Origin of the sequence: Candidatus Berkiella aquae (assembly GCF_001431295.2) — a bacterium.
Lineage (GTDB): Bacteria > Pseudomonadota > Gammaproteobacteria > Berkiellales > Berkiellaceae > Berkiella > Berkiella aquae.
The window spans coordinates 2,593,839-2,709,181 of sequence record NZ_LKAJ02000001.1 but is presented as its reverse complement, the minus strand read 5'-3'; the positions used below and the strand labels follow the sequence as shown (position 1 = coordinate 2,709,181).

The window sequence follows — 115,343 nt, the reverse complement described above, 5'->3', positions numbered from 1 at the left end:
ATCAGCAGTACCATTGCACTTTGCAAATGATAAGGTTGCCAAGCAATGGGTAAATACGCTTTTCCAAAACGAAAGTAATGTAAAATGACGACAAACAGTGCACTGAGTGCTAATACCCGCAGCAAACTAATCCTGTATAAATGACAGGTCGTTTTTAAGAGCGCCGAATCATCTAAGGGCTGAGTAAGCGGAAATATTGACATAATTACACTTATTTGGGTTAGAGTTCTTCTTCATTAAGGATAGATGTTCTCGCGAAAATTTATCAATTTAACTAGATAAATTTTTAATGGACGATTTTTTTCAAGCAAAGTATACTCATTACCCACCCTCCAGTGCAGGGGGCTGTGCATTCAAATGAAATATACCGCTCGCTTTTCATTTGAAAAAACATTTTTAAGAACGGGCGGTTATACCATTAAAGAGCTTGAGTTTATTCATGATGAAACACGCTGTCGACGCCAATTTAGCAAGATTATTAATTACTTGCCCGGATAGACCAGGCATTATCGCTAAAGTGACTACCTTTTTGAAAGATCATGGTGCAAATATCACGGATTTAGATCAGCATTCTACTGATCCAGAGAATGGCACCTTTTTTATGCGCCTTGAATTCCAAACGCCTCATCTTGATATGAGTAATCAAAATCTAGAGCAAGCGTTTGCAACTCAAGTTGCCGAGCCTTTCAAAATGCAATGGCAGATCCATTATGCTGCAAAGCTAAAAAAGATGGCCATTTTTGTTTCAAAATATGATCATGCATTTTTAGAAATTTTATGGCGCCAAGCACGTAATGAACTTCCATTAATCATACCGTTCATTATTTCAAATCATCCAGATTTAAAAAAAGCGGCTGAACATTTTGGCGTGCCCTATCATCATATTCCGGTGACTCAAAATACAAAAAAGGAAGCAGAAGCTAAGATGTTGGCGCTTTGTGAAAATCAAGTAGATGGTATTATTTTAGCGCGGTACATGCAGATCCTTTCCGAAGATTTTGTGAGTCGTTATCCCAATAAAATTATTAATATTCATCATTCCTTTTTACCGGCATTTGTTGGTGCCAATCCTTATCAGCAAGCATACGATAAAGGCGTGAAATTAATTGGCGCAACAGCGCATTATGTTACCCAAGATTTGGATATGGGGCCTATTATCGCCCAAGATGTCATCAGGGTATCTCATCGACATAGTGCAGATAAATTACGAGAGCTTGGGCAAGATGTTGAAAGAACCGTGCTTGCAAGAGCGGTGAGAGCACACCTTGAAGATAGAATTATCGTTGATGGCACGAAAACAGTGGTGTTCGAACAACATTAAATGTTTTATGTCGCAGTATTCATGAAATTAGATTCGGCTATTTGTTACACCGCTGCGGTTTTAATTTATATTGATTATTTACCCCCCATTCCAGCATCCACGGCTAATGCCGTTTCATGTTTGCATGGGGGGAAAGATAACCATCCCATCATAGCCGCGACAGCGGCGAAACAAATGAATGTAACCGATCGATAAGCAACATGCATGTTACATTACAATCTGCAAAGATCATTAAAAACACTCGAACAAATCACATTTTTATCCTGTTCTAATAAAAAACTTTAATTGTTCTAATGCTATGTGCTGAATAATTCAGTATTTTTATGGACGAACATAAAAATACTAGCTACCATCCAGACATGTTTTATTTAATTAACTTTTGTGCGGATGTACCCATTCGCATAAGATAATCACATGTTTATTTATTGTTCATTCCTAAATCCCTTCCAGTTAATCAATTTTATTATCCAAAAATTTTCGGGCTACAGCTGATTCCTATCTATTTCATGATTATTTCGACTAATATCATAGGTAATAGGATTTTATATGCTAGGTTTATCTACTTCACACGACGTCATTGATGAAATTTTTAACTGCCTTCAACCAAATCGCTTTCAAACAACACAAGAATTAAATCATTTTATTGAAAGATTAAAACATAGCATTGTACGAGATAATAAAATAGTTGATAGTGTGCTTAAATCTGATTTGCTACATAAAATTTTGGGAAATCCTTATATCCTTAGAAATGAAAAAAATGCTGTTGATCCTCATCAGGTTTCATTTGCATTATGGAAAATTGTTTTTCCATTGTTAAATAATGAAATGATTCATGAAGTGTTGAAAAAAACTAATACAAAAGGAATTACCTTAATTCATTTAGCATGGATGAATGATTTTGAGGATATTTATCAAGCATTGTGGAATGTGGTAAAAAACAACTCTGAACTTCATCTATGGAATTTGACCCAAATAACCAGTGATAGACGTACGCTATTAGGATGCATGCTTGAAAAGCATAATTTCGAAATATTTATTGAGCAATTTATATTTTTGAAAAATTTTGGAAATGAAGCATTATTCAGGAAAATTCTAACAAACTTAACGATAAGTGGTTTTTCATTACTTGATATGGCAATAAAAAAAGAGAGTATACAAGTCACTGAAATGTTATTGATGGAATTAAGGAATGACAGGGATATTTTTAAGAAGATGCTGTCTAATTATACCAATGGAAGTTTTTTACCTTTAAATTCAGCTATACGAACAAAAAACATATCAATTTTAAAAGTCCTTCTTACGGCATTAGAGCAAGATGAGGAGTCATTGGCTTTAAACTTAAACAACACAGCTAAAAATGGATATACCATATTATTACAGGCGCTAGAAGCAAACGATCATAATATTTCAAAACTGATAATAGAATCATTAATGAGAAATGCAAAAGCGCTAGATTTGAACTTGAAAAGTTGTGCCTTAGATATGTTTACGCCCCTGAATAGTGCATTCTCAAGTGAGAACATTGAGAATGTTAAGCTTGTTAGTGATATCTTGGTAAAAAATAAATCAGCTTTAGATTATAACTTAACTTTTCGCAATTCAGCAGGATTTTGTTTTTTAGATATTGCAATTTCAACAGAAGATATTAATTTGGTGTTTTCTGCAATTAAATTATTAATGCAAAATACTACAGCATTTAAAGCAAACTTATTGAACATGACTAGATCTCACTATACGATAATTGATCACGTGGTTTCTTGTCGTAATAAAAATATATTGCGACTGATACTAGCTGCAATCAATCATGTATTTAAAGATGATGCAGTTGAAGAATTAAGAGATCTGATGATAATTAAAAAGATTTACCTTAAAGAGTATTATTATGATGAGGTTAAGCAGTTAATTGATGAAGCATTACGAGGTAACTTTCCGCTATTATCTGAATTTGAACTCTACGTTGAATTAACGCCTGTCGCTGGGATTAATCCTAAATATTTAGCTTTTGATGGCCATTCAGATACACCTGAGCTTGATGTTAATCATGTGAAGAATAAAGCTTGTCGCCATGAACTTGGCACATTAACTACAGCTCGTCAGATGTTTAGCCAGTTCGTATTACCAATCCAAACCCCTTGCCTTGAAGCAGAATTCTATACAAATCATACCGCATTAACCCCTGATGACATGGTTACCTTTGTCTGTGCAGGGCGAAAAGAAAAGGCGTTGCTGCCCAAGCCACAAGATGGTCGTTGTGTGATGGTTTGTACGACTGATGAATTTGAAGGCTTGGCGCAATCCCAACTTGATTTGTCACATATCGATGTTTTGGTACTCAATAAAATAGTCACCGCATTTGGGGAAAGTTCAAGTTTAAACCTCATTACTAATCGTCGATTAGGGATATTCTTAGCTGCGCAATATTGGAAATTAAATCATTTCATGATGATGGATGACAATATCAAGCGTGTTGAATTTAATAGTAGCAATGCACTTGATGAGAATAGCTGGGATAATATTTATCAAACATTGAAAGATTTACTCTATGCAGAGCCTTGTATAAGCATGACTCGTCATTTTTCTTTACCTCCAAAAGAAGGACAACTGGGTTCTAAATTATTTATGATCAATATGAGAAAAGTGAATCAATTGTTTAAGACCCAGGCCGATCTGACTTTACTATTTCCACAGCCCAAGCAAGCCCATTTTTGGGGAGAAGATTATTATTTTCAATTAGTATTGCACTATGCGTTGAAAGGCAAAAATCAAGGATATCGCATTATTTCTAAAGATATTGCAACGCTGATTCGTGCTGGAAAACATAAGCATGCCTTTGCTTTGGGGCGGGGTGAACGACGGTATGCACAGCCGTTTGATGTTCCTATCATGGATTCATTAGGTCAAGAGCAAAGTCAATGGTTAAAAGAAGCAATTGCTTGTTTAAATAAGATTATTGATAAAAATAAAATAAACTATCTAAAACATCAAAATAAAAGGATAGAGCAAGCATCAACTTCTGGATCGATAACGGAGTTATCAATACCCGTTGAATATAAGCCACACTTTGTTAGTGAATTGAAAGAGAGCATCCAGGGAGTTAACAACAGGCACTTACGTTTTTATCAACGGCGTGCACTATTAAGTATCATAGAACCGAATATTCCCTCACATGCTTGTATTTGGATGGCAACAGGTTCTGGCAAATCACGTGTACAAAGTGCATTAGCTTGTCTGGGTTATCTGCATTTAAAGCAGGGCGAAAACATTGTAATCGTAACGAAGAATATTACGTTAGTTTCGCAGTTATATCAGGAGCTTTATAATAGCAGGTTGCCTTATTCAGATGAACTTGAAGCAAAGAAAATTCCTGATGATGCGATAATTCCTGTTTCATGTAACCATACCAAAGTTGAAGAAATCATTAATGCGTCGTCTTATCAAGACAGTCGTAAAATAATCATTTTTTGTATTAATAGTTTTGAAAATTTAATAAAAGCAGATCCTCATTTTCTGGGGAGCATCAAGCTGCTAATGCTCGATGAATATCACTCGTATAGAAAGCAAGTTTTGTCTCTGGATAAGCAGTTTATATCGTACCAAGATAAATTATTACTAGGTTTTACTGCCACACCACCAAACAAGAATCCTTTAGAAGTGATTTATCGTTACTCTTTAAAACAAGCTATTAATCAATCGATTATCGCTTCGGTCGTTCCAGTTTGTATTGATGGAATGGATGTCATGTCATCGGATTTCACAAGATTCATTGATACTTTTTATCATCCTGGATATGACGGGAAAACAACGTTAGCAAGTATGAAAGGAATTATTTTTCTTAAAGATACGACACAATGTAATCAATTGAATACCATTTTGAATGGTAGTGGTATCCCAAGCTTTGCTATTCACAGTGATAATCCGCAATATAAAGAAGAGCTTGAACAGTTTAAGCGAGAAGACTATGGCGTGATTGTTGTTTGTAAAATGTGCACTTTAGGTTTTAACAGTGCAGATATAGGCTATGTCATTGTTGGCACTTCGCCTGATCGTATTATGCTTGAACAAATGATGGGCCGAGCAGTTCGGCGTAATAATGACAAAATTGGTTTAATTATTTCATTGGATAAAATAGTTTATAACCAAATTATCGAGTTATTACAAGGAGCAAACCTGCAGTTGCCTATTTCGCCAGATTATTTATGTCAAGATCAAGTAGAAAATACGCTCCCCATACTGACCAAATTAATGTGGAGCAAATCATTAAGTAAAGTTCATCATCGCCCTGCGCCGACGGTTGAGCGGGTGTATCAACTGCTTCAATCACTTTCGCCAGAATCTGAAGCAGATGAAAAAAGATCGGAGAGAAAAGCGAGAAGAGATCATGATATTTCATTAGATGAAATTGCAGTTGCTAACGAAGCACAAGCACTAAAAGGAGTCAAAGGAGAGATGTTATTTTGGAGTGCCCTGCCATACATTAATGCTTATGCAAAGAGCAAACAAAGTGCAAATGATAGCAAACGTACAAGAGGTATTTTAATGGCGCAAATGAAAGAGTGCAGTTTTAAAAAAGCCCCTATTAAATGTGATTAATAGGGGCTATCAGGCATTTAAGAACGCTTAGGAGCGGTAGTCGATGTGGGTGCCCATGGTTCATCAATAAGCAATTGGCAAAGCTTATCTTCAAAGCGCTTTAATTCATTGTAGTTTTTGGTGGAATGATTAATCATGAGAGAGAACAGATATTCATTCCCTTTAGCCGTTGTCAAATAACCGGATAACGCAGAAGTACCGGTTGCGCTACCTGTTTTGCCAATCACTTTTCCGATAGTAGCTTTATCTTTTAAACGAGTTGCCAAAGTTCCATTTTGACCTGCAGAGCTTAAGCTTGCTTGAAAGACTGGAAACGAAGGATCGTGATACATAAAGTTAAGCAGTTGTGAAACCAAATAGGGTGAAACTAAATTATAACGTGATTGTCCTGAGCCATCGCTTAGTTTCATTTTTGAGAATTCAATGCGTGATACTTCTGCTAAAATTTCTTGAATAGCATTAATACCTGCTTGAAAGGTACCTTGGCCGCCATAAGCTAAGCCTAAGCCTTTTGTTAGGCTTTCAGCATAAACATTATTAGAATCCGCTAGTACACGGGGCAATAACGCTTTTAAAGGAGCAGAACGCTTTACAATAATAGCTGGTACATTTTTGGGCGCTGGGCCGAATTGAATGGTACCGGTTAATTTTATATCTAATTGTTTCAAGGATGATTCAATTAAGCTTTTTGCGATGGCGCGGGTATCATCAACAGCAAGTTCAACCACTACCGGTGTTTTATCTATGGGCCAACACCCATAAAGTGACAGATCGTTATTTTTTACTTTTACATTGAGCTGGCAGTTATGTTCTGCATCTTGTGCGGACACCGCAATGACATTGGTTTGCAGTTTAAAAGGAGGTAATTCTGCATCTGCTTGCTCGACTTTGATGGGTGCATTCAATGCGGTTGCTTTATTGAATTTTAAGCGAACTTTATTTTCGTTGATGATGATAGAGGTGATAGGCGCAGAGTAATACCAAGGGAGTGAATCCCATGTCCAACCTTGTGCATAGTAAGGTTCGGCGAAAGCACTGTCATCAATTACTAAATTACCTTGAATTTGGTTAACGCCTTTAGTTTTAAGTGCTTTCAATATTTCTTGAATATGTTTTACTTGAAAAGTCGGATCACCTCTAAAAACAAAATAGAGATTATCATTTAAGACATTGCCGCTAATTTTATCTAAAGGTGCTTGTAACGTTGTTTGAAATTGAAAATTTTCACCTAAATATTTCAGCGCAGCAACGGCCGTAAAAAGTTTGGTGGTGCTTGCTGGAAGAAAGCTTTCTTCAGCTCTGGCTTCATAAATAATATTGCCTGTTTTGGGATCTTGGATGACAAGTCCAACCGCTGCATCGGGTAGGTGTTGTTTAATTAAATCATCGATAGCTTTCTCATAGGGTGCTTGCGCGTAAGCTTGAGAAAAAAAGAGTGCACTAACCGTTACAAAATGAATCAATAGCTTTTTCATATTTTCCCACAAATTATTATATTGTTGGTTAAAAGGGATGCATTCGGGATTAAGATTTCTTTATTGTCACCTTGCAAGTGAGTGTAGCGTAAACTCATCTTTGTAACGGTGCCGTTATGTTCACCAACTTGAATGTTATCACCGATTTTAAAAGGTTGATAAAGCAATACCATAATACCTGCCATGAGATTGGAGAAAGCATCTTTGGAGGCAAGACCAATGGCGAGTCCTGACAGTCCAAGGCTTGCAACCATCGCGCTGACATTCACACCTGCAGAGCCTAATGCGGTAATCGCACCAACTAACAAGATAGCGATTCTTGTTGCGATGGTGAATACCAAGAATACCGGTTGTTTTTGAGGCGTACTTTTAAGAGCCAAACGTTGTATGAGTGAGGTACAAAATTTTGCTAAAAACCAAAACAACGCAAAAATAAGAATGCTCATTAAAATGGCAGGAAGAGAGCTACCCACCTTAGTTAACATGGCTTGCATCATGTTCATGGGTTATAAACAACAATAGTTAGAGTAATGGTTGTTTACTTTGACATTTTCATATTTAGAATGTCAACTTTTTGTTTATGAATGCTTTAGCTGCACAACTGCTGTTTCAGGCATTGAAAAGCGATAGAGCAGTTTACTCATACCATAAGTAAACAGTGCGATAACAGAAACGTAGATACTAGGACCTAATGCCCAATCAAAACGGGTGGTTAATATCTCTGCAACCAAGGGGGCTGTTCCTGAAAAAATGGCAGCAGCAAAGCTCCATGCAAATGAGACACCGGTATAACGAATTCTAGCAGGGAATTGATCGCATAAAATTTTAACCATGGGGCCACAAACAACGCCATTGAGTACACCATAAAGTACCATGGCTAGCAGAATGAGCCCGTAATGAGCGCTGTAGCAAAGTGCAAAGATAATGGGGCAAAACAATGCGACAAGACACAAACCCATTTGATATTGGCGATAGGGATGCGTTTTATCGGCGACATAAGCCATGATAGGGATCATAATAGCAACAATAATTTCTCCAAAAATAGCGAACATTGTTGCATCGTTCATAGGCAGGTGAACTACTTTCTTTAAAAAAACCACAATATAAATATTGCAAATGTAGACAAATACCCCTGTAAAAGCAGCAATAGCGCCTGCAAAAACAAAGGAATGTTTATATTGCATGAGCATGGGCCATAAATGCTGCTTGGTGATGGGGTTGTTGGGTGAAAAATGCGGGGATTCGCTTAAGCGGTTTCGACACACAAGGCCCAGAAAACAACTTAAACCCCCTAACAGAAAAGGCACACGCCAAGCCCATGAGGGCGCAAGAGGATGATTGACCAGTAATGCAGCAACGCCTCCAACAACCATGCCAGCAGCTGCACTTGCGCTGACCCAGCTTCCAGCAAGACAAGGATTGGATGACGATTTTTCAACGAGGAAAATACCCGCGCCATTATATTCGCCGCTGATAGCAAGTCCTTGCAATAAGCGCATTAACAGTAGTAGTAAGGGGGCCTTGATGCCAATCGTGGCATACGTTGGCAAGCAACCAATTGTAAAGGTCGCAAATCCCATCAGTAGTAAAGACGACATTAAGGCAGGTTTTCTACCGAGGTTATCGCCTACTGCACCGAAAATAATCGCACCTAACGGACGCATGATATAGCCGGCTGAGAAAATACCAAATGTTTTAATCAGGGCTAATTTTGGATCACTGCTTGGAAAGAACAGCGTTGATAAAGTGAGCGCCATATACCCGTAGAAAGTATATTCAGCCCACTCTAGTAATGTTCCTAAAGAAATGATCCCTACTTGCCAAGGTGAACGTTGCATTTTCTAACCTAGCTTTTTGCCTTTACCAAAGTTTCTTTGGTAAAGAATGCACAGAAGATAGCCAAGAATAAGCATAGTGGCAGTATGAGGGTAGAACGTTGATAATCAACGACAGTATGCAACATTGTTCCATCTGCAGCTAAGTGACTTGACGCATGCCAATCCAATAACAAGCCCAATACTGGCATTAACAATGAACCGAGTAAAACAGATAGCATATTGGCGATAGCCATTGAAAAACCACCTAGTTCTTTTGAATGTAATTCACCGGCTGTGGTATAGCTTGCGATAAGGCCAGTATTACTCACGCCATAGAGGAATAAGATAAGCATGATAAAGCCCATCGGAATGCCGGGAACATAAAAAACAAGGGGTAATAAAATCGTACCCATGATGGCAGATAAAATCATGACCGGTTTACGACCCCAATGATCGGCCAACCAACCCGCACAAGGTCCACCGATTGCCCAGCCAATGAATAAAAAGGAAATAGCATGAGAAGCAGTATAAGGATTCAAATGATGGATTTTTTGTAAAAATTCTTTACCCCAAAGCTCACCTAATACATCGGTTGGTGCGTAAATTAAACCTGCATAGAGTGCATTAATCCAGGTATAACGATTAAAGAGGACAGCTTTGATTTGTGCAAAAGTTGCTTTATTGGGAAGTTTATCGCTTTTACTACCAATGTTATTTTGAATACTGCTTGGACTGTTGCGGATAACACAAAAAATAAGAATAGCCAATGCAAAAAAGACAATACCATACAGATGAAACATACTCTGCCAACCGATGACATCATTTAAATAAGGTGCAAGGTGTGCACCGGTTGCGCCACCTATCATGCCTAAGGCTTGAGTAATACCTACTAACAATGCAAGTTGCTTGGGCTCGAACCAAACGGTAATCAGCTTTAAGGCACCAATAAAGGCAGTCGCCGAGCAGAAGCCGAGTAAAACACGAGATATCATTGCCGTACCAATCACTTGGGCGCTGGCGAAAATGAGTGAGCTAGCACTGCAAATGAACACAGCAATGGTTAGTAATGTTCTTGAACCAAAACGATCGACTAAGTAGCCAACAGGCATTTGCATCAATACGTAAGGTAAATAAAAGGCGGAGCCCAAAACACCAAACTCATATTTGGAAGTTTGTACAAAAGCCGCTTGTAAGACTTCACTGATATGGCCAGGTGTAACCCTTACCACATAATGTGCGAAAAAGAAGAAGGCTGCTAGCCCCCAAATAAACCAAGGGCGCAAAGAGGAATAAGGCGGTTTAACATTATTATTTTGCACGCAGCTCTCTCTATCTCTTTTAAAAAAAACGTCAATTATAAGTGAATTACAGAACAAAAAACATCATAAAAGCGAATACATACACTCGAAATTGGCTAAAAAAGCCATAAAAAAGTGATTGACTAACTCATGTTTACAAGGATTTCTTGCCATGTTAGATTCCTTGCGCCATTTCTTGGCCGCACACAGGAAGCGATCATGGAGCGACTCTTCGTTCTTGTTATTTTGCTGTTAACATTCTCGCTTGAGGCGAAATCGCTTGATTTGCATGAGGCTATTCATATTGCACTTGAAAATAATCTTGAACTTAAGTTTGCGAAATTTGATGAAACGTTACGTTTACATCAGCTTAAGATTTTAAGGCAGAAATTCAATCCGCAGCTTTTTTTTAATGCAAGCGCGACGATTCACCATGAAACGTATTTTCAAGAAAATTTTGATGAAAAGAAAATACATACCTACCCCTCTGTAAAAATGATGACACCCTATGGTACGCAACTCGAAATATTTACAGAACAAAACGTAGGATTTGAACGTTATCAGAAAAGTTCCGGCACTGCTTTGCGAATTTCGATTGAACAACCTTTATTGCAAGGTCGACGCAAACTCGTGAATACCTGGGAAATTAATAATGCAATCATTCTCAACGACATTCAGCAATTGCTTTTTCAACAAACACAAGAGCAAGTGATCTATCAAGTGATTGTTGATTTTCGTGCGTTACAATTGTGTTCTGAAAATGTGACATTACAGGAACATTGGCTAAAGAATGCAAAACAGTTCTATCAGAATATGCAAGAAAAAGTTGTGGCAGGGCGCGTTGCTGTCAATGATTTAAATGCAGCATTATTACAAGTAAAACAAGCTGAGATAAATTTAAACCAAGCGCAATTTGAGCAGACTCAAGCAAAACGTAGATTAATAGAGAATTTACATTTAACGGATGAATCTATCACTTTTAAACTCGATGAACCCAAGATGAGTGAGTCTCGATGGTCTTTGCCAAAGGTGATTGATGAGGTGATTGCCAATGATATTGAAGGAAAAGTACTTACTTTAAATAAAGAACGTGTGGCGCATCAGTTAGTCATTGCTAAAGATCAAAATCTTCCCCATCTTAAATTAAGAGGGGATTGGACAGTTGGGCGTTACCATATCTACGGTGAAAAAGCGGATGAGTTTAGCGACGAAACAGTGTTTGGTTATCCTTTTGTTCATGATAATGGGAATTATACAGCTCAAATGTTGTTGAATATTCCATTGAGTGATAAACAACAAAGATATCATCGAATTTTGGCTGCCCGTAGTGAAATTGAAAAACTAGAATATGAATCTCAGCATCATCATTTGCGAATGAAAAATTTTGCTACTAGCCTATTAGAACAAATTCAAGTCAAAAAAAGGCAACTTCAGCTTGCACAAGAATCTTTGAAATTAGCTCAAAAAAATTATAATGACACACTTTTAAAGTTAGAAGTGGGACGCAGTTCACTTTTTGAGATGGTCAATCAACAAGAACGTTTGTTAAGAGCGCAGATGGCAAAGAATGCCAACCAAATAGCTTATTACAATAGCGTCGCAAATTTAGAATTAAATGCCGGGCGATTAGCAAAAAATTGGTTAGGGACAGCATGAAAATAAATAGATTGTTTAGCATTATCGCGTGGATATTGATGATGCAAATGAGTCAAGCATTGGCACAAGTGACAATGCAAATAACCAATAGCAAACCATTAGAAAAAATATTGTACGATGGTAATTTGTTAGCAGTAAATCTTCTGGAAATACAAAGCCCAGCAAATGGTATGTTACTAAAAAAGCACGTGCATTTTGGCGACAAAGTCAGTCAAGGGCAAGTTCTTTTTGAGTTCGCTTCTCAAGAATTACAAGCACAGCTTTTTGAGGCAAGTATGGCAGTGATTGAAAATAAAGAAGCTTATTTGAAATTGCGAGATTGGGAACAAAGTTATGAAATGATGCAAGCTAATTCACAGATGGACAAAGCTTATCATGAACTGGCGAGAACAGAAGTTAGATTTCAGCAAACCAAGAAATTATATCAAAGCGGGATTGTTGCAAAAGAAGAATGCTTGTTAGATGAGCGCTTTTATAAAGATAGCCAGCAGCATTATCAAAATGCTAAAAGACAATTAGCACAAATCAAGGAAAAAGCAAATGCAACCGCATTAAAATTGGCTGAATTAAAACTGAAACAAGCGCAAAATAAAGAAGCAATGCTGCAAAACAAGATAGCCGCTTTAATTGTGCGCTCCCCTATGTCAGGAACAGTGCTTGCACCTCATGTTGAGGGAACAAAGCAAGTTTTTGCGCTATATCCGCAAAAACCCTTTCAAGAGAGAGAAGTCATCGCATGGCTAGCAGATATGTCTTCATTATGTATCTCTGTAAAAGTAGATGAATTTGATATTGTAAGATTACAGAAAGGTCAACAAGCAAAGGTTGTGCTGGCTGCATTTTCAACGCATAGCTTAGCTGGAAAAATAATGGATATATCCGTGCAAAATAATCCAGCGAATGGAACTCGCCAAGCAATGGTTTATGATGTCAAAGTTGCATTAGATGTCATTCCAGAAGAGATACAAAATAAGTTGTTGATAGGAATGACCGCAAGCATTCAACTGGAAGAGCGTTTGCCCGAGGGATTGTGGATAGATAAAACTGCAATTCATTATGAAAATGATGAACCTTATGTCAACGTAATACATGATCAAACGTCCACAAAGCAAAAAGTAGTCTTGGGAGATAATGTTAAAAATGAGGTAAGAGTTATTAAAGGATTAGCGGTAGGGGATAGGATAGTATTACATGGTTAGGTTAGAAGGAATAACAAAACAATATCCTAAGGCACCTTTGCCAGTTTATCACCATTTTAACTTACATTTGCCAGAGAATCAGTCGATGGCGTTGATGGGATCATCGGGTTCTGGGAAAACAACGCTGCTTTATATATTAGGGTTATTAGATTCTCCTTGTCATGGACATTATTATTTTGAAGGGAAGGAACTATTCGCTTTGACCTCTGCTGAAAAAGCTCGCTTTCGTAATGCTCATTTGGGATTTGTTTTTCAGGCGCATTTACTGATTCCCCATTTGTCGGTATTACAGAACCTTATGCTACCCTTGCTTTATAGAGGTATTTCGCCGCTTGAAGCAAAGCAGCGCGCACGGATGCAATTAAAATTACTGGAATTAGCGTTTTTAGAAGATAGACTTCCTTCTCAACTTTCTGGTGGTCAACAGCAACGAGTTGCTATTTTAAGAGCCTTAATCGGTGAGCCTAAGTTGTTATTAGCAGATGAACCAACGTCAGCGTTAGATGATGCGACCAAACAGGAAATTTTAACGATATTATTTTCATTACAACAAAAATTGAAATTTTCGATGGTTATAGCAACACACGATGCCACCATTGCCAAGCGTTGCGACAAGCTTTTAATGGTGGGTTTATGATGTTTAAATATTGGCTAAAGGAAGGATGGGATTTATTTCGTTTCTATCGACTTCGTCTATTATTAAGTTTGGCAAGTATTATGGTTGGTATTGGTGCGGTCAGTGCGCTATGTTCCATTAATCAAATCGTTGCTATCAACAGTGAGGCTGTCTTAGCTAAATATGGTTCGTCTCGTTTCATTACAACGCTAACCCCGATGACCCTCGTTGAAAAAAAACAAGCTGAACAACATTTAAAGGTTGGTAGCATCGGTGATTGGTGCTGGCAGCAAAGGCATGAATTAACCATTATTCCCTATATGGTATCAACATTTAAATCAGATAAAATCGTTGTGGGCACCATCAATGGTATTGAGAAGCATTTACAATGGCCCATTGCGCAAGGTCGAGCCTTACATCGTTTAGATGAGAAATCCAAAGTGGCTGTCATTGGCCAAGGATTGGCTGCAAAACTCGGCGCTACCTTAAGTTTAGAGGGACAGTATTTTGAAGTAGTTGGTATTTTAGCGCCGGTAGAGCCTAATCCTTTATTGGAATTTGACCCAAACCAAGCTATTTTTATTGGGATAGAAATGCTCGCACGGCTAAAAGCCATCCCCTTCGTTGATTCTTTTATCGTTCAAGCTGACCATACAACCTTGTCAGATGCGCAACATATATTTAAGACCAAGGTGAGAGCATGGTTTGGTATTCAATCCCTATTTATCCGAGATGCGACACTTTTTGCACAAGTTTTGCACAAGCAAGTTAATATGACGGTAAAGATGCTTAAAATGATAGCGCTAACCACCTTATTACTCGGGATGCTTTCAATCATTAATCTGTTGGTTATTTTGATTGATGAAAGGAAAAAGGAAATTGGTTTACGGCTTGCATTAGGTGCAACCCCTTGGGCCGTTTTTTGGCAATTTTTACGAGAAATTACCTTTTTATGTTGTTTTGGCGCTATTGGGGGGATTGTTTTTGGTCATTTGGCCGCCTATATTATAGTGATGAAGTTAGGTTTAACCTATCATTTTGGCTGGTTTTCCTGGGTAGTTGGTCTGCCGGTGTCGATGCTCATGGGCATATTTGCGGGGATCATCCCGACTTTATTTGCTGCTCAGTTACACCCCGTCAAACTACTCAATAGCTAATTTGGTACGTGACTGGGGTTGAAAGAACGTAGGCAACAACGGACGAGGTACCCCTTGTGGTATAAATACAAAATGAGAAGAGCATGTGTGAATTGTTAGGCATGAGTTCTAATACCCCTGCGGATATTTGCTTTAGTTTTTCAGGACTAATGCAGCGTGGTGGTAAAACAGGTCCTCATAAAGATGGTTGGGGAATTGCCTTTTATGAAGGGAGGGGGTGCCGAACTTTTCATGACCCTTTTCCAAGCGCTGATTCTGAAATTGCCAAACTTGTTAAAAATTACCCCATTAAAAGTCGCAATGTGATTTGTCATATTCGTAAAGCTAACAGTGGGAAAGTCTGTTTGGAGAATACCCATCCTTTTGTCAGAGAGCTTTGGGGACGTAATTGGTGTTACGCTCATAACGGGCAATTAAGGGGCATCAAAAAGAAATTGAAGTTAGCACATTTTGAACCGGTTGGAACGACAGACAGTGAATATGCTTTTTGTTGGTTGCTTGATCAGATTTATAGCAAATATCCTAAACCTCCCAAGCAAGATGGAAAAATAGCATTACTCATTAAAGAATTATGCCATTCGCTTTCGCAGTTTGGGGTTTTTAACATTTTAATGTGTGATTCTAAATACCTTTATGCACATTGTTCAACTAAATTAGCTTGGGTAACTCGCAAGGCACCCTTTGGTAAAGCAAAATTAGTCGATGAAGATTTATCAATCGATTTTTGCCATAGAATGTCACCTGATGATGTCATCACCGTATTAGCAACGGAACCTTTAACAGCTAATGAAACTTGGCAGCGTGCACAAAAAGGGGATTTTTTGGTTTTTAAAGATGGTTTGCAATTATCAATTAAATAGCTTTTTTATAGTATGTGTGAAAATACTTCTCAAGCCATTGTTGTAATTCAAGCTGTTCTTGCACCGATATAAATAACCCTAATTTTGTTCTACGCCATAAAATATCATCTAAACTACGAGCCCACTCTTTTTCAATAAGATAGATAACCTCTTTTTCATAGAGACCATGGCCAAAATGGCATCCAAGATCACTCAGCTGATTCACCCCTTTTAAAAGATGATAAATCAAAGTGCCATAATTATGTGCATAACGTAATGCAAGTTGTGTTGGTAACCAGGAGAAGTCTTGGGCCAAGGTTTCTAGAAATGCTGAAAATTCTGCTTCCGGAAAATCACCACCTGGTAAGGGGCACAGACTTGTCCAATGCCCTCCCATTTGGCTGAAGAAGGGCGCAAGTTTGTCCATGGCTTTTTCAGCGAGTGCACGGTAAGTGGTCAATTTTCCGCCTAATACATTTAAAAGAGGAAGATTGCCTCGTTCATCGAGTTGTAACTCAAGTCTATATTCTCGGGTATTATTAGACATGCTGGTGGTCTGGTCATCGACTAATGCACGAACGCCAGACCAAGAATGGATAATTTGATCAGGTTTTATGGCATGATGGAAATAATCATTCACAATTTCGCAGAGATATTCCATTTCAGCTAAACTGATTTTCGCTTTTTGCGGTGAACCATGATATAGAATTTCCGTTGTACCGATTAAAGTAAACTGTTTTAAATAAGGTATGACGAAAATGACTCGTCCATCTTTATGTTGCAAAACATAAGCTTCGTCGCCATTATGCAATTTCGGAACAATAATATGACTGCCTTTGACTAATTTAAGTCTAGAAGGGCTTTGTAGCTTAAGTACAGAATGTAAAATCTCTTCTGCAAAAGGGCCACCTGCATTCACTAAAGCTTTGCATTCAATCGTATAAATTTGTTGATTGAGTTGATTCTGAAGTTGCAATTGCCAATGATCAGTAAGTCTCGTTGCACTGATACAGCGGGTGTAGTTGGCAACGGTTCCTCCGGCTCTTGCTAAACGTAACGCAGTGGTGATAACGAGTCTTGCATCATCTACCGTGGCATCAGAATAGACAAAACCTTTACGAATGGAACGTTTTAATGGATTGTGTGGATCATTAGGAGCCAAAAAGAGTGTCTTCGAACGTTGAAAACGGGGCCCATATCCAAACATATCATAAATAAAGAGTCCTAAGCGTATTAACCAAAATGACCGACGGAGTTGATTATAGGGAACAATAAAACGCAAAGGATGGACTAAATGAGGAGCCGTTTTAATTAAGATTTCTCTTTCTTTCAGCGATTCTTTTACCAAAGCAAAGTTATAATCTTCCAAGTAGCGTAAGCCACCGTGAATCAATTTGCTGCTCACAGAAGAGGTTGCGCTGGCTAAATCATTTTGTTCACACAGTAATACGGAAAGCCCTCGGCCCGCCGCATCGGCAGCAATTCCTGTGCCATTGATACCGCCACCAATGACGACCACATCATAGAAGCTTTCGGTGTACAATGAGATAAACCTATCAACCGCGATGAGAATATATTAAGAATAGATTCTATTTCATAAGATGGAAATTTATTGTTAGATAACTTAATAATTTTGGAAAAAAACATGATTCAATACGACGTCATTGCAAGCCATCCACTGAATCACCAATTTACGGTTCGTCTGACGATTCCTCATCCTTCGCCGGTGGGGCAGAAATTATCATTACCAACCTGGATCCCAGGAAGTTATATGATTCGGGATTTTGCCCGTCATATCATTGAACTCAAAGCCTATGCTGATTTTTCGACAAAAGCACAAGAAATTGCTGTTGAGAAACACAATAGCGATACTTGGCAAATTGCAAAGCATCAAGGCCCTCTTTGCATCGAATATAGTGTTTATGCTTTTGATACGTCAGTCAGAGGCTCATATCTTGACGATGAGCAAGCCTTTTTTAATCCTTGCAGTATGTTACTAATGGTCCACGACCAAGAAGATAAGCCTTGCCAAGTCATTTTATCTGCTCCAGCTATTGCAGGAAGTGAGAAGTGGCGTGTGGCAACCATGTTAACCCCTGCTGATGCCAAACCCTGGGGATATGGTACTTATCAAGCAGCAAATTATGATGAACTTATCGATAAACCGGTGCAAATAGGGCAATTTGAGTTACTTGAATTCGAAGCCTTGGGCATACCGCATGCCATTGCGATTACAGGGCAACACCATGGTGATGTAAAACGCTTAGTTGCCGATGTCAAAAAAGTTTGTGAAACACAATTGCAATTATTCGAAAAACCTTACCCATTTAATCGCTATTTATTTCTATTACAGTTACGTAAAGATAGTTATGGTGGCCTTGAACATCGGGATTCTACCGCGTTACAGATCCCTAAAGAATATATGCCAGAATCAGCTGATATAGCGTCGCCAACTAATAATTACATGATGTTGCTAGGGCTATTTAGTCATGAATATTTTCATGCTTGGAATGTAAAACGTATTAAACCTCAAAGTTTTATGCCTTATGTATTAACCAGGAAAGCCTATACTAAACAATTATGGGCTTTTGAGGGAATCACCTCTTATTATGATGATTTAGCATTAGTACGCTCAAAAGTTATATCTTTAGAACAATACCTTGATCTCATTTCGCGAAATGTCACCAAATTACTACGCAATCCTGGTCGCAAGAAGCAAACCATACTTGATGCCAGTTTTGATGCTTGGATCAAATTTTACCAACCCAATGAAAATACGGTTAATGCTCAAGTGAGTTATTATCTTAAAGGCTCAATTATTGCATTAGCAATCGATTTGGCATTGCGTATTCAAACCAATCAGCAAGCTTCATTAGATACGATTATGAATCATTTATGGCACGAATATGGGCAAACAGACACGGGTGTGCCAGAAGGTAAAATAGAATCGATGATCATCGCGTTGGGTGGTGAGCCTTTGAAAGACCTGTTAAAGCAAGCGCTTTACACAACGGATGATCTTGATTTAACGACCTTGCTGGCGCCTTTTGGCTTAATACTCTCTTTGCGTCAAGCACAAGCAAGTGATGATCTGGGAGGGAAAAAGACTGCTGTAACTCTTGTTAAAGGAGCACACTTGGGTGCAGTCATCAACAAGAATCAAGGTAAAGTGATGGTGGCACAAGTATTAGCGAATACCAGTGCATCACAAGCCGGTTTAAGTGCCGGTGATGAAATTGTCGCGATTGACCATCATAAAGTTGATATCGATTCTTATGAGAAGATATTAAAAAATACTAAGCCTAATCAGAAAATAACTATCCATGTTTTTCGCTTAGATAAGTTGAAGATCCTAGAAGCAGAGCTTTCAGAGTTACCTTTAGATACCGTAGAAATTACCTTAAAATCAACGCTGACAGAGGCAGAAAAAAATGCTTTAGCAGCTTGGCTCGGGGGCGTTTAAACGCCTCCATAAACATGTATACACACCTAAAATAATTGAACCCTCTGTAGAAAGAGGGCAGTCAATTAAAAATGCCTGCCAAAATGGTGATATTGAGCAATTAACCGCAGCATCTCAGAAATAAAAAGTCATGGTGAAGTATCTGAATAGCTTAATAATCTCAAAGATGAATTTCATCAAGCCATTAAAAATATACAACCTGCCGTAGTTGATAAGCTCTTAGAACTTGAAGAAATCAAAGTCATTGCTGTTCGTGATTATGAGAGCGCATTGGAAATGGCTAGAGATAAAAAAGATGATTTAGAACTAGATGGTTGGGGACAAAAATCAAGAAGTGAACAATATGAATTAGTTCGCGAGATCCCAATCATTTTAATAAAGTTGCTGAATTTAGTTCAGCAGCGGCATTAGCTGATCATCTCATTGCCTTTAAATATAAACAATTAGGTAGTCTTAATAACGATCATACTGTTGATATCGTGTTACGTTCTAATAAATTTTATCCAAAACTTTCTACTATTCCTGATGTTGAAAAACCTAGCACACCAAGTAAAGCATCAGGAGCCAACAAATTGAGTGATTTGCATTGGGCCGTTTTAGAAAATGATATTGATGCTGTTAAAAAAATACTTTCTAAAAACTCAGAAGCCATCAATAAAAAAAATGCGCATGGTTCTACCGCTCTTTAGCCAATCCAACGCCTGTAATAGAAAAAATGTCAGCAAATGAGACAAAGCCTGCAGGAATATCCGCAGAAGGAGCACAACCTGCAACTTGTGCAAAATCAATCGTGTTTTCACCGGTAATGCAGTCGGGGAATTTTTTTAAACCCTCCGCGCAAGAACCCAGCCTTGAAAGTGCCAATAAGCAGAAGCCTAAAAGGTGAGTAACGTTGCTATATAATTATCAATTATGTAATATATAGTCTTCGCACTTGAAGATTCGCCCACTCGCAACTGAGACCACCATGCAACCAGGCCTGTTAGAAATAGAATCACAATTACAAAATTGTCTTCGCAAAGACCAATTTAGATTCAAAAAGCAATGGTTACAAATTGCTAAAATACCCGAAAGTGATTTACGTGAAAAAAAATTACAACATCTTCAAGCGAAAATAAAAGTTTCACAAGAATTATTCGCTAAACGACAATTTCTTGTACCCAAAATTGAATATCCTGATTTGCCTATTTTTAAGAAAAAGCAAGAAATTATTCAAGCACTCAAAGAACATCAAGTGGTTATTGTTGCTGGAGAAACAGGCTCCGGGAAAACAACTCAGCTGCCAAAATTTTGTTTAGAAGCGGGTTTAGGAGTAAGTGGGTTTATCGGTCATACTCAACCCAGAAGACTAGCAGCACGTGCGATGGCAAGTCGAATTGCCAGTGAACTTAATAGCGAATTAGGGCATTTGGTTGGTTACCAGGTACGGTTTTCTGATAGAACCAGCCCAACGACACTCATTAAATTAATGACCGATGGCATATTACTGAGTGAAACACAGCAAGATAAATGGTTACAGCAATATGATTGCATTATTATCGATGAGGCACACGAGAGAAGCCTTAATATAGATTTTTTATTAGGCTATTTAAAAAGTTTATTACAAAAACGCAAAGATCTGAAAGTGATTGTCACCTCAGCAACGATTGACGTCGAACGCTTTTCTACCTTTTTTGATAAAGCGCCGCTTATTAATGTAGAAGGGCGCTCTTATCCAGTTGAAGTAAGATATTTAAAAAATACGAGTGAATTATCGGAATCATCCGATCCTGTTCAAGCCGTATTAGATGCGGTTGACTTAGCTTTTCATGAAGGCCCAGGAGATATATTAATTTTTCAAACGGGTGAAAAAGAAATTCGAGAAGTCTGTGAAACATTACAAGCGCAAAATTTATTAAATACCGTTATCTTGCCATTGTTCTCGCGTCAAAGTGTGAGTGAACAACAAAAAATATTTCAATCAATGCAAAAACGAAAAATCATTGTTGCCACCAATGTAGCAGAAACATCCATTACTGTACCAAACATTCGGTTCGTGATTGATGAAGGGTTACATCGAATTAGTCGATATAATTATCGTAATAAGTTACAGCGTCTACCTATTGAACCCATTTCACAAGCTAGCAGTGAGCAACGTAAAGGACGCTGTGGACGAGTAGGCCCCGGTATTTGTTTTAGGTTATATACAGAAGAAGATTTACTCACAAGAGACTTATATACCGAACCAGAAATTTTGCGAACCAATTTAGCCGGTGTTATTTTAAAGATGCTTTCTTTAGGTTGGAGCGATATTGAACGGTTCCCTTTTTTAGATTCCCCAGATAATCGCTATATTAAAGATGGTTATACCCTATTGGAAAGACTTGGTGCTGTTTCAGAGCAAGGAATGATTACGCCGATTGGTCGCCAGTTGGCAACGATACCTATCGAACCTAAATTAGGTCGCATCATCATTGCGGCTAATCAGTATGCCGCGCTAAAAGAAATTTTGGTGATCGTAAGTGGTTTGAGTATTATTGATCCTCGAGAGTATCCTGTTGAAGCAAAAGAAAAAGCGACCCAAAGCCACGCAAAATTTATTGAGCCTGACTCAGATTTTTTGTCTTATCTACGTTTATGGGATTTTATCAACGAGCAAAAGAAACAATTATCAAACCAACGATTCCGTAAGTTATGTCGAGAGAATTTTTTATCTTACTTGAGAATTTGTGAATGGATAGATGTTCACACGCAATTGCAAGATATTGTCAAAGAATTGCAATTTAAAGTGAATCAAGTTGCTGCAGAATCAAGCCAAATTCATCGTTCATTGTTAACAGGCTTTTTAGATTCGATTGGTCAGAAAGAGCAAAAAACAGAATACTTAGGTGCAAGAGGGATTAAGTTCCTTTTAAACCCAGGATCCGCTTTATTTAAAAAACCGCCTTTGTGGGTGGTGGCTTGTGAAATTGTGCATACCAGTAAAACCTATGCCAGAGTTAATGCAGCGGTGGAGTTAAAATGGGTTGAAGAGGTTGCGCGCCCATTACTGAAACGCCAATATGTCGAACCCCATTTTGATCTAAAAGAACAAAAAGTGGTTGCTTATGAAAGAGCAACCTTATTTGGCCTTGAAATTATTAGCCGTAGAAAAGTCAATTATGAAAAAATTTCTCCTATTGAAGCGAGAAAAATATTTATTTTGCAAGGGCTAGTTGAAGAGCAGGTCAATACCCGTTGTGCTTTTTACTTGAAAAATTGTCAGACAATTAAAAATTTGCGCGCATTAGAAGATAGAATCCGTCGTCAAGCGGTGATGGTTGATGAAGGGATGATAGTGGCTTTTTATGAACAACATCTACCCATAGAAATTGTATCAACCAAAGAATTAGAGTACTGGGCAAAACACGCTGATCAAAATAGTTTAATGTTTAAAGAAACCGATATCAGTATGGAAAAATCGGCCAATGGTTGGGCTGCAATGTTTCCCTTAACATTAAATATCGATAATAATACCTATCGACTCAGCTATCAATTTGATTTGTCTGCAGAGAATGATGGGGTCACCATCGAGATCCCAATTGATACTTTGGCACAAATACAACAACAGGATTTTTCTTGGCTAATTGAGGGGTTATTAGCAGAGAAAATTGCCTCTTATTTAAAAGCATTACCGAAACGATTTAGAGTCCTTTTAAATCCATTACCCGAAACGATCAAAGAGGCAAATAGGGCTTTAAATCGTAACTTATCTTTCGTTGAATCCATGTGTCATTTCCTGAAAGAAAAAAAAGGATTAAATGTAGAACCTACGATCTGGGATAATGTGATCCTACCAGCTTATTTGAAAATGCATTTTAAAGTGGTAGGTGCTAAAAATGAAATATTAGCGACAGGGGATGATTTACCGCAACTGTATGATAAATTGCGAGATAAATTTACTGAACAGTTAACCCAAAATCAGCCATTAACGAAAAAAGGAATTGTGAGTTGGGATTTTGGTGAAATACCCGAACGTCATGTCGAACAAAAAAATCGTTTACAACTTATTTATTATCCAGCATTAACCGATTCAGGAAATAACGTATCTTTGAATCTTTACGATTCTCCTGAAGTCGCGAGCTACTATCATCGTTTAGGATTGGCAAGACTTTATTTATTAACCTTAAAAGAGGGTGCCAGTTTTATTAAAAAGCAAGTACAGGCCCAAAAGAAAACAATTCAATCATTTAAGCACCCCTTTGGTGAATTTTCTGTACTAACAGAAGCCTTACAATTAAGTGCGGCTCTTCATACGTTTGGCGACAGCACAATACGTACTCAGATGGCGTTTGAGAAGCAGCTCGCTGCTCAACGTCAAAATTTAGCAAGTAAGGCGAACAGTTTAATTAATGCTTTAAAAGAATGGTTAGTTCTGAATCAACAAATAGAAACACTTTATTATCGTTTGGCTGATAAAGCCTCCAAAGACATGCAAGTCATTTTAAATGATGTAGATAATCAACTTAAATTCTTGTTTGAACAACATTTTATGAGCCAAGTTCCATGGGCTCATTTAATGCGCTACAGCATTTATCTCAAAGGTATTTTAGCTCGATTAGAAAGTGCACCACGGCAATTAGCACGTGATAAACAGATAATGCATAGCATCATGAAAGTGCAAAATGCCTATGAAAGTAAACTTGCATCAATTAAAAGGCCCGTTATTTTATGGGATGATCCTCTATTATTATTTCGTTTTAAAATCGAAGAGCTCCGAATTTCCTTGTTTGCCCAGAAATTAGGGACGCCAGAGCCTGTTTCAGAAATCAGATTGCTTAAACTTTTAGAGAAATTAGGATAGATTGTAATCTTCCAATTTGATTATTGATTCTTTGGCAATCCATCTTCGCTAAAGCTTCAGCGAGGTAAATTGGTTTGAGTATTTATCTTAGGCATCTAAAGGAATAGAGCTTATGAACTTAACTGCTGTCCTTCGCTGTTGGCTAGTCTTTATTTGTTTAACATTAACGGTCTTTGCCGCCAAAGGGGCAGAATCTTCTCTCTCAATCCCTGCTGATTTGACCTCTTGGAAGGGTTGGGTTTTAAAAGGACACGAAACAGAACTCTGTCCTTTTCCCTATAACAACGCTGAACTGCATTATTGTGTCTGGCCTGCGGATTTGAAATTAACCGTTGCAGAGCAAAAGGCAACCTTTGCATTAAAAGTGTCTAATTATGACGAAGCTTGGATTACACTCCCTGGAGATAATGATTATTGGCCGCAAGATGTCAAAGTGAATGCCAAAGCATTTCCTGTCGGTACTTATCTTGGCTTTCCTGGGGTATTACTGCCAAGCGGTGAATATACGATTGAAGGAAGCCTCCCTTGGACAAGGATCCCCGATTTTATTCAAGTGCCCGTCAATGCAGGCACGATTCAACTGGTTGTCAATGAAAAAAATATTGAACAACCCGATAGAGATAAGTCAGGTAAGCTTTGGTTAAAGCCTCAGAATCAATCCGTACTACCGCAACAAGAGCAAGATACCATCAGTGTTCAAGTGTTTCGTTTGTTTAAAGATGATATTCCATTAGAACAAACAACGATGCTACGTTTACGTGTGTCTGGACAACCTAGAGAGGTTATACTCGGGCCGATTTTATTGCCGCATTCTGTGCCATTAAGAATAGATAGTCCTTTAACGTCTCGTTTAGAAGAGAATGGGTTGTTACGTTTACAAGTAAAACCCGGTGTGTGGGAAGTAACGATTAAAAGTCGTTTTCTGGGCAAGCAAGATCAATTTGAATTTCAAAGTCTGAATGAACCTTGGCCAAAGAATGAGATCTGGTCTTTTCAACAACAAAACGATCTAAGGCTCGTTGATATTCAAGGAGCTGCAAGCATTGATCCACAACAAACCGATATGCCAATAGCATGGCGGGAGTTCCCTGCGTATTTACTTGAGAAAGGTAAAACCTTGAAGTTGAGTGAAATGCGCCGAGGGCAAGAAGCGCGTCGCGCAGAGCAGTTAAACTTGCAACGCAAGATGTGGCTAGATTTTTCAGGTAAAGGATTTACCTTGCAAGATGCCATGACGGGTGTTGTTGAGCAGCATTGGCGCCTACGCCAATTACCTCCTTATCAGTTAGGGCGTGTCACTATCGATGGACAAGATAAACTCATTACGGAAATGAATAAGGACTCACCCGGCGTTGAAATTCGTCAAGGCGCTTTAAATTTAATTTCTGTCAGTCGAATCATCGATGCGGTGAATAAAATGCCGGCAGTCGGTTGGGATGTGGATGTTCAATCGCTTTCAACGTTACTTCATTTGCCGCCAGGATGGATGTTATTAGGTGCCTCAGGTGTTGATACGGCAAATGGTGCATGGATTCAACAATGGACGCTTCTCGACTTTTTTATTGTATTAGTCATTGCTGCTGCAACTCTTCGATTATTAGGTTGGCGATGGGGCCTTGTTGCATTAGTGATGATTACGCTTACCTATCAAGAAAGAGGGGCGCCGATTTATAGTTGGCTCAACCTTATTGCGGCATTGGCACTGATTGTGGTATTGCCAGAAAGCAGCAGAGCGAAACGTTGGCTGATTTATTATTTCCGGCTCAGTTTTGTTTATCTTTTACTGATTGCTTTACCGTTCATGGCGACACAAATTCGTAATGCCCTTTATCCACAACTGACCTTACCCAACTATGTCGCGACGCCTACCCCAATGATGGCAGGTGCCGTGATGAGTCGTGCTTCGCAAGCACCACAAGTTGCAATGGAAGGTCTGAATGTGCCCTTAGGTAAACAAAAAATGTTTGCAGGCCAAAGTCCTGGTGCGGCTGATATGGCAATCGGAGGCGCACCTAAATCAGAACGTTTAGAAGATTACGATCCCAATGCAAAATTACAAACAGGGCCGGGTGTACCCAATTGGTATTGGAACCAATATTCACTGGTATGGAATGGACCTGTGCCGATGGATCAAACACTCAAATTATGGATGTTAAGTGCAAAGGTGACATCAGTGTTGAAACTGTTACAAGTTTTATTAATGTTTGCTTTGATTTATGGATTGTATAAAGCACAAAAAACAGTCAAACCGCTCCAGCCAAAGGAAAAACATTCAAGTGTGGCTTTAATCGGTTTCCTTGTTTTAAGTAGTTTGTGCTTCACGAGTTTTCCTAAACAAGCGAATGCCGATATTCCTGATGAAGCCTTACGCAATGAATTACGTGAACGATTATTAGAACCTCCTAGTTGCTTGCCTGAGTGTGCACAAATTAGTCGGATGCAAGTTGAAATTAAAGAAAACAACTTGGTCTTGCATTTAAAGGCAAATGTTTTATCACAAGTTGCAATTCCTATTCCAAGTACTTTAGAAAAATGGGTTCCTCGTACGGTATTAGTGAATAATGTGCTTGCTAAAAATGTGATGTTTGATGCTAACCAGCAATTATGGCTTTATTTGCCTCAAGGGGTACATGATGTTGTGCTTGAAGGTTTCGTTGGCGATCAAGATAAATTTGAATTAGGTATTCCGCTTAAGCCAAAAGCCATTACCCAGCTTGCAAGTGGTTGGACGATTGAGGGAATTAATCGTCAACAATTACAAGGGGAGCATCTTTATTTTAATCGTATTAAACAAGCGGGAGAGGTTGCTACCAATACGCAAACGCACTTGCAGGCAAGCAGGATCCCGCCCTTCATGATTTTAACAAAAACCTTAAAACTGGGTTTTGAATGGGAAGTGATTAATCAATTAAGACGCGTCGCTCCACAACAAGGCGCGATAGAAGCCAGTATTCCTTTATTAACAGGAGAATCGGTACTTTCTGATAAAGTTGAAATTAAAAATGGTAAAGCATGGGTTACTTTAGGAGCACAGGAAAATCAAATTGAATGGCGCTCAAAACTGTTACCTAGCCAGCACATTGAGTTGATTGCTGCCAATGATCCTAGCTTAAAGCAAATTTGGCTAATTGACGCCATTTCCCAATGGCATTGTTCTTTTTCAGGGATCCCGATGATTCATCAAAGCGATAAGTCAATGCGTTGGCTGCCACGTTTTGAACCTTGGAATGGTGAAAAAGTTAGCATTGAAATTACCAAACCAACCCCTGTGGCAGGCTCAACAGTGACCATTGATGATAGTCGATTAATGTTATCACCTGGTAAACGAATTAGCGGGGGAGAACTTAACTTCACCGTTCGTGCTAGTGAAGGTGGCGCTCATACTTTTAAAATTCCTGAAACGGCTGTCTTACAAGACATTTTGATTAATGGGCTGAGTCAACCGATCAATGTTAAGCAGGGCGAGATAACCGTGCCATTAAATCCAGGCACTCAACAGATCCAAGTGCGTTGGCAAGAGCCTAAGCCGATTCGTTATTTTTATCGTACTCCTCTGATTGATTTGCAAATGCCAAGCAGCAATGGGGTGATTGATTTAGAGGTGAGTAAAGATAGATGGATTATGTTGCTAGGTGGACCCATTGTGGGACATGCTGTTTTATTTTGGGGCGTTTTATTGGTATTTATCGCAATCTCTATTGCGTTAGGGCGTTCGAAATTAACCCCCTTACGTAGCCTAGAATGGTTTTTACTTGCGATGGGATTAACTTTAGCAACACCCATGGTCATGATTGTTGTGATTGCTTGGTTTGTTGCAATGAACAAAAGAAAAGATATCTCAGCCAATATTTCAACGAGTGCATTCCAATGGATGCAGGTGGGACTTGTTCTGTTAACACTTATATTCGTAGTTAGTTTGTTTACAAGTATATCAGATGGTTTGCTTGGAATACCGCAAATGCAATTAGCAGGCCCAATGATAGAAATTGTGCAATCTCAGTTTGGTTTCCCGGATAAATATCAATTGCAGTGGTATCAAGATGTTTCGCAGACTCATCTTGCACAAGCTTGGCTGATTTCACTGCCAATGTATGTTTACAGGATCCTCATGCTGCTATGGGCATTATGGCTTGCATTCTCGCTGGTGAAATGGTTACGTTGGGGATGGGAATGTTTTGCAAAACATGGCTATTGGAAAGAACGCAAGGAGAGCGCATCGTAAAATTTTAAGACAATGCTGCAATGGGTAATATTTGTGTCGTACTTTTTTCATGTGGAGTATTGCATTACGGTGCTGCACATATTGAAGAGTGGTGGCTATCAGCGTTATATTATGGCTCGTTAAGTTTTATTAACGCGGATTTAGGTTTTTGCACTTCCACTTTATTGATACATGAGTATCTGTGCCCCTTTAGCCGTTATGCATTCCAATGGGAGAGTTTGTAGATGAGCAAGATGACAAATAGTAGATTGGCCTTGTTGGCTCTAGCGGGCCTCGCTGCCATCGCGTCAGGACCAGCATTCGCTGATAGCATGACGGTAGATTCAAAAGGTGGTTTGGAAGTATTCCAAAGTGACTCAACCGATTATTGGTTCCGTTTTGGCGGACGACTCATGTTCGATCAAGCTTGGTTCGACGTTGGTGACAATGGTAGTGCTTTCCCAAGTGGTGCACAAATTCGTAACGCTCGTGTTACCTTAAAAGGTGGCGTAGGTCCTCATTGGGTTTACAAATTAGATGTTGATTTTGTTGATTCAGCAGGTAACGCAGGAACCTCACGTTTTGGCGAAGCATGGCTTGGTTATGAAGCTTGCGACGCATTCTTCTTTGCTTTGGGTCAAATCAGCGTTCCATTCGGTCTAGAAAACTGGGGTAGCTCAAGCGATACACCTTTCATGGAACTCGCGCTTCCTTCCAACGCATTCGCGCCTAACTATGGTTTAGGTCTTTATGGTGAATGGCATGGTCAAATGATTACCCTTGCTGGTGCAGTATATCACCCAGGTGGTGCAGGCTTTAGACAAACCGGTGACGTGATTGCTTCTCCTCCCGTTATTGCGGGTGTTGTTCAGCCTGGTGCTGGCCCATTCGGCAGCGCAGCAGGTAGCGATACTTTAGGCGGTGCAGCGCGTATTACTTTCTCACCTGTGCATGACAGCTATACAGTTTACCATTTAGGTGCTTCTGGTCGTTATGAAGATAGACACAACGAAGCAAATGGCTTCGACTTCTTCACACCAATGGAAGTCCGTGCACGTCAAACGCCTGTATTGTTTACAAACATTCCACCTAACTCAGTTAAAGATATCCAAGTTTATGGTGCTGAGTTAGCAGGTCGTTGGGGACCATTCATGCTCCAAGGTGAATACATGTGGGCACGTGCTAACCGTGAAGATATTTACCCAGTGGGCGATTTACGTAACCCAGCTGGCGACCAAAAATATCATGGTTACTATGTAACAGCTTCTTATGTATTGACTGGCGAAATCAAAGAGTATGATTTTGATAGCGGAACCTTTGGCGCTGTTCATCCTAAATGCCGTAGCGGTGCATGGGAATTGTTAGCACGTCACAGTTATGTGAACTTGCTTGACAGCCAAGCATTGGCAAGCAACCCTTACTTCTTCTTTATCGATGTTCCAGTCAACCATTTCTCCAATTTTGTTGAAAGTGCGGACATCGTTGGGTCTGCGCATGCAACAACCGTTGGTTTAACATGGTGGGTTAACGATAACGTTAGATTCTTGGCTAACTACAATCGCACCTCCTTGCCTGCTGACTTTAGCGTAAGTATCTTAGGCTTACGTGGCCAGGTAATCTGGTAAGCAAACTAATAAAAAAGCCCTGTTTTACAGGGCTTTTTTTTGTGTAAAATAAAAATGAATGAGTTGTACTTATTTATTCAACAGCTAAACTGTTAACAGAAAGAATCTAATTTATTGGGTGAGAGATATGTTGCGCCGCTTACTATCTTGCGCGTTATTAAGCGCCATGTTGTGGGGTTGTCAAAAGACAAATCCTCATCCACTTGATCCCTTTGAAGGGATCAACCGTGAAATTTATGGTCTAAACAAAACAATTGATAAAGCCGTCATTAGACCGGTTGCTTATGTTTATTGGAAATATTTGCCTTTACCCTTCCAAGCAGGGATAGGTAACTTCTTTGATAACTTAAGAGAAATACCTAATGTTGCAAACGATATATTGCAAGGAAAAATTGCTTACGCCACCCATGATGCCGGCCGCTTCTTAATCAATTCTACTTTAGGAATAGGTGGCTTTTTTGATGTTGCAGGCAATTTGGGAATGCCTCACCGTAGAGAAGATTTTGGCCAAACACTTTACACTTGGGGTTGGTGTGAATCTGCTTATTTAGTATTACCTATCCTTGGGCCTAGCACGATTCGAGATACTGTCGGTATTGCTGTCGATTATTATGCCTTTAGCGTATGGCCATGGATTGAAGATGATGAATGGCGTTATGGATTGTTAGCATTAGATCTTATCGATCTGCGCGCAAGATTATTACGGCATGATACGGTGCTAAGTACTGTCGCTGTCGATGAGTATGCTTTCATTCGAGATGCTTATTTCCAACGTCGTTTATATCTCATTAATAATGAATTAGATAAAGATGAGAATGATGATCCTTATGATGCCGCTTCTGCCAGTGATAATAAATTGTTAGCCCCAGAAGTAAAATCAGAACCTAAACCTGAAGAAGCTGCTAAAGAAACTGAAAAAACGCAAGAAAAGAAAACCGATGCACTAAGCAAATCTGAAGAAAACAAGACTGAAACAAGTGCCAAAAAAGCACAAGAGAAGAAAGTTGAAACTGCGCAAAAGAAAGTAGAAACAAAAGAAGCTCAAGCAAAAACGGTAGAGATCAAGACCGATGCTGTCGCTTCGCAGGTGCCAGAAATCAAACCTGGCAAAGAGGCAACGAAAACAGCGATTGCTAATGAGAGCGCTAAAACGACCAATGTGGTACTGCCAAGCGCACCACCTTCTTTTGATGAGAAATCTAAGTAATTATTTAGTCTCTTTCAAATGACGTCCTTTTTGAACAAAAAGGACGTTCTCCGAATAAAATCAAATCTAGCAAAACTTCGCAGCAGCGGTTAACCAATATTTTCGCGTATCGGCATAACCATATTCTTTTCTGCCATGAAAGTCAGCATATTCAACGCTGAGGAAATAATTTTTGAAAAGCTCTCTTCTAATAGCAAAATCCCATTCATGACCAAAGGTATCGCTGTCAGCTTCTGCTTTAAAATGATGATAAGTTGCTTCTAAAATAATCTGCCAAACGTTGATTTGTGCTTTGGCATAAAGATCTTTGAGTCCATCATTGGGTGTACGAGTAAACTTGCCAGCATAACCATTAAATTCATGAAGGCTCGCAAAAGGTGTTTTAAACGCTTTACCAATTTCTCTATCATTGCCACCTAATACTTCCAAGCCACCACTGATATCAAATACAAACCATTCAAAACCGCCGTTAAGATGGTAATAGTTTGCACCATAATCAATAGGGTTAGGTTTTTTTGAGTTTTGTCTTGCGTATTCCATCACGGTATAAAAGGTGATATCAGGGAAGGGGAAATCCCCCTCATAACGCAGACCATAAGTATTGGCAGAAAATTGAGGGAAATCAAAATCATGCACTAAATAACCATAAGCAATAAAATCACCAAAAGGAAATAAAGTGGCTGTCACATTGATCAAATGGGTTGTATTCGCGCGTTGTGGAAAATAAGCGCTTTGGTTTCCTTGGTAGATAGTGTTTACTTGATCAACAAAGGCATAAAATAATTCAACATTAGTGAGGGAGCGATTAACGATGCTAACAGCATCGTAGGTCTTTGGCATTTGTCTGAAATCAGAAGTACCCACAAAACGCTCATTATCGAGATTAATATTTTGCCGACCGAAGAAAATCTGTGTTTGTGGTATTCCATCAAATGCAAGTAATGCTTGAACCAGCGCGGTGCCTTTGGGATCGGGGATCACCGCATAATGTATTTTAGACGGGGTCGTATTGCTACCACTATTATGATGATCATTAAAATACGAAGTGACATTATTGAAATCGAGCAATCCATACACGTGATAAAAAGGTGCCGTATTATAAGTTAATCGGGTTGAGAGAGTGCTTGCGCGCCCTGGAAATTGTGGTTCGGTGCCGAGTTGTCTATAACTTTTATCATTCACTTGTTCTTGGCGAAATCGCAGCTTTAGACGAGTATCCCCTTGTAGGAAAATATCGTTAAAACAATTCGCATGTCCTTGTGGACTAGGAATATCGGTTGTATAAAAACCTAGCCCAATAGCAGGGCAGGTGAGCGCTAATGCCAATAAACGAGTTGTTATTTTTTTCATATTATCTCCGCAAACTACACACGGCTTACCAAAATTGCTAACAATAATAATGATTGCCTTACCAGATATCCAGTATTTTGCACCGCTAACTCTATTGTTTTGCCGAACCATCCGATTAATGGATTGGGGCTATTCTATTTAGCTTCGACTGTTTATAAACTATTGGACTAACATTGGGCTGTAAATGAAAACAGATATTGCTACATCTTATGGACGAATTCTAAGCGCTGATAATGAAGCGCAGTTTCGTCGAGATGTTGTTGATTATTTAGAAGACAGTGGCTTTACCATGTATGAGGCAAAAGATGGTGAAGAAGCCTTAGCTGTTTTTCGTGACAAAAAACCTGATTTAGTATTGAGTAGCTTAGTGATGCCGGGGATAAACGGTTTGGGACTATTAGAATCTATTAAAAGAGAATCGCCGGAAACACCGGTTGTTATCGTGGCGGAAACGCATGATACCGATCATCTCATTGAAGCATTACGTTTGGGTGCACAAGATTATGTATTAAAACCCGTCGCCAATATGGCCGTACTTGAGCATGCCGTTTGCCGTGCATTAGAAAGCGGTCGGTTAATCAGTGAGAATAAAAAATATCGGCAAGAATTAGAGGCTAAAAATATTCAACTGGCACGTAGCTTACAAACCTTAAAAGAAGATCAAGTTGCAGGTAAAAGTGTTCAGGAACGTTTATTACCGAAAGAAGAAGTGAGATTTCATTCGTATCGTTTTACTCATAGGGTGATCCCCTCACTTTATCTGAGTGGCGATTTTATTGATTATTTTGAAATAAGCCAAGACAAAATTATTTTTTACATTGCCGATGTTTCTGGGCATGGAGCCTCTTCTGCATTCGTAACGATTTTGCTAAAAAGCTTTATAGAGAAAATCGTTCTCAATTATCAGATGGGATATGATGACAATGTACTGCATCCTGAAAAAGTATTGAAGTTACTCAGTGATGAAATTTTAAAAGTAAAACTGGGTAAGTATTTGACGATGATTTATGGCGTCATCGATTTATCAAAAGAGATGCTGATATATAGTGTGGGAGGCCATAGTCCTAATCCGTTGGTTTGGGATGGAAAGCAAAGTCACTTCTTGCCAGGAAGAGGGTTTGCAGTAGGCATTTTTAGTGGCTCTTATTATGAGCAATATCAGTATCCGTTGCATGGTCCATTTGGCATAGCCATGTTTTCAGATGGGGTTTTTGAAATAATCAAAGGAAATAATTTAGATGAAAAGGAAAGTAAATTACTTGCATTAATGGCAAAACCTCATGTCACGATTGAGGATATGCTACTTGAATTTGGGGTGAGTCCTGAACAAAGTTATCCCGATGATATCTCCTTATTAATGATTCGTAAGGATTAGTTATGCAAACTTACCCTATTTTATATCTCAATAAGAAAGATTTATTTGTTCTAAAGTTGATTGGCGAATTACGCTTTAACATTGCGCCGACTTTAGAGAACGTTCTGAAGCTCAGTAATCCTTACGAAGCTAAAAAAGATATTCTGATTGATATGACGCAAACAACGATGGTTGATAGTACGGTATTGGGTACCTTGTTAAATTTCTTTTTATCAGAAGATAATCGAATATTATTTACTCAAGAGCCACCTAGTATTGTTTGTAATAATGATGACATAAAACGGATATTACGAGATATTGGGATAAATCAGTTGTTTCTTGTCAAAGAATATGATGAACGGTTGGCAGAAATCTGGGATGAATATACGATGGTTGAAGAGAACATGGTAGAGAAAGATGTGATAGAAGAATGTATTCGCCATTCACATTTAACATTAAGTCAATTACATCGACCCAGTCGAGATATGGATCTTGTCGTTAGAACGTTGAAAGATAAGTGAGATTGTTTGAATACAGCGCGCGAACTCAGTTCGCGCGCGCACCTAAGAGAGAGAATCGCGATTCTCCCCCTTAGGGAACCCCCATCGCGTAAAGAAGCAATTAAATGCGCTGGGTATATATTAATTTTATGTTGGAGCAATGAGTTATTATGGATCATCCTAGCGATTCATCGAAAAAGAAGAAAGATAAAGATAAGGACAAAGACAAAGCTGAAAAACAGTCAGCACAGTCACCTATTGAAAGTGCTGTTGAAGTAGCTGGTAACCTTATCAAAGAGAACAATACCAAAGCAGATGAGCCTGAAGCTAAAGAGCAGTGGCGAGTGCCGCCTGCTCATCATATTGCGCATGATCCATTATTAGGATGTTTAGTCGTATTGACGCGTTTGGAACATAATCCCTTTTCGCCAGAAACGCTAATCGCAGGTTTACCCTTAGTCGACAATAAACTGACGCCTGAATTATTTATTCGAGCAGCAGCGCGTGCTGGATTATCGGCACAAATAGTTTCGCGCTCGCTCGCAGATATCTCATCGCTAGTATTACCTGCTGTTTTATTACTAAAAAATCGCCAAGCATGCATTCTGATCGCAAAAAATGAAGAGAAGGGTACGGCAACAATTATTCAGCCCGAATCAAAAGAAGGTGAGCAAGTTATATCGCTTGCCGATCTAAATAAAGAATATACAGGCTATTCGATTTTTTCTAGACCTGCTTTTCGTTTTGATCAACGCAGCGATGAAGGTTTTAAAGAAAGACCTAAAAATTGGTTCTGGAGTGTGATTGCTACCACTTGGAAGATCTATTCAGAAGTACTCATTGCTTCTTTCTTTATTAACGTATTTGCAATTGCGTCTTCGTTGTTTGTGATGAATGTATATGACCGCGTTGTCCCTAACAATGCAATGGATACCTTAACCGTATTATCGATTGGGGTACTTATTGTCTTTTCTTTTGATTTCTTGATGAAGATGTTGCGTGGTTATTTCATTGATATTGCCGCGAAGAAAACAGACGTCCTGTTATCGTCAAATATTTTTGAACAGATGATGGGTATTCGGATGGAAGCTCGCCCGGAATCCGTCGGTAATTTTGCCAATAACTTACAGCAATTTGATTCATTTAGGGATTTCTTTACATCAACAACCATTAGTACTTTGATTGATTTACCCTTCGTCTTATTTTTTATTGCGATTATCTTCACGTTAGGTGGTTATATTGTCATTGTACCCATTTTAGCCGTACCATTAGTCATATTGGTTGGTTTTTTAATTCAAGGTCCGTTGAATAAAGCGGTGAAAGAATCTTACCGTTATTCTGGTCAGAAGCACGCCATGTTAATTGAATCTTTAGCCGCTGTTGAAACCATTAAAAGTATCTCTGCAGAAAGCCCATTACAACGAAAATGGGAACATGCCGTTGGGATGTCAGCAAAGATAGGCACCAAAGTGAGAGGATGGTCATTAACTGCAATTAGTTTCTCAGTCTTTGTGCAACAAGTTGCAGGTGTGGTGGTTGTAATCTTAGGTGTGAATCGTATTGCGGATGGTGATATGACCATGGGGGCGCTGATTGCCTGTACCATTTTAACGGGGCGCGCACTCGCACCTTTATCACAAATTGCCGGATTAATGACGCGTTATCATCAATCGGTTGCTGCATTACAATCGTTAGATAATGTCATGAAAATGCCAACGGATAGATTACGTGGACGTACCCCTTTACACCGACCCCACTTAACGGGTGACATTGAAATTCGTGATGTAACTTTTAAATATCCACGTCAACAAGTCCCAGCACTTGCTAATATAACGATTAGTATTTCTCCAGGAGAAAAAGTAGGGATTATTGGACGGATTGGTTCGGGTAAAACGACTATTGAAAAACTCATATTAGGCTTGTATCAACCGACCGAAGGAACGGTATTAATGGATGGCACGGAAATTAGCCAGTTAGATCCAGCCTCAATGAGACGTAATATTGGTTACGTACCTCAAGATGTTATTTTGTTTTATGGTTCGGTCAAAGAAAATATTACCTATGGTGCTCCTTTTGCAGATGATGTTTCCATCTTAAGAGCAGCCAAAATTGCTGGAGTCACCGATTTTGTGTCGAAGCATCCACAAGGATTTGATATGCCAGTGGGTGAACGTGGTGAAAAGCTTTCAGGTGGGCAAAGACAAGCGGTGGCGATTGCCAGAGCGTTGATTTTAGATCCTCCCATATTGGTCTTGGATGAGCCTACTAATATGATGGACAATCGTACAGAAGAGATTTTTAAGAATCAGCTCATTGAAGCTTCAAAAGGTAAAACATTAGTATTAGTGACGCACAAAGGCTCGTTATTATCATTAGTTGATCGCTTGATTTTAATGGATGGTGGCAAAGTGATTGCTGATGGCCCGAGAGATTTGGTTTTAAAAGCACTGGCAGAGGGGAAGTTGCACTCACATGCGCGATAAATTTTTAAAATTACGAGAATCCATGAACGAGCTTGCAGAAGCCAAGAAGAAGGCTGAGATCGGCGAAGTGGATGTTGAATTTATGACGGATTCCAGTGCGGCAATGATGCAAGGGATCCCGTTTCGTTATCACCTCATTTTAATTGCTGCAGCAGCTTTCTTATTTGTTGGAGGTATTTGGGCGAGCTTTGCCACGCTGGATGTTGTGACGGTTGCCCAAGGTAAAGTCATTCCTTCTCGTAGTATGCAAACTGTTCAAAACTTGGAAGGGGGTATTGTAAAAGATATCCGTGTCAAAGTGGGTGAAGTCGTTGAGCGCGGGCAAGTTGTGATGGTCATTGACGATACACGCTTTGTTTCTTCCATGAAAGAGGGGGAAGTACAAAGTGATGCTTTACAAGCAAAAATCGAACGTTTAGAAGCCGAAACATCAGGTAAGCCATTAGTTTTCAATAAGCAGCTGCAGGAAAATTCTCCAGATACTGTTAGAAATGAACTTAATCTTTATGAAAATCGCAAAACTGAGTTGCAAGTCAAATTGAATATCTTAAAAGATGATGTGGAACAGCGTAAACAGGAATTGACCGGTGCGCAGGGTAAAAAAGAACAGCTTGAACGTAGTTTAGCTTTGGTGAAAAAAGAATTAGCGTTAACCAAACCGCTGGTGTCACAAGGCGCTGTTTCGGAAGTTGACGTGCTTCGTTTAGAACGCACAGTGAACGATTTAGCGGGTGAATTAGAACAAACACAATTATCCATTCCTAAATTAGAAGCAAGTTTAACTGGCGCTCAAAGAAAAATTGATGAATTACTGTTAGGTTTTAAATCAGATGCTTTTAAAGAGCTGAATGCGGCAAGGGCAGAGTATTCCCGTTTATTTGAGAGCAATAAAGCGGCTGCGGATAGAGTGACACGAACGATTGTACGATCGCCTGTAAGAGGGACTGTCAACCAAGTCAAGGTAACAACGATTGGTGGTATTGTACAACCAGGTCAAGATTTGATGGATATTGTTCCGTTAGACGATACCTTATTAATCGAAGCGAATGTTCGTCCTTCTGATATCGGCTTTTTAAGACCCGGATTGCCTGCCACCGTCAAAATTTCTGCGTATGATTTTTCGATTTATGGTGGTTTAAAAGCGGTTGTTGAACATATTAGTGCGGATACCATTACCGACGAAAAAGGGAATAGCTTTTATCAAATCCGTGTTCGAACAACCGAAGCAAGCTACTTAGTTGGTAAACATGGTGAACGTTTGCAAATTATTCCTGGTATGAGTGCAACAGTGGATATTTTAACAGGCCAAAAAACCGTATTGGAATATTTACTAAAACCAATAATCAAAGCTAAGCGTAATGCAATGAGAGAGCGTTAGCATGATATTAATTGCTTCTTCAGATGCAGCCATTGCAACTCTCTGGCATAAAGAGCTGGAAAGTCAATTTAGTGTCTATGAAGTAGATATTCATGAGCGACGAGCATTGGATTTGTGTCTGAAGAAAGTACCCTTTGAAGTATTGGTTGTGGACTTACAGTTACTAGGCGAGTCAGGTGTTAATGAGATTGCAAGTTTGCGAGATATCCAACCGCAATTGCATATTGTGATCATGGCGAAAGTACCGGATGAAAGAGAAGAGATCTCTGCCATTATATTTGGTGCGAAGGCTTATTGTCATTTTGATATACAATTAAGTCTTTTACCTAAAGTGATTAACACCGTTATGGCAAATGAGTTATGGGTTGATCGCAAATTTGTGACACGCTTATTGTTAGAAATAGAAGATATCACGCAGGCTAAGCATCAAGAGGCCAAGCACTTGGATAAAGGGATTGCAACCATGACACCCAGAGAATGTGAAATTGCTGGATTGGTTGCAACCGGTGCCAGTAATAGGAAAATAGCCGAACAACTTAGTATTTCTGAACGGACAGTCAAAGCACATTTAGGTGTTATCTTTCGCAAAATTGGTATCACTGATCGTCTACAACTTGCTTTATATATGAATCGTCATCAACAGATAACGTCTATATGGCATGGTAGTAAACCACCACATCAAGATAAGCATTAACAAGCAAGCTATCATCTTGTGAAAAAATCTTCTTGTATCGAACTCCATGATTCGGTAACTTCAATAAAGCTTATGAGCGTTATTTTTAGTTAGCAAACAGCAAACACTGTCTAGATAATTAATGATAATTAAATTAATATAGGCTGAATAAATTCCCTTTCATCACATGGCAGGGTATATTTACAAAGGATGGACAAGGTAGCAATCGTGTTCTGCAAAGTAGCTAACCAGCTGTATCATGGTTAACTGAGTGTGTAGAGCAATGAGGCTGGTGTCCTATAGGCGTATATGGATAGACGGAAGAGCGAACACAGTCATGTCAAAAAACAGATTTCTAAAAATACTCTTACCTTCAATCGCGTTAACATTTGGTACACAAGCCTATGCATATACCGTGCGTGAAGCGGTTGCTCATACGCTTGCGACATCTCCTGACTTTTTAATCAGCACCAACGTTCGTGATGAAGTAGACAAACAATTACGTCAATCGTATGCGGGCTATTTGCCATCCGTCGATTTGACAGCAGGTATGGGGCAACAATATACCAATAACTCAACAACCCGTGGTTACACAGGTTTTAATGGTATTACCGGTGGAGCGCTTGTTCCACAAGTTGCGTCATTGGGTACAACAACCATGACTCGAACAGAGTTTGCCTTAACCGCAACTCAAATGTTATTTGATGGTTTTGCGGTGTATCATGATGTTGAAGGTCACAAAGCACGTGTGCGAGCTGAATCATGGCGTGTTAATGGTAGTGCCCAAGATACCGCGTTGAAAGTAGCAGAATCTTTTATCAATGTTTTGCAAAACCGTGAAATGGTGTTAAACACCAAAGATAATCTTGCAACTATCGAACGCATTTATGGTCAGATTCAAAAACGTAGCGAAGGCGGTATTGGTCGTAAAGCAGATTTAGACCAAGCTGAAGCACGTGTTGCTTTAGCGCGTGTCAATTACATTGCGCAACAAGCATTACTCCGAGATGCTGAAACAGCATTTTTACGACAAATCGGTATACCAACACCTTCTCATTTAACGGTTCCGGAAACACCACCTGGTTTCCCACATTCTGAGAATGCTGCAGTTGAGCTTGGTTTAAAATGCCATCCTGTTTTGCGTGCTTCCATTGAAGACGTTCAAGTGACGCGTGATGAATACAAAGGAACCAGAGCACCTTTTGTTCCTAGATTAGATTTGCAACTTGGGCATACACGTAACCACAACCTTGATGGTAATCATGGCGATAGCGATGATAATACGGCAATGGTTCGTGCCCGTTGGAACTTGTTCAAAGGTGGTAAAGACTTAGCAGCCATCTGTGAAAAAGCATCTAAAATGCAAGAAGCGCAAGAAGTTTCAAACCGTGCGCAACGTCAAGTGGTTGAATCTGTTCGTTTAGCATGGAACTTGTATCAAACAGCATTAGATCAATTACCATCACTAAAAGAACATGTTGATGCTTCTCTTAAAACACGCGAAGCTTATCACAAGCAATTTAATATCGGTCAGCGAACCTTGCTCGACTTATTAGATGCTGAAAATGAATTATTCGGTGCAAGACAGGATTACATTCAAGGTCGTTATAAACGCATCTTGGGTCAATATCGCGTTATGAATGCAACCGGTGATTTAACACGTTCTTTAGGTGTTGCACTGCCTTATCAAGCAGAACCAAGACCAACAGGCGTGATGGACGGCGCTGCACGTTTCTTCGATAAAACAAGTACCTTGTTTGATTAAAGGAAAACCGCAGAATCGACTATAATAAAAGAGGGGCTCAAATGCCCCTCTTTTTGTTTGTTTCAAATGGAATTGGGACATTCTTGAATTCATGCGAAGACGTCTTCTTATATTGATATTGGCTTCATTTGTTTGTCTTGTTAGTGCGCTCGAATTTGATGCGAACTATCTTGATCAAATTGGTAAGCAATACGGAGAATATGCTAAGCGTCGCATGACCACTTGGCAGTCGATTATTAAAGATAATCAAAATGCCGATGAATTAAAAAAGCTACAAGTCGTTAATCAATTCTTTAATTTATTAGACTACCGTTCGGATATTAGTCAATGGGGTAGTGAAGATTATTGGGCCACTCCGTTAGAATTTTTAATTGCAGGTGGTGGCGATTGTGAAGATTTTACCGTTGCAAAATATTTCACCTTGCTAGAGCTTGGCGTACCCGACGATAAGTTACTCATTACTTATGTTAAGCATTTGCAAATGAACATTGCACATATGGTTCTTTCTTATTATCCAACGCCGGATAGTATTCCTTTAATTTTAGATAACTACAATAAAGAAATATTGCCGGCAGACAAAAGGACCGATTTACAACCCATCTATGGTTTCAATGGTAAAGGGTTGTGGGCAGCAAAACAGCTTGGATTAGGTAATAAAATCGGTCAAGCATCTGATTTGAAAAGATGGTCAGATTTAGAAGAAAGAATGAAATCAGGAAAAATAGGCAAATTCAGAAGAGAGGAATAGTATGACATTAACTAAGCAATTATTATTGTCAGGTATCATCGTTTTATTATGCTTATTTGCCGGTATGATAACCTATGTTGTTAGAAATACGCAGACATTTCTCGATCAGCAACTTTCTTCTCATGCGCAAGACACCGCAACTGCGCTGGGTATTAGCTTAACCTTGACTATGAAGAATAATGATGTCATTACCGCAAATCGAATTGTCGATGCTGTTTTTGACAGGGGATACTATCAAACGATTCAGGTTTTAACCAGTAATGGCTCTCCGTTAGTAGAACGTCATTTAGATATAAAAGTAGCGGGTGTTCCGCAATATTTTATTGATTTATTGCCAATAAAAACTGCCAGTAAAGAAGCCATTATTATGGATGGGTGGCGCAAGGTTGGTAAAGTCGTTATTGAAAGTAATCCCGGCTTTGCTTATCAACAAATTTGGCTCACATTTATTGAATCATTAAAATGGTTAGTGTTGACGGGGATGATTGCCGTTATTCTAGGTGGTGGACTACTTTACATTATTTTAAGACCGCTGCGTTCGATAACCAAACAAGCAGCAGCTATCTGTAATCAACAATTTACGATTCAAGAGTCACTACCATGGACATTTGATCTTCGGCAAGTGGTGGTTGCGATGAATAGCATGTCGAGCCGATTGAAGAATTTATTTGAAGAACAAATGCAAATTTCAGAACGGTTACGTGAACAAGCTTATAAAGAACCTGTGACGCAATTAGGAAATCGTCGCTATTTTGATTTGCAACTAGACTATTTACTTAAAGATGAAGAGAAATTAGCAACCGCCATATTATTGCTGATCGAATTAAAACAATTTAAGGAATATAACGAGCAATATGGTTATGAAGCGGGTGATGCATTATTAAAAAATGTTGCTGAAGTTGTTTCTCAATCCATCGCGCCTTTTGAAAATGCGATTGCTGCCAATAAAGGCGCAAGCTTTTTTATCATCCTGCCTAATATTACGAAGGTTGTTGGTGAACAAGTAGCTGACACAATCTGCTTACAATTTAAAGAGTTTGAGATTAAGGGTTTAAGCAAAACGAAAGAAGTTGGCAATATTGGTTTAACGGAATTTACGACAAAAAATCTTAAAAAAGATATTTTATCGATCGCAGATATGGCACTTCGTACGGCACAAAGCCAAGGCGCAAATCGTTGGTCAATGATGGTGAGCCAAGATCAAACGGTTCATGGTGCATTGGAGTGGGGCACTATTTTTGACAAAGCCATTCGTGAAAACAACATTGTTTTGCATTTTCAAGAAGTGCAAAATTGGCGAACACCTGAAGATAAAATGTATGAAACATTGTTACGATTACCCTTAGATAACAATCAACTTGTTTCAGCGGGTGCCTTTATGTCAATGGCTGAAAAATTGAATCAAATTATTCCTTTAGATAAATTAGTGATTGCGAATGTCATTTCTCGTATCCAAAAGAGTGATACCACGGAGAGGTATTCTGTCAATTTATCAGCCAGTGCTTTTGATAATGAAGAATTTAAAAAATGGCTGCTAGATCAACTAAAATCTTTAGGTAAGAAAGCCTATCGATTTATTATTGAATTACCTGAATATGGTGTGATAAATCGTATTGACATGGTTCGTGAGGTTTTTCATAAAGTTGCAGAAGTTGGGGCAAAAACAGCCATTGATCATTATGGTAAGAATTTTAATTCCTTTTCATATCTTTATAATCTTAACTGCCATTACCTTAAGATTGATGGTGGTTTTGTTAGACATATCGAAGAAAGTAAAGAAAACCAATTTTTTGTCAGAAGTTTAGTCGACATTGCACACAGCTTAGATATCTTGGTGATAGCAGAAGCGGTTGAGACACAAAATGAATATGACATGTTAATGAAACTGAAAGTCGATGGTGCACAAGGGTACTTTGTTGGTAAGCCGACGCATATTGACTTTGATAAGTAAATGAATTTAGTTTACTTAGCACTTGTCAGCGACACGCTTATGCTTTAGGGTTGGGTTTTAAAGGCTGCAATAAGAATAATTTAAATACATGACTGGTAAAATGACCCAACCAACTGGCCACATGATTTCCGGTCCTTCTTCTTTTTCGACGCTGTTTAGCAAAAACATCCTACCTTGGATTATCTGTGGGCTTGCAGCTGCATTTTATTGTTATGAATATTTATTGCGTATTACGCCTGGCTTGATGGTCCCAGAGTTACAGCGGGCCTTTAGCATTAATGGCCAATATTTAGATGCAACCCTGATTGGGCATCTGAGCGCCTTCTATTACTATTCTTATACCCCCATGCAGCTTCCGGTGGGGCTATTTATGGATCGCTATGGTCCCAGACGGGTTCTGACCTTAGCCGTTATTTGCTGCGCCCTAGGAACCGCCTTTTTTGGCATGACCCATACTTGGTGGGTAGCCGCGTTTGGCCGTTTTTGGATTGGGTTTGGCTCCGCTTTTGCTTTTGTTGGCGTGATGAAGCTTGCGTCTACCTGGTTACCTCCTAATCGTTTTGCCCTCGTTTCAGGACTAGCAACCACCTTAGGGATGGTTGGAGCCATGATAGGTGGGGTACTTTTAACCGATTTGATCCAAAATATGGGTTGGCGAGAAACCATTATTTATTCCAGTTATGCGGGATTTATCTTAGTACCCATCATTTGGTTTATTGTTCGTGATGCCCCTTCTTCGTCTCAAGAAACCGTAGACAATTCTTCAAAACAAAAAATCAGTTATAAGCATCTCTGGAAAGAGATCGTGGTTGCTTTGAAAAACTCTCAGATTTGGATCAACGGTGTTATCGGTGGCTTGTTAATGACGCCGACCATGGTCTTCCCTGAGCTTTGGGGCAAGCTTTATCTACAAACGGTACATCAATTTGATGCTGCAGAGGCTTCCCGAGCGGTAACGATGATATTTCTAGGGTGGGCAGTGGGTGGGCCGCTAGCAGGCTTCATCTCTGATCTGATAGGTCGACGTCGAATTCCCTTATTGATTGGCGCATTATTGACTTCAATCTTGCTGCTTATCTTCCTTTATTATCCTGGTCTATCGCCATTGACGATCAAAATACTTTTATTCTTCATTGGGGTTGTATCCAGTGTTGAAGTCATTTGTTTTGCTATCGGTAGAGAAAATTGTCCTCAAGATCTAGCGGGGACTGCAGTTGCCGTGACCAACTTCCTCGTCGTGACCTTCGCATTTGGGCAAGTGATTGTTGCCAAAATATTAGATATGACTTGGGATGGCGTACTCATCGATCAGGCAAAGGTATATTCAATTGAAAGTTACCAAACTTCAATGATGGTATTACCGATTGCTACCTTATTAGCTGTGCTTCTGTGCTTCTTCTTAAAAGAAACTTACTGTCGCCCAATCAAATTTTAAGCTAAAACTTAAATAAGGCTTGGGAAGCATTAAGGCTACAGAACATGGAACGTACCCTGCAAAGGGTGTTAATCACATCAGTATTGGCGGGTTTAATGGGCTGCGTTGCCATTGAACCTAGCCAGCGTGCACAACGGGTTATCCCTGCTTACCCTGAAATGGTTGCAAAGTGCTCCTTTTTAGGTGGGGTGACAGGCTGCTCTCAAATGATCGGAATGCCCCCGCTGGGTGAGCAACTCGCCAGATTTCAGGCATTAGATGAAGCTGCAAAATTAGGAGCCACCCATATTGTCTGGACTGACATTTATGGGGGACTTTCTCCAACAGCGAATGGTCGCGCGTACTACTGTGATCCCGATAAGGATCTCCCCAGAGGCTTTCATTATGTCGATCAATACTTGCGTATGCACCGATATCCCTTTGATGGCGAAAAGGAAGGTTACTAAATTGAGCTAAATGACTTAATTTATATTTTATTTACTCATTTAACTCAATTTATTGTATCGCAATAACGCTCAACTCGTTATAATGGTGACCTTTACAAATCTGACAGATAAGTATTTATGTCATCATCCTTATTTCGCAAAGAAGCCTTAGAACATCGTAAAGATAGGTTGTATGGCGATGTCATTCTTTTACAACCTTTATCGATGACTGTTCTAGTTAGTATTGTTGTTTTTGTTTGCCTGATGATACTGGCAATCCTGTTTTGGGGAAGTTATGCGCGTAAAGAAACCGTGCATGGTTACTTAGTTCCCGATAAAGGTATTGTTAAAACCTATGCCCCACAGGTCGGAACCATTTCTCATATCCATATCAGAGAAGGGGACGAAGTCAAAGAAGGCGATACGCTGATTACATTGCTTTCAGAGCGTTCCATGCAAGGTGGGAGTGATATCGATACACTCTTATTAAAAGAATTAACCTCAACACAAGCACATCAATTAGAGCGAATCAAAGCCGAAAAATCGTTACTGACTTCGGAAAAAGTTCGCTTAAATGCACAGATTGATGGTTTGAAAAAAGAATTGGGTCAAATTGAGCAAAGTTTGAAAGCTCAAGAAGATAGAATGCAAATTCTGCAAACCCGGGTTGATGGTGCTAAAAAATTATTAGATAGTAAAAACTTATCTCAAAATGATTATCAAAAAATCTATGAAGAATTTTTGATCCAAAAGCAGCAATATCAAGAATTACTCAGAGCAAAAAGTTCTAGACAAAGTGCCTTATCACAGACGCGATCAGAATTAGAGCAATTGCCCATCAAATCTGAATCCCGTATTAATGAAATTGAAAATACGATTTCTGAAATTAAGCAGCGCCATGCTGAGGTTGCTGGACGTCGGGCTTTAGAAATTCGTTCGCCTATTGCAGGAACCGTAACCGCGTTACAGGCAAGAGAAGGGCAGTGGCAAGCAACGAATACGCCATTGTTAGCTATCATGCCTAAAGATGCCTTATTACAAGTTGAGTTGTTTGTGCCATCGCGGGCCATTGGTTTTATTGCTAAAGATCAGCGCGTCAAAATACGCTTTGATGCTTTTCCTTACCAACGTTTTGGGATTTATGAGGGGCATGTTGCTATTATTTCTAAACATGTACTCCTACCCTCAGAGTTACCCGCTCCCTTAGTGGAATTAAAAGAACCCGTTTATCGACTCACGGTAAATTTGAGTCAACAACATGTTAATGCTTATGGCAAAGCGTTTGCTCTACAAGCCGGTATGTCATTAGAAGCGGATATTATTTTAGAAAATCAAACGTTATTCCAATGGGTATTGGATCCATTGACCAGTTTGAAAGGTAGGTTTTCATGAACACGAACGCAAAAATGAACGTTCTTAGTTGTGGAAAGAATGGTGGTAATGATCATGAATAACCCTTTAGAACTTTTAAATTTTTCGGGTAAGCGTCGTTTACCCGTCGTATTGCAAACCGAGATGGCAGAATGTGGCTTAGCCTGTCTTGCCATGGTGGCGAGTTTTCATGGTCATGAAATTGATCTAAATACGCTACGTCGGCAGTACCCTATTTCCTTACGTGGAACAACGTTGCATACCCTGATGCAAACCGCCGATAAGATGGATTTTGCATGCCGGCCTCTGCGTTTAGAATTAGAGCAATTGGATCAATTACGCACGCCAACGATTTTACACTGGGATATGAATCACTTTGTGGTGTTAAAAAGCGTGAGTAAAAATCACATCGTTATTCATGATCCAGCGCAAGGCATGCGCAAAATCAGTATTACGGAAGTTTCAAAGCACTTCACGGGTGTGGCTTTAGAACTGATCCCAACGCCAAAATTCCAGCCCAAAAATGAAGTGAGAAAAATTCCCTTTTCGACCTTCTGGCAGAGAACGGTCGGTTTAAAACGGGCAATGGTGCAAGTCTTCTTGCTTTCCGTGGGCTTACAGTTATTCTCGTTAATCAGCCCTCAATATATGCAATTGGTGGTTGATAACGTTTTATTAAGCCATGATGTTCATTTCTTAAAAGTATTAGCGTTAGGCTTTTTATTATTAATGGTGATAGAAGTGGGCACTACATCGCTTCGTTCACTATTAGTGATGAGCTTTAGTAGTATGTTGAATATTCAAATGGCGACGAATTTGTTTCGTCACCTGATTCGACTACCGTTACCCTATTTTGAAAAGCGCCATATTGGTGACATCGTTTCGCGGTTTGGTTCATTAGGACAAATTGAGAAATTATTAACAACCGGCATTGTTCAAGCGATAGTCGATGGCATGATGGCAATTGCTACCGCAGCGATGCTTTTCCTCTATGCCCCCATGTTAGCCTGCGTTGTCATGGTTGCTTTGGTTGTTTACGCCATGATCCGCTTTGCGTGGTATCGTCCTCTTAAAGCGATTACCGAAGAAGGTATTATTACCAGCGCGAAAGAAAATACCAATTTCATGGAAACGATTCGTGCGACTCAAAGCATTAAGATTTTTGGTAAAGAATCCCAACGACAAGTGTTATGGCAAAATCGTTATGCTGATAAATTAAATACCGGTATTCGTTTAGGTAAAATGAAAATTGCCTTTGGTGCTATCAATTCCTTTTTATTTGGAATAGAAGGCATTGTGGTCGTTTATATCGCCGCTAAATTGGTTCTGGGTGGACTGATGACAGTGGGGATGTTGTTCGCTTTTATGTCTTATAAATCGCAGTTTACTTCTAAAGCCGTTGCTTTAATTGAAAATATGATTGAATTAAAGATGCTCGGTTTACATTTAGAGCGTTTAGGTGATATTGCGTTAGAAGAGCCAGAAGTATTAGATAGTGGTTTGCTAGATGCACCTAAATTGAAAGGGGCGATTCGTCTTGAAAACTTGAATTTTCGTTATAGCGAAAATGAGCCACTGATTCTCAATAATATTAACCTAACCATTAACGAAGGTGAGTCGGTCGCCATTGTCGGGCCGTCAGGCTGTGGGAAAACCACCTTGATGAAAGTGATGATGGGCTTATTCAAGCCTGCAGAAGGGACTGTTTATATCGATAATATGGACTTGATGAAAATTGGTATTGGCAATTTTCGTGAACAAGTCGGTGCCGTGATGCAAAATGATCAACTACTATCCGGTTCAATCAGTGAAAACATCAGCTTTTTTGATCCACAAATTGATCATGCTCGTGTTGAAGAGTGTGCCAAACTTGCTGTCGTAGCGCATGACATTGCAGCAATGCCAATGACTTATAACACGCTGATTGGTGATATGGGCATGACTTTATCAGGTGGACAAAAGCAAAGAGTGGTTCTTGCCAGAGCGCTTTATAAACAACCTAAAATTCTCTTTTTAGATGAAGCGACCAGCCATTTAGATGTTGCTTTGGAGCAAGCGGTCAATCATGCGGTGAAACAATTAAACATTACCCGAGTGATTATTGCTCACCGTCCAGAAACCATTCGTTCAGCCGATAGGATTTTTGTTTTCACACCACAAGGGTTAATTGAGCAGCCGAAAATGCCTATGCCGGAACAAAAACCTGTTGTTCCTGCTTAATACTCTTTCTACTTTGAAGACCCCAGTCGTGCAACTGGGGTTCACTCATTTGCCGCCTTGCCCAAATTCCAATTGCTTTTCAATTAACTGTAATTTTTCAAGTAAAAGATTTTGCTCTGCATCTAAAACAGTATCATTGGGATGGAATGAAGGCTTTAAATAACGCAAATAAGGCCAACATAAGCGTCGCAATAAACCGGATTTCCCCCAAAAAAATTGATAAGAGCGACGATAAAAAGAGAGCTTGGTGTGAAGCTTATCTTGAATCGCCATATGCCAATAAGCACTTGAAAAGCCGATCATCAGGAAGGACGCTGCGAGAAAAAAACCAGTAGCGCGCACAAAGTAGTTATTACTCACCGTTTTGAGAATATCAAAAGCAACGGCTTTATGCTCAAGCTCTTCAATGAAATGCCATTGCCACAATAAGTAGATCTGTTCATCAATCCCGCTTAATAGCTCAGGCTCACGGATATAGAGTTCGCCTGTTACCGCCGTAAAATGTTCCATGGCGGCTACCATCGCTAAACGAATTTTGGAGCCTACCAGCAAAGCGACTACCTGAAAGAGTTTTTGATAGAGGTTATTTTTCACTTTCAGCTTAGGGTAATAAGGTTTCACTGTCTTAAGAAAAAGACGAAAATGTTCTTTGCTGTGATTGCGCTCTTGTTGTGCAAATTGAATGGCATTGCGGCGTTTGGCTCTATCTTTGATAGTCTTAATATGAGGTAAAACACAGGCAATAAAAAATTGCTCACCGTAAGGAATGCTGGCCGTTAGGGTATTGGCATGCAACGTTTTAATAGGATCGTCATTAAACCAATATCGACGATGATTTTTGCCAACATTAAATTTCAAGAGTCGTGCTTTAACAGTCCCTGTTTTGTATCCCATTACTGATAGCCTACTTTCTTAGACAGACGATAGATAATCATTTTGCTCGCATTAACCCAGATGGCAATTAAGAAAAACTGAGAGAATATCATCAGTTGTTGACCCAGTGGCAACGTGCGTATGAGATAAAAATAAGCACATGCTCCCATTAAGGCAATACTGAGCACCATAAAACGTTGCTTAATATTGAAAAAATGAGCAAGATTTTGTTGTTGCTTGCTTAATAAAGCCCAACCAAGAGTGAATCCGATTAAGGCACCAAAAGCTTGCCATAAATGTAATTTACGTGCAAAAGCGGGTGTTAATAAAATACAAATGACCGCTAATAGGGTGAGTAATATCCCGAGCCGATAAGGTTTTTCTTTGAATAACGACTTTTGTTGTAAATAGCGATAGATCAATAATGAGAGCGAGCCAAAACCCACAGCACCTGCAATATCAATAGGGTAGTGGTAACCATGGTAAACTAAGCCGTAGCCAGCCAAGCACAAAACAAAGACAACCAATGCGCTAAACCAAAAGCGACGAAATTCAATCGCTAATGCTCCCCAAAAGACAACGGCGCTATGCATATGTCCACTTGGGAATGCCCATCCTTCCATGGGAGCAGGCAAAGGGAGCTGCCAGATGGATTTTAAATAGACATTGTAAATCATGGTGAACAACAAAATGAGTAACGTGCGACCAAAAATCACTTCATGACGATTTAAAAAACCAACAAGCACAATGCTAGCCAGAACAATGGGTTGACTAAAGAATAGACCGGTTTTCGCAATGAGTTCTAGCATAAATACTCTCTTATTGTGTTAATGTCGCGACTTTCAACCCTAGGGCAATTAATGCGCCACCTAGCATTTTATCAAGATATTTTTGTGCAGCCGTTAATTTCTGCTTTAAAGCATCATGCGTTAAAATGAAGGCTAGTGAACCAAACCAGCATAAACTGATTAAACTAAATTCTAAGCCGAACAGTGCTTGAATCAGTCGCGGGGTTTGTGGATCAATCACTTGAGAAAAAACGCTCAAGAAAAAGAGGGTTGCTTTGGGATTCAGAATATTCACCAAGAAACCTCTTTTGGCAGAATCCCAAGAAGATAAAGCAGGAGCTGCTTGGGCTGAGGATGAAAGATTAAGCATACCTGATTGCCGTGAGAATAAGCCTTTGCATCCCAGGTAAATAAGATAAGCTGCGCCACAATATTTAATGATATTAAAAGCGACGACCGATTTTGCAACGATAATCCCAATCCCAATAACGCAATATGTGACATGCACTAAACATCCGAGTGCAATACCGATAGCGGTGTATAGACCCGATTTTTTTCCATGTTGTAAACTATGCTGTGTCACAATGACAAAATCGGGGCCTGGGCTAATAGCGCCTAAAAATCCAATCACCGCGAGCGTTAAAAATTCGTTTAAATAAAACATGATTTCCTCGAAGACAACTTTTTCCACAGTAACATACTTTATTGGGGGCTCAATCTTCTTTTTCAAGCCTTTTGGCTGAGTTAAAAGGCTTAATCATAATTTGTGGTTTATTGTTCAACAAAATCCAAGGTTTTTGCGAAGGTTTCCGGGAGACAGTAAGCGGCAATAAAAGCTAATAAGATACACAAGAGAGCAATGCCACCTAATCCTCCTAAAATACCGACATGCGGTTTAATACAAACCAGCAAACCGGAAAAAGGGATGGCCATGGCGCGGACAAAATTAGGCAACGAAGCGCTGACGGTGGTGCGTAAATTGGTACCGAATTGTTCGGTAGCCATCATCAAAAAAACGGCCCAGTGACCACTGCTTAAGCCAAGTGCGCAACAGAAAAAATAAAAGAGGGCACTAGAAGGTTCATTCAATGTCAGAAATGCCGTGACACAGATAAATGAACAGGCTAAAAAAATCATCACCGCATACCGGCGTGATTGTAGCCATTGGCTCAGTAAACTACTGCTGAGATCGCCCATCCCTAAACCGATGTTGAAATATAAAAAAGCGAGTCCGGTTGTGACAGGCTCGGTGACTTCTAAAGCTTGGCCAAGTTCGGGGGCAAACGTCATAAATAAACCGACGAATACCCAAAAAGGGGCACCCACCAAAAGACATTTCAGATATTTTGTTAATAAGGTTGGCGTGCGAAAGAAGAGTAAAGGATCGCCTTGTCGAACATTTTTTTGCTGATTCATTTGCGTAAACAGGGGAGATTCTTTGACGCTAATCCGCAATAATAATAAAATAAATCCACCTAAACCACCCAGAACGTAAGCCGATTGCCAGCTCATAAAATGGCTAACAAGACCGCTTGCAATCCCCCCACAAATGCCAGCGGTGGCAATAATCATGGTGCCTAATCCGCGTTTTTCTTTGCTCATTAATTCATTAACGAGCGTAATACCGCCTCCTAATTCACCCGCTAAGCCAATACCTGCAATAAATCGTAAAACGGCATACATGGGGACGGTGGTAACAAAGGCATTAGCCAGCGTTGCACTGGAATAAAGAAAAATCGAACCGAATAAGATGGAGAGTCTGCCGCGTTTATCACCCAACATGCCAAAGGCGATCCCACCCAATAACATACCAGTTAATTGGATATTGATGAGTGAAAGGCCAACGGAGGTTATTTCTTCTTCACTCAGTCCTAAGCTTTTTAAGCTTGGGATACGGACATTGCTGAATAAAATGATGTCATAGACATCAACAAAGTAACCTAAAGCAGAAACAAGGATAGCAAACCAGAGTGTTTTGCGCTGCATGATGGCCTCAGTTTGTAATTCGAATGAATAACTCACGATGAATGACTATAGGATTATAACTCGGGGGCTTTCTTGCTAAAATGCTTCTTTTAACTCAATAAGTAGAAAAAACAATGACAATCACTCGATTTGCGCCGAGTCCTACTGGGATGTTGCATGTAGGCAGTGCCCGTACTGCTTTATTTTGTTGGTTGTGGGCAAAAAGACAAAAAGGCACTTTTATTTTACGGATCGAAGATACCGATAGAGAGCGTTCAACGGATGAAGCAGTCGAAGTGATCATTGAAGGGTTAAAGTGGTTAGAGTTGAATTGGGATGAAGGTCCTATTTTTCAAACACATCGATTTGATCGTTATAAAGCCGTTTTGAAAGAATTAATGGCGAATGACCATGCCTATAAGTGCTATTGCACGAAAGAGCGTTTAGAAGCATTAAGAGAGCAACAAATCGAGGCAAAAGAAAAACCTCGTTATGACGGTTACTGCCGTAAGTTTCCAGCGCAACCTCATGCGGATACGCCGTATGTGGTTCGGTTTAAGACACCTGAAGAAGGCTCTATCGTATTTGAAGATTTAGTACGTGGTCGAATCGAGATCCAGAACAGTGAATTAGACGATTTAATTTTAGCGCGTTCTGATGGCACGCCGACTTATAATTTTACCGTGGTTATTGATGACTGGGATATGAAAGTGACGCATGTATTGCGTGGTGATGATCATATCAACAATACGCCACGTCAGATCCATATTTTTAAAGCATTGAACGCGCCGATGCCAGCATATGGTCACATGCCGATGTTGTTAGGCCCTGATGGGAAGCGTTTATCAAAACGTCATGGTGCGGTGAGTGTATTGCAATATCGTGATGAAGGTATTTTACCCAAAGCGCTGATTAACTATTTGGTTCGTTTGGGTTGGTCACATGGCGATCAAGAGATTTTCACTACGGCAGAAATGATTGAGCATTTTGATGTGCATAACATTAATGTGGCGCCAACGGCACTCAATCCTGAAAAGTTACTCTGGCTCAATCAACACTACATGAAGACAGAACCAGAAGTAGAGGTTGCTAAACAATTAGCTTGGTTTATGGCTAAATTAGGCATTGATTTAACTAAAGGCCCTGATTTGGCGCAGGTAGTCATTGCCCAGCGGGAGCGTTGCAAAACCTTGGTTGAGATGGCTGAAAAGAGTCGATTCTTTTTTGAGGATGAAGTTGTCATCGATGGCGATTTAACCAAGAAGCATTTTAATCGTGAAGCGGTTCCGGCATTAAGTGATTTTATTCAAGCGTTAGAAGCATTTCCGGCGTGGGATAAAGAGGTCATTCATGATGCATTAAAAGCCGCTGTCGATAAGCATGGGATTAAGCTTGGCGTATTAGCGCCTGTTGTACGATTAGCTGCTTCAGGCACGATGGCATCACCGCCGATTGATATGATGTTGTGGCTGCTGGGTAAAGAGAAGACAGTTGCTCGTCTTTCTGATGCTTTAGCGCAATTGAAAGAACTTGCATAAAAGTGGTTGACTCGGGAGAGGAGGGGTCGTAGAATCCATCCCTCATCTCCCGGGGCTATAGCTCAGCTGGGAGAGCGCTTGCATGGCATGCAAGAGGTCGGCGGTTCGATCCCGCCTAGCTCCACCAAAGAGCAGCAACCAAAAGTATGCTAGCTAGTAGGTTAAATATTAAAGTACTTGCTTTAATTATTTAAAATGAGAGAATACGCTTCACGTTTTGCCAGCAAGGTAAAATAGGAAGACAAGCTTCGAGTAGTTTGTTTTTAGGCGAGGCGCCAAAGGTTGAGCAACCGGAGTTTACGTAAGTAAATGAGGATTGCGAAATCCTGAAGGCAACAAAGCATAGAAATAAAATACGAAGAAAATCTAGGTCCCCATCGTCTAGAGGCCTAGGACACTGCCCTTTCACGGCGGTAACAGGGGTTCGAATCCCCTTGGGGACGCCATCATTAGGAACACTTATTGCGAAGCAATTAGTGATCCTTATGCGCGCCGTAGATCGAAGAGCGAAGGCGGGTTGTTTAAATATGGCACCCATTCTGATTTATTAATAATCCCAATTACAAAATCTTATAGCCTGCAAGCAGAAAGCGAAGACAGGTGATTGTTCAAGCCTGATACTCACCAACAATCAAATTGCCAAATTTTAAAATTTCAAAACTATTGGTTAATTAATTTATTTGGTACATTTTTCTTTCTTGAACCATAAAGTTCTTGAGTCAATAATATTGGTACTTTTTATACTCTATTTAAGTATCTAAAATGATTTATCACTATACAAATTTAACTGCATTCCAAAAAATAATAATGCAAAATTTTGAAGGCTCAAAAATTGAAGTTGTTATTGCATCACAATCAAGTGTCAATGAGAAAATTCAATCCCCTGTATGATTGGCCCACATGAGAACTGGGCTTCAGTTTAAGCCTAGCTTGTCACTTGCTAACCATACCAATCTCTATCAAAGAGTGATTCAACCAAGTATTTCTAAAGGTCTCGAATTCGACACCTTTGGATAAAAAGTACTCCAGATATGAATAAATGGGGTAATTATTATCTATTACCAAATTCGCCAATTCCTTCGAAGTTAACTAGGAGGATCTGAGTGAACATAGTTTAATTTTGTTCCGATTTAATAAGTTAGGCTTATTATTTTGAAGTATTTTTAAACTATATATTGGTCATATGTCTAAAAATCCCCCGCTTGTTTTTCAAACAAGCTGCCCCCTTTTGTCAAAGTGGGCGAATGATTCGCTATGCTTATCTCTCGCAACTTTGAAGCTTGCACTAATCACTTCCTTTGTAAAAGGAAGTCGCACAGACGGCTTTAGCCGAATGGGCGGAAGGATTTTATCTTGAATATTTCAGATTGTTAGACATTCGTTTGATGGAAGAAAGCTGATATGTCTAAAAATCCCCCGCTTGTTTTTCAAACAAGCTGCCCCCTTTTGTCAAAGTGGGCGAATGATTCGCTATGCTTATCTCTCGCAACTTTGAAGCTTGCACTAATCACTTCCTTAGTAAAAGGAAGTCGCACAGACGGCTTTAGCCGAATGGGCGGAAGGATTTTATCTTGAATATTTCAGATTGTTAGACATGCGTTTAATGGAAGAAAGCTGATGTATCTAAAAATCCCCCGCTTGTTTTTCAAACAAGCTGCCCCCTTTTGTCAAAGTGGGCGAATGATTCGCTATGCTTATCTCTCGCAACTTTGAAGCTTGCACTAATCACTTCCTTAGTAAAAGGAAGTCGCACAGACGGCTTTAGTCGCATGGGCGGAAAGATTTTATCTTGAACATTTTAGATTGTTAGACATGCGTTTAATGGAAGAAAGCTGATGTATCTAAAAATCCCCCGCTTGTTTTTCAAACAAGCTGCCCCCTTTGTCAAAGTGGGCGAATGATTCGCTATGCTTATCTCTCGCAACTTTGAAGCTTGCACTAATCACTTCCTTAGTAAAAGGAAGTCGCGCAGACGGCTTTAGCCGGATGGGCGGAAGGATTTTATCTTGAGTATTTCTGGTGGTTAGACATTTGTTTGATGGAAGAAAGCTGATGTGTCTAAAAATCCCCCGCTTGCTTTTCAAACAAGCTGCCCCCTTTGTCAAAGTGGGCGAATGATTCGCTATGCTTATCTCTCGCAACTTTGAAGCTTGCACCAATCACTTCCTTTGTAAAAGGAAGTCGCGCAGACGGCTTTAGCCGAATGGGCGGAAGGATTTTATCTTGAGTATTTCTGATGGTTAGACATTCGTTTAATGGAAGAAAGCTGATGTATCTAAAAATCCCCCGCTTGTTTTTCAAACAAGCTGCCCCCTTTTGTCAAAGTGGGCGAATGATTCGCTATGCTTATCTCTCGCAACTTTGAAGCTTGTGCCAATCGCTTCCTTTGTAAAAGGAAGTCGCACAGACGGCTTTAGCCGCATGAGCGGAAGGATTTTGTCTTGAGTATTTCTGATGGTTAGACATTCGTTTAATGGAAGAAAGCTGATATGTCTAAAAATCCCACGCTTGTTTTTCAAACAAGCTGCCCTCTTTGTCAAAGTGGGCGAATGATTTGCTACGCTCATTTCTTACTTAGGGGGCAGATATTCCGATGACCTTTCTTTTAACTAAGGTCATCGGTGTGTCTTTATACACGTGTTATCATTCTAAGCGTTGCCTTACCTCTTGTAGCTTGATTCTGTGCAACGGGTCCTTTTTGTTGAAGATTAAAGTGAGCTTGATAAGGGAGAAAAGCACGACCTTTCGTGGACGGGGATTCAGGCTTTTTAAATTCTTCTTGAAAGTCGGTAAGAACCTCCTCTTTTTTAGGAGAAGAGACTTTTGTTTGTACTGCCAAGCTGTTTGCAGGAAATTTTAGATCGATAAATTGTTGTGCTGCTTGCTGGTTAAATGAAAAATAATGTTGAAATGAAAAGCATGCTTTGATTACCAACGGACAGCTTTCTATGGCATTTTCTCTAGTGGAAAACATAATGATAGGTGTATATTTTTGCATGTAGTGGGTAATAAAATTTAACTCTCCTTTAGGCTGCCACTCCTCTTTTTTCTCTATGAGAGCTAAACTTTTTTTTGCATCCCATTCATAGAGATTAGTTAAGTTCACAAAAGTAATGGCACATTTTCGCCGAGTAAAGCATTGAAAAAATTCTTTTCTATTATCGGCATGAAATAAGTTAGCATAAGAAAATGCGAATTGTAGTTTAAATGAGGCTTCTCGCGCCGCTGCAAAAGTTTCATCACTAAATAAAAAATGATTTTCTTTTAACGTTTCTTTACGCATCTGCAAATCAGGTCGCACTTGGCAAGGTGTAAAATGTGGAACATACTTTTGTTTATATTCTGCATATTGTATTTCAAACTCTTCTCGCGTACTTGAGTTTCTCAATAACCACAGTAATTTTTTAGTATGCTGTTGTAAGTAAGGATTGATATCGTTAAACACTACTAAATCACAATGGGACGACAGTGTTGCTAAGATTGAGCAAAATGAAGATTGACCAATAAGTACTGCCACGCGAATCGTATTTTTTTCGAAAGTATCAGGCTGTTTAGTTTTTAGTAAAGTAATCAGAGAATTTATTCCTCTTTCATTAGAAAAAGGGTAAAAATTATTTAGCAAAGTCTTATCGGAAGGTAATTCAGTATGTTCAATTTTTTCTAAGGCATTTTTGAATTTTTTTATTCTTTTTTTGAGCGTCATTTTGATTTTTTAATTTATTATATAGATAAACTTGAATAATGCCTCAATGCCTAGTAAAAAGCAAGTTAGCAACTAGCCTTAGAGGTAAAGATTTGCCCTTAAATATTGAAAGTTATGGTGGAGAGTAAATGAAAGCAGCGACAAGCCATAAATTATGGATAAGCTCGATAGTAATACTTATTATATTTATCTTCGCTTTTGGCATGCTCTATTTTAACCAGCGTCCTCTTCCAGATGAGCTCCCCATCCCTCTCGATCCTTTATTGGATGAAAATATAAAAGTCACCCAAAACATTGATTTAATTGTTGTTGAAAAAGCCTCTCGCAAAATCACGCTATTTCATCAACAAGTTCCTATAAAAAGTTATAAAATAGCACTGGGCTTTGAGCCTATGGGCCATAAAACGCAAGAGGGTGATGGTAAAACGCCTGAAGGAACATACCAAATTTGTGCTAAAAACCCTAAGAGTCAATTTCATTTGTCATTAAAAATTTCTTACCCTTCACATGAAGACAAACAGCAAGCTAAACAAAATGGCGTCTCTCCAGGAGGAGAAATAATGATTCATGGTCTTGCCACGCCCTTTAGCTTTTTAGGCAAACATCATAGTCAAAGGGACTGGACTTTAGGCTGCATTGCTTTAAGTAATGAAGAAATGGAAGAAATTTATGCCAATGTTGCTGTGGGCACAAAAATTATTATCAAGCCTTAAGTTTTAGTCATGATTTAATCACATTGAGAAAGTGATTAAATTAACTTATATCCATATGGGGCAACTTCAGAAGGCATGCTTGCTGGAACCCCATTCAACATCCGTGTATCCTTGGCAATCCATTTTTACTATCAGCAGTACCTACCAATCACAACAATAAGAATCAGGTGACAGAATGAGTTTTGCGCAAAAAATATGGCAAATGGTAACCGGAGCACCCCTTGAAAAGAGTGAAACGGTGGTTTTAGAACAACCAACAGCGCTTCCTGATCATAATACAAAGACATTACAACGTGTCCCAGAATGTTACGAAAAACGAGATGCAGCGGATCATCGATTATTTTCTGCTGTTATTATTGATATAAAAACCTCGGGTTCCGATCCCAAGCAAGACAACATTATCGAAATTGCTGCCTTAAAATACTCCTTTACCAATGAAGAGGGGATCATAGAAGTACTAGGTACCTATGAAACCTTTGAAGGCAGCCCTATCAACTGGGAACAAGTGTCAAACTTGCTTGAAGATTGCAATCTGGTCATTTGCCACAATAGCCGGTTACATCGAAATTTTTTAGAATTACAAACGCCAATCTTTGTTCAAGATATGATTAAAAAGTTGCCATTTGCTTGTACGATGTTAGATATCGATTGGGCCGTAAGAGGCAATGAAAGCCCAAGAGTGAAATATATTAATTTTGAATTAGGTTATTTTTATCAAGCGTTAGGCTTGACGGAGTGTTGGGCGATATTCAATATTTTAGTGAATGCACCTCATGCATTTGATGAATTAAAAGAAAATGTCAGAAAGGCCAAACTATTAGTTTGTGCGGTGAACGTTCCTTTAGAAAGAACCGATATTCTTAAAAAGCGCCAATATACCTGGTCTAGTGGCCATGGAAAATTTCCTAAGTGTTGGTGGAAAATCTTGAATAAAGAATCCTTAGAAGCAGAATTCCAATTTTTAGATGATACGGTTTATGGTCAAAAGGGTTCTGCTAACAATTTATCGTATATGGTCGTGCCACATTCGATGCGATATTCCTTCCGCGTTGCGCATTTGTTTGATTAAATTAACGCAGGTAAAAATCCCCCCGCTTGTTTTTCAAACAAGCGGCCCCCTTTTATTCAAAGTGGGCGAATGATTCGCTGTGCTCATCACTCATGAAATTTAGGCACAACGCGCTCAGTTAGCCGGATGGGTGGAGGGATTTTATGTTGATAAAGAAAGGGTCAGATACTCTCTTGAAAATCAAATAGACCTTTTGATCCCGAATGGACCACAACATCTACTTGATTTTCAAGAGAGTATCTGACCTCTTTATTCATAATCCGTTGTATCAGAACCGAGCTTTTGATATTTTCCCTGCGCATGAGAATAGGTTAATATTTCGCCTTCATTGATATTAAAAAACCATAGATGCACTGAGAGTAATTTGTTTTCAATAGCGGATTTTATCCACGGAAATGTTAAGCAGTTTTGGTATGAATGCGTTAGAGCAAGTTTGGCATAATAATCGGGCTCTTTGAAATGGGCATCTTTTCTTTCTACTAATGAAACCCATCGTGCGATAAAATCATTATCGCCAAGCGCTTGTTGATGAATGAGCGCATTAATACCGCCACATTGACTATGGCCTAGAATGATCAGATGTTTAACTTTTAAATGGCGAATACCAAATTCTAAGGCTGCATTGGTATCATGATAGCCTTGATCTTTGGAATAGGGGGGAACGATGTTGGCAACATTGCGCACGACAAATAAATCACCTGGATCGCATTGTAATATTAAAGCAGGATCAACACGTGAATCGCAGCAGGCCACCACCATTATTTCAGGTTGTTGCCCAGCCCTCGATAGGGAATGCATCACAGAATGATCACCGATAGCATACTTATTTCGAAATGCCATATAGCCATTAATAATCTTTTTTAAACTCTTTTCCATGAAGGACTTTCCTCTTTTCTTTATCTCATTTTCCGCGTATGTTCCTGGATGAGCTCGGGAATTTCTTTAAATGAGATTAATACCGAGCGTGCACGCGTTCTAAGGACATTAAAATTATTAAATCCATATTGTTGTACTAGTTGTTTTAGAGCGATGCTTCTTTCTCCTGTTTCTGTTAATGTTGGGCCTGCAACATGTACGCCTTCTAAATGCCCCCATGACATGCCATCTGCAACAATGATACACAAGGGTTTGCGGCGATCGAAATTCTCCAGCAATTTCCGGAGGATAATGGAGGTGTCTTTTAGATCGCTTTTGAATAAACCACCACCAAAATGAAATCCCGAAATGCGTTCAGGATGATTTTTTTTGTCAAGTTGGACAAATCCAAGAAAAGTACATTCTGCTAAATTGGTGGTATAAAGCCCATTACACTTATCGCTTTTTGCAACATCAATTACTTTTCTGAGATCCAAAAAATTATTTCGTCTTTCAGGCGGATCATCATCGAACACTCGGCAATCGTATGCTGTTACCACTTCTCGATATCCCTCTCTATTTTGGGAATGAAATTCTTGAATACCGGGATCGATATGCGATAGCTCATCACCTAAAAGCAAAAAATCAGGAGATAATGTTGGCTCTTGTACAGGTGATGAACTGCTGGCTTCCATTCTGATGGGAGCAGGTCGCTTTTTTGTCTTTTTGCCCTTGGGTTCGAGGCTATCTGGACTATCTTTCATGTTAAAAACCTTAAATAGAGTCAGTTTATTTATTAGGTTTAAATCACATCAAAAAAGTTCAAAGTAACCAATAATTCAAGATTTTATACATGAACGTAAATGCTACCTGCGTATATGCACAAGAAATGCTAGGGCTTTTTCTTTGGCGGCGGTGCATAATGCTTCACATCATAGGTGCTAAACCCATTTTTAGTATTGACGATGTTGCCATAGAGGAAAGCGATTGCACCTTGAGCGTTTCTTTGCGTAAGTGTTGGAAATAAGCGCTTTTTTGTGCTTAATATTTTTCCGACTAAAACTTGCCGTTCTCCCACTTTCATCCATTTAAATCCCTCTTCACCGCAGGGGGACACAATTTTAGGTTCCGCAATTAAACTATCAAATAGATGATGATTATCGCCTCGTCGATTTGAAGCTTCAATTTTACTTTTAACTACATAAAATACACGTTGATTATCACCGCGTATACGACATTCTTGAAAAGTATGCATGCCAAATAATGCACGACTAAAACCATATTTTTCGGCATGACAAGTGGGGACAGAAGAAGATGCTTGAGGAATAATCTGTCGTTTTGTCTGTGGTTTACCGCGAGTTTTTGTCTTTGGTGTTTTTTTGATACGGCACGCTGGGACAGGATCCGTTGAACATGAGGGCCTCATACTGGAAGAGGAACTAACAGGTACTATTTCAACCACGGGCTTTGTCATTGTTAGCGTTTCAATGCTAGTTTGCAGATCTTTAATCGTTTTTTCGAGTTGTCGCCCTAAGTGACTCTGATATTCTTTTTCAAGCTTGTTAATTGAGTCAACTATTTCTGCTAAGTTATTAACGCCAACGGATGATAACTTGTGCACTATCAATTTTTCAGGTTCGAATTCAAAAGCAAATTTCCCGGTTAATTGTTTCAATCGGGTGATAAGTTTTGGTGACCATTCAGGGATAGCAACGTCAATGACAACTTGATGTTCGGCAGTCATGCGTTTGCTTGTTGATTCACAAGATGCCATGATGCAAGATTTGCGTGGAATCGTTTCTAAATATCTATTTATTTGCTCAAGATTTTCTTTGACTAAATGATTTATTAATATAGTAGAATCTGACGATTCCTGAATATGCATAGCTTCTTTATGCCAAGCAATCGCCTGAGGGTAGGCTTTCTGTGAGGCAAACTGAGTGGCCAATCGTTTACAACAGTAATGATACATTTTAGACCCTTCGCTTATGAATCTTTCTCGCTCCAAACGAAGGATGCCGGCAGCCGCGTGCAAATCATTTGTGTTTAAAAAGGCTTTTGCGATGGCAAAAAAGTCTGAAACATGAAATGATTTTTCTTTAATTTCATTATCTTCTATTGCATCAATCAAAATAAATTTATTATAAAAATGATCTGCCATCTTTTCATAATTTTTACTGAAGTAATTGAGATGCCCTACACTGCCATGTAAAGCGCTCAATTGATATCTAAGGAGATCTTTAATATCATTTCCATAAGCATTAATTCTAATTACTTCATGTAAAATATCATTAATAAGATCAATAAGTGGTTTATATGTTTCATCAAATCGAAGGTTTGTACTGTTTGTTACTTCTCTGCCAATCAATAATTTAGCCCAAATTGATTGCAACGCTAATACATGGTTTATATCATGCAACGTCGTATCAATTAATTTAAACAGGAGTGCTTTCTTGATTTTGATTGGTTTAGCGCTTCTTAATAGACGAAAGTATGTTTCCTTATTTTTCTTAGCATATTGCACAAAGGATAATTCAATTTTATTTAATATTTGGTTTATTATTTCTACAGAAGGCACCTGCATTTCTATTAATTGGTTCACCCAATTGATATCGATTTCAAGATGATTGTTAAGTGGTGCCAATGGTGTATCTAACATAATAAAACCTAGCTCAAAAAGAGGATAATAGAGTAGTTATCTAACAATATTGAGTCTATAGGGTTTTTTCTTAGGATTTAAGCAGGAAAAATTTTATCTTATTGATTTTAATGATTAATTAAATTAGTTACTTTCTATTTTTAGACAAGTGGTTGTCAAAATGGGCCAAGTCTTCACATTATTCAATACGAGTGAGACTTGACCCTTCTTTTTGTTACCAATTAAATCTGATACCAGCACTACCTAAATTATATCTTTGCGCATTGAGATTGACTTGCCAACTACTGGTCTCAGCATGACCAGGAACAACGGTTGAACCAAATACAAAATGGGTGTTGCCAACATACAGCCAGCGGTAATCAGCAAATAAGCTAAGATAGTCGTTAATGTCGTAACTCAAGCCGAGTTTAATCTGTCCAGCAAAAGTCGCATTGGTATCACTGCTATTAGAATTATAATGGTTAATGCCCGCCTCAGGTGGACTTATTTGTGTAGCCGTTGCGTCTGAGATGCTGGCAATGGCGCTACCAATACCAAAGCCGATATAGGGATGCACAAGAATACAAGCGTTATCAAAATTTAAAACCATATTAGCAAGAAACACATTTCTTTTCATTGGATATGAAACGAGAAAATCATGCTCAGGCAGTCTTGCATTATTATTGATAAGCTCGCCACTAAAAGATTTTCTTTTCATCGCATAGCCTTCCAATTCAAAGGCGGGTGCTAATTTCCATTGCGAAGTTAATAAAGTCGCTGGTGCCTGATATCCAAGCTGTAAGCCGTAAAACGGTGAACTATGATGATTTATTTCACCAAAAGCATTGACTGCCAAAGGTCCGCCAGCAACTTCTACAAAAAATGCCGTTCCATACTGACTTGCATCGAAATGATGAGATGAGCCGCCGCCACCAAAGGCGCCAACATAAAATTTTTCAGTTGGGCAGTTATGTGCAAAAGCAGTATTTGTTAAGGCAAGTAGCAAAAGAGATGAAGATAGACGTAATTTCATTAAAAACTCCATTTAAGGTTTGTTCCATAGGCCTTGTGAGCTAGAGTGACTCTAGTTAGGTTAAGTGTATCGGAATAATGCTCATTAAGTAAGCATTACCACTTTTAGTAAGTTTTCTGGGTTGATAAGTAGAGTAGGATAAAAATGCGCATTGCTGTTTCGGGTACCCATTGTATGGGCAAAAGTACATTCATAGAGGATTTTATTAAAATCCATTCTGAGTATAAAAGCGAGTTAGAGCCTTATTATGAATTAGAAGATGAAAAGTTCACCGAGCTAGAGCCTAGTTTTGACTCGCTGCTTGCGCAACTTGATTATAGTATTGCGCAGTTGAATCAACATTCAGACCAACCCAATATTATTTTTGATAGATGTCCCGTGGATTTTGTTGCCTATGCCATGTGCGAGGCAGAGCAAGAGGGTATCCATATTCATGATACGGAAATAGCCGAAAGGTTTAATGACATTAAACAAGCATTGAATCATTTAGATCTCATTATATTTTTGCCCATCACGGATAGTTATTCCATTTTATATACGGAAGAAAATCCAGCCTATCGAAAAGCGGCAGATAAAAATTTTAAAAAGCTATATCGTGATGATATTTGCGATATCTTTCCGCAATATGGCCATCCAAAGATTGTTGAAATTTGGGGGGAGCGGGAAACCAGAATAAAAATGCTCGAACTCTTATGCCAGGGATTTGGCACATTGTAAGGCTGTTAAGATACAGCCTCCTAAAAAGGTGCCTTCCAATGCATATTGCCCATTCATGCCGCCACCACCAAAACCGGCGGCTTCTCCAATTGCATAAAGATGAGGGAAAGCTTCGCCATCTTGGTGAATAACACGGCAATGCAAATCCGTTTCAATCCCACCTAATGATTTACGCGTAATGGGAAATTGCCGAATAGCCATTAAGGGCAAAGCCTTAGGATCGATAATGGGTTGATTGCGACATAAACGCAGTCTTTCGACAAGATAGTGCCGATAATGCTCGATGCGACGTAATTGATCATCGGTTTGCCAAGCAATACCGCGCTTAATTTGTGAATCAAATGCATCAATTTCACGGGAGATATTTTCTTTATCTAATTCAAACCCATAAAGGCTTTGTGCCTGCATTTTATTTAACAGCTCAGACAAACTATTTGCTAATAAAACATCTTGCGGTGCTTCTTCAATCAATAAATTGATTCGGTGTTGATCGCCCCAAAGTAGGTTACGAATAAATTTCAATTTCCTTTTATCACGTACCGCACTAAAGTAACGACTTAACGAGACGATCAACTCTTTAGTCGCAATTTTATAATTCAAAATAGACCAACTATATTGCCCAGGTTCTCGTAATATGGCATAAGTGATTTCCATCATATTCGTACCAATAAGTAGTGGCGGAGGTCCAATACGTTTCCCTTGAGCATTAAACCAAAGGCTATGTGCAGCCGGTAATAAGGAGATGCCATCATGGGGTTTTCGATTTTCAGGATGATGGACTCCTGCAGGATATATCCAATGATATTGTAAGCGAGATACTTTGCCCCCGATGTTTACAACCTCATCATGCAATTGTCCATCACCATAAAGATGTGCGCCATTGAGTAAGTGTGAAGGTAAGGGTGGATCGTCCAATGACCAATGCCGTCTTATTGTACTGAGATCACTACCACTAATTCCGCCGGTCGCAATAATGATATTATCGGCACGAGCTTCAAACAGCTGCTCAGTTTGTAAATTGATGCCACAAAAAGCGGCCCCTTGTTTTTCCGCTTTGATTGCCGTGACATGATGTTGAAACAATATTGTTAAATTATCGCATTTAGGATGAGTATGAATGGCTTTAATGATTTGTTGGACTAATCCAAAGCCTGTACCCCACATTAAATGCCAACGCGGATAAGAGTTGCCAGGCACAAAAAAGCCTCGTTCGATCCAAATAGGACGAGGGACAAAGGAAACACCCATATTTTTAATAAAGGCATAAATATCATTGGAATGCGTGCAATAAAATTTAGCCCATTGTTTGGGATGAATATCATGAGGATGAAAATGAGCAAAGCTCTGCCAATCTTGCCATGCCAAATCAGGGGTGTCATTAATGCCCAACCGACGTTGCTCTGGGGTATCAATTAGGTGAATGCCACCCGCAGCTTCCAGTGCTAAGCCCCCGAGATTTTCAGCACCACCTCTTTCAAGTAAAACAATTTTTTTTCCTTGCTCTAATAGCATCAAGGCCGCAATCAAACCTGCAATACCAGCACCGGCAATAATCACATCGCTTTGAATGAGCTGTTTACTTTCCATTCGGTAACCATATTAAAACACGACTTTGGCCGTCCCGCCGTCTACACGCAAGGCGGAGCCATTGGTCATCGCGGCGCGTTCACTGGCGACATAAACAATCAGATTAGCAACTTCTTCTGGTTGTGCAAAGCGTTGTGCAATAGAATTTGGGCGTGCTTCTTTAAACATGGTTTCTTCGGAAACCCCTAATTCTTTGATAAAAATTTCAACACCATCAGAAAGAGTAGGGCCAGGTAGCACTGAGTTAACGGTGACATTTGTTCCGCGGCAAAGCTCTGCTGCGCCTCGTGAAATAGCCAGTTGTGCAGTTTTGGTCATACCATAGTGCACCATTTCAACGGGGATACTAATGGCCGATTCACTGGAAATAAAAATGATGCGTCCCCAATTTTTTTTAATCATCAACGGTAAATAATGCTGTGTGAGTTGGGCACCGCTTAAAACATTGGTTTCAAAAAACTGTAACCATGATGCGCGTGAAATAGTTGGAAATTCTTCAGGTTTAAATATCCCTGCATTATTAATAAGGATTTCAACTTGGGGTAATGCTTTAATCACCTTTAAGATGCCGGCTTCGGTGGCAACATCAGCGACGATCCCTTGAACATTATCTTTATTGAATTCGGTTTGTAATGGTTTCAGTGCGCTATCAAGAGATTGCTGCGAACGACCATTAATAGTGACTTTGGCTCCTTCTTTTAAAAAGAGTCGTGCGGTTGCTAAGCCAATACCTTTGGTAGAACCCGTAATTAATACAGTTTTATTTTTTAAACCTAAATCCATATGTAGACCCTTATGTTATTTATCATAAAACTATAGCTCAGCTCTTAACGATACGGGTTAGCAAAGGTGTATATGCAATACAAATTTTGGTTTGATATTTCGAACAAAATAAGTAAATATTAGAACTTTTATGCGTAAAGCTATTCCTGAGTGGTATGATGAATATTATTGAAACTATTAATTCGATTTCTACCTCGCCTACCAAAGCAGAACTTGCCAATTTTAAAACAAAAATTCTCGATTTAATCAAATCTTATCCAGAAAGTGCGACCCAAGTTGCAACTGAAATAAATCAGTCAGATGAAACAGGAAAAACCCCATGTCATTATGCCGCTCAGAAAAGCTTTCATTTACTGGCTATTTTAGTACTTGAAGGCAATGCCATCCTTCCTGAAGATTTACTTTATCCAGAAATGGAACATATTGAGCAATTAAGAAAAGAACAACAAAGACGTCAAAGTTACCAACGTCCGTTTGAACGTCGTTTCCATTTGCATGATTTAATCCGCGATGAAAAAGAAATGAAATTGATTAGAAGGCGTATGTATAGTCATCCTAGTGAAATTAATCAATGTACGTATTTTAACAATGCTTGCCACTGGGCAGCGTTGAGTCCAAGACACCGTGAATTATTGCCTTTACTCATTGAAAAAGGCGGAGATCTTCAAGCAAAGAATTTGGATGGAAAAACCCCACTCGAATTGGTTTCAAAACCAGAAGAAGTCATCTCAGTTTTTGTCCTAAAAGAGACACATAGTGAAAGCGTGATGCAAAAAGAGATGCCAAGTGACAGTCATCGCGTAGCAAAAGAACCGACGAGTTTAAAACTCAATAAAACGAAACGCAGCCATTCAATAAAAACATGGAGGCTGAATTTGGGTTTTAGTTTTAGGGGAAAGCGCTCAGTCAATCCTGATACAACCCTTACAAATGCAAATGCAAATGCAAATGCAAATGCAAATGCAAATGCAAATGCAAATGCAAATGCAAATCTAAGCCCTCCTAAAGGAAATGAGGAATGGGTTGAACCTAATGCAGTGCCATCAAACACGAAAAAACGACGTGCGTTAGGCAGTTTGAAGAGACAGGATTCTTTTAAAACGGCAAGAATGTCATCCTCTTCTTCAACATCAACTGAATTAGCATTCTCATCGCAAGATCCCGTTTTACTTGACATTTTAAAGCAAGATAATCACCTTGAATTTGAAAAATACTACCGCGCCAATGGAGAAAATCCAGATAAACCTTATCTCATACAAGCACTTTTAGCGGATGCAAAGAATATTTTTTGCTTTTTAGTAAAAGAAGGTACTGACTTTGCCGTAAAATTCGATGGAAAAAGCCTTGTTGACTATGTTTTAGAAAATAATGTAAAGCGCATTGCTTTTCTAAAAACTGTCTTAGCAAGCTTAAACCCTGAAGCATGTTTTGAAAGAAGAAGCAAAGCACAAAAAGCCTTAAAAGCATTAGAAATAGACTTTCAAAATCGTTTGCTTGGGAAAGGATATACGCAGCAACTTAAAGGTAAATATGATGAATTAACGAAGGAAGCGTTGATTAAAATCTGTCAGATTGACCCCGATTCTGATGAGCAGTTTGAATTGGTAAAATTAGTTTATGATTTATGTTGTGGGATGGTGGATTTAGAAGCACAAGGGACTACAAGTCCAGTCATTATTCAACAGTATATGGTCGGATTAATGTTAAGTTACCATCCGGTTGAAATAATGAAGATCCTTAAAAATCTATTTGCGCATCTTCAGGCTGAGCAGCAATGTATTACTCTAACCATGATTAGAGAAATCATTTTATTAGATCATTTTCATCTAGTTTTTAGAGATAAAAATTTCGCCACTTCAACGTTGTTAGATTTCTTCATGCCTACCTTCGCTGAAGAAAATGAGAGAAAAGTGCATGCTGATTTGTATCAGCAATGCAGAAAGATGATTGAATGTCAGAAAGAAATTCAACATCCACTCCTTCAACGCATCATACAATTAGAAGATTTAATTGCAAAATGTGACGATTCTGCGATAGAAATTAAAGACTCGAAAGTATTTGCAAATGAATTAAGAGCTTTAACTTGTCAACATTTCTTAAACGTTGAATTGTCCGAATTTGCCAATAAAAACTGGGCAAAAGCGGCAACTTCTACGACATTGAGTGAGCAAACCGCGCAATTTAATAAATTAGCAGATTATATTAGATTATTTATCTTGAAGACCACATCTTCTGAAGAGAGCATTAAACGTATAAAAATCTGCATTAATACCTTACATGAGTTGTTGTATAAAGAATTACCTGATGCCAGTGCAGCTATGGCGATTGTGGCAGCATTAGGACATTCCTCCTTGTTAAAATTGATGAGAATGCTTGAGCAAAAAGAAGTTGAGGTACATAGTCGTTATCTAACGGCACAGGCAACCCTAGATCCGGCAAAAAATTATAAAAGTCTGAGAGAACTCATGGTAAAGGCATCGTTTGCATTGCCTTATATGGGATGCTATATGAGAGATCTAACGTTCACTTTAGAAAATAGCGATCTTAAATCGAAAGTGTGTCTTAATGGACGGTTGCTTTTAGAGCTTATTCAATTACGTAAGCAAATCCTTGATAGAAGAACGTCTATTCCTACTCAAAGTCGATTAGCGTATAGCATCTATCAACAAAAACTGCTGAGTGATGAAGAATGCATATTATTAGCGAATCGCACTCTGCTCAATCCTATCTCTTTAGAAACCTCGACGCTTACCCTTTTTAATGGGCTACTTGAAATCTATATTGAAAGGAAAGCCCCATTAAAAGTGCTCGTTCAAGGGAAAGTATTAGCAGATGTGCAAGCCCTTGAGGCAGCTTTTGCATGGTTAAGAAAACAAGTGAGTGAAGATAAGACGATAGATTTAAATGTGATAAAAGCGTTAACTGCAAAGCTCAATTCACTACCTGTGGCTAGTGCTTCAGTTGGAACACAGCCCACAAGCTCTGTGAAATGGCTTTTAACTCAAGAAGATTTAAAAGAGCAAATACTGACTTTTCAATTTGGGCAACTGCAAGTTCAAGAAGGAGAATCTCATCGTAATGAGGCGTCAGTGTCTAGCACAACGTCACCTCGCTTGAATTAAATGAATTGAGAGGGAGTCACTAGGGGAGGTGAGACAATTCCCCTAGTGATATGACAGTTTAAAATGTCTTCACTTTTCTTCTTTCGGCTTGTAATGGATAGGTTGCTTCATCTTTAAAGAAAGGTTTTTTATTGCCACCTTGCTTCATCATAAATAATTGGGTAAATACCTTACCCTCTTCAAGATTGATATCAAAATCAAGAAAACCATAGGTGCTTTTTTCGACATTCTCTCCGATCCATTTTCCGTCTTGAAAAGTACGATATTTTTTCTTCCCAGGCAGTAAACTCATTCCAGAGATCTTTTTACCATGACTGCCGGGTTTAGGAATGGCGGTGTAGTAACTTTTCACTTCTGAATCTGTATAGTTTGTTGTGATATCAGCAGATAATTTAGGCAATAAAGGTTTAGGTAATGATTTTCTTTCTTCTGTTGAGATTTCTTGAGGCTTCCCGCCTAAAATCCCGACTAAGAATTGTGGAATAATCGTTTCGGTATCACCGTTTTTAACATGGATATCGGTACGGCTGTAATTATGCGAATCAGCACATAAGATACCGGTAATGCGAGCATCAGCAGCCAGATTTAATACTTTATCCCAGACATGATCATTGCCGCGGTAATCTTCAGTAGGATTTTTACCCATGACAAAAGGCAAAGGAGAGACAATGAATTTGACTTTTGCGGTGGATTTTTTAAGACTTTCTGCTAACCATTGAAATTGGGCATCACCCAATAAATCGCCATTTTCCCCTTGGAAAAGACGATTATTCAAACACCACATGGTCACATCGCCATAGGTTGCTTCATAAAAGAGTCCTCGGTTACCATCTTCGGGTATCATGGGTACAGGGAAAAACTCATTAAATGCATTAATGGCATTATCGTAAGCTCTGGGATCTTTTTCATATTTCGCGCGGGAAGCATCATTTTCACCGAAATCATGATCATCTAATATTCTGTATGAACAAGTTGAGCTTAATGCGCCTCTGACCGTTTGGTGAAAGTCTTCCTCGATAGCCTGCTGAAATTCAGGTAATGTTCTTACTGTTGTTACCGGAACATAGGTTTCGCCATGGAATAGATCGCCTAGATGTGCAAATACATCTGGTTTTTTTAAGGCTATTTCATGATAGATTTGTTCGGTTAGTGTTTTCTGATTTTGCTGTAAGCCTAAAGCGGTCGATAGCTTTTCATCTAATTTTGTCCATCTTGCAACATCGATGACTTCTTGATCGGCACTGACAACCAGATGAATATGTTTAGCTTGTCCTGGTAAAGGAGGGGCTTTAAATTGAACAGGCGTATGGGGAATCGGATCGGGGAAAACTTCATTTCCTGCCATGACTATTTCATGGCCTTCCTTAGTGATCTGATAAGTATACGCTTCATTACATTTTAAATGTGGCATCGTAAAATGCAAGTGGGAAGCCAATGGTTCAGTAGCATCTGATGATGAGGAGGAGGAAACTTCACTGAACTGATCGACAGCATCAGCAATCACCGGTGCAATAATGAATTGTTCCGAAGACGTACTCGACGTCACTTTTAATTTAACCCCTTGAGCATCAATGGGTTTTTCAAAAGTCGCTGCTAAGGTTACTGATACTTTATCTTCAGCTTCATAAACAGGCTTTCCTAATATTAGCGTTGATAAAACAATCATTTTCTGCTCCATCAGATAAAAAATAATGCTCATCCTATATAAAAGTTTTTGATAAGGCAACGTTATTAAAAGGAACAAGAAGATGTGCTAACTATGTTTTTTTCAGGGATTTTGAGAATGGCCTTTTACGCTAAAGAGGTAAAAGGCCAAGCAATGATTGTATTATTGAGGGCGTGGTGATGAAGAGGGCTGTGAATGATCTTTGATAGTGAGCATTTCTTCTTCTGCATCCATTTGAGCAGCAAGCGCTCTTAAGCGATCTTCTCCACTTTGTTGCACGGAAGGGCTAATCCATCGTCTGTAGGCATAACCGATTAGATTTAAACCTTCAAGAAATGCTACCGTAGCACCACCTGCCACTAAACCACCGATGGTCGCGCCTTTTGCGGTGGAGACTTTAACGGTTTCGTTGTAAGCCATTTCGCCTGCTTGATGTGCAAGACCTGTCACATTGGCTTGTACTAAGTAAGAGGCACCGGGTACACCATCTAAACCTGAACCTTGTAAAATCGCTTGTGCAATTTCGTCACCTTTTTCTTTGACGGATTCTCTTACTGTTTCAGCAACTTTTTCCCCTAATTCATAACCAACAGCTCTACCCATTAAAGCGCCGACGGGTGCGCCGACGGTTGTGCTCATGATACCCGCTGCTGTGGCAACAGTTTTATGGGATACAACAGTTTCAAATGTAGGTTTATCTTGTTCTGGTAAAATCAGAGCGGCTTCTGCTGGAGCAGAGCTTGGAATAATCAGTGTTGTGTCTACTGGAGCAGCGCTGGGCACCGTAAGCGCTCCTGCTGTTGGAAGCACTTCTAAACTGGCTTGTTGTGTATTTTGCTTGTACATCGTTAACATCGCTTTTCTCCTGCATCTAAATATAATCTTGTTCTATAGCCGGAGTGTTTCCCCTCCAGTTCATTTCAAACAATTATAAATATTTAGCTGACCAAATTATCTAGGAGGTTTTCTTAGAAATTTCTGTTTAATATTGTAAGCTGATGATTTTATTGATAAATATTGTGTTTGAATGGGGTCATCTGGGATGGAATAACCTAAAGCGAGGATAAGCGGTATGACGCCTTGCCTCTACGACGCTAGGAAATGAGACAGTAGGGTACAAATCTTATTGATAAACCTCATAACCACCCTCATCATCCCATTGATAAACAGAAAAAGGAGCCTGTTTTAAATCTCCATTTTTATCCCATTCCAGGGTACCAATGACGGAATCCACTTTATTTTCATGGAGCCATTTATCCATGCTTATCTCCTTCTGAAGAGAAGTTTCTTTAATAGCTTGCGCAACGGCTTGAGTCGCAGCATAGGCATTTAACATATAACCAGTTGGCTTGATTCGCTTCTTTTCAAATTTTTTCACAACATTTTTTGCTTGAGTGAAGCTATTAGGATCGGAAAAAAATGTCATATAAACCCCTTTTGTTATGTTGGGTCCGCCTGCCGCTTTGACAAAATCAGGAGAAGCAATTCCATCGCCTGCAATGAAAGGTATGTGGTTGTTAATTTCGTGTAGTAGTTTAAGAAATTCGCCTGCATCGGTAAACAATCCTCCAAAAAAAACCGCATCTGGTTTCATATCAGCAACTGTTTTGGCTAAAGAAAGATAATCTGAATTATCTCTTTGAAAATTTTGATTAAGTATAACCTTTGTGCCTAATTTAGTAAGCGTGGCTTGGACACTATCTGCTAATCCTTTCCCATATAGCGTGTTATCATGAATAATAATGACTTTTTTTGCATCAAAATGATCATGTATAAAATTTGCAGCAAACTCACCTTGTGTATCATTTTTTCCACAGGTTCTAAAAATATTATGATATCCCTGTTCTGTTAGAGCAGGAGCAGTAGAAGCAGGTGTAATCATTAAAATGTTATGAGCTGCATATATTTTAGCGGCAGCAAGTGAGGTGGAAGAACAATTATGACCAATAACCGCCTTAATATCCCCTTGCATGGCAAAATGATGTGCTATTTTTTCTGCTTTTTCAGGGTTGCAATCATCATCTGCAATGACCAGCATTAATTTATTACCATTAATTCCACCTTGAGCATTAATATCTTCTATGGCTTGATTAGCGCCCAACCATTGTTGATCCCCCATTCCAGCATAGGGACCTGAAAAGGGGCCCGCAATCCCAATTTTAATCGGTTCTGCTGTTGCCAGACGACAGAATAATAAGGTAAGTATGATAATGAAAAATTGAGTAAGTGATTTATACATTTATCACCCTTATGCTGGTTGTTAAGTATTAAATTCACAAAATTTAATAAATTCTTCAAGCGGCATTGCTTTGGCATATAGCCACCCTTGCGCATAATCGACATGATGAGCCTTTAAATATTCAGATTGAGCTTGCGTTTCAACGCCTTCAGCAACAATTTTTATATTAAGTGTTTTAGCAATATCGATGATATGTCCGGTGACATGACTTGTTACAGAATCAGTGTCAACGGAACTGACGAAAGCTTTATCTATTTTAAGTACGTCAATCGGCAATTCCTTTAAATAAGAAAGGCTTGAATACCCTGTGCCAAAATCATCCATCACAATGGTATAGCCTTGCATTCTTATTTGCTGAAGATTATCACGAGTCGCTTTAAAATCCATAAATCCACGTTCCGTGATTTCAAGCCATATTTGCTGTGGTTCGATATTGGTTCCAGAAAGCATTGATTCTAATTTTTTAAAAATACGTTGTGAATTGAAATCAACAACTGCAATATTAATAGCAATGTGAAGATCTCTATTTGCAATTAAAATTTCTTTTAAATTCGTGATAACTGATTCAATAATCTGATCGGTTATGGGTTGAATAAGTCCGCTTTCTTCTGCCAGAGGAATAAAAAAATCAGGTTTAATCATGGAGCCATCAGGTCGTTGCCATCGCACTAAAGCTTCCGCACCACAGCAGCGACCCGTTTTATAATCGAGGATAGGTTGATAGTAAACCACCATTTCCTTATTGGCGATGGCAAGCTTTAATTCACCAATAGGTGATAATCGCTTTCTTAATCCCCAGATCACGGCGCCCGATGCAATCAGTGACATAATGATACCAAAAGGTAAAAATAAGATAAGATTCTTGCGCGATTGTTGAAACACATAGCTCATTGATTCAGCAGAAATATAGTAAAGTCCAGGCACTCTTGAAATGGCTAATAAGTGTTTTGTTATCTTGTTTATATTGGGGTTTTTTAAGGCTTTATGAATTAACTCAAGATTATAATTGGTGTAGTTGAGTGTGCTTAGTACTTGTCCAGAATTGGTTACAATTGCGATTTTAATATAAGGTTCTGTAATAATATCTGTTAATCTTTCAGCATCAATAGAGACGGCATAATGATCGCTTTTCAACGTTATAAAATCATCACTATGCTTTGCAAAAATATCAGCATTCATGATGAAGGAGTAACCATTTGGCATCATATAACTATCCAATGCAATGGGCTTCTTCTGATATATGATACCTTCTGAACCGCATTGCACAATACTATTGTCAAGGTAGACAATTTCACTAATGCAATGCTTATTAAACAGCATGTCATTCATGACTTTGATATGCGCAAGAGTACAAGGTTGAGTTTTAGTTGCTTCAAGTTGATCTAACGTATCATAAAGTTCATTTAAACAAATGCGTGAGCGTTGAATGACTCGAGCGTTATCGGTTTAAAGTTTATCTAACTCAGTTTCTTTTGCTTGAGCCCATGATAAGTACATTGCGATTGAAAGCGATGCGCAAACGCCTACGAGAATAAGCATTACAGCGATAAAAATAGCACTGACACGGTGAAAATTCACAGTTTTCTCAAATATAATTAGGATCCTATAGATATAATTAAATAGCAGACTGTTATCTGAATTTTATGACTGAAAATATTTATAGACTAGCTAAATAAAGAGGACAATGTGAAAGTATGGAAATTATCGCCTAAAGGGCAAATTACCGATGCAGAACCTGGCTACGTCAGAATTAGAGCGCATTCTGAAAAAAGAGCGCGTGATATCGCTGAAGAAACTTTTGAGCATTCCAATACCAAAACCATGATACATAAGACAAATTGGGCAGACTTGGATTGGCATGATACAACGGCGATTGAATGTCTTCTTGAAGAAGATGATCTTTCTTCAACCGAAGGAATTTTAGACGTTGAATGATTATTTGTCTGTTAAATTTCACAGTGACACCTTTTAGGAGCCTATCATGAAACCATTGACTAAGTCGTTGATTGCCTTTTTAGCACTTTTTCCACTGACAGGATGGTGTGAAAAAGTCGAATATAAATTAGATAAAAGTCACACTTCAGTCAATTGGGATATTAGTCATTTCGATTTTTCTCATTATCATGGTAAATGGGAAGCAGAAGGAAAGCTGGTGTTAGACAATGAAAAACCAGAAAATAGCAAAGTGGATGCAGTCATTAAAGTAGATGAATTCATTACAGGAAATGACAAATTAAACAAGCATCTTAAGAGCGCCGATTTTTTTAATACCGCTACCTATCCCAAAGCTACTTTTGTCAGCGACAAAATAGAGGTGCAAGAGGGAAAGATTGCAAAAGTTCATGGTAATTTAACATTACACGGTGTTACAAAGCCTGTGGTATTAGAAGTCATTTCACAAAAAATTGAAAAGAATCCCGTCAGCAATAAAGATACCGCAGGTTTTAGAGCGAAAACGAAACTCAAACGATCTGATTTTGGTATTAGTGCTTTTTTACCAGGGTTAGGTGATGAAGTGAATTTAGACATTGAGGTTGAAGCAAATAAATAACTGGTGACGCATGCAACTTAAGAACACACAAAATCGCTTCGGTGCAATCGCAATGTTGTTACACTGGATAATGGCGCTTATCATGATTGGCATGATTATTCTTGGCCTTTACATGGTAACATTGCCTATCAGCTTGCATAAGCTTAAATATTACGGTTGGCATAAAGAATGGGGTGTGCTCATTTTAATGTTGGCAACCGTACGATTAGCCTGGCGCTTTAGCAACACCGTACCTTCGTTACCTCCTCAAATGCCAAAATGGGAACAATTAGCTGCGCATGGCATGCATTATGTTTTTTATGGTTTTATGTTTGCTTTACCCATCACAGGATGGATGCTCTCAAGTGCCGCAGGTCTTCCCGTGTCATTTTTTGGCTTGTTTACTTTGCCTGATTTAATCGCAGCAAGTGAATCGTCACGGCTTTTATTGACCCAAATACATAAATGGTTAGCATATGGACTCATTGCTGCTATTTGTGGTCATGTCGGTGCCGCACTACAACATCACTTTTTTAATAAAGACGATATTCTACGGAGAATGTTACCATGAGCATCATTTCTAAAATATTGACTACCAGCTTCATTTTATTGCCAATGTTAGCTTTGGCTGACGTTCCAAAATGGCAGATTGACTCGAATGAGAGTAAACTTGGTTTTATAGCCATTCAGAATAATGCGCCTGTCAAAGGAAGTTTTAAAACTGTTAACGGAACCATTGATTTCTCGCCCGATGATCTCAAACAATGCAAAATTAATATTACCGTTGATATGAGCTCAGTGAACGCTAGTTATCAAGAGCTGGTCAGCACCTTAAAAATGAGCGATTGGTTAGATGTGACAAAATATAAAGAAGCAACTTTTACTTCTAAAGAAGTGACTAAGGTGAAAGATAATACGTATCAGGCTAAAGGTGAGTTGCAAATTAGAGACAAAAAATTACCTTTGGCTGTTGATTTTACCGTCGATGATTATAAAAAAGACAAATTTCACGTCAAAGGGGAGACTAAGATCAAACGAACGGCTTTTGGTGTCGGTCAAGGTGATTGGGCAAGCACAGATGAAATTAAAGATGAGGTTACCGTCAACTTTGATTTGTCGATTAAATCAATAAATTAAGAAGGTGATTGCACACGCTGGAAGAGATCTTAGTTATCAAGTATGATAGATAGAGTGTGCAATCCTTTTACGTCAATCCATCGGTGTCATGACTATTTCTAAAAAATCTTTCTTATTCCCTGCGGCACTGGTGTTCTACGAAATAGCCACTTATTTATCAAATGATATGTATTTGCCTAGTCTGCCGCAAATTTCCCGCGATATGCAGTTAAGCCAAGACTTAGCCGAACAAACGTTACTGTTCTGGTTTTTAGGTTCTGCCTCAATGCAATTGTTAATGGGCCCATTATCCGATCGTTATGGCCGCAAGATTATTTTGATGCTGGGTGGCGTATTATATGTATTAGCGAGCCTAACTTGTGCACTCACGCCTAATATCTCCCTCTTTTTATTAGCAAGATTTATTCAAGGAAGTGCCGTTTGTTCAATGGTTGTTGCAGGTTATGCTGCCATTCATGAGCTTTATCATACGAAACAGGCCATTAAGATTATTGCGATGATGGGCTCTGTTTCCATTTTGGCGCCGGCATTTGGCCCTTTGCTTGGCGCAATAATCTTAACTTTTTTTGATTGGCAAGCGATTTTTTATTTATTAGCAGGTTGGTCATTCGTGGCGATGCTATTAATTGGTGTTGTGATGCCAGAAACCAATCAGCAAAAAATAAAAATAGATTTTAAAGAGATTACACGGGATTTTATTAACATTGCAAAACGACGAGCGTTTCTTTGTTATGCTTTACCTTTTTGTTTAATCTTTTTGTCCTTTATTTGTTGGATAGTTGAAAGCCCGTTTATCATCATTGAGACTTACCATAAAACCCCTTTAGAGTACGGTTATATTCAACTTGCTATTTTTGGTGCATTTATTGTTGGGACACAAATTGTGCATTATTGCGCTGAAAAAGTACCCACAATTTATTTAATTAACTCAGGGATGAGCTTTGCATTAATTTCAGCCTTATTGTTAGTTATCGCAAGCTGTTTAATGCCTCAAGCACTTTACCTTTTAGTATTTTTATTAATGCTTTTTTCATTAGGGGCTGCCATTGCTTTTGCGCCGCTGAATCGAAGTGCTATCGATGCATGCCAGGAACCGATGGGGAGAAGAATGGCTATTTTTTCGACTTATATGAATGTGTTTGGTGTGATAGCAACAGCGCTTATTACCCTAGTGAATGATAAAACAATGGCAAATTTAGCGATAGTGATTGCGTTAGGTACGCTTGCCTCATTTATTTATTTCTATTTGAGTTATCGTAAAATATAAGAATATTTCTTAGCACGACTGCAAAATTTCTTTTTTTATTTCTATTCAGGTGTGCAAATTCCTTGCGCTTTACAAACAACTTGCTAGTAGTTTCTAGTAATCTGATTAGCTTTTCTTATGAAAGTTACTTGCTTTTAAAGATTAGATCCATAAACTTGGGTATATTTTTAACATTTTCATTTTAAAGGTGCGATATGCTATCAGGCTCATCCACGCAAAGTCCCCCACAATTCCCCCTAGCGATTGTACGCAGGATCTTAGATATTGCTCCACATTTCATTGATATGCAAAGAAGGGAAATTTTCATATATACAGGCACTTCTGCGGTCAATGCACTACTTGCAATCCTACAAGAGGAAATTCTTAGTCAAAGTGATGAGCCTACAACCCGTATCCAACTTGCGATAAAAAAGCATCGTAGTGAAATGGAAGAAGCTAAAGAGCGAAAAATTATCTTAAGTGAGACAATTGAAAGTATTCGGGCAAAAAAAACTGTAGATAAAGAAATACTCAGACAGCATGAAAAAGAGTTTGAAGAGGTCGATGCAAAGTGTTATCCCATTGATGATTATGATTGGGCTGTAGCCTGTAAACTTGCGATGAGCAATGGAAATATACTGCATGATACTCCCGAAACGCGTCGGGTCATTGAGATATTTCTTGAACAATTAAAACAATTGCATAGGCTTTACAATACAGAAGAATTTAAACAATGTATGTCCTTTGCGCGTATTGATGCATCGGATACCATCATTCAATTAATTGGTCAACTCTGTGCTTTAGAACACTTTGAAAGTGCTTATGTGATTCATCAATTTCTAAACTTAAGCCATCTTGCATTGAGTGAACGAGTTGTTAATCAAGTAGATGAAAACGGATTGGCAACCGTTCTAACCCCAGGTATTTTACAAGGCTTAGGATTATATCGTCGTATTATTCCAAGAACAGGCAATGAGGCAAAAGATACTGCGGCAGATGCTCAAGAATTTACGCTATTTAAAAAAATATTGCCTTCTTTTTTGAAATCGCCTATTTTTCAGCAATCATTTAACCCGGAATTATACAAGGGGATAGTACAACCATTTTTTGTTCCCACGAGAACAGTACAAACGAATTCCTCTAGTCCCATTCTTCCCACGATTCCCCCCCTTGCTATTCCTAGCTCCAGTTCTTCATATGATTTAAAAGGTGAATCGCAATTGTTAAAAAAATGGAAGCTGCTCTCCATTGCAACACGGGAAAAAAAGCAACCAAAATACACTCGCAAGACCAGTGAGCCTGTTCCGCCATTGCGTTCAACAATTGAACCAGGTTCGCCAAGAAAGGAATTGTTGCCAGCTTATTCTTTACTGCATAGTGTTCCACCGCCATTAGTACCGTTAACGACATCGTCATCAGCTGAAGACGATGCAAAACCAACGACGCCGCGGTTAGGGAATATATTATCCAGCAATACCTGATTAACCGTGTATATAATCAGTGAGTGCTGAAATTTCTTGCTGTTGTTGCAACATAATCCAACGGGTGATGTCACCGATGGAAATAATGCCGACAAGTTTGCCATTATCCACTACGGGTAAATGACGAAATCGTTTTTCGGTAATAATTTCCATCGCTTTTTGTACAGTCGTATCAGAAGGAACCGTCAACACATTATGTGTCATCACTTCTGATACGGTGACTTGGGTGGGTTCTAATTTTTTACTAACGAGTTTATTAATTAAATCACGTTCACTGATAATGCCTTGCACCTTGTCACCCTCCATCACAAGGAGCGCACCAATGCCAAGCTGGGAAAGAAGGGCTGCGCAATCGTAGCAGGTATCATTTGCTGTGATGGTTTGAACCTTACTGGATTTTTCCTTCAATAAAATGCTCAGTGGTGTTTGCATAATCTCGCTTCCAGAAGAATTATAACTAATTAATAAGTATAGATTGCACTAACCAATATATTTGTTGTCATTACACTTATCTTGCAGGCTCCTTTGCTATGTTAAGTAGCTTGTGAAAACAAATCGTTGCTAAGCTCAAAATAACAGCATGAATTATTTTTAAGCACTAAGGGTGGATGTTTGCATAGTAATGCCCTCATTTTTATTCAAGACTTAGCTGTCATCATGCTGATAGCTGGTTTGATGACGATATTGTGCCACCGTTTTCGTCAACCTGTTGTGCTGGGATATATCGTTGTTGGTATGATCGTTGGCCCACATACGCCTCCCTTTTCTTTCATACAAGATAACAATACGATTCAAACACTAGCAGAATTGGGCGTAATATTTCTCATGTTTTCCCTAGGGCTTGAATTTAATTTGCGCAAACTAAGCAAAGTTGGGAAAGCCGCATCATTTGCTACCTTCCTTGAAATTATTTTAATGACAGCGCTGGGGTATTGGTTAGGTCGTTTTTTTCAGTGGAATCATGCAGATTCAATTTTCTTAGGCGCCATGCTTGCTATTTCATCTACCACCATTATTTTAAAAGCGCTAGAAGAGTTAGGGATGAAGAAAAAGAAATTTGCACAGTTAATTTTTGGTATTTTAATTCTTGAAGATATTTTTGCGATTGCCATTTTAGCGCTGTTATCTACCATTTCAATTACAGGATCTATGCATGCCGAAGATTTTATTATTACATTAGGTAAGCTTGGGACTTTTCTGGTTGTCTCGTTATTTTTAGGAATATTAATTATTCCCAGGTTGCTTACCTATATTGCCAAATTCAATAACCGTGAAATGCTACTGATATCGGTTCTTGGCATTTGCTTTGGTTTTTGTTTACTGGTTATTAAATTAGGCTATAGCGTTGCATTAGGTGCTTTTATCATTGGCGCTATTATGGCAGAATCACGCCAATTGCAAGTAATCGAAACATTGATTATGCCTTTAAGAGACATGTTCAGCGCCATTTTCTTTGTATCGGTTGGTTTAATGTTTGATCCCAATGTATTTATCACGCATTTTTATCCAATTATTGGTATAACAGTCGCTGTGATATTAGGAAAGGTAATCAGTAGTTCGCTAGGTATTTTAATTACAGGCAAAAGTGGTAAAACAGCAATGAGAGTCGGTTTAGGCTTGGCGCAAATCGGTGAATTCTCATTTATTATCGCCACATTAGGTATTACCCTAAATGTGACAAGCTCGTTTTTATATCCTATTGCAGTTTCTGTCTCGGCAATAACAACGTTGCTAACCCCTTATTTGATTAAGCATTCAGATTCTATTAGCAATGGGATATCTTTTGTTGTACCCAAATTTATGAGTACTGCATTTGATAAATATAAAAATTGGCTAAACGCACATCATGCCAAAACAAACACTAATTTAGATCGTTATAAATTTTTTAATTTAATTCAAATCATTATTAATTTATTTATTGTAATGGGGATATTTTTAATCTTTGCCTATTTACTGGGGACACCGTGGGGTGATTTTCTATTATCTATTTCAAACCATTACATCCAAAAAGCGATTTTGTGGGCGCTTGCCCTGATTGTTTCGTTACCATTTTTGATTGCAGCCTATCGTAAAATAAAATTTTTATGTTTACTTTTAACCGAGTTGAATATTAAAGACGATAAAACAGGCTTAAAGCTTAAATGGCATAAAATCATTGCAGAATTAATCCCAATTTTCTCATTAATTAGTATCATGTTATTTGTGTCTGCATTAAGCATCAGTATACTGCCACCGCTTGAATTGTTAATTATGATATCCATTGTGGTAACTATCATAATTGCCTTACTCTATAATTGGTTTATTAAGCTCCACTCTAGATTAAAAGATATTTTCTTAGAGACTTTCCAAAATCATGATAATGAAAAATCAGAGTAATTTGATTTTTAATAATGGCAAAATACTATTATTATCGTCTGTCCAATCAATTTTGTAATTAGAATCAGGCCGTTCTGGTGTAATATGATGCGCTGCAAACCAGGATGCCAGCTCAGGATTAGCACTGACAAGTACCCAATCGGATTTCGCTTGTCCAATTTTGCGATCGGAGTTATTTTTTAGCCAGTAATGTTCAAAGCCTTGTTTTTGCGCCAGTTGTGAAGTAACGGGCACGAGATTGATAAATATATTTGAAATATGAAAGGCAATAATGCCATCTTTAGCTAATAATTGACGATAGAGTGACATAGCCTCTTCAGTGAGAAGATGAAAGGGTATTGCATCACCATTGAAAGCATCCGCGACAATCAAATCATAGGCTTTGAAATCTTTTGCAAAGCGTTTTTTAACCATAGAAAGCCTAGCATCGCCCACAATGACATCGGTGGTTGCTGCAGATTGTTTAAGAAAAGTAAAATAGCGATGAGCAAATTCATTCACATTCTCATCTACTTCATAGAAATCAATATGATCTTTGGGTAGGGCAAGACTTGCAATCGTACCGGTTCCTAAACCAATGACCGCAATATTGATCGGACGTTGTAGATGTTCATGCAAATATTCAATGGCCAAACCGACACCCGCGTTTCTTGTATAATAGGTGGTGGGCCATTGCTGTCTTTGAGGATTTAAGAATTGCATACCATGAAGTGTATTACCATGACGCAATTCTCTGATACTCAGTTGATCATTGCGTTCGATATGATCAAACACCCGAATGTAACCATATAAACTTCTTTTCTCAGCGATAACTTCATTTTGTGGTTTTAATATATTAAAGACGACTAAAGTAAGGAAAGCCGCAATACCACCGAGAACGAAGATTTTCTGCTTCCAAGAAGATTCTGAGCCTGATAATTGCTGATAGATGAGAATGAGCGAAACGCACGAAATCAATAGGAGTGGTATATAAAAGTCCCACCATTTGCCAAGTAGAACATAAGCGACAATATTGACAAAAAGACTACCTAAGACGCCGCCTAAGGCAATAATCAGATAAAAAGCAGTCAATGCTGATTGATCTGGCTTGTGAAGGATGAGTTCACCATGACAGATCATACAAGCGCTATAAAGCAGTGCTAGTAAGATTAAAACCACGTCATAGCCGACAAGCACATCTTTATAGATTAACCACAAGGTGAGGCCGAGCCAAATAGCAAAGGATGCTAACCAAAAGTTGCGGTCATAACTTTTGGCATGTGCGAAAGTCACAATAAAGGTAATCAGATAGAGCCCAAGTGGTATGACCCACATCAAAGGCAAATTAATAATATTTTGTGTGAGAAATTGAGTAACCGCGAGTAATAATGCGCTACTCAAGAAACTGAGAAAAAGCCACAGACCTATTTTAGCACTAGATACCGGGTCACCGTGCTGGGGAATAAGTGCTTGGGGTTTGGTTTTAAAGAGTATGCTCATGCATAGCAAACAGATAAAACAATAGCCAAGATAAAGGCATGTCCAAACGGTGGCTTGTGCTTTTAAACCAATCAGAGATTCAATAAAAAGGGGATAACCTAATAGACCTAATAAAGATCCGGCATTTGAAATGGAATAAAAATAATAAGGAAAATCAGTTCGTTCAATACGGCAATACCATTGTTGCAATAAAGGGCTTGATGCAGAAATAATCGTAAAAGGGAGTAAAATGATAGACGACAACAAGAGCAAAACACTGGCGGGTGGCCATTGATTATTCGCTATCACAATATTATCAAGATGAATCGGAATGAAAAAAAGTGAAGCTGCTAATAACACAAAATGGATGAAGACTTGTGCTCGTACAGAGGGTAGTTTTGTTAATAAATAAGCATAGAGATACCCAAGGAGTAATCCAGATTGAAAAAATAAGATACTGGCAACCCAAACAAAAGCAGAACCGCCAAATTGAGGCAATAGGTGTTTGGCAAGTAAGGGTTGAATAAAAAAGAGCAATAAGGCACTGGTAAAGATCCCACTACCCACAAGTATCTGGAACATCGCGGCTCCTAGTAAGTAACCTAGTTGTTTGTTTGCTTTGAGTTGACAAGCATTTCATTTAACTGAAATAGTATAATTTTAAACCGAGAGCCAATATGTCTGCTAATGCCGCCTTTTCTTACGATATCACAGAATATGAGAGTCGCTCCTATTCGCAGACACATCCTGATCACCTTTATACTTTGGCCAAGTTATTTGGCTTGAATCCTACATGCTTTGCAAAAGCACGGATATTAGAATTAGGCTGTGCGAGCGGAGGCAATATCATTCCTTTGGCATGCCAAGCACCACAAGCCAATATTGTCGGGATTGATTTAAGTGCCGTGCAAATTCAAAAAGCCGCACAAGTCATTAGAGATTTAAAACTAACTAATATTGAAGTTTTCCATCTTGGAATTGAAGAGATCACGCAAGATTTTGGTTTATTTGATTATATTATTTGCCATGGTATTTATTCATGGGTACCCGAGGCGGTACGACATAAAATTTTAGCGGTTTGCCGGGCACATCTTGCACCGCAAGGTATTGCCTATATTAGCTATAATACCTTGCCTGGCTGGAATGTCGTGAAAAGTATCCGCGAGATGATGATTTATCATACGCGCGCCATTAGTGCTCCCATGACCAAAGCAAAAGAAGCTCGAAATCTATTGCAGTTTATGGCCTGCGGTTTGGGAGAGGAAAACTCTCCTTATGCTAATTTTTTAAGAACAGAAATAGATATATTAGCTAAGCAACCTGATTCTTATTTGGTTCATGATCATCTTGGCGAGATTAATGACCCCCTGTATTTTCATCAGTTCGTTGAAATGGCTAAAAAATATCATTTAAATTACTTGGCAGATTCCGATATTGCAGATATGTACCCTCATAATTTGCCTGAGATGTTGGCTAATGAAATCAATAAAATCAATGATGTCGTTCGTTGTGGCCAATATATGGACTTTATACGTAATCAACGCTTTCGTTGCACCTTGCTCTGTCATGAAGAAGCAACCATCAATCGGAGTTTGTGTACCTCGCAGATAAAATCATTCTATTTAAGCTTTGGTGGTAAGGTTGAAGGTAATCCTCAAAATAAATTGATTGATGGTGAATCCATGAAATTTATTGGGCAACATATTACCTTGACCCTGACTAAGCCAATTGCCAAAGTGGCTATGTTAAAATTAGTCTCCCAGAAAGGAAAACCACTTGCATTTACGGCCCTATGTGATAGCGTCATGAATGAGATGATGTTGCACGATCAAACGAGCGTAGAGCGATTTTTGATTGAAGATCTCAATTTAATGAGGTTAGTGCTGGGGGGATTGGTCAAAATCCATTCAGACGATGGGCGATATGCTAACAACCCAGGTGAGATGCCACTTATTCCTGAGTGGATGCATTACCAGCTGCAGCATCAGTCATGGGTGACAAATCACCGTCATGAGACCATTTCATTAAGTGATGTTGAGAAATTTTTATTACAAAATTGTGATGGGCAAATGTCTGTCAAAGAATTAAGTCAAAAACTTACTGAATTTCTTATCAAAGAAAAGATAGGATTAATTGGTGAAGACGGGCAGCAAATTGATAGTATCATTGAGAATGAACAACGTAGTTATGATTTATGTCGTACTTTGTTGAATGAATTTAGTCAATTAGCTTTAATTGTTGACAAGTAATAGTCATCGGGACACTTCCCTCCAAAGTGCGATAAGGCTTATTTCGTATCCCTAAGCAAAGCTTAGGTAGATAAAATCTCTAGGAGAAACGATGCCGGAAATTGCAGTTGCCAGTTATCTTTCCTGTGCAATTGCTTTTGCATTGGTGACCTTCGCTCTTTTATTACACAGACCCACTCGTTTGCAGTTTCCTATTTTAGCATTATGCACTTTTACCACCGTGATCTGGGGTTTATTGGCTACAGTCTATGCGGCAGGCTTTATTGCTAATTATGCATGGGTTACTGCTTCAGAAATTATCAATAATGCTTTGTGGCTTATTTGTTTAATCAAATTATTAAAAATCACCCAACAAACAAATCGTGACCGATGGTATTTTCGACATTCATTTTATTACGTTGTTAGTTTCTTGGTCCTTTCATTGTTTACTATTCTGGTAATAGAAAATCTAGATTGGCAAATTCCATTTCAAACGCAACTAGATACCTACAGTTATTGCGCCTTAGTCCTCTTTTCCTTATTGATGCTGGCACTGATAGAACAGATTTATCGTGGTTCGATAGGTCATCAACGCTGGCGAATTAAATTTCTATGTATCAGTTTAGGCATTGTTTATTGTTATGATTTTTATATGTACGCCAATGCCGCAATATTAAATAATATCAGTATTAGTATTTGGCAGATGCGCGGTGCTATTTCAACATTAGTTGCTCCACTGATTGTCTTAAGTGCTTTACGACACCACAAATGGCAACCTGAGATCTTCCCATCTCGAACTGTTATTTTTCGTTCCACGATTTTTATTAGCGGTGGTATTTATCTGCTTGCGATGGAAACGGCGAGTTGTTTCATTAAGGAATGGGGCGGCTCGTGGGGAGATGCGCTACAAATTTTATTCTTTACGGGTTCATTGGTGTTGTTAGCGATGATGCTATCGTCGGGTCGTGCTAGAGCATGGACTAAAGTGTTTATCGCGAAAAACTTTTTTAAACTTCGTTATGATTATCGTGAAGAATGGATACGGTTTTCATTGTTACTTTATGCGAATGACGATGAACGGCAACTTTCAACCCGGGTGATTAAAGCCTTGGCAGATATGGTTGAAAGCCGTAAAGGAGTGCTATTTGAATGGGAAGAGAAACGAGGTTTTGTTCTCAAAGGTTGTTGGCACAGTGCGTTTCCTAATCAAGAAGTTGTCATTGAACCTTGCCCCTTTACCGACTACTTGCAGCAATCACAACGTGCTTTAGAAATTCCTTCTCACACAAGCGATAGCGACCGTGCATTTTCCTTTGTAAATGTGCCTCCTGCGATACGCCAATTTTCCTGGGCTTGGTTGTTAGTTCCTTTGTTACATGGAAATCGATTGCATGCTTTTGTTATTTTGGCGCATCCTCGAGTTGCATTTTTTAATGTGAATTGGGAAGTGTTAGATTTACTTTCGATGGCTGGGCGACAAGCCGTGATTTGCCTTGTGCAAGAACAAAATGCACAAGCATTAGCCGTTGCTAGGCAATTCGAAGGATTCAATCGTTTATCAGCCTTTGTGATGCATGATCTGAAAAATGTTCAATCACAATTAAAATTAGTAAGCAGCAATCGAGAGAAACACGAAAATAATCCTGCATTTGTTAGAAGCGCTTTTCAAACGATAGATCATGCAACGGATAAGATTGATCGCTTGCTATTGCAAATGCGAGATAGGGGCAAGCTGCTTGGTTCGCAAACGATTCATATTGCACAAGCCTTACAAAAGGTCATCCAGTTAACGAATCATCGGCATCCTATACCGAGAATGGATTGGCAAATTGTCAGTAACGATATTCAAGTGTTAGGCAATGAAGATCAGTTTGTTAATATATTATGTCATTTAGTCGAAAATGCGCAGCAGGCGACCGCAGAACATGGCGAAGTGACTTTATCGGTCATGCTCAATGATGGAAAATTATCAATTGCAATTCGTGATTCTGGATGTGGAATGGAAGCTGAATTCTTACATGGCGATCTATATAAACCTTTTATTACCACAAAAGGTGAAAAAGGAATGGGGATTGGCGTATATGAAGCGAAAGAGTATGTTAATCACGTTGGTGGGAAATTATCAGTGGAAACAGAAAAAAACAAAGGTTCAACCTTTACCCTAGAGTTTCCGCTAGTCGTAAGAAATGGTCCAAGTACACTTCAAGATGCAGAAATCGCTTAAATCTGTATGAGTATTAATTGACTGCTGGTTGAAAAAGGAAGTAGTAATGAGTGACAAACCTTATTTGCTCGTCGTAGAAGATGATGAAGGTTTAAGAGAGCAACTAAAATGGGCTTTTAGTAATTATGAAGTCATTACTGCACAAGACAAAAATGAAGCAATAAGTAAATTAAGAAGATATGAGCCTGGCGTTGTGACCTTAGATTTAGGGCTGCCTCCTGATCCAACTGGTTATGAAGAAGGTCTCAATATTTTACAAGAAATTGTTTCTTTATCTCCTAGTACCAAAGTCATTATGGTAACGGGGCAATCCGATCGTATTGTTGCCATGCAAGCCATTAATTCCGGTGCTTATGATTTTTATGTTAAACCCATCGACCCACAAGCACTTAATTTGATTATTGATCGAGCTTATTATTTACATACGCTTGAAAAAGAATATAACCAATTAAATACCTTAACACTGAGCCATTCGATTAAGGGTATTTTGACCAGCAGCCCGATTATGCAAAAAGTTTGTCGTACCGTGCAAAAAGTGGCTTCTACCAATATTAGTGTTTTGTTATTAGGTGAAAGTGGTACGGGTAAAGAAGTTTTAGCGAATGCATTACATGAACATAGTGAACGCTCACATGAACCCTTTATTGCAATCAATTGTGCCGCGATACCTGAAGCGTTGCTTGAAAGCGAATTGTTTGGTTATGAGAAGGGTGCTTTTACAGGAGCGGTTAAGCAAACGCGTGGTAAAATTGAAATGGCACATAAAGGGACGCTATTTCTTGATGAAATTGGTGATCTTCCTTTATCGTTGCAACCCAAGCTATTGCGATTTTTGCAAGAACGTACATTTGAACGCTTAGGCGGTCGCAGTCCTATTTCGGTAGATGTGCGCGTAGTATGTGCAACCCATCATGATCTGCAAGAGTCCATACAAGCACATACTTTTCGAGAAGATTTATACTATCGTTTGAGCGAAGTGACCATTTCTATTCCGCCCTTGCGCGATAGAATGGGAGATGCTGCGGTGATGGCAAGATTATTTTTGAGCCGTTTCTCTCAAGAATATAAGCGTCCAGTTAAACGATTCTCAGCAGAAGCCTTAGAGGCGATACATCGTTATTCGTGGCCTGGCAATGTACGAGAATTAGAAAATAAGATCAAGCGCTCAGTCGTGATGGCTGAAAATACACACATTACCTTAGCTGATCTTGAATTACCGTTTAATAATTTACAATCAATGCCATTTAACTTGAAGCAAATTCGTGATTTGGCAGAAAAAGAGGCCATCACAACCGCATTAAATTATTGTGATAGTAATATGTCAAAAGCAGCAGAATTATTAGGAATAACGCGACCAACACTTTATAATCTGATGGAGAAATTGGCGATGACCGAACGGGAATTGTCAGAAAAGGAGTCCCTTTGATATGTTGAATGAAAGCGATTTTCAACGGTTTTATCAACAAGCCAAACAAGTGTTAGACAAATACAGTTGTCAAAAAGAAGTCAAAAAATTTCTCACATCGACTTTTGCTGAACTTGAACAAGTACAATCATTGTCATCTTTAAATAATGCGCTCACCCTTTTTTGTAAACAGCTCAAAACCAAGGTTAACTCAATTGGGTTAACTGCTTTTGGCGGAACGAATACGGCTTGTGGTTGTTTGAAAAAATTGAAAGCCATTAATGAAGAAATTACTTCTTTGCTAAATCCGAAGCCAAAACGCGCTAAAGGTTTAATTAAGGCAAGATTAAGAAAATCGAAGGCTGGTTAAAGATAAAATCCCCCCGCAAGCTTCGCTTTCGGCCCCCTTTTATGCAAAGGGGGCTTAAAATATCAAAATTCTTACTTAGTAATAAAAGATAGGTTGTTTAAATTATGCCCCCTTTGCATAAAAGGGGGCGGCTCGCTTTTGTCCTGCGTAGCATTAGCGAAGCAGGAAGCGAGCGGGGGATTTTTATCATGATTAATGCTATAAAAACAAAAGCCCCTTAAAGGGGCTTTCGTAATTGTGCAGTGTCGGAATCAAATGTGAGGTATTATTTTCTAATGTAATCCTAACGCTTACTTCCACTACAACTACAACTTCTACGACAAAGAGATAATTAAAACTTATTTTTATAAAGCTCTACACAAGAAGCAAATGGATCTTGATTGACTCGTACCACAGAAGTTCCTTCTTTACCTAAACGTTGACCGTATTGCGTGAGTACTTGTCTTAGCAATGCGGTATTAAATAAAGGAAAAGAATATTTAACTTCTTTATCAAGCCCAGGCTGTCTTGTTATATTCGGATTATTAACAACAACAGGCGTAACAGGATCGTTCTTTGAGGAATGATTCTGTTCTGTACGTACTTTGAGCATTTCTTTTTTATGTTGATCCATCGCATCTTTTAAACTCCAATAGATGGAATAACAAATATTTTGCTCAGTGGAAATCCAATAACTTAAAATGCTCCAACCTTGCCGGCAAACTTCAATAGCATCATGACACAGTCGAACAAAAGCATTTTCGTTGCCATGTTCAATATAATAGTCACTTTCTTGAATGAGTCGGGATAAGGTAGGTTTAATGCCAATCGGCATTTGTGGATTGGTGAGATTGCCAATCGCTTTTTTAAGATTTTGGACAAATTGAGAACGAGCCTTTATCTCGCGTTCATTAACAGCCGATGATATATCAAGCCGTTCTAGAGCGTCTGATAAAGATTTTATTTGGCCGTCTTTTAAGACAACACCTTCTGTTGACTTACCCATGACATTCCTTGTCGATGTTTGTTTACTGAAGGGTATATACCAGTAAGACAGATAATGAGTAGTTTGGCAAGATAATATTGTCAATATTCGAATTTATTTTTTTAGCTTATGGATCTTTTCTAAATTAATTGTATGCACATCCAGAAAACCCTAGAAAAACGTCATTTTTATGTTATGAAACTGATATAAAAATAGGGGTTTATGTTTGACATCTCTCAGATTAAGCCGTAATGTTCTCCTCAATTTTTGAGGCAACGCGGAGCTTAATTTATGCGGATTGGTGTACCAAAAGAAATCAAAAATCACGAGTATCGAGTGGGCATGGTCCCAAGTAGTGTTCGTGAATCCGTTGGGAATGGTCATGAAGTATTTGTAGAGACAAATGCAGGCGCAGGCATTGATATCAGTGACGATGACTATCGTCAAGCAGGCGCGGTGATTGTTGATACGGCAGCTGAGATTTTTGCAACAGCGGATCTTATCGTAAAAGTAAAAGAACCCCAGCCAAATGAATGCAAAATGTGCCGCGAAGGCCAAACCTTATTTACCTATTTGCATCTGGCTCCTGATCCCAATCAAGCCAAACTATTAATAGAATCAGGTTGTACGGCAATTGCCTATGAAACGGTTACGGATGAACATGGTCGCTTGCCCTTATTGGCACCCATGAGCGAAGTTGCAGGTCGCATGTCAGTTCAAGCCGGAGCGCATGCATTAGAAAAAGCGCAGGGTGGTCGTGGCATTTTATTAGGTGGCGTACCCGGCGTAGAGCCTGGTCATGTGGTTATTCTGGGTGCAGGCGTTGTGGGAACCAATGCATTGATGATGGCCATCGGCGTTGGCGCGCAAGTGACTGTTTTAGACAAATCACTAAAACGTTTAAGAGAATTAGATGCGCAATTTGGTCATGTTTTGCATACGATTTATGCAACCCAAGATGCAATAGAACGTTATGTGTCCAAAGCAGATTTAGTCATTGGGGCAGTATTGGTTCCAGGTGGCTCAGCGCCTAAGCTCGTTTCTCGACAAATGTTGAAAAACATGAAACCTGGCGCTGTCTTGGTTGACGTTTCTATCGATCAAGGTGGTTGTTTTGAAACCAGTATGCCAACAACGCATGCAGAGCCAACCTATGTTGTCGATGGGATTGTGCATTATTGTGTGGCTAACATGCCAGGTGGTGCACCACGCACTTCAACCTTTGCATTAAATAATGCGACATTGCCCTATATCATTGAGATTGCCAATAAAGGTTATAAACGAGCATTGCTTGAAAATAGCCATTTACGTGAAGGGCTCAATGTACACCGCGGAAAAATCACTTATCCTGCGGTTGCAGCAGCACTAGGGTATAAGACTTATTCTCCGATGGAAGTATTGGATCTATAGTTTTTGCTTCTAGCTTTTACCCTCAAGGGATCCCTTGAGGGTAAAAATCAGATGCTTTGACTATGCTAAATTAAATGACAGAGATGGTTTCTATCAGCGCTGTTTCTGTAAAGAAGCTTGGAACAAAACCTGCAACATAATTATATATAGACGTTGTGATATTAGGTGTTTGCACGGGCGCAGCGGACTCTTCCACTAAGACTTTATCTAATGGCGTACCAAAATCGACCACGTCACTGATTTCGATGACCTTTGACAAGATTTTATTTTCAGCGCTCATCCCTATAAATTGATTTAAGATATTTTCGCTATTTTTATCATGTTCATATTCTGGATGAAATTGACATAGCATCACTTTGCTACCATCGGTTGCTTGAGTTGCTTTAATCACGCCGTTATAAGTAGCAACGACTTCCAAAGTGGGTGCCACATCTTTGACAGCCTGGTGATGATAGCTTGGGCCATGGATAGGACCATCGATGACAGAGCCCAATAGACCTTCATGCGTTGTAACGGTTAATTCTGGGGAGATGCCACTTTGACCATCCACATGTTGATGGAGTGTTCCGCCTAAATAAACGTTAACCAGTTGTGAGCCATGACAGATCCCCAAAATAACTTTACCGGAAGCAAGCGCCGCTTCTGTTAAAGAAAATTCTAAAATTTCTCGATAGTAATTGGAGGATGGCCAAGAATCCGTATTGCTCTCACCATAAAATTCAGGATGAAGATCAGGACCGCCTGGGATCCAAATAGCATCAGCTTTTTCTATCATTTTGTAGGCATAGTCTTTAATGGCATTAATAGTGGGTTGATCGGATTGTAAGACTTGTTGAGCAATACTGGGGGCTGTGAGCCCATTCTCTTTAATGTCATTGAGTACTTTTTGCACTTCTTGAGCTAAAACATCAAGTCGAAGATCGTAAGGCGCATATTGCGAGATAGTAAAGGGATTACCATCATATTTATCAACTATATAGTAGGGGGTATCATGCCACTCGGCATCGCCAACCAATGCGACGGTTGGTTTAATAAGATGTGAATCGGCTTGATTAAATGCATAATCCACCTGATATTCTTGCGAAAAAACAATATGCATATCTTGAATTTTATTGTCATAGTCCAACACATTTTCAAGTTTTGCTTTAGCGAAAATAGAGTGATTAATCGTTGAATCAATAAAAGCGGCATTAGAGAAATCACTGTTCCATACTTTAGTGGTTTCTAAATGACTTTGAATAAAAGAGGCGCCTTTAAATTGTGAATCAATAAATGCGCAATCATGAAATTGGCTGTCTTTGAATGTGCTAAATGAAAATGTGGTTTCACGAAAAATACTATGATTGAAAGTGGCATGTTCAAAAGTTGCATTTTGGAATTGACCACTAAAATTCACATGATCAAATTGGCAGCCAGAAAAATCTAAAACTTGATTGGACCCTTTTATTTGTAAATGGCTAATGTTGGTGCTGTATCCTGCGGTGATGAGTAAATCACTTAATCTTATATTAGGGGTTAGTTGTGTTAGCAGGGTGTTCAGCGTGCTTTGGTCTAATAATTTAGCTGTAGAACTCATTCTTTCACCATTGAAAGTCAATAAACTTACATTGGTGGTATTTTACCTGACTTTATATTCTAAGCAATCAATTTTGGGAAGTTGTTTAAATTATTTCTGAAATGGATGGAGATTTTGCTCCCATTCGTAGGCACTTTTAACGATGAGATGAATGTCATCATATTGAGGGTGCCAATTCAGCGTTTTTTTAATGAGGGTGTTATCAGCGACTACCTGCGCAATATCACCTTGACGACGTTCTTTTATCGCAACGGGTAAAGTTTGTTGGCTAATATTTTCTAAGGCCGTTATCACTTCTTGAACGCTATAGCCTTTGCCATAGCCACAATTTAATATGACTGACTCACCTTGATTTTCTAAGTAGTGCAAAGCTTGAATATGGGCACTAGCCAAATCATCAACATGAATAAAGTCACGAACACAGGTCCCATCTGATGTTGGATAATCATTACCATAGATAGGTAAGGTGGTTCTTAAACCACACGCTGTTTCCACGGCTACTTTGAGTAAATGCGTTGCATTTTCCGTTCGTTGGCCAATTTTTCCATCCATGCTGGCACCGGCAACATTAAAATACCGCAGAATGACAAATTGTAAGGCGCCGGTTTTTGCAACGTCTTTTACAATCTGTTCACTCATGATTTTTGAGTAACCATAAGGATTGGTTGGCACAAGCGGCGCATTTTCAGCAATATTTTGCTTTGATGGCCCATAAACGGCGGCAGTTGATGAGAAAATGAAGTGCTTAATTTTTTCGCTGACACTCACTTCTAGCAAATTAAGCGTTCCAACCGTATTGTTTTGATAATAATCCAGAGGGCGTTGAATAGAATCACTGATGATAGTGGATGCCGCAAAGTGCATGATAGCGTTGATCTTTTCAGCTCGGATGATATTTGTTAAACGTTCCTTGTCATGAATATCTGCTTGGACAAAAGGAACGTTTGGAATATTTTCAAGGTAGCCCGTACTTAAATTATCAACCACGATAAAGCGTCGGCTGGTTGCTTTTAAAGCATTGGCGACGTGGCTACCGACATAGCCTGCGCCGCCTGTAATGAGGATACTCCCAGAACTACTCATGCGAACGCGTTAACCACGTTTTTCTTTAGGAATATAATCGCGCAGTGCTGGCCCGGTATAGAGCTGGCGTGGGCGGTTTATACTTTGATCAGGCGATGTGATCATTTCATTCCAATGGGCAATCCAGCCTACCGTACGTGCTAATGCAAAAATCACGGTAAACATATTTGAAGGAATTCCAATCGCGCGCAGAATAATGCCGGAGTAGAAATCAACATTGGGATATAATTTTTTCTCGATAAAATAACTATCTTGTAATGCAATTTTTTCTAATTCTAATGCAATCGCGAATAACGGATCGTTATGGGCACCGAGTTCTGTTAATACTTCATGGCAGGTTTGGCGCATTACTGTCGCACGAGGGTCAAAGTTTTTATAGACACGATGGCCAAAACCCATCAGGCGGAAAGAATCGTTTTTGTCTTTGGCTCTTGCAATATATTTAGGAATATTGGAAACATCCCCAATTTCATTCAACATTGCCAGTACCGCTTCATTTGCGCCACCATGCGCAGGTCCCCATAGTGCTGCAATACCCGCTGCAATACATGCAAAAGGATTAGCACCGGATGAGCCGGCTAAACGAACGGTGGATGTTGAAGCATTTTGTTCATGATCAGCATGCAAAATGAAAATTCTATCCATGGCCTTATTTAAAATCGGGTTAGATTTCCACTCTTCACTTGGGACAGAAAACATCATGTAGAGGAAGTTTTCGGCATAATCCATTTTATTTAATGGGTGAACAAAGGGTTGGCCAATGGAATATTTATAAGACATTGCCGCAAGAGTTGGCATTTTAGCGATTAATCTTAATGCCGCCAATTCTCGATGTTGCTCGTTTTTAATTTCAAGGTGCTCATGATAAAAAGCGGATAGCGCACCAACCACACCACACATAATAGCCATAGGGTGTGCATCGCGGCGAAAACCGCTATAAAATTTCGTGAGCTGTTCATGAACTAAAGTATGATTTTTAACATTCGCAACAAATTTGGATTTTTGAACTTGTGTTGGAAGTTCTCCGAATAACAATAAATAACAGACTTCCAAGAAATCAGAGTGCTCAGCTAATTGCTCAATCGGATAGCCACGATGAAGCAGCATGCCTTTATTACCATCAATAAAAGTAATTTTTGATTCACAGGATGCCGTTGAGCGAAAACCAGGATCATAAGTAAAAACATCTAACTTACTAAGATCGCTGATGTCGATGACATCTGGCCCAATAGTGCCCTTGAGAATAGGAAGATCGAGTGGCTCTTTACCAGACAAGGACAATTTGGCAGACGTATCAGCCATGGCGGCTCCTTAGTTGAAGTGCTTAAAGTTGATTTAGTTAACAGGTCTACAGGAAGTATATAGTAATGCTGCACAAGAGTAGAAGTCTGAATCGCGATCTCTGCGTGACGCACTTAAACATAAGGTATACCGCTCGCTAGAAATTTTGAAATCTCGCATTTTCATATACGAGCGGTGTCCCAAAGTGCACTTCAAGATGCGAAGCATGACTTGAAGTGCAGCTCTACGCGATGGGGGTTATCAGGGGGATAATCGCGATTCTCCCCCTGATTGCAAGCGCAGATTAATTCTGCGCGATGCATTTAAAGTAAGATATACCGCTCGCTAGAAATTTTGAAATCTCGCATTTTCATATACGAGCGGTATATACTGGGCGCATTTGGATACTTTTTCGCATCCGTTTTCTTGCGTTTATACTTTTAGGATGATTCAGCGTGCAAACAAAACGACCTCGTAATATCAATCCCCTTAGTATTCAGCTGCCAATTGGTGCATTGGTCTCTATCACTCACCGCCTTTCTGGGATATTGGTTTTCTTACTCATTCCCTTTTTCTTATGGGCATTGCAGCTTTCATTAATTTCCCCAGAAGGGTTTAACAGCTTAAAAGATCATCTACAGTTGCCGTTTTACAAAGTAACAGCAATGCTGGCCGCAGCCGGTTTAATCTTTCATTTATTGGCAGGCTTTCGTCATATCTTGATGGATCTTCATATTGGGGAATCCAAAACAGCGGGACGAATTAGCGCAAAACTGGTTATTAGTTTGTCTTTGTTATTGCTCATTTTTGCTGTGTACTGGTTAGGGGGAGTCACCCTATGAGTTTAGGTGGAACAGGCTTACGAGATTGGCTAGTCCAACGTTATACGGCCGCTTTTTTAGGTATTTATACGCTTTTTTTAGTGGGCTTTGTGCTCATGCATCAAGAGCTTGCCTATGAAGATTGGTTAGGATTATTTACCTCACCATGGATGCAAATTAGCACTTTATTTGCCCTGATATGTGTTGCCTTTCATGCATGGGTTGGGCTTTGGACAGTGTTAACAGATTATATCAAACCTTTCTTATTACGTTATGTATTAGAAGGGGTGATTATATTTACGTTATTTGGTTATGTGATTTGGGGCATATTTGTTCTGTGGGGGTAATGTAGGAATGAGCATTCCTGGCGAGCGTTCGTTTGACGCGGTTATTATTGGCGCAGGTGGTGCGGGCATGCGAGCTTCGCTTGAGCTTGCCAAAGCGGGTAAGAATGTTGCTTTAGTTTCAAAAGTATTCCCCACGCGTTCACATACTGTTTCAGCTCAAGGTGGTATTACGGTTTCTTTAGGTAATAAGCACGAAGATAATTGGCAATGGCATATGTTCGATACCGTAAAAGGATCGGATTACTTAGGCGATCAAGATTGCATCGAATACATGTGTCGTGTAGGGCCTGAAGTTGTCTATGAACTTGAACATATGGGCCTACCTTTCTCACGTATGGAGAACGGTAAAATTTATCAACGTCCATTTGGCGGTCAATCAAAAAATTTCGGTGGTGAACAAGCAACACGCACAGCCGCAGCAGCAGATCGTACCGGGCATGCTTTATTGCATACCTTATTTCAGAAAAATGTTGAAGCCAAAGTAGCTGTTTTCAGCGAATGGTATGCGATTGATTTGGTTAAAGCTCAAAATGGGGCAATCGCTGGCGTTATTGTCATGAATATTGAAAATGGCGAAACGCTTTACATGCGCAGTAAGGCCGTCATTTTAGCCACCGGTGGTGCAGGCCAAATATTCCATTCCACAACGAATGCACTCATTAATACCGGTGATGGTGTTGGCATGGTGCTGCGAGCAGGCTTCGCTTTGCAAGATATGGAGATGTGGCAATTTCATCCCACAGGCATTGCAGGAGCGGGCGTTTTAGTCACCGAAGGTTGTCGCGGTGAAGGCGGTTACTTGCTCAATAAAAATGGTGAACGTTTTATGGAACGTTATGCACCTCATGCAAAAGATTTAGCATCGCGAGATGTGGTTTCTCGTTCAATGGCGATTGAAATTCGTGAAGGTCGCGGTTGTGGTCCGAAGGGCGACCATGTCTTACTCAAGTTAGATCATTTAGGCGCGGATGTTATTAACAGCCGTTTGCCGGGTATTCGTGAACTCTCAATCACTTTTGCTAATGCCGATCCTATTAAAGATCCCATTCCTGTTGTGCCTACCTGTCACTACATGATGGGGGGGATCCCAACCAACGTGCATGGCCAGGTCATGATGACGGATAAGAGTGGTCAAAGTTCTCCTGTTGCGGGGCTATATGCAGTGGGTGAATGCGCGTGCGTTTCTGTCCATGGCGCAAATCGTTTGGGTGGAAATTCATTATTAGATCTCGTGGTTTTTGGTCGCGCAGCCGGTTTACATGTTGAAGATGCACTTAACGAAGGCATGGAGCAGGCCTTAGCGACTTCTGAAGATATTGAAAAAGCGATGGCACGCTTAAGACGTTGGGATCAATCCAATGGGGGCGAAAGTGTTCATGATGTTCGTCAGCAAATGAAACAGATTATGCAAAATGATTTCAGTGTGTTTAGAACGCAGAAAGTGATGGATGAAGGTGTTGAAAAACTGAAGCGTCTTCGTGAACAACTTGCTCATGCGACACTGAAAGATAAAAGTAAAATTTTCAATACGGCTCGTATTGAAGCACTTGAATTAGATAATTTGTTAGCAGTTGCCATTGCGACCGCGTTGTCAGCGGCGGCACGTCAAGAAAGCCGTGGCGCACATTCACGAGAAGATTTTCCTGCCAGAGATGATAAAAACTGGTTAAAGCATACGTTGTATTTTCCAGATGACACGATTAGCTATCGAGCAGTGAATATGAAGCCGTTAACCGTGCCTGCATTTGAACCAAAAGAGAGAGTTTACTAACTTATTGGCGGCAGTCTATAAACGAAGGAATAGCGATGCGATTTTCAATTTACCGATTTGACCCTGAAAAAGATCAAGCACCTAGAATGCAAGATTATGAATTTGATTTAGAAAAATCGGGCGCAGTGATGGTGCTAGATGCCTTGTTAGCGATTAAAGCAGAGCAAGATGAAACATTGGCCTTTCGTCGTTCGTGTGGTGAAGGTGTTTGTGGTTCCGATGGGATGAACATCAATGGTAAGAATGGTTTAGCTTGTATTACCCCTATTCGTTCACTCAAAGAGCCAGTCGTGTTAAAGCCTTTCCCTGGTATGCCCGTGATTCGGGATTTGATTGTGGATATGACACAATTTTTTAACCAATACCAAAAGGTAAAACCCTATCTTATTAATAAACAAGAAGCGCCAGCTAAAGAGCGCTTACAGAGCCCAGAAGAAAGAGCTAAGTTAGACGGTTTATATGAATGTATCCTTTGTGGCTGCTGTTCGAGCGCTTGTCCTTCCTATTGGTGGAATCCCGATAAATTTTTAGGTCCAGCTGCCTTATTGCAAGCTTCTCGCTTTGTGTTAGACAGCCGAGATGATGAAACAAGAGAAAGATTAGAGCAACTTGATGATGCTTATAGTGTTTTCCGTTGCCGTAGTATCATGAATTGTGTTGAAGTTTGTCCCAAAAATTTGAATCCCACGGAAGCAATTTCTGAGATTCGCACTCAGATGATGCAAGAAGATGTTTAACAAACTCAGAAATTCTCGGTGAACCTCTTTTCACCGAGAATTGCTGTAACAAACTCACCAAATCCAGTCTAAATGTTGTATAATTTGGCATTGGAATATTTTACAAACAGCAACAGTTGATTGAATTACTAATAATGGACTGATTGGAAACCGCAGGTGTAAGGATAATCAAGCAGGTAAGGTCCTTGTTGGAATTCACACGTTCCCTTGAACAATAGGGTGAAGACCATGCAAGAAAATATCATGAAATCAATGTGGGATTCTTCCGCATTTGATGGTGGCAATTCCGCTTACCTAGAAAATTTATATGAGCAGTATCTTAACGATCCGACTCAATTGGCACCTCAATGGCGTCAATATTTTGATGAGCTAGCGAAAGCCAATAAAGGCGCTAAAGATGCCTCACATGCGGCTATCCAAGCAGAATTTGCTAATCTTGCTAAATTAATTCACAAAGGAAGCACACAAAGTGTTCCGCTTGATCATGAATTAAAACAAATCCAAGTGCTTCGTTTGATCAATGCTTATCGCTTGCAAGGCCATCTACATGCTCAGATCGATCCCTTAGGGATGAGAGAAATGTTAGATGAGAATGCTTCGGAGCTTTCTCTTGAAGAGCATGGTTTAGGCGTCAATGACATGGCGACTGAATTTAATACAGAAACCTTTGTTGGACCCAAGCACATGCAGTTGGGTGCTTTGTACCGTGCACTCAATGATACCTATTGTGGTTCCATTGGTACCGAGTACATGCATATCCCGTCACGAGAAGAAAGAGCGTGGATTCAACAACGTGTTGAAGGTTCAAGAGCAACCCCTGAATTTTCACCCAAAATAAAAGAACAAATTTTAGAGCGTTTGACTGCTGCTGAAGGCCTTGAAAAATATATTGGCGTCAAATACCCCGGTGCTAAACGATTCTCATTGGAAGGCGGCGAAGTTTTAATTCCAATGCTCGATCACCTGATTCAGCGCGCAGGTTCACAAGGCATGCGCGAATGCGTCATTGGTATGGCACATCGTGGTCGTCTGAATGTTTTGATTAATACGCTTGGGAAAGATCCCAGGGAATTATTTGATGAATTCGAAGGAAAGCATTCAGCTCATTTAGAATCAGGTGACGTAAAATACCATCAAGGTTTTTCTTCCGATGTTAAAACCTCAGGTGGGTTGACGCATTTAGCACTTGCTTTTAATCCATCACACTTAGAAATTGTTACCCCCGTGGTTGCAGGTTCGGTTAAAGCAAGACAAATTCGTGCTAAAGACGAAGATGCTAATAAAGTGTTATCCGTTGCTATCCATGGTGATGCTGCCTTTGCAGGCCAAGGCGTTGTGATGGAAACCTTAAATATGTCTCAAACCCGTGGTTATGGTACAGGTGGTACAGTCCATATTGTTATCAATAACCAAGTGGGTTTCACTACCAGTAATCCACATGATGCACGTTCAACTTTGTATTGTACCGATGTCGCGAAAGTGGTTTTAGCGCCTATTTTCCATGTCAACGCAGATGATCCAGAAGCGGTTATGTTAGTGACAGAATGGGTACTGGATTACCGCATGCGTTTTAACAAAGATGTGGTGATAGATTTAGTTTGTTATCGTCGACATGGTCATAATGAGGCAGATGATCCTTTTGCGACCCAACCCATGATGTATGGCAAAATTAAAAATCACTTAACCGTGAGACAGCTATACGCAGAGCAATTAACAAAAGAACAAGTATTAACCAAGCAACAAGCGGATGCGCTGGTTAAACAAAATCGTGAAGCTCTTGATAAAGGGGATTGTGTTGCTAACAATATTAGTAAAGAACAGCGAGCGCATCTTGTTGATTGGAGTCAATATGAATCAAAAGATTGGCGTGAACCTGTAAAAACGGGCATTTCACAAGATAAAATCAATACCTTATCTCATAAATTATTGAAAATGCCGGATGGCTTTTCGATGCATCCTCGTGTTGCAAAAATTTATGAAGAAAGAGAAAAAATGTCGCATGGTCAGCAGCTAATCGACTGGGGATTTGCTGAAAATATGGCGTATGCTTCACTGTTAGATCAAGGCTATGCCGTTAGAATTTCTGGTCAAGATTGTGGTCGTGGTACCTTCTTTCATCGACATGCCGTATTACATGATCAAAAAACCGGAAAAGTTTATACCCCGTTAAAACATATTGATCCTAAGCAACCACATTTTACTGTGATTGATTCGCTATTATCAGAAGAAGCGGTTTTAGGTTTTGAATATGGTTATGCGACAACCGAACCAAAATCTTTAGTGATTTGGGAAGCACAATTTGGTGATTTTGCTAATGGTGCGCAAGTTGTTATCGATCAGTTTATCAGTTCTGGTGAACAAAAATGGGGGCGGTTGTGTGGTTTGGTCATGCTATTACCGCATGGATATGAAGGCCAAGGCCCAGAACATTCTTCAGCACGTTTAGAGCGTTTCTTGCAATTATGTGCGCAACACAATATTCAAGTTTGTGTGCCAAGCAATGCTTCGCAAGTATTCCATATGCTAAGACGACAAATGTTGAGAAAGATCCGCAAGCCATTAATTGTGATGTCACCAAAAAGTTTATTGCGTCACAAATTAGCAAGCTGTGAGTTGAATAATCTAATCGATGGTACTTTTGAAGTGGTCATCCCTGAGACACAACCTCATGACCCACAAAAAGTGACCAAAGTGGTGATGTGTAGTGGTAAAGTGTATTACGATTTAGTAACTAAGCGTGATGAATTGAAGAAAAACCACATTGCGATTATCAGAATCGAACAGCTATATCCGTTCCCTGAACCTGAACTACAAGCGCAGCTACAACGCTACCCTAACGTGAAAGATATTGTTTGGTGTCAAGAAGAGCCTAAAAACCAAGGTGCATGGTTCCCAACACAACATCATTTCAGAGCATGTATGACGCCATCACAGAACTTGTTATTTGCAGGTAGAGATGCATCGGCTTCTCCTGCGGTGGGCTATACCTCAGAACATAATGAACAACAAGAAGCGCTCATTCAGGATGCTTTAAAATAATATTTTGTTGAATTAAGGATTGGATATGTCAATTGAGATTAAAGTACCCGTTTTGCCAGAATCCGTTGCTGACGCAACGATTGCAACATGGCATAAAAAAGTAGGTGAAATGATTGAACAAGATGAAAATCTTGTCGATATCGAAACCGATAAAGTGGTATTAGAAGTCGTTGCGCCAGAAAGTGGTATGCTTGAAAAAATCATCAAAAATACCGGTGATACTGTGCTCGCAGAAGAAGTGATTGCAGTGTTCAAGCCAATGAAAGCCGGTAGTGCGCCTGCGCCTTCTGCACCAGAAGTTAAACCACAAGCAGCAGCACCCGCAGCTGTAGCTGCAGCAGCAACGCCAGCGGCTTCAGCACAAAATACACAAGCAGCAGGCCCAGCAGCGAGACGTTTAATGTCTGAGCAAGATGTTTCACCTGAAAATGTGAAAGGCTCAGGTAAAGGTGGTCGCATTACGACGCAAGATGTTTCTGCTCCACAAGCGTCGATGGTGCAATTACCAGTACTCGCAGCGGGCGAGCGCCTTGAAAAACGCGTACCTATGACACGTCTTCGTACTCGAATTGCAGAAAGATTGTTAAGCGCACAGCAAAATGCCGCTATTTTAACCACATTTAACGAAGTGAATATGCAGCCTGTGATGGATTTGCGTAATCGCTATAAAGATCAATTTGAAAAAGTACATGGCGTCAAATTAGGCTTTATGTCCTTTTTCACTAAAGCTGCAACAGAAGCGCTAAAACGTTTCCCTGTTGTTAATGCCTCTATCGATGGTAAAGATATTGTTTACCATGGCTATTTTGACGTAGGTGTTGCGGTATCTTCACCTCGTGGATTAGTGGTTCCTATTTTGCGTGATGTTGACAAAATGAACATGGCACAAATAGAAAAAGCCATTCATGACTTAGGGGTTAAAGCCAGAGAAGGTACCTTAGGTATTGATGAGATAACAGGCGGAACTTTCACAATTTCAAATGGTGGTGTTTTTGGTTCATTGCTATCAACACCTATTTTGAATCCCCCGCAAACGGGTATTTTAGGGATGCATAAGATAGAGCAACGACCGGTGGTTGAAAATAACCAAATTGTCATTCGACCCATGATGTATCTCGCTTTCTCTTATGATCACCGTTTAATCGATGGTTCAGAATCGGTACGCTTCTTAGTAACAATTAAAGAGTTACTTGAAGATCCCGCAAGACTGTTACTTGACATTTAACGCGATGGGGCAATCAGGGGGAGAATCACGATTCTTCCTCTGATTGCAAGCGTAGAATGATTCTGCGCACAGCATTCAAACAGGAGATACCGCTTGCGTTTGATAGCGGTATATAAATTTTAAAGTGGTGAACAATGAACTTACATGAATATCAAGCTAAACGTCTTTTTGCTGATTATGGACTGCCAGTTCCAAGAGGAGTTGTCGTTCGTTCCAGTGATGAAGCAATCGGTGCTATTAGCACATTGGGATCAGAGAACTTAGTGGTTAAGGCCCAAGTTCATGCTGGTGGCCGTGGTAAAGCGGGTGGTGTCAAACTCGTTAAAGGTCGTGATGAATTAGCAGAAGTTGCACGAGAGCTGTTGTTCAAAAATCTGGTTACCTACCAAACCACCGAAGCCGGTCAGCCAATTAATGAATTGTTGATTGAAGAATTAAGCCAAATCGACAAAGAACTTTACTTGGGTGCTGTATTAGATAGAGCGACAAGCCGCGTTGTGATTATGGCATCAACCGAAGGTGGAGTAGACATTGAAACGGTTGCGCATAATACACCAGAGAAAATTTTAAAAATTACCGTCGATCCTTTACTTGGCGTATTGCCTTATCAATGCCGTGAATTAGGCTTCAAGTTAGGTTTAAATTTAGATCAAATCAAACAATTTACAACGATTGTGGTTGGTTTAGGTAAAATGTTTGTTGAATGCGATTTGACTTTAGTCGAAGTGAATCCGCTTATCATCACTAAAGATGGTCGTTTGGTTTGTTTAGATGGTAAAGTTAATATTGATGATAACGCCATGTTTCGTCATCCTAAATTGAATGATTTACGCGATGCACGTCAAGAAGATGAGCGTGAAATTCGCGCCAGAGAGTGGGAATTAAACTATATTCCGCTCGATGGTAACATTGGTTGCATGGTCAATGGTGCAGGGCTTGCAATGGCGACCATGGACTTAATTAAATTACATGGTGGCGACCCCGCTAATTTCCTCGACGTAGGTGGCGGCGCAACAAAAGAACGCGTTTGTGAAGCATTCAAAATTATTCTTTCTGATAAGAATGTCAAAGGCGTATTAGTTAATATTTTTGGTGGTATCGTTCGATGCGACTTAATCGCAGAAGGTATTCTAGGTGCTGTTGCTGAAGTGGGCATTACCATTCCAGTTGTCGTGCGTTTAGAAGGTAACCGTGCTCAAGAAGCAAGCGAAGTGTTTAAGAAGAGCTCTTTAAACATTATTGCAGCGAATGATTTAACCCAAGCAGCGAAAACAATTGTAGATGCAGTTAAGGTGGCGAAATGAGTGTACTGATTGATAAAAATACCAAGGTCATTTGCCAAGGTTTCACGGGGCGTCAAGGTACGTTTCATTCCGAACAAGCCATTGCTTACGGCACAAAAATGGTGGGTGGTGTAACCCCAGGTAAAGGTGGACAGAAGCATTTGAATTTACCGGTATTTGATACGGTAAAAGATGCAGTCAATGAGACTGGGGCAACAGCCAGCGTTATCTATGTACCCGCAGCATTTTGTAAAGATTCGATTATTGAAGCTTATGAAGCGGGGATTGAATTAATCGTTTGTATTACCGAAGGGATCCCAGCATTAGATATGCTTGATGTGATGGTTACTCTCAAAGGAACCGGCACTCGCTTAATCGGCCCTAACTGCCCAGGTATCATTACCCCGGGCCAATGTAAGATTGGTATTATGCCGGGTGATATTCATCTGCCAGGTAAAGTTGGTATCGTTTCACGTTCTGGAACACTAACTTATGAAGCGGTTAAACAAACAACTGATCTCGGTTATGGTCAAAGTACTTGTATTGGTATTGGTGGCGATCCGATTCCAGGCACTACCTTTATTGATGCATTAACGTTATTTGAACAAGATCCGCAAACAGAAGTCATTGTGATGGTGGGTGAAATTGGTGGTTCTGCAGAAGAAGAAGCAGCGCAGTTCATTCATGATCATGTGACCAAGCCTGTTGTATCCTACATTGCCGGTGTGACAGCACCTAAAGGTAAGCGTATGGGGCATGCGGGTGCAATTATTGCTGGTGGTAAAGGAACAGCTGAGGAAAAATATCTTGCCTTAGAAAAAGCCGGTGTTAAAACGGTTAAGTCACCTGCTGACATTGGTAAAGGGATACAAGCCGTTTTGTCTAAATAATTTTCCTAATTTTCTAATAAGATCACCTACTCATGTAGGTGATCTCCCTTCATCATCTCTCTGATTGGTTAGAACCATCCCTTAATACGCATAATTTCGATTTTTTGTTGTGAAGGATTTTGATACACTCTGCTCGCAGTTTTCAATCAAGGTTGATTGATTCATAAAGGAGTAAATTATGTCAAAACCTGGTCCAGTTAAAAAATCTAAAAAAGTTGAAGAACTTGAATCTGTAATTCCTTCAAGCCCAGAAGCAAGTGAAAGTGATCAAGAAGAAAATTCTGCTGAACTTTCTGCGCAGGCAAGTGAAGAAGAATTAGAAACATCTGCTTCTTCCGAAAATGAAGAAGAAAACGAAGAAGAAAACGAAGAAGAGAACGAAGAAGAGAACGAAGAAGAAAACGAAGAAGAGAACGAAGAAGAGAACGAAGAAGAGAACAAAGAAGAAGCTTCTGCTTCAGCCTCCAAAGAATCAAGTGAAGAAGAAAGCGAAGAAGAAGTTGAAATATTGAGTCAGCGTGCAACTGCTAGCAAAGCAGCGGCAGCCGCAAAGTCTAAAGTTACTATCAAAGTAGAACCTGAAGACAAAGCTGATAAAAAAGTAGATGATACCAAAGCTAAAGTTGCAAAAGCGGCTGAACTTGCAAAAGAAGCAAAAAAAGTACAACAAGCAAAACAAGACGCTAAAAGCGGAAGCAGTAAATCTTCTGTTAAATCAGATGAATCAGCTGAACCCGTTCAACATGTTATGTTTATTTCCGCCTATAAAGCAAAGCAATTAAAAAATAAAGACTTAGGTACATTGCTGGAAGAGGTCAAAGCTAAAGCTAAAGCAGTAGAAGTTAAAGCGGAAGCAAAACCCGAAGCAGAAGTAGAAAAAGCGACAACAGTTCAAGAAAAGCGTACCGTTCGTAAAAGACGCTAATCTCTCACCTAGGTTTCGCATTTTAAATGCGAAACCTAGGTCATCTGCTATGCATTGCTGTTGATAACAACAGAATTCTCGTCATATTCTTTCACCTGAGTGTCTATTATATAAAAGTAATAATCACGTTAAAGGTGGCAAGATGAAATCTGTAAAAACATTAAGTGTAATATCATTCTTATTCCTACTATCAGCAACGGCATTTGCTGGTGCTGGTAACGTCACAAGTGGTGGTGTCGGTGCTGGTGCAAGTGATAGCAGCAGTGCTAGTAGTAGCGGTGCCAGTGGTAGTGGCGTCACGAGCAGTGCTCCTGCGAACACGAAACAACAGGAGCCTTATACGGGGACTTCAAATCCTTCTAACCCAAGTAATTCCAATACGCTCGGTAATTCTCCAACTGACAGTAATAATCCAAGTAATCCTAATAATTTGGATAATACGGTGCCAGAGAATACACCATCACAGAACTAGAACTAACATAAACGGCAGGTAGAGGTTGCTATGCCCAATCGTAAAAGAGTGCCGAAGTCTTCGAAAGAACAAAAGAACAAAGCAGAAAAGCCTCATTACGATCGGCGCACCATTTGGCGAGGTTATATTACCTTTGGCCTCGTCAATATTCCTGTCATGCTGTACTCAGCAGAAAAGCCGCAACAAGAAATTCATTTTAAATTGCTCGATAAAAGAAATCATGCAGGTATTCGTTATTCAAGAATTAATGAAGAAACAGGAAAAGAAGTTGCTTGGCAAGATATTGTGAAAGGTTATGAATATGAGCCCGGTAACTACGCGATTTTAACGCCAGAAGATTTAGATGAAATTGCAAAAGAGAATTTAAAAGCTATTGAAATTGAAGATTTCATCGATTTGGAACAACTAGAGCCTTACTATTTTGAAAAGCCCTATTTCTTATTGCCAGATAAGCGAGGGGAGAAAGGTTATGTTTTATTAAGAGAAACTTTAAGAAATACCCATAAAGTAGGGATTGCCAGAGTTATGATCCGGACTCATCAATACTTAGCCGCAGTGATGGTTCAAGATAATGCTATCGTGATTAATACCATGCGTTATCCACAGGAAGTTAAAACACCTTCTGAGGTTGATGTACCGGAAGAGCCTATTAGTAGCTATAAAATATCAAAAAAAGAATTTGATATTGCTAAACAATTAGTAGATACCATGACTGTCAAATGGGATCCTGCTCGCTATACCAATGATTATCGAGAAGAGCTGATGCATTTGATTGATGAAAAAATTGCCTCAGGCGGTAAAAAAGCGATTAAACATGAAAAAGAAGCAAAAATTAAGCATACCAATGTCATTGATTTTATGGAATTGCTGAAAAAAAGTGTAAAAGAAAAGAAAACGCCTAAAGCGACTAAGAAAACTACCACCAAGGCTACCAAACATAAGAAAAAATGAAGGGTGATATGGCTTCATTGCAGCATTACCATCAAAAAAGACGATTTTCACAGACACCAGAGCCTAAGGGAAAACGATCACACAAAAAGGATTATGCCAATCATTTTGTCGTACAAATGCATGCGGCTAGCCATTTACATTATGATTTTCGTTTAGAACATCAAGGCGTGTTAAAAAGTTGGGCTGTGCCTAAGGGGCCCTCTCTTGATCCGCAAGTAAAACGCTTAGCCGTGCAAGTTGAAGATCATCCTATTGAATATAAGGATTTTGAAGGGGTGATTCCTAAAGGGGAATATGGCGGTGGCACCGTCATGATTTGGGATCAAGGAAGTTGGGAAGAAATCGATGATGGTAAAAACCTTAACACGGGTGCTTTGACTTTTTCTCTTCATGGTGAAAAACTCAAAGGCAAATGGAAACTCATCCGTATTAAAGATGATCCTAAAAATTGGCTACTGATTAAAGCAAAAGATGAAGAAGCTTGCTCTCAAAATAACTATAATATCGTGGAAGAAGAACCGTTAAGTGTGATAACAGGCAGAACATTGACTGAAATTCAAAATGAAGCTGATGCAGTATGGTCTTCTAATAAAAAAAGTAAAAAGAAAAGTTATTCTTTGCCTAAAAAGGAATTAGCGCTACTTGAAAAGAAAAAAATACCTAAAACCATTAAACCGCAATTGGCTACTTTGGTTGATAAGCCACCTGAGGGTAATGACTGGATCCACGAGATGAAATTTGATGGTTATCGCTTACTGGTGATAATGAATCATGACGTAAAACTCATTACCCGCGGCCAACAAAACTGGACAGACAAATTTCAACGATTAGAAAAAGAAATTGCCAAATTAAGATTGACAGATACTGTTTTAGATGGAGAGTTGGTTGCAGTTGATAATAATGGTTTGCCTAATTTCCAACTTTTACAGAATTCCATTAAAGAAAATGATAACTCCCCATTATTTTACTATGTGTTTGATATTTTATATTATCAAGGATATGACTTAACAAACTTAGCATTAGGAAAACGTAAAGAAATATTAGCTAAAATAATTCCCGATAATCACCCTATGATTCGTTTTAGTGATCATATTCAAGGCAATGGCAAAACAGTATTTAAAAAAGCGGAAAAACTGGGGTTTGAAGGTATAGTCTCTAAAAATATTCATAGTTCTTATTTGCAAAAGCGTACTAAGAGTTGGTTGAAAATAAAAGTCAATCAACGGCAAGAATTTATCGTGGGAGGCTTTACCAAACCAGAAGGAGAAAGGAATTATATTGGTGCATTACTGCTTGGACAATATGACAAAAAAGGAAATTTACAATATTGCGGTAGAGTCGGTACTGGGTTTACGCAAGCGTCGTTAAAAGAATTATATACCTTGTTTGAAGAAAATATGGCGAAACAAAGTCCTTTTTTACATAAACCACCTGCAAGTGATGTATTGTCTTGGCTTAAACCTAATCTATTGGTTGAGGTTGAATTTAAAGAATGGACAGAAGAAGGGCTTTTGCGTCATGCCAGCTTTAAGGGAGTACGTAGTGATAAAGATTCAACACAAGTGATTAAAGAAACCCCTGATATCGTTTATCCCTTAACTCACCCTGATAAGATCTTATATCCAAAAGATAAGATAACAAAACAAGATATAGCGCAATATTATCAAGCGATTCAACAATGGATTTTACCGTATCTATGCAATAGGCCATTAAATCTTTTACGATGCCCAGAAGGGATTGAGGGTCAGCATTTCTATCAAAAACATATGTTGAACAAAAAGGGAGATAATCTCAATACCATCACTATTCAAGAGAAAAGTAAAAAGAGCAATTACATCTATATTGAAGATATTGCTGGACTTATTCAGTTGGTGCAAATGAATGTTTTAGAAATCCACCCTTGGGGCTGTCGAATTGATAATATTGATAAACCTGATTATCTGACTTTTGATCTGGATCCAGGAGAAGATGTGACATGGAAAATGGTTGTCAAAGCCGCATTTCAGATTAAAGATGAATTGGAGAGCTTGGCACTACAAACCTTTATTAAAACAACGGGTGGCAAAGGTTTACATATCGTGATCCCGGTTGCGCGTCGCTATGATTGGGAAACAGTGATGCATTTTTCACAAACGTTTGCACGATATTTAACTTTAAAATATCCCCAGGCTTATATTGATAACATGAGTAAAGCCAAGAGAAAGGGGAAGATATTTATTGATTATTTACGCAATCACCGCGGTGCGACAGCGATTGGTGCTTATTCATTGAGAGCAAGAGATAGGGCCCCAATTTCAACACCATTATCATGGGAAGAGCTTTCACCTAAAATCCATTCTGATCATTATACACTCAGAAATATCCAAAAGCGTTTAGATAAACTCGCACAAGATCCATGGCAGGCATTTTTCTCGATAAAACAAAAATTGCCAGGAATCGATGAACTGAAAGAAGAGTAGCCGTACGCTTATTCCCATATGGGAGCTTAGGTTGCTGCCGCAACCAATAATGATTCGATAATCATTGATTGCAGCAGCAGGTAAGTAATTGAGGTGATGAGTCTTTTACATTACCTTAAATGAGGTCCCTTTTCGTGTGGAACCGTAAGGCATTTTCTCAATTTCATCTTTAGAAACAGGAGCCAATTTACGAGTAACTTCTTGTTCTTTGATGTTCAAGAGCTTCGCCACGTTAGGAAATACGCTCCAGCCCCAATGTAATGGCTTGAAGGTAACACATTCATTCTGTGTTAATTCACTATCAAGATCATCATTAAAGGGTTTTTCTTTGCGCGAACAGCCGCCCATTTCTGTGTAAAACTCTTTCATTCTTGAATTATGACGTTGTTTAGCGAGCTTCATTTCTTCTTGAAAGAGTTTATGGCTTTGATCTGGTGTTGTGAGTGGTTGATCGGTATAAGTTCTATCAAAAAGGGGCAAATCTTTTTCGTATATTTTTTCTGCCATAGTGCGGCAAAAGCGAGCGACGGGAAAATCTCCAGCAGCTTGTATGGTAAGAAATCCACCCGTGATCAGTAATGTTAACGGAGATACCGCGCCGGTGATTAAAGTTGCTAATCCTAAGGACCAGGCGCCATCAATACACCAATTAATTGCTAAATCTTTTGACATGTTTATAACCCTAGAAAAAGTTCAAATGGAATTCCGGGGATTATAACTAGTTAGTTATCAAGAACAACAAATGAGGCTTTTTGATCGACAAAGCTGTGTGAAAGCGCGATAGAGGGTTATATGCCAAAGCTTTAAGGCCAATTTTAGCTATTTTCTTCGGGGGAGAGTGCTTTAATTTTCAAGGCATGAATTTCATGGGGTATCAATTCTTTTACTTGTTCATACACCAATTGATGTCTTTTAATGAGTGAAAGCCCTGCAAAAGCAGAGCTTACAATTTTCACGCTAAAATGGCTTGCACCACCTTTTGCGCCTTCATGTCCTATATGAAAGTGGCTTTCATCAACAATCGTTAATAAAGAAGGGTGCAAGATCTGAAGCCTTTCTTCGATGAATGCTTTTCGTTCTTCTGCATTACGCATTTTTTGTATTCTTCTGATTTTTTTCAGTGGAATCGTCATTGGGGAGATAGCGCGATATCAGAATACCTTGCAAACCGGCAAAGATTAAGGTCAAAACCAGGGTGCCGAATAATTTAAAGTTAACCCAGGTGTCCGTACTAAAGTTATAAACCACAAACAGATTAATAAAGCCCATTAAGAAGAAAAAGCAGTACCACGTCATATTGAGTGTTGCCCATGCTTTATCGGGCAAAGTAAGATTTTTTTCCAGCATTTTTTGCACAAGATTTTTTTTGCTAATAAATGCAGTAATGAAAAAAACAGCACCGAGTAACCAGTAGACCGCAGTTGGTTTCCATTTAATAAAGAGTTCATTGCGAAAGAAAAGGGTCGCGCTCCCTAATACAAGTACCATCCCAAGCGTGATAATTTGCATCATTTCAGGCTTTTTTCCGCGGATGAAGGTGGTTGCAACTTGAGCAAACACCGCGATAATGGCAACTGCGGTAGCGATATAAATGCCATAAAATTTATAAGCCAGAAAGAAAAGAATAATCGGTAAGAGATCATAAAATAGGTGCATGTGATCCTCATGGGAAAGTGGGACTCAAAGTTATTTTAGCATGTCTTCTTCTGTTACAGGAAACCGTGAAGAATGTTAATTAACTAAATTTGAAAGATAATGGCAGGCAAATATCGCAAAAAGCCATATCGTAAAGAGAAGAGAGCTGATGTACACGGGTTGTAGCATGAGTCGCAGAAAAGCCCGCTGCGTCGTTGGTTTGGTTTGAAAAAACATAAAGACGAGAAATCCTGTCAACATGAGCGTTGTTAGTGCAGCAATGGCTTCACTGCTTTGGGCTCCAACAGAGTTAAGAGGCTCAAAAAACATGGCAAAGATGACTAATTTCAGACTAATAATTGATAGTTGGCATACTACCTATAAATTGATAGAGAGTCAAAGAGACAGCGGCGTTCAATTAGCATACAATCCCACTATCGACTAATTAAGCATATTTTAAACATCATAGGTAAGGCATAACCGTGGCTGTCAGTGGCTCAACAAATGATTTTCAACGAGTAGTTTCAGGTATGCGACCAACTGGTGCATTGCATCTTGGGCATTATCATGGCGTGTTAACCAATTGGGTCAAATTGCAATATGAGTATGAGTGTCTATTTTTCGTTGCAGACTGGCATGCTCTGACAACACATTACGAAAATACGTATGACATAGAAGAGAGTGTCTGGGAAACCATTATTGACTGGTTAGCTTGTGGTATTAATCCCGGCTCTTGCAAAATATTTATTCAATCCAGAATTCCTGAACATGCTGAATTGCACTTATTATTATCCATGATTACCCCATTAGGCTGGCTAGAGCGAGTTCCTACCTACAAAGATCAGCAAGAAAAGCTGAAAGAACTGGATTTAGCGACTTATGGGTTTTTAGGTTATCCCTTATTACAATCAGCTGATATTCTTGCCTATAAAGCAGGCTATGTACCGGTTGGTGAAGATCAGATCTCACATTTAGAGTTGACTCGTGAAGTGGCAAGACGATTCAATCATCTTTATGGCAAAGAGCCAGGTTATGAAGAAAAGGTAGAAATTGCTATTAGTAAATTGGGCAAGAAAAATGCCAAAATTTATTTAGAATGCTTGCGGCAATTTCAAGAAGCAGGAAATGTAGAATCACTTGAACGAGGTCAAGCACTGGTTTTTGCTCAAGGCAATTTATCGCTCAGTGAACGAGAAAGATTATATGGTCATCTTGAAGGCTCAGGTAAAATTATTTTGCCAGAACCACAAGCCATGTTGACTTCGCATGCGAAATTGACGGGTTTAGATGGGCAAAAGATGTCAAAGTCTTACCATAACACCATTGCGATTCGTGAATTACCGGAAAATATCGAGAAAAAAATCAAGGTTATGCCAACCGATCCTGCTCGCGTGCGAAGAACCGATGTGGGTGATCCTGAAAAATGCCCTGTATGGTCGTTGCATAAAGTCTACTCTGATACGGCAGTGAAAGAATGGGTGCAAAAAGGTTGCACCACCGCAGGGATTGGCTGTCTTGAATGCAAAAAAGCGGTATCCGATGCCATTATCGAGCAACAACAACCTATTTTAGAACGTGCTTTAGAATATAAGAATAATCCTCGGTTGGTAAAAGAAATTGTACGAGAAGGCTGTGAAGCTGCTAGAGATATTGCAAGAGAAACGTTGGAAGAAGTCCGAGAAGTAATGGGCTTACCTCACCGAGATAGATAAGTGTGAATTGTTATGACTGAAGTGTTGGAACCAGTAGAGGAAGTTGCGACAGAAGGAGTAAGTGAGCAACAAGAACCAG

Annotated in this window: 90 protein-coding genes and 2 tRNA genes (2 of these 92 cut by a window edge); 59 read left to right on the top strand and 33 right to left on the bottom strand. The window is 39.3% G+C overall.

What is annotated here, in order from left to right; all coding sequences use genetic code 11:
• Nucleotides 1–203, bottom strand: partial view of a hypothetical protein gene (locus HT99x_RS11855; protein WP_075064717.1) — the 5' portion only. The gene continues 655 nt to the left of window position 1, outside the view; 203 of the gene's 858 nt are visible here — the first part of the coding sequence; it begins with the start codon at nucleotides 201–203; the stop codon falls past the left edge of the window.
• 236 nt (nucleotides 204–439) lie between these two features.
• On the opposite strand from HT99x_RS11855, the gene purU reads away from it, so the two are divergent.
• The 3 genes from purU to HT99x_RS11840 all read left to right on the top strand — a co-directional run bounded on the left by purU (nucleotide 440) and on the right by HT99x_RS11840 (nucleotide 5,911).
• Nucleotides 440–1,321 (top strand): formyltetrahydrofolate deformylase, encoded by an 882-nt coding sequence (purU, locus tag HT99x_RS11850; RefSeq protein WP_083482729.1) that lies wholly within the window; start codon nucleotides 440–442, stop codon nucleotides 1,319–1,321.
• A 21-nt stretch (nucleotides 1,322–1,342) separates the two neighbouring features.
• Nucleotides 1,343–1,516 (top strand): hypothetical protein, encoded by a 174-nt coding sequence (locus HT99x_RS11845; RefSeq protein WP_158003329.1) that lies wholly within the window; start codon nucleotides 1,343–1,345, stop codon nucleotides 1,514–1,516.
• 351 nt (nucleotides 1,517–1,867) lie between these two features.
• Nucleotides 1,868–5,911, top strand: coding sequence for a DEAD/DEAH box helicase family protein (locus HT99x_RS11840; RefSeq protein ID WP_075064719.1), 4,044 nt, complete (start codon nucleotides 1,868–1,870; stop codon nucleotides 5,909–5,911).
• Nucleotides 5,912–5,928: 17 nt separating this feature from the next.
• Here the strand turns inward: HT99x_RS11840 and dacB are convergent, their stop codons facing one another.
• From dacB to HT99x_RS11820, 4 genes are all read right to left on the bottom strand, one after another.
• Nucleotides 5,929–7,386: a D-alanyl-D-alanine carboxypeptidase/D-alanyl-D-alanine endopeptidase gene (gene dacB, locus HT99x_RS11835; protein WP_075064720.1), complete on the bottom strand. Its 1,458-nt coding sequence runs from the start codon at nucleotides 7,384–7,386 to the stop codon at nucleotides 5,929–5,931.
• Entirely contained in the window at nucleotides 7,383–7,871 is a 489-nt protein-coding gene (locus HT99x_RS11830) for a mechanosensitive ion channel family protein (RefSeq protein ID WP_158003344.1), read from the bottom strand. Before HT99x_RS11830 ends, dacB begins: the two co-directional genes overlap by 4 nt.
• A 93-nt stretch (nucleotides 7,872–7,964) precedes the next feature.
• A complete protein-coding gene (locus tag HT99x_RS11825) occupies nucleotides 7,965–9,224 on the bottom strand; it encodes an MFS transporter (RefSeq protein WP_075064722.1) in 1,260 nt (419 codons plus the stop codon).
• A gap of 8 nt (nucleotides 9,225–9,232) precedes the next feature.
• Nucleotides 9,233–10,522, bottom strand: coding sequence for an MFS transporter (locus tag HT99x_RS11820; RefSeq protein ID WP_075064723.1), 1,290 nt, complete (start codon nucleotides 10,520–10,522; stop codon nucleotides 9,233–9,235).
• Between the two features lie 198 nt (nucleotides 10,523–10,720).
• Between HT99x_RS11820 and HT99x_RS11815 the strand changes: the two genes are divergently transcribed.
• The 5 genes from HT99x_RS11815 to HT99x_RS11795 all read left to right on the top strand — a co-directional run bounded on the left by HT99x_RS11815 (nucleotide 10,721) and on the right by HT99x_RS11795 (nucleotide 15,989).
• Entirely contained in the window at nucleotides 10,721–12,157 is a 1,437-nt protein-coding gene (locus tag HT99x_RS11815) for a TolC family protein (RefSeq protein WP_075064724.1), read from the top strand.
• Nucleotides 12,154–13,356, top strand: a complete 1,203-nt coding sequence (locus HT99x_RS11810; RefSeq protein WP_075064725.1) for a beta-barrel domain-containing protein — start codon at nucleotides 12,154–12,156, stop codon at nucleotides 13,354–13,356. Before HT99x_RS11815 ends, HT99x_RS11810 begins: the two co-directional genes overlap by 4 nt.
• Nucleotides 13,349–13,993 (top strand): ATP-binding cassette domain-containing protein, encoded by a 645-nt coding sequence (locus tag HT99x_RS11805; RefSeq protein WP_075064726.1) that lies wholly within the window; start codon nucleotides 13,349–13,351, stop codon nucleotides 13,991–13,993. The genes HT99x_RS11810 and HT99x_RS11805 overlap by 8 nt, the downstream gene beginning before the upstream one ends.
• The gene (locus tag HT99x_RS11800; RefSeq protein WP_075064727.1) at nucleotides 13,990–15,129 is read left to right on the top strand and encodes an FtsX-like permease family protein; all 1,140 of its coding nucleotides are present in this window, start codon (nucleotides 13,990–13,992) and stop codon (nucleotides 15,127–15,129) included. Before HT99x_RS11805 ends, HT99x_RS11800 begins: the two co-directional genes overlap by 4 nt.
• Nucleotides 15,130–15,212: 83 nt before the next feature.
• Nucleotides 15,213–15,989 carry a class II glutamine amidotransferase gene (locus HT99x_RS11795; RefSeq protein WP_075064728.1) on the top strand — a complete coding sequence of 259 codons (777 nt, stop codon included), beginning with the start codon at nucleotides 15,213–15,215 and terminating at the stop codon, nucleotides 15,987–15,989.
• Here HT99x_RS11795 and glpD read toward each other — a convergent pair.
• Nucleotides 15,982–17,511: a glycerol-3-phosphate dehydrogenase gene (gene glpD, locus HT99x_RS11790; RefSeq protein WP_102134612.1), complete on the bottom strand. Its 1,530-nt coding sequence runs from the start codon at nucleotides 17,509–17,511 to the stop codon at nucleotides 15,982–15,984. The genes HT99x_RS11795 and glpD overlap by 8 nt on opposite strands.
• A gap of 102 nt (nucleotides 17,512–17,613) precedes the next feature.
• Here glpD and HT99x_RS11785 point away from each other — a divergent pair, with 102 nt between their 5' ends.
• From HT99x_RS11785 to HT99x_RS11775, 3 genes are all read left to right on the top strand, one after another.
• Nucleotides 17,614–19,431 carry a M61 family metallopeptidase gene (locus HT99x_RS11785; protein ID WP_075064730.1) on the top strand — a complete coding sequence of 606 codons (1,818 nt, stop codon included), beginning with the start codon at nucleotides 17,614–17,616 and terminating at the stop codon, nucleotides 19,429–19,431.
• A gap of 276 nt (nucleotides 19,432–19,707) precedes the next feature.
• Nucleotides 19,708–19,842 carry a hypothetical protein gene (locus HT99x_RS11780; protein ID WP_259566515.1) on the top strand — a complete coding sequence of 45 codons (135 nt, stop codon included), beginning with the start codon at nucleotides 19,708–19,710 and terminating at the stop codon, nucleotides 19,840–19,842.
• A 68-nt stretch (nucleotides 19,843–19,910) separates the two neighbouring features.
• Nucleotides 19,911–20,120 carry an ankyrin repeat domain-containing protein gene (locus tag HT99x_RS11775; RefSeq protein ID WP_075064731.1) on the top strand — a complete coding sequence of 70 codons (210 nt, stop codon included), beginning with the start codon at nucleotides 19,911–19,913 and terminating at the stop codon, nucleotides 20,118–20,120.
• Here the strand turns inward: HT99x_RS11775 and HT99x_RS11770 are convergent.
• Nucleotides 20,107–20,295, bottom strand: coding sequence for a hypothetical protein (locus tag HT99x_RS11770; protein WP_075064732.1), 189 nt, complete (start codon nucleotides 20,293–20,295; stop codon nucleotides 20,107–20,109). The two genes, HT99x_RS11775 and HT99x_RS11770, sit on opposite strands and share 14 nt — an antisense overlap.
• A gap of 103 nt (nucleotides 20,296–20,398) precedes the next feature.
• Between HT99x_RS11770 and hrpA the strand changes: the two genes are divergently transcribed.
• The 4 genes from hrpA (at nucleotide 20,399) to HT99x_RS11750 (ending at nucleotide 31,286) form a co-directional block, all read left to right on the top strand.
• Nucleotides 20,399–24,253 carry an ATP-dependent RNA helicase HrpA gene (hrpA, locus tag HT99x_RS11765; protein WP_075064733.1) on the top strand — a complete coding sequence of 1,285 codons (3,855 nt, stop codon included), beginning with the start codon at nucleotides 20,399–20,401 and terminating at the stop codon, nucleotides 24,251–24,253.
• 112 nt (nucleotides 24,254–24,365) lie between these two features.
• Complete coding sequence (locus HT99x_RS11760; protein WP_259566511.1) at nucleotides 24,366–28,475, top strand: hypothetical protein; 4,110 nt, start codon at nucleotides 24,366–24,368, stop codon at nucleotides 28,473–28,475.
• Between the two features lie 224 nt (nucleotides 28,476–28,699).
• Nucleotides 28,700–30,079: an OprO/OprP family phosphate-selective porin gene (locus HT99x_RS11755; protein WP_075064735.1), complete on the top strand. Its 1,380-nt coding sequence runs from the start codon at nucleotides 28,700–28,702 to the stop codon at nucleotides 30,077–30,079.
• A gap of 127 nt (nucleotides 30,080–30,206) precedes the next feature.
• Entirely contained in the window at nucleotides 30,207–31,286 is a 1,080-nt protein-coding gene (locus HT99x_RS11750; protein WP_075064736.1) for an MlaA family lipoprotein, read from the top strand.
• 66 nt (nucleotides 31,287–31,352) lie between these two features.
• Here the strand turns inward: HT99x_RS11750 and HT99x_RS11745 are convergent, their stop codons facing one another.
• Nucleotides 31,353–32,636, bottom strand: a complete 1,284-nt coding sequence (locus HT99x_RS11745; RefSeq protein WP_075064737.1) for a hypothetical protein — start codon at nucleotides 32,634–32,636, stop codon at nucleotides 31,353–31,355.
• 184 nt (nucleotides 32,637–32,820) lie between these two features.
• Between HT99x_RS11745 and HT99x_RS11740 the strand changes: the two genes are divergently transcribed.
• From HT99x_RS11740 to HT99x_RS11685, 12 genes are all read left to right on the top strand, one after another.
• Entirely contained in the window at nucleotides 32,821–34,011 is a 1,191-nt protein-coding gene (locus HT99x_RS11740; protein WP_075064738.1) for a SpoIIE family protein phosphatase, read from the top strand.
• Nucleotides 34,012–34,013: 2 nt separating this feature from the next.
• Nucleotides 34,014–34,511 carry an STAS domain-containing protein gene (locus HT99x_RS11735; protein ID WP_075064739.1) on the top strand — a complete coding sequence of 166 codons (498 nt, stop codon included), beginning with the start codon at nucleotides 34,014–34,016 and terminating at the stop codon, nucleotides 34,509–34,511.
• 149 nt (nucleotides 34,512–34,660) lie between these two features.
• Nucleotides 34,661–36,973, top strand: coding sequence for a type I secretion system permease/ATPase (locus HT99x_RS11730; RefSeq protein ID WP_083482733.1), 2,313 nt, complete (start codon nucleotides 34,661–34,663; stop codon nucleotides 36,971–36,973).
• Nucleotides 36,963–38,351 (top strand): HlyD family type I secretion periplasmic adaptor subunit, encoded by a 1,389-nt coding sequence (locus HT99x_RS11725; RefSeq protein WP_235528396.1) that lies wholly within the window; start codon nucleotides 36,963–36,965, stop codon nucleotides 38,349–38,351. The genes HT99x_RS11730 and HT99x_RS11725 overlap by 11 nt, the downstream gene beginning before the upstream one ends.
• Nucleotide 38,352: 1 nt before the next feature.
• Nucleotides 38,353–39,045 (top strand): LuxR C-terminal-related transcriptional regulator, encoded by a 693-nt coding sequence (locus HT99x_RS11720; RefSeq protein ID WP_075064740.1) that lies wholly within the window; start codon nucleotides 38,353–38,355, stop codon nucleotides 39,043–39,045.
• A 316-nt stretch (nucleotides 39,046–39,361) separates the two neighbouring features.
• Nucleotides 39,362–40,789 carry a TolC family outer membrane protein gene (locus HT99x_RS11715; RefSeq protein WP_158003330.1) on the top strand — a complete coding sequence of 476 codons (1,428 nt, stop codon included), beginning with the start codon at nucleotides 39,362–39,364 and terminating at the stop codon, nucleotides 40,787–40,789.
• Nucleotides 40,790–40,880: 91 nt separating this feature from the next.
• Nucleotides 40,881–41,537, top strand: coding sequence for a transglutaminase-like cysteine peptidase (locus HT99x_RS11710; RefSeq protein WP_075064741.1), 657 nt, complete (start codon nucleotides 40,881–40,883; stop codon nucleotides 41,535–41,537).
• A 1-nt stretch (nucleotide 41,538) separates the two neighbouring features.
• Nucleotides 41,539–43,488: an EAL domain-containing protein gene (locus HT99x_RS11705; protein ID WP_075064742.1), complete on the top strand. Its 1,950-nt coding sequence runs from the start codon at nucleotides 41,539–41,541 to the stop codon at nucleotides 43,486–43,488.
• Between the two features lie 88 nt (nucleotides 43,489–43,576).
• Nucleotides 43,577–44,923, top strand: coding sequence for an MFS transporter (locus HT99x_RS11700; protein WP_083482735.1), 1,347 nt, complete (start codon nucleotides 43,577–43,579; stop codon nucleotides 44,921–44,923).
• Nucleotides 44,924–44,967: 44 nt separating this feature from the next.
• A complete protein-coding gene (locus tag HT99x_RS11695) occupies nucleotides 44,968–45,369 on the top strand; it encodes a hypothetical protein (RefSeq protein ID WP_075064743.1) in 402 nt (133 codons plus the stop codon).
• Nucleotides 45,370–45,486: 117 nt separating this feature from the next.
• Nucleotides 45,487–46,740: a beta-barrel domain-containing protein gene (locus tag HT99x_RS11690; RefSeq protein WP_075064744.1), complete on the top strand. Its 1,254-nt coding sequence runs from the start codon at nucleotides 45,487–45,489 to the stop codon at nucleotides 46,738–46,740.
• Between the two features lie 54 nt (nucleotides 46,741–46,794).
• Nucleotides 46,795–48,939 carry a cysteine peptidase family C39 domain-containing protein gene (locus HT99x_RS11685; protein WP_200957073.1) on the top strand — a complete coding sequence of 715 codons (2,145 nt, stop codon included), beginning with the start codon at nucleotides 46,795–46,797 and terminating at the stop codon, nucleotides 48,937–48,939.
• A 45-nt stretch (nucleotides 48,940–48,984) separates the two neighbouring features.
• Here HT99x_RS11685 and HT99x_RS11680 read toward each other — a convergent pair whose 3' ends face one another.
• From HT99x_RS11680 to HT99x_RS11665, 4 genes are all read right to left on the bottom strand, one after another.
• Nucleotides 48,985–49,833 carry a metal-dependent hydrolase gene (locus tag HT99x_RS11680; RefSeq protein WP_075064746.1) on the bottom strand — a complete coding sequence of 283 codons (849 nt, stop codon included), beginning with the start codon at nucleotides 49,831–49,833 and terminating at the stop codon, nucleotides 48,985–48,987.
• Nucleotides 49,833–50,621, bottom strand: coding sequence for a phosphatase PAP2 family protein (locus HT99x_RS11675; RefSeq protein WP_075064747.1), 789 nt, complete (start codon nucleotides 50,619–50,621; stop codon nucleotides 49,833–49,835). The genes HT99x_RS11680 and HT99x_RS11675 overlap by 1 nt, the downstream gene beginning before the upstream one ends.
• A gap of 10 nt (nucleotides 50,622–50,631) precedes the next feature.
• Entirely contained in the window at nucleotides 50,632–51,264 is a 633-nt protein-coding gene (locus HT99x_RS11670) for a LysE family transporter (protein ID WP_075064748.1), read from the bottom strand.
• A 107-nt stretch (nucleotides 51,265–51,371) separates the two neighbouring features.
• Nucleotides 51,372–52,622, bottom strand: a complete 1,251-nt coding sequence (locus HT99x_RS11665) for an MFS transporter (RefSeq protein ID WP_259566494.1) — start codon at nucleotides 52,620–52,622, stop codon at nucleotides 51,372–51,374.
• A 77-nt stretch (nucleotides 52,623–52,699) separates the two neighbouring features.
• Between HT99x_RS11665 and gltX the strand changes: the two genes are divergently transcribed.
• From gltX to HT99x_RS11650, 3 genes are all read left to right on the top strand, one after another.
• Nucleotides 52,700–54,103 carry a glutamate--tRNA ligase gene (gltX, locus tag HT99x_RS11660; protein ID WP_075064750.1) on the top strand — a complete coding sequence of 468 codons (1,404 nt, stop codon included), beginning with the start codon at nucleotides 52,700–52,702 and terminating at the stop codon, nucleotides 54,101–54,103.
• Between the two features lie 51 nt (nucleotides 54,104–54,154).
• A tRNA-Ala gene (locus HT99x_RS11655) sits at nucleotides 54,155–54,230 on the top strand.
• A gap of 243 nt (nucleotides 54,231–54,473) precedes the next feature.
• A tRNA-Glu gene (locus HT99x_RS11650) sits at nucleotides 54,474–54,549 on the top strand.
• Nucleotides 54,550–56,732: 2,183 nt separating this feature from the next.
• On the opposite strand, the gene HT99x_RS11645 is transcribed toward HT99x_RS11650, so the two are convergent.
• Nucleotides 56,733–57,806, bottom strand: a complete 1,074-nt coding sequence (locus HT99x_RS11645; RefSeq protein WP_075064753.1) for a hypothetical protein — start codon at nucleotides 57,804–57,806, stop codon at nucleotides 56,733–56,735.
• Between the two features lie 128 nt (nucleotides 57,807–57,934).
• Between HT99x_RS11645 and HT99x_RS11640 the strand changes: the two genes are divergently transcribed.
• Entirely contained in the window at nucleotides 57,935–58,519 is a 585-nt protein-coding gene (locus HT99x_RS11640) for a L,D-transpeptidase family protein (RefSeq protein WP_075064754.1), read from the top strand.
• A 175-nt stretch (nucleotides 58,520–58,694) separates the two neighbouring features.
• Entirely contained in the window at nucleotides 58,695–59,588 is an 894-nt protein-coding gene (locus HT99x_RS11635) for a hypothetical protein (protein ID WP_083482737.1), read from the top strand.
• A 249-nt stretch (nucleotides 59,589–59,837) separates the two neighbouring features.
• Here HT99x_RS11635 and HT99x_RS11630 read toward each other — a convergent pair whose 3' ends face one another.
• The 4 genes from HT99x_RS11630 to HT99x_RS11615 all read right to left on the bottom strand — a co-directional run bounded on the left by HT99x_RS11630 (nucleotide 59,838) and on the right by HT99x_RS11615 (nucleotide 64,114).
• A complete protein-coding gene (locus HT99x_RS11630) occupies nucleotides 59,838–60,464 on the bottom strand; it encodes a carbonic anhydrase (protein ID WP_259566488.1) in 627 nt (208 codons plus the stop codon).
• Nucleotides 60,465–60,484: 20 nt separating this feature from the next.
• On the bottom strand, nucleotides 60,485–61,207 hold the full coding sequence (locus HT99x_RS11625; RefSeq protein ID WP_075064756.1) for a hypothetical protein: 723 nt from the start codon (nucleotides 61,205–61,207) through the stop codon (nucleotides 60,485–60,487).
• 128 nt (nucleotides 61,208–61,335) lie between these two features.
• A complete protein-coding gene (locus tag HT99x_RS11620; RefSeq protein WP_075064757.1) occupies nucleotides 61,336–63,102 on the bottom strand; it encodes a hypothetical protein in 1,767 nt (588 codons plus the stop codon).
• Between the two features lie 214 nt (nucleotides 63,103–63,316).
• Entirely contained in the window at nucleotides 63,317–64,114 is a 798-nt protein-coding gene (locus HT99x_RS11615) for a porin family protein (RefSeq protein WP_158003331.1), read from the bottom strand.
• Between the two features lie 144 nt (nucleotides 64,115–64,258).
• On the opposite strand from HT99x_RS11615, the gene HT99x_RS11610 reads away from it, so the two are divergent.
• Nucleotides 64,259–64,831: an AAA family ATPase gene (locus HT99x_RS11610; protein ID WP_075064759.1), complete on the top strand. Its 573-nt coding sequence runs from the start codon at nucleotides 64,259–64,261 to the stop codon at nucleotides 64,829–64,831.
• Here the strand turns inward: HT99x_RS11610 and HT99x_RS11605 are convergent.
• Both HT99x_RS11605 and HT99x_RS11600 read right to left on the bottom strand, forming a co-directional pair.
• Entirely contained in the window at nucleotides 64,805–66,418 is a 1,614-nt protein-coding gene (locus HT99x_RS11605) for an FAD-dependent oxidoreductase (RefSeq protein WP_075064760.1), read from the bottom strand. The two genes, HT99x_RS11610 and HT99x_RS11605, sit on opposite strands and share 27 nt — an antisense overlap.
• Nucleotides 66,419–66,430: 12 nt before the next feature.
• Nucleotides 66,431–67,201 carry an SDR family oxidoreductase gene (locus tag HT99x_RS11600; RefSeq protein WP_075064761.1) on the bottom strand — a complete coding sequence of 257 codons (771 nt, stop codon included), beginning with the start codon at nucleotides 67,199–67,201 and terminating at the stop codon, nucleotides 66,431–66,433.
• A gap of 155 nt (nucleotides 67,202–67,356) precedes the next feature.
• On the opposite strand from HT99x_RS11600, the gene HT99x_RS11595 reads away from it, so the two are divergent.
• On the top strand, nucleotides 67,357–70,323 hold the full coding sequence (locus tag HT99x_RS11595; RefSeq protein ID WP_139016534.1) for a RasGEF domain-containing protein: 2,967 nt from the start codon (nucleotides 67,357–67,359) through the stop codon (nucleotides 70,321–70,323).
• Nucleotides 70,324–70,381: 58 nt separating this feature from the next.
• Here the strand turns inward: HT99x_RS11595 and HT99x_RS11590 are convergent, their stop codons facing one another.
• The 4 genes from HT99x_RS11590 to HT99x_RS11575 form a co-directional block, all read right to left on the bottom strand.
• Nucleotides 70,382–71,989 (bottom strand): alkaline phosphatase D family protein, encoded by a 1,608-nt coding sequence (locus HT99x_RS11590; protein ID WP_075064763.1) that lies wholly within the window; start codon nucleotides 71,987–71,989, stop codon nucleotides 70,382–70,384.
• 162 nt (nucleotides 71,990–72,151) lie between these two features.
• Entirely contained in the window at nucleotides 72,152–72,844 is a 693-nt protein-coding gene (locus HT99x_RS11585) for a hypothetical protein (protein ID WP_075064764.1), read from the bottom strand.
• A 268-nt stretch (nucleotides 72,845–73,112) separates the two neighbouring features.
• Nucleotides 73,113–74,228, bottom strand: coding sequence for an ABC transporter substrate-binding protein (locus tag HT99x_RS11580; protein WP_075064765.1), 1,116 nt, complete (start codon nucleotides 74,226–74,228; stop codon nucleotides 73,113–73,115).
• Between the two features lie 21 nt (nucleotides 74,229–74,249).
• On the bottom strand, nucleotides 74,250–75,656 hold the full coding sequence (locus HT99x_RS11575; RefSeq protein ID WP_259567014.1) for an EAL domain-containing protein: 1,407 nt from the start codon (nucleotides 75,654–75,656) through the stop codon (nucleotides 74,250–74,252).
• Nucleotides 75,657–75,914: 258 nt separating this feature from the next.
• Here HT99x_RS11575 and HT99x_RS11570 point away from each other — a divergent pair, with 258 nt between their 5' ends.
• From HT99x_RS11570 to HT99x_RS11545, 6 genes are all read left to right on the top strand, one after another.
• Nucleotides 75,915–76,163 (top strand): hypothetical protein, encoded by a 249-nt coding sequence (locus HT99x_RS11570; protein WP_075064766.1) that lies wholly within the window; start codon nucleotides 75,915–75,917, stop codon nucleotides 76,161–76,163.
• 46 nt (nucleotides 76,164–76,209) lie between these two features.
• On the top strand, nucleotides 76,210–76,779 hold the full coding sequence (locus HT99x_RS11565) for a YceI family protein (protein ID WP_075064767.1): 570 nt from the start codon (nucleotides 76,210–76,212) through the stop codon (nucleotides 76,777–76,779).
• A gap of 10 nt (nucleotides 76,780–76,789) precedes the next feature.
• The gene (locus HT99x_RS11560) at nucleotides 76,790–77,329 is read left to right on the top strand and encodes a cytochrome b/b6 domain-containing protein (protein ID WP_075064768.1); all 540 of its coding nucleotides are present in this window, start codon (nucleotides 76,790–76,792) and stop codon (nucleotides 77,327–77,329) included.
• Entirely contained in the window at nucleotides 77,326–77,895 is a 570-nt protein-coding gene (locus tag HT99x_RS11555; RefSeq protein ID WP_075064769.1) for a YceI family protein, read from the top strand. The genes HT99x_RS11560 and HT99x_RS11555 overlap by 4 nt, the downstream gene beginning before the upstream one ends.
• Before the next feature lie 88 nt (nucleotides 77,896–77,983).
• Nucleotides 77,984–79,162: a Bcr/CflA family efflux MFS transporter gene (locus HT99x_RS11550; protein WP_075064770.1), complete on the top strand. Its 1,179-nt coding sequence runs from the start codon at nucleotides 77,984–77,986 to the stop codon at nucleotides 79,160–79,162.
• A 194-nt stretch (nucleotides 79,163–79,356) separates the two neighbouring features.
• On the top strand, nucleotides 79,357–80,622 hold the full coding sequence (locus HT99x_RS11545; RefSeq protein WP_075064771.1) for a hypothetical protein: 1,266 nt from the start codon (nucleotides 79,357–79,359) through the stop codon (nucleotides 80,620–80,622).
• On the opposite strand, the gene HT99x_RS11540 is transcribed toward HT99x_RS11545, so the two are convergent.
• Nucleotides 80,623–81,054, bottom strand: a complete 432-nt coding sequence (locus HT99x_RS11540) for a CBS domain-containing protein (protein ID WP_075064772.1) — start codon at nucleotides 81,052–81,054, stop codon at nucleotides 80,623–80,625.
• Between the two features lie 225 nt (nucleotides 81,055–81,279).
• Between HT99x_RS11540 and HT99x_RS11535 the strand changes: the two genes are divergently transcribed.
• Nucleotides 81,280–82,998, top strand: a complete 1,719-nt coding sequence (locus HT99x_RS11535) for a cation:proton antiporter (RefSeq protein ID WP_075065065.1) — start codon at nucleotides 81,280–81,282, stop codon at nucleotides 82,996–82,998.
• Here HT99x_RS11535 and HT99x_RS11530 read toward each other — a convergent pair.
• The gene (locus HT99x_RS11530) at nucleotides 82,990–85,038 is read right to left on the bottom strand and encodes a fused MFS/spermidine synthase (RefSeq protein WP_075064773.1); all 2,049 of its coding nucleotides are present in this window, start codon (nucleotides 85,036–85,038) and stop codon (nucleotides 82,990–82,992) included. The two genes, HT99x_RS11535 and HT99x_RS11530, sit on opposite strands and share 9 nt — an antisense overlap.
• Nucleotides 85,039–85,133: 95 nt before the next feature.
• On the opposite strand from HT99x_RS11530, the gene HT99x_RS11525 reads away from it, so the two are divergent.
• The 4 genes from HT99x_RS11525 to HT99x_RS11510 all read left to right on the top strand — a co-directional run bounded on the left by HT99x_RS11525 (nucleotide 85,134) and on the right by HT99x_RS11510 (nucleotide 90,683).
• Nucleotides 85,134–86,705, top strand: a complete 1,572-nt coding sequence (locus HT99x_RS11525; protein WP_075064774.1) for a methyltransferase regulatory domain-containing protein — start codon at nucleotides 85,134–85,136, stop codon at nucleotides 86,703–86,705.
• A gap of 91 nt (nucleotides 86,706–86,796) precedes the next feature.
• Nucleotides 86,797–88,908 (top strand): XrtA/PEP-CTERM system histidine kinase PrsK, encoded by a 2,112-nt coding sequence (prsK, locus tag HT99x_RS11520; RefSeq protein ID WP_075064775.1) that lies wholly within the window; start codon nucleotides 86,797–86,799, stop codon nucleotides 88,906–88,908.
• Nucleotides 88,909–88,954: 46 nt separating this feature from the next.
• Complete coding sequence (prsR, locus tag HT99x_RS11515; RefSeq protein WP_075064776.1) at nucleotides 88,955–90,334, top strand: PEP-CTERM-box response regulator transcription factor; 1,380 nt, start codon at nucleotides 88,955–88,957, stop codon at nucleotides 90,332–90,334.
• Between the two features lies 1 nt (nucleotide 90,335).
• Nucleotides 90,336–90,683, top strand: a complete 348-nt coding sequence (locus HT99x_RS11510; RefSeq protein WP_075064777.1) for a hypothetical protein — start codon at nucleotides 90,336–90,338, stop codon at nucleotides 90,681–90,683.
• 331 nt (nucleotides 90,684–91,014) lie between these two features.
• On the opposite strand, the gene HT99x_RS11505 is transcribed toward HT99x_RS11510, so the two are convergent.
• A complete protein-coding gene (locus tag HT99x_RS11505) occupies nucleotides 91,015–91,668 on the bottom strand; it encodes a hypothetical protein (protein ID WP_075064778.1) in 654 nt (217 codons plus the stop codon).
• A gap of 270 nt (nucleotides 91,669–91,938) precedes the next feature.
• Between HT99x_RS11505 and ald the strand changes: the two genes are divergently transcribed.
• Nucleotides 91,939–93,057 (top strand): alanine dehydrogenase, encoded by a 1,119-nt coding sequence (gene ald, locus HT99x_RS11500; protein WP_075064779.1) that lies wholly within the window; start codon nucleotides 91,939–91,941, stop codon nucleotides 93,055–93,057.
• A gap of 70 nt (nucleotides 93,058–93,127) precedes the next feature.
• On the opposite strand, the gene HT99x_RS11495 is transcribed toward ald, so the two are convergent.
• The 3 genes from HT99x_RS11495 to gltA all read right to left on the bottom strand — a co-directional run bounded on the left by HT99x_RS11495 (nucleotide 93,128) and on the right by gltA (nucleotide 97,018).
• Nucleotides 93,128–94,633, bottom strand: a complete 1,506-nt coding sequence (locus tag HT99x_RS11495; protein ID WP_075064780.1) for a gamma-glutamyl-gamma-aminobutyrate hydrolase family protein — start codon at nucleotides 94,631–94,633, stop codon at nucleotides 93,128–93,130.
• 90 nt (nucleotides 94,634–94,723) lie between these two features.
• Nucleotides 94,724–95,716, bottom strand: coding sequence for a UDP-glucose 4-epimerase GalE (gene galE / locus HT99x_RS11490; RefSeq protein WP_075064781.1), 993 nt, complete (start codon nucleotides 95,714–95,716; stop codon nucleotides 94,724–94,726).
• A gap of 9 nt (nucleotides 95,717–95,725) precedes the next feature.
• The gene (gene gltA, locus HT99x_RS11485) at nucleotides 95,726–97,018 is read right to left on the bottom strand and encodes a citrate synthase (protein WP_075064782.1); all 1,293 of its coding nucleotides are present in this window, start codon (nucleotides 97,016–97,018) and stop codon (nucleotides 95,726–95,728) included.
• 434 nt (nucleotides 97,019–97,452) lie between these two features.
• Here gltA and sdhC point away from each other — a divergent pair, with 434 nt between their 5' ends.
• The 9 genes from sdhC (at nucleotide 97,453) to HT99x_RS11440 (ending at nucleotide 108,035) form a co-directional block, all read left to right on the top strand.
• Nucleotides 97,453–97,839 carry a succinate dehydrogenase, cytochrome b556 subunit gene (gene sdhC, locus HT99x_RS11480; RefSeq protein ID WP_075064783.1) on the top strand — a complete coding sequence of 129 codons (387 nt, stop codon included), beginning with the start codon at nucleotides 97,453–97,455 and terminating at the stop codon, nucleotides 97,837–97,839.
• A complete protein-coding gene (sdhD, locus tag HT99x_RS11475) occupies nucleotides 97,836–98,165 on the top strand; it encodes a succinate dehydrogenase, hydrophobic membrane anchor protein (protein ID WP_075064784.1) in 330 nt (109 codons plus the stop codon). Before sdhC ends, sdhD begins: the two co-directional genes overlap by 4 nt.
• 7 nt (nucleotides 98,166–98,172) lie before the next feature.
• Nucleotides 98,173–99,936, top strand: a complete 1,764-nt coding sequence (gene sdhA, locus HT99x_RS11470) for a succinate dehydrogenase flavoprotein subunit (protein ID WP_075064785.1) — start codon at nucleotides 98,173–98,175, stop codon at nucleotides 99,934–99,936.
• Between the two features lie 35 nt (nucleotides 99,937–99,971).
• Nucleotides 99,972–100,673, top strand: coding sequence for a succinate dehydrogenase iron-sulfur subunit (locus HT99x_RS11465; protein ID WP_075064786.1), 702 nt, complete (start codon nucleotides 99,972–99,974; stop codon nucleotides 100,671–100,673).
• 228 nt (nucleotides 100,674–100,901) lie between these two features.
• Entirely contained in the window at nucleotides 100,902–103,712 is a 2,811-nt protein-coding gene (locus HT99x_RS11460; protein WP_075064787.1) for a 2-oxoglutarate dehydrogenase E1 component, read from the top strand.
• A gap of 25 nt (nucleotides 103,713–103,737) precedes the next feature.
• On the top strand, nucleotides 103,738–104,937 hold the full coding sequence (gene odhB / locus HT99x_RS11455) for a 2-oxoglutarate dehydrogenase complex dihydrolipoyllysine-residue succinyltransferase (protein WP_075064788.1): 1,200 nt from the start codon (nucleotides 103,738–103,740) through the stop codon (nucleotides 104,935–104,937).
• Between the two features lie 134 nt (nucleotides 104,938–105,071).
• On the top strand, nucleotides 105,072–106,241 hold the full coding sequence (sucC, locus tag HT99x_RS11450) for an ADP-forming succinate--CoA ligase subunit beta (RefSeq protein WP_075064789.1): 1,170 nt from the start codon (nucleotides 105,072–105,074) through the stop codon (nucleotides 106,239–106,241).
• Nucleotides 106,238–107,110 (top strand): succinate--CoA ligase subunit alpha, encoded by an 873-nt coding sequence (gene sucD / locus HT99x_RS11445; RefSeq protein ID WP_075064790.1) that lies wholly within the window; start codon nucleotides 106,238–106,240, stop codon nucleotides 107,108–107,110. Before sucC ends, sucD begins: the two co-directional genes overlap by 4 nt.
• A 178-nt stretch (nucleotides 107,111–107,288) precedes the next feature.
• Nucleotides 107,289–108,035, top strand: coding sequence for a hypothetical protein (locus HT99x_RS11440; protein ID WP_158003332.1), 747 nt, complete (start codon nucleotides 107,289–107,291; stop codon nucleotides 108,033–108,035).
• A gap of 123 nt (nucleotides 108,036–108,158) precedes the next feature.
• On the opposite strand, the gene HT99x_RS11435 is transcribed toward HT99x_RS11440, so the two are convergent.
• Nucleotides 108,159–108,335, bottom strand: coding sequence for a hypothetical protein (locus tag HT99x_RS11435; protein WP_158003333.1), 177 nt, complete (start codon nucleotides 108,333–108,335; stop codon nucleotides 108,159–108,161).
• 202 nt (nucleotides 108,336–108,537) lie between these two features.
• Between HT99x_RS11435 and ku the strand changes: the two genes are divergently transcribed.
• Together ku and ligD are read left to right on the top strand one after the other, a co-directional pair.
• Nucleotides 108,538–109,458, top strand: a complete 921-nt coding sequence (gene ku / locus HT99x_RS11430; RefSeq protein WP_083482740.1) for a non-homologous end joining protein Ku — start codon at nucleotides 108,538–108,540, stop codon at nucleotides 109,456–109,458.
• An 8-nt stretch (nucleotides 109,459–109,466) separates the two neighbouring features.
• Complete coding sequence (gene ligD, locus HT99x_RS11425) at nucleotides 109,467–111,917, top strand: DNA ligase D (protein WP_075065067.1); 2,451 nt, start codon at nucleotides 109,467–109,469, stop codon at nucleotides 111,915–111,917.
• A 105-nt stretch (nucleotides 111,918–112,022) separates the two neighbouring features.
• Here the strand turns inward: ligD and HT99x_RS11420 are convergent, their stop codons facing one another.
• The 3 genes from HT99x_RS11420 to HT99x_RS11410 all read right to left on the bottom strand — a co-directional run bounded on the left by HT99x_RS11420 (nucleotide 112,023) and on the right by HT99x_RS11410 (nucleotide 113,573).
• Nucleotides 112,023–112,589 (bottom strand): hypothetical protein, encoded by a 567-nt coding sequence (locus tag HT99x_RS11420; RefSeq protein ID WP_075064793.1) that lies wholly within the window; start codon nucleotides 112,587–112,589, stop codon nucleotides 112,023–112,025.
• A 143-nt stretch (nucleotides 112,590–112,732) separates the two neighbouring features.
• Complete coding sequence (locus tag HT99x_RS11415; RefSeq protein ID WP_075064794.1) at nucleotides 112,733–113,011, bottom strand: BolA/IbaG family iron-sulfur metabolism protein; 279 nt, start codon at nucleotides 113,009–113,011, stop codon at nucleotides 112,733–112,735.
• Nucleotides 113,004–113,573 (bottom strand): septation protein A, encoded by a 570-nt coding sequence (locus tag HT99x_RS11410; RefSeq protein WP_075064795.1) that lies wholly within the window; start codon nucleotides 113,571–113,573, stop codon nucleotides 113,004–113,006. The genes HT99x_RS11415 and HT99x_RS11410 overlap by 8 nt, the downstream gene beginning before the upstream one ends.
• A 461-nt stretch (nucleotides 113,574–114,034) precedes the next feature.
• Between HT99x_RS11410 and HT99x_RS11405 the strand changes: the two genes are divergently transcribed.
• Both HT99x_RS11405 and HT99x_RS11400 read left to right on the top strand, forming a co-directional pair.
• A complete protein-coding gene (locus HT99x_RS11405; protein ID WP_200957075.1) occupies nucleotides 114,035–115,264 on the top strand; it encodes a tryptophan--tRNA ligase in 1,230 nt (409 codons plus the stop codon).
• A gap of 12 nt (nucleotides 115,265–115,276) precedes the next feature.
• Nucleotides 115,277–115,343, top strand: partial view of a segregation and condensation protein A gene (locus tag HT99x_RS11400; RefSeq protein WP_075064796.1) — the start only. Its footprint extends 812 nt past the window's final position; 67 of the gene's 879 nt are visible here — the first part of the coding sequence; the start codon lies at nucleotides 115,277–115,279; its stop codon lies off the right edge, out of view.

Excerpts from the sequence above, each read along its gene's own strand:
- HT99x_RS11825 (WP_075064722.1), bottom strand. The coding sequence starts at position 9,224 with ATGCAACGTTCACCTTGGCAAGTAGGGATCATTTCTTTAGGAACATTA.
- HT99x_RS11420 (WP_075064793.1), bottom strand. The coding sequence starts at position 112,589 with ATGTCAAAAGATTTAGCAATTAATTGGTGTATTGATGGCGCCTGGTCC.
- HT99x_RS11600 (WP_075064761.1), bottom strand. The coding sequence starts at position 67,201 with ATGGATTTAGGTTTAAAAAATAAAACTGTATTAATTACGGGTTCTACC.
- gltA (WP_075064782.1), bottom strand. The coding sequence starts at position 97,018 with ATGGCTGATACGTCTGCCAAATTGTCCTTGTCTGGTAAAGAGCCACTC.
- HT99x_RS11525 (WP_075064774.1), top strand. The coding sequence starts at position 85,134 with ATGTCTGCTAATGCCGCCTTTTCTTACGATATCACAGAATATGAGAGT.
- HT99x_RS11700 (WP_083482735.1), top strand. The coding sequence starts at position 43,577 with ATGACTGGTAAAATGACCCAACCAACTGGCCACATGATTTCCGGTCCT.
- HT99x_RS11555 (WP_075064769.1), top strand. The coding sequence starts at position 77,326 with ATGAGCATCATTTCTAAAATATTGACTACCAGCTTCATTTTATTGCCA.
- HT99x_RS11535 (WP_075065065.1), top strand. The coding sequence starts at position 81,280 with ATGCTGATAGCTGGTTTGATGACGATATTGTGCCACCGTTTTCGTCAA.
- HT99x_RS11610 (WP_075064759.1), top strand. The coding sequence starts at position 64,259 with ATGCGCATTGCTGTTTCGGGTACCCATTGTATGGGCAAAAGTACATTC.
- HT99x_RS11800 (WP_075064727.1), top strand. The coding sequence starts at position 13,990 with ATGATGTTTAAATATTGGCTAAAGGAAGGATGGGATTTATTTCGTTTC.
- HT99x_RS11560 (WP_075064768.1), top strand. The coding sequence starts at position 76,790 with ATGCAACTTAAGAACACACAAAATCGCTTCGGTGCAATCGCAATGTTG.
- HT99x_RS11815 (WP_075064724.1), top strand. The coding sequence starts at position 10,721 with ATGGAGCGACTCTTCGTTCTTGTTATTTTGCTGTTAACATTCTCGCTT.
- ald (WP_075064779.1), top strand. The coding sequence starts at position 91,939 with ATGCGGATTGGTGTACCAAAAGAAATCAAAAATCACGAGTATCGAGTG.
- sdhD (WP_075064784.1), top strand. The coding sequence starts at position 97,836 with ATGAGTTTAGGTGGAACAGGCTTACGAGATTGGCTAGTCCAACGTTAT.
- prsK (WP_075064775.1), top strand. The coding sequence starts at position 86,797 with ATGCCGGAAATTGCAGTTGCCAGTTATCTTTCCTGTGCAATTGCTTTT.
- HT99x_RS11715 (WP_158003330.1), top strand. The coding sequence starts at position 39,362 with ATGTCAAAAAACAGATTTCTAAAAATACTCTTACCTTCAATCGCGTTA.
- HT99x_RS11830 (WP_158003344.1), bottom strand. The coding sequence starts at position 7,871 with ATGTTAACTAAGGTGGGTAGCTCTCTTCCTGCCATTTTAATGAGCATT.
- HT99x_RS11685 (WP_200957073.1), top strand. The coding sequence starts at position 46,795 with ATGAATAACCCTTTAGAACTTTTAAATTTTTCGGGTAAGCGTCGTTTA.
- HT99x_RS11495 (WP_075064780.1), bottom strand. The coding sequence starts at position 94,633 with ATGAGTTCTACAGCTAAATTATTAGACCAAAGCACGCTGAACACCCTG.
- HT99x_RS11620 (WP_075064757.1), bottom strand. The coding sequence starts at position 63,102 with ATGTTAGATACACCATTGGCACCACTTAACAATCATCTTGAAATCGAT.
- HT99x_RS11805 (WP_075064726.1), top strand. The coding sequence starts at position 13,349 with ATGGTTAGGTTAGAAGGAATAACAAAACAATATCCTAAGGCACCTTTG.
- HT99x_RS11795 (WP_075064728.1), top strand. The coding sequence starts at position 15,213 with ATGTGTGAATTGTTAGGCATGAGTTCTAATACCCCTGCGGATATTTGC.
- HT99x_RS11780 (WP_259566515.1), top strand. The coding sequence starts at position 19,708 with ATGGCTAGAGATAAAAAAGATGATTTAGAACTAGATGGTTGGGGACAA.
- HT99x_RS11750 (WP_075064736.1), top strand. The coding sequence starts at position 30,207 with ATGTTGCGCCGCTTACTATCTTGCGCGTTATTAAGCGCCATGTTGTGG.
- HT99x_RS11410 (WP_075064795.1), bottom strand. The coding sequence starts at position 113,573 with ATGCACCTATTTTATGATCTCTTACCGATTATTCTTTTCTTTCTGGCT.
- hrpA (WP_075064733.1), top strand. The coding sequence starts at position 20,399 with ATGCAACCAGGCCTGTTAGAAATAGAATCACAATTACAAAATTGTCTT.
- HT99x_RS11585 (WP_075064764.1), bottom strand. The coding sequence starts at position 72,844 with ATGTTAACGATGTACAAGCAAAATACACAACAAGCCAGTTTAGAAGTG.
- HT99x_RS11740 (WP_075064738.1), top strand. The coding sequence starts at position 32,821 with ATGAAAACAGATATTGCTACATCTTATGGACGAATTCTAAGCGCTGAT.
- HT99x_RS11640 (WP_075064754.1), top strand. The coding sequence starts at position 57,935 with ATGAAAGCAGCGACAAGCCATAAATTATGGATAAGCTCGATAGTAATA.
- HT99x_RS11745 (WP_075064737.1), bottom strand. The coding sequence starts at position 32,636 with ATGAAAAAAATAACAACTCGTTTATTGGCATTAGCGCTCACCTGCCCT.
- HT99x_RS11605 (WP_075064760.1), bottom strand. The coding sequence starts at position 66,418 with ATGGAAAGTAAACAGCTCATTCAAAGCGATGTGATTATTGCCGGTGCT.
- sucD (WP_075064790.1), top strand. The coding sequence starts at position 106,238 with ATGAGTGTACTGATTGATAAAAATACCAAGGTCATTTGCCAAGGTTTC.
- HT99x_RS11705 (WP_075064742.1), top strand. The coding sequence starts at position 41,539 with ATGACATTAACTAAGCAATTATTATTGTCAGGTATCATCGTTTTATTA.
- HT99x_RS11630 (WP_259566488.1), bottom strand. The coding sequence starts at position 60,464 with ATGGAAAAGAGTTTAAAAAAGATTATTAATGGCTATATGGCATTTCGA.
- HT99x_RS11690 (WP_075064744.1), top strand. The coding sequence starts at position 45,487 with ATGTCATCATCCTTATTTCGCAAAGAAGCCTTAGAACATCGTAAAGAT.
- HT99x_RS11755 (WP_075064735.1), top strand. The coding sequence starts at position 28,700 with ATGAGCAAGATGACAAATAGTAGATTGGCCTTGTTGGCTCTAGCGGGC.
- HT99x_RS11565 (WP_075064767.1), top strand. The coding sequence starts at position 76,210 with ATGAAACCATTGACTAAGTCGTTGATTGCCTTTTTAGCACTTTTTCCA.
- HT99x_RS11590 (WP_075064763.1), bottom strand. The coding sequence starts at position 71,989 with ATGATTGTTTTATCAACGCTAATATTAGGAAAGCCTGTTTATGAAGCT.
- HT99x_RS11785 (WP_075064730.1), top strand. The coding sequence starts at position 17,614 with ATGATTCAATACGACGTCATTGCAAGCCATCCACTGAATCACCAATTT.
- HT99x_RS11670 (WP_075064748.1), bottom strand. The coding sequence starts at position 51,264 with ATGTTTTATTTAAACGAATTTTTAACGCTCGCGGTGATTGGATTTTTA.
- HT99x_RS11760 (WP_259566511.1), top strand. The coding sequence starts at position 24,366 with ATGAACTTAACTGCTGTCCTTCGCTGTTGGCTAGTCTTTATTTGTTTA.
- HT99x_RS11720 (WP_075064740.1), top strand. The coding sequence starts at position 38,353 with ATGATATTAATTGCTTCTTCAGATGCAGCCATTGCAACTCTCTGGCAT.
- purU (WP_083482729.1), top strand. The coding sequence starts at position 440 with ATGATGAAACACGCTGTCGACGCCAATTTAGCAAGATTATTAATTACT.
- gltX (WP_075064750.1), top strand. The coding sequence starts at position 52,700 with ATGACAATCACTCGATTTGCGCCGAGTCCTACTGGGATGTTGCATGTA.
- HT99x_RS11545 (WP_075064771.1), top strand. The coding sequence starts at position 79,357 with ATGCTATCAGGCTCATCCACGCAAAGTCCCCCACAATTCCCCCTAGCG.
- HT99x_RS11530 (WP_075064773.1), bottom strand. The coding sequence starts at position 85,038 with ATGTTCCAGATACTTGTGGGTAGTGGGATCTTTACCAGTGCCTTATTG.
- ligD (WP_075065067.1), top strand. The coding sequence starts at position 109,467 with ATGGCTTCATTGCAGCATTACCATCAAAAAAGACGATTTTCACAGACA.
- HT99x_RS11460 (WP_075064787.1), top strand. The coding sequence starts at position 100,902 with ATGCAAGAAAATATCATGAAATCAATGTGGGATTCTTCCGCATTTGAT.
- odhB (WP_075064788.1), top strand. The coding sequence starts at position 103,738 with ATGTCAATTGAGATTAAAGTACCCGTTTTGCCAGAATCCGTTGCTGAC.
- HT99x_RS11645 (WP_075064753.1), bottom strand. The coding sequence starts at position 57,806 with ATGACGCTCAAAAAAAGAATAAAAAAATTCAAAAATGCCTTAGAAAAA.
- HT99x_RS11440 (WP_158003332.1), top strand. The coding sequence starts at position 107,289 with ATGTCAAAACCTGGTCCAGTTAAAAAATCTAAAAAAGTTGAAGAACTT.
- ku (WP_083482740.1), top strand. The coding sequence starts at position 108,538 with ATGCCCAATCGTAAAAGAGTGCCGAAGTCTTCGAAAGAACAAAAGAAC.
- HT99x_RS11415 (WP_075064794.1), bottom strand. The coding sequence starts at position 113,011 with ATGCGTAATGCAGAAGAACGAAAAGCATTCATCGAAGAAAGGCTTCAG.
- HT99x_RS11625 (WP_075064756.1), bottom strand. The coding sequence starts at position 61,207 with ATGAAAGATAGTCCAGATAGCCTCGAACCCAAGGGCAAAAAGACAAAA.
- HT99x_RS11510 (WP_075064777.1), top strand. The coding sequence starts at position 90,336 with ATGTTGAATGAAAGCGATTTTCAACGGTTTTATCAACAAGCCAAACAA.
- HT99x_RS11680 (WP_075064746.1), bottom strand. The coding sequence starts at position 49,833 with ATGGGATACAAAACAGGGACTGTTAAAGCACGACTCTTGAAATTTAAT.
- HT99x_RS11595 (WP_139016534.1), top strand. The coding sequence starts at position 67,357 with ATGATGAATATTATTGAAACTATTAATTCGATTTCTACCTCGCCTACC.
- HT99x_RS11675 (WP_075064747.1), bottom strand. The coding sequence starts at position 50,621 with ATGCTAGAACTCATTGCGAAAACCGGTCTATTCTTTAGTCAACCCATT.
- HT99x_RS11810 (WP_075064725.1), top strand. The coding sequence starts at position 12,154 with ATGAAAATAAATAGATTGTTTAGCATTATCGCGTGGATATTGATGATG.
- HT99x_RS11550 (WP_075064770.1), top strand. The coding sequence starts at position 77,984 with ATGACTATTTCTAAAAAATCTTTCTTATTCCCTGCGGCACTGGTGTTC.
- HT99x_RS11540 (WP_075064772.1), bottom strand. The coding sequence starts at position 81,054 with ATGCAAACACCACTGAGCATTTTATTGAAGGAAAAATCCAGTAAGGTT.
- HT99x_RS11840 (WP_075064719.1), top strand. The coding sequence starts at position 1,868 with ATGCTAGGTTTATCTACTTCACACGACGTCATTGATGAAATTTTTAAC.
- HT99x_RS11730 (WP_083482733.1), top strand. The coding sequence starts at position 34,661 with ATGGATCATCCTAGCGATTCATCGAAAAAGAAGAAAGATAAAGATAAG.
- HT99x_RS11710 (WP_075064741.1), top strand. The coding sequence starts at position 40,881 with ATGCGAAGACGTCTTCTTATATTGATATTGGCTTCATTTGTTTGTCTT.
- sdhA (WP_075064785.1), top strand. The coding sequence starts at position 98,173 with ATGAGCATTCCTGGCGAGCGTTCGTTTGACGCGGTTATTATTGGCGCA.
- HT99x_RS11505 (WP_075064778.1), bottom strand. The coding sequence starts at position 91,668 with ATGGGTAAGTCAACAGAAGGTGTTGTCTTAAAAGACGGCCAAATAAAA.
- HT99x_RS11735 (WP_075064739.1), top strand. The coding sequence starts at position 34,014 with ATGCAAACTTACCCTATTTTATATCTCAATAAGAAAGATTTATTTGTT.
- prsR (WP_075064776.1), top strand. The coding sequence starts at position 88,955 with ATGAGTGACAAACCTTATTTGCTCGTCGTAGAAGATGATGAAGGTTTA.
- HT99x_RS11465 (WP_075064786.1), top strand. The coding sequence starts at position 99,972 with ATGCGATTTTCAATTTACCGATTTGACCCTGAAAAAGATCAAGCACCT.
- galE (WP_075064781.1), bottom strand. The coding sequence starts at position 95,716 with ATGAGTAGTTCTGGGAGTATCCTCATTACAGGCGGCGCAGGCTATGTC.
- HT99x_RS11615 (WP_158003331.1), bottom strand. The coding sequence starts at position 64,114 with ATGAAATTACGTCTATCTTCATCTCTTTTGCTACTTGCCTTAACAAAT.
- sucC (WP_075064789.1), top strand. The coding sequence starts at position 105,072 with ATGAACTTACATGAATATCAAGCTAAACGTCTTTTTGCTGATTATGGA.
- dacB (WP_075064720.1), bottom strand. The coding sequence starts at position 7,386 with ATGAAAAAGCTATTGATTCATTTTGTAACGGTTAGTGCACTCTTTTTT.
- HT99x_RS11725 (WP_235528396.1), top strand. The coding sequence starts at position 36,963 with ATGCGCGATAAATTTTTAAAATTACGAGAATCCATGAACGAGCTTGCA.
- HT99x_RS11695 (WP_075064743.1), top strand. The coding sequence starts at position 44,968 with ATGGAACGTACCCTGCAAAGGGTGTTAATCACATCAGTATTGGCGGGT.
- HT99x_RS11845 (WP_158003329.1), top strand. The coding sequence starts at position 1,343 with ATGAAATTAGATTCGGCTATTTGTTACACCGCTGCGGTTTTAATTTAT.
- HT99x_RS11635 (WP_083482737.1), top strand. The coding sequence starts at position 58,695 with ATGAGTTTTGCGCAAAAAATATGGCAAATGGTAACCGGAGCACCCCTT.
- HT99x_RS11580 (WP_075064765.1), bottom strand. The coding sequence starts at position 74,228 with ATGTATAAATCACTTACTCAATTTTTCATTATCATACTTACCTTATTA.